Source organism: Nostoc sp. NMS8 (assembly GCF_017115045.1).
In the GTDB taxonomy this organism is placed as follows: domain Bacteria; phylum Cyanobacteriota; class Cyanobacteriia; order Cyanobacteriales; family Nostocaceae; genus Nostoc.
This window is the reverse complement of record NZ_JABXKK010000032.1, coordinates 1-115343: the sequence shown is the minus strand read 5'-3', so window position 1 is coordinate 115343 and position 115343 is coordinate 1. Positions and strand designations below refer to the sequence as shown.

The following is a 115343-nucleotide window of genomic DNA, read 5'->3' as shown; positions in this document are numbered from 1 at the left end:
CCACCTTCGAGTTGAACTGAAAACAGCCCTCCATCTTCCAGGGTGCCAATTACCATCACCTCGTTAGGATTCGTTGTGGGAATTTTTTCTCCCGTCTCCTCAACTGTAAAGAAAGGAAACTGATTCTCTACAACTGCGGTCAGCTTTTTCGGGAAGCCAACGGATTGGAAAAGCATGTCCATAAAGTGACCACCGTAAATGGAAAGGACGTGCGAAAAATTGGAAGCGTGGAAAGCCCACTCGTATCTTCCGGGCATGGTAGGCATGAAAGCGTCCACGCTAACAGTCATGCGGGCAGATCGAATTTTACCCACGTACCCCTGCTTTACCAAATCTCGGGTATAGCGGGCACTCGCCCCGAGACGGCGCTGGAGGCCGACGATATGCCTAACACCTTTTGCTTCGGCCAAGGACAGAAGTTCTTCCGATTCGGAGGTCTTGGTCGTGAGTGGCCACTCACTGTAGACATCTTTTCCTGCCGCAATCGCAGCTTTGGCATACCGGGCATGTTCAGGGGCTGGCGCTAAGATCACAACAATATCTACATCAGGGTGGTTAATGAGCGCCTGCTCGTCACCGAAAGCATGCAAAATGTTAAACTTTGCCGCGTACTCTTCGGCGGTTTCTTTCTTGCGGCTCGATACCGCAATTATCTCAAAGTCCTCTAGGTATTGTAGTGCGGGGATGTGCCCGTATTTTGCCCAGCCACCCACGCCGATAATACCTACTCGAATCTTTTCGTTGCTCATAATTTTTCCTTAAAACATTCCTCTGATTAAAATCGTATAACTCGGCAGGAAACAGATAGCGCAGGGTTAGCGAGTCCGCGTTCGCTCTTGGCGTCTCGTAGAGAGCGCCGGGCAGTTTTACTCGTGCCTCCTGCCCTCAGCAAGAACTGCCTTCCTCGATAAAAAACAAACTACTCAAGACACAGAGAACACGGAGTAAATAAGAGTTTTTGCATAAGTCCTAATTTAATTATTTGGCTAAATCTAACCATTTTGATCATTTAATTCTGACAAATCCAGCTTTTTCGATCGGTTCTTGGCCTTGAGATGTCAAAAGCCAATTTGCATAAGCTTCCCCAGCTTGCTGATCTCTTTGACCATTCTGTTTAACAATTACAAATAAATTGCGGGTAATTGCGTAGTTTGCACTCCGAAATACTTTATTATTCAACTGATTCCGCTTACTTGGGCATTCAGATTGAGGTATAAATGGTTCTTGGTAGGGAGGCACAAATTGACCGTTTATCCGCCCTAATGGTAAAGACTTAATCGTACACTGGGGTACAATCTCTGAGGCAGAAGCATAGTAAATTGCGCCAGTATTCATTGCTACTTTTCGCACGGCTTCTGTGGTCGTACCAATGTAACTAATGTTGGTAGCAAAATTCTCTTTATTTAAAACATTTTCTACAAAAAACTCTACTGTACCCCCAGCTTCTTTACTGCGAGAGTAGACTGTAATTGCTAAATTTGGCCCACCTACTTGTTGCCAATTAGTAATTTTGCCCGTGTAGATGTCTTTGAGTTGGGCGACAGTTAAACCTGGGATATTGAGATTGTGGTTAACTGCGATCGCTATACCATCAATGGCCACCGGAATTTCTTTCAAACTAAATTCTTTTTGTTTAGCTTCGGTATTTTCTTCAGCTTTAACTGAGCGAGAAGATTGAGAAAAAGCTAGTTGATTATCTATCAACATCCGAATCCCAGTTCCAGAGCCGGCTTGGACTGAAGGAGGTTGAGTATAGCGTAAAGTAAACTGAGGGCAAAGGGTTTCTAATACTGAGTCCACGTCTTTACGAATGGGTGCCCAGGTTGTACTACCACCATAGTTGAATGTTCCTTCTGGGAGATTTGGCACATTACATTTATTGTTGTTGATAAACTGGTTTATGGGATTACCTGTGTTGCTACTCCCTGAAGCTTTAGAAACAGTTCCGTTTAATTGCGCCCAGCGTTCCATAAGAAACCATAGACCACCAAAGATTAAACCAACGGTGATGATAATGGCTAAAAAAAGACTAATTGTTTCGTTTTTTTGAGACATTATGTAGCTGTTAGCACCAGGAGTTTTTTAAAGTAAGAGAGATAATAATTTATAAATAAGTCGAAATATGGCTGTCAGTGAAATAGCTACTAAACCAGCTGCAACGGTTAAAATAACCACTGGCACAATGTCAAGACCACCCCGTAAAAATGGGAGAAAAAAAATAATTGCAAAAGTAATTGTGGGAATAATTAATAAATCGAACTTTTCAATCCACCGCCTAGTTTGGGCAAAAATTAGTATAACTAAAATCAGGGCGGAAGTAGTAAAAACAATTATTGGTGATTTTACTAGACTGAAGAGGGCGATCGCGATTAATGCACCCTCAAATCCACTAAATGCCGCCCCACCCAATAATTCCAATGTAGAAAACGCTGGTTGAGTTGATGAACGGCGGGCGAAAATACTGGAACCTTTGGATGCTTGTGGCGGGAGTGTTGCAGAGGGTGAATTAAGTTGTGTAGGAGCTAAGGCCTGTGAACTAAGGGCACGTAGAACTTCTTGCGCTGACTGGAAGCGCTGATTAGCAGCAGGTAGCAGCATCTTATCGAAAATGTCAGCAAGGCGGGGGTTGATATTTACTTGCGATCGCCATTTCCACTGGTTGCTATAGGCATCAAATAGTTGAATTGCTTCCTGATGTGTTAATAAGGTAATCAAAGTGACAGCTAAAGCGTATAAGTCCGTAGATGGAAATACTTGACCTCCAGTCATCTGTTCAGGCGGTGCAAATCCCATAGAATAAATTCCTGTGGAAGCAGCCGCAGAAGGAGCATTTGTTACTTGCTTGACTGCACCAAAATCTAGTAAAAAAAGTTTACCATCACGACGACGCATGATGTTTGAAGGTTTGATATCTCTGTGGATAATGCCTCTTTCATGAACAAACTCTAGTACTTTCAGGATTTCTTGCAATACCTGTAACACTTGCTGTTCAGAGAATTTGCCTTGTTGAACTAATTCTTCCTCTAGGTTTTGCCCATCAATGTATTCTTGCACCAAGTAAAAAAATTGGTCTTCTTGTCCTGATTGCAAGCTATTAACTATTACTGGAAAGAAGGCAAATAAATCAGGAATTTGCTCGTGGTCGTTACCAAGCTGTGCTAAAACTTCTGCTTCTCTCTCAAACATTAACTGCGCTTGTTGCAGTTGACTTGAAGTCAAATTTCCCGCAGGTTGAAACTGCTTAACCACGCATTGACGCATTCCTGGTATTCGGCGATCGCGTGCCAAAAAGGCTGCTCCAAAACCGCCCCTTCCCAATAGCTTTGTTGGCACATATCGACCATCTAGCATCAGTGGCATACCACAGGTAGTGCAATACTTCTGCTGGGTTGTTTTCAGCGTCGTAATATCGTCTAAATCGGCAAAATAGTTTTGTGGGCGTGGACAACGTGGACGAGTGCAGTAAACTTCCATTTTCGTGATTAGTCAAAATAATTCGTAATTGATAATGTTCACCTTCTCTACGAGATGTTACGCCAATAGCGAGAAGCAAGCTACGTAATTCGTAATTAGTTCAGGTTACAGAACAGCTAAATTTATTAATTGGAGAACAGGAAACTTTTTTCCTGATATCAAACCCTTGGCTTGTCTACGGCATCCTGTACAAACATCGATGGGTTAATAATTTACGAATTACGTTAGCGTAGCGTAAAGCTTTCTCTACGAGAGGCTTCGCCAACGGCATGGCAACGCTATGAGCGACAGAGGAGCGTCATTACGAATTATTTGGTCATTTACAAAAAAACAAAGGACAAATGACTAATAACTTGATTTTAGTCTTCGCCGGATAAGCTGGGTGTTGCTACCTCCAATGTAGTTAATACTATGTTTTTTTGTGCTAATTTTAACACATCTTGATTCCATCCTGGGTTAGCGAACTGGGGCAAAATTTCTTGACTAAAGGCTTCTGCGGCCTTGGATCTATAGCGATTGGGATTAAAAATCAGCCACAGTGTCCGTTTGACAACTACACCTTCAATGGGAGTACGATGCAAAACGCCCATTTGTAGCTCTTTAGCGATCGCACTAGTTGAAACAAAAGCAGCCCCTAAACCAGATTGCACAGCATTTTTAATCGCTTCAATGGAATTTAATTCCATTTCAACTTTAAAACGTCTGGTATCAATTTCACAGCGTCCTAGCACTTGGTCAATTACTTTGCGGATAGTCGATTGGGAATCTAGGGCAATGAATTGTAATTTATATAGGTCTTCTTTTTGGATTTTCTCAAGTTTGGTAAAGGGATGAAAGACAGGTAGAATCAGGGCTAGTTCATCTTCAGCGTAAGGAATAACTTCTAAAGATTCTGAGAGTTCACCAGGAATTTCCCCGCCGATAATCGCCAGATCAACTTGTCCATTCGCGACACTCCAAGCAGTTCGCCGGGTAGAGTGGACGTGTAATTGCACTGCCACATCAGCATATTTTTGCCGGAACATGCCGATCATTCTGGGCAATAGATAAGTGCCAGTAGTTTGAGAAGCACCGACAATTAAAGTCCCACCTTGGAGATTTTGTAAATCCTCAATGGCGCGGCAAGTTTCCTGACACAGACTGAGGATTTTTTCACCGTAGCTTAAGAGTAGATGTCCGGCTTCGGTTAATTGGGCGCGTCGTCCTCCGCGGTCGAATAAGGGGACATCGAGTTGCCGTTCGAGATTTTGGACTTGCAAACTGACGGCGGGCTGGGAGACGTAAAGACTATCAGCGGCACGCTTGAAGCTTCCTTCTTGGGCGATCGCTTTTAAAATACGTAACTGATCTAAAGTGAAAGGAAGGTCAGACATAAGGCTCAACCCACAAACTTTGAAAGGAGCGGATGCACACAACAAATCAGGTTTAGCAGCAATCAGCTAGATCGATATACAGACTATAAAGGTGCGATTCCTGATGCACACAACAAATCACGTTTAGCAGCAATCAGCTGGGTATGATTCGTTGCATATTGAACTTGAAGGCTTGACTCGAAAAAGACAGTGGCACAACATCTTGACTAAAGTCCCCTTTTGAATACTTTGTGGTATTGGTTGTACTGAATTCAATTTTCTTTAAATTACTTCACTCGTTTATATGCCGTTGATTTCTTGGTTGACACCCAGTCATTTTGTCATACTGGGGTTACAAATAGTTTTTGCGATCGCTCACAGTGGAGGCGCTGCTTTGCGTCCCTGGGCAGAAAAATACATTGGCCCAAGGCTTTATCGCATTCTCTTTGCATTAGTCAGCCTACCGTTGGCTGTGATATTAATTATTTACTTTTTTGGGCATCGTTATGATGGTTTGCAACTTTGGCAGGTACAAGGAGTGCCAGGAGTGCGAGAATTTGTTTGGCTGCTGTCAGCAATCTCGTTTTTGTTTTTATATCCTGCTACCTTCAATCTACTAGAAATTGCTGCCATTCAAAAGCCCCAAGTTCATCTCTACGAAACAGGAATTATTCGGATTACCCGCCATCCCCAAATGATAGGGCAAATAATTTGGTGTGTTGCCCATACTCTCTGGTTGGGAACTACCTTTACTCTTGTGACTTCCATTGGATTGGTGTTGCATCACTTGTTTGGGGTTTGGCATGGGGATCGCCGTTTGAGCGATCGCTATGGCGAAGCTTTTGAAGTTGCCAAACAGCGGACTTCAATTATTCCCTTTAAAGCAATTATTGACGGGCGTCAATCTCTCAAATGGCAGGAATTTCTTTGCCCTGCCTACTTGGGAGTTACCATTTTTATCGCTTTGCTTTGGTGGTCTCACCCTCTGTTACAGGAAGCAACTAGTAGAATAGGATGGTAACTCTAGATGATCCCCAATGTCAGCAAAAAATCCGAAATAGAGGAAATTTCAGCTTATCAATTGCCCCAAATCAATGTAGGATAAATTCAAACATCTATAAATGGGGGTGCATTGAGTCAGTTTGAAATTTTATATTGGTAGTCATTGGTCAGTTGCCTTTAGTTGGGAAAACGCGGCAGATTCAGTTAAATCTCCAGGCAGCCATGGCAATCAGGAGTTTAACATCCAAAAAAGCCAGCGCGATTTCCACGGTGGCTTTTTTGTCAGAGACACATTAACGCGCTCAATTTTTCAGTGTCCTGAAATTTGTGTCCTGAAAGCATCTATCGGCATTTAATGACTTGCCAATCTTTCACTTCAGTCCTGATAGCTAGTTTGATATAAAAACCTTATAATCCAAGAGGCGTCATGGTGTTGTCGGTTAGTGAGCGGACATTTACTCAAGAAGTTTTAGAATCTCCTATTCCTGTTTTAGTTAATTTTGAAGCACCTTGGTGTGGCTTGTGTCGGATTATCCACCCACTATTGTTGGAATTTCAAGCCCAATGTGGGGAAGAAATTAAATTAGTTGGGGTTAACGCCGATCAAAATTTTAAATTGTCTACTACTTATAGGCTAAAATCACTACCTACTTTACTATTGATTAAAAATGGTACTGTCTACCATCGCTTGGAATGCTTTCGCGGCAGAGAAGATTTACGTCTAGCTTTAGAAGAGATTAAAGTCAGCTACAGTAATTGCCCGAAAATCTACACTAGTTCCAAAGCAATGGATTTAGAATATCGATCAGCCTGATTGATATTGGGCATTGGGCATGGGGCATGGGGCAAAACAGTTCCGAGTTCCGTTAGCGGATAGCTAAGGTTTAGCCCATGCTGAGTGGGGAATCTCACTTCTTTACTCAGCACTCAGTACTCAGCACTCCTGAAGGGTATGGGGTATGAGGCAAATGACCAATGACTAATGACCAAATCTAAAACCATGCTTAATACCCCACCCAATCAGTCTTGGGTGGGTTATTTTATGCTAAAGGGTGTGTGTCACAATTATTAACAGTTTGGACACGCTAATCAAGAATTCTAAAAGTAGGCGTCAGTGATGGAAGTAATCTATCAGTATGCCTGGCTGATTCCGGTGTTCCCTCTTCTTGGGGCAATGCTGGTCGGTCTAGGGTTAATCTCGTTGAATCAGGTGACAAACCGCCTACGGCAGCTTAACGCTGTGGTGATTATCTCCATGATGGCAGCAGCTATGGCGCTGTCGTTTGCCTTGTTATGGAGTCAAATTCAAGGACACGCGCCTTATCTCCGCACCTTTGAGTGGGCAGCAGCAGGTAATTTTCACCTGAGCATGGGCTACACTATCGACCACCTGACAGCCCTAATGCTGGTGATTGTCACAACGGTAGCCTGCTTAGTCATGCTTTACACCGATGGCTACATGGCTCACGATCCCGGTTACGTGAGGTTTTACGCCTATCTCAGTTTGTTTGGCTCCTCAATGTTAGGTCTGGTGGTCAGCCCCAACCTAGTACAGATTTATATATTCTGGGAACTGGTCGGGATGTGTTCTTACTTGCTGGTCGGCTTTTGGTACGATCGCAAGTCAGCAGCCGATGCCGCGCAAAAAGCCTTTGTAACCAACCGCGTCGGAGACTTTGGTCTGTTACTCGGTATTTTGGGGCTGTTCTGGGCAACAGGAAGCTTTGATTTTAATATCATGGGCGATCGCCTCGCCCAACTCGTAGAATCAGGTTCTATCAGCAATTTTCTCGCTGTCCTGTTTGCGATTTTAGTTTTCTTAGGGCCAGTTGCGAAATCAGCCCAATTCCCCCTCCATGTCTGGCTACCAGACGCAATGGAAGGCCCCACCCCCATTTCTGCCTTGATTCACGCGGCAACAATGGTGGCGGCGGGTGTTTTCCTCATTGCCCGGATGTACCCAGTATTTGAAGACGTTCCAGCCGCAATGAATGTCATTGCCTTTACTGGGGCGTTTACGGCGTTTTTGGGGGCAACCATTGCCATTACCCAAAACGACATCAAAAAGGGCTTGGCTTACTCCACCATTTCCCAACTTGGTTACATGGTGATGGCAATGGGCATAGGTTCCTACAGTGCTGGATTATTCCACCTGATGACCCACGCCTATTTCAAGGCGATGCTGTTCTTGGGTTCAGGTTCAGTAATTCATGGTATGGAAGGTGTTGTTGGACACGACCCCGCCTTAGCCCAAGATATGCGCTTGATGGGTGGACTGCGAAAGTATATGCCCGTCACGTCAATTACTTTTTTGATTGGTTGCTTGGCAATTTCTGGTATTCCACCCTTTGCTGGCTTCTGGTCAAAAGATGAAATTCTGGGGAAGGCTTTTGAGGCTAACCCATTTCTCTGGATGATTGGCTGGTTAACTGCCGGGATTACAGCTTTCTATATGTTTAGAATGTATTTCATGACATTTGAAGGCAAATTCCGGGGTAATGACCAGAAAATCAAGGAAAAACTTAAAAAAGCTGCGGCGACAATTGTCCTGGAATTAGAGTCAGAAGAACCAGTCCCGAATTTTGGGCCTGGGGCGATGAAGAAAGGAGAATTGGCGGCAACTAGTCAGCATCATGATTCCCATGACTCCCACGGTCATCACAGCGACTCCCCCCACGAATCGCCGTGGACAATGACGCTGCCGTTGGCACTGTTGGCTGTGCCTTCGATTTTGATTGGTTTAGTGGGAACTCCCTACGCCAATTATTTTGAAGAGTTTATCTTTCCTCCTAGGGAAACTCTCTCCGAAGTTATAGAAAAGGCTTCCGAGTTCAATCCGACGGAATTCTACATCATGGCGGGTGCCTCAGTCGGAATTTCCTTGATTGCGATTACCCTGGCTTCGCTAATGTATTTGCGCCGTAAAATTGACCCAGGTGCGATCGCTGCTAAAATCCAACCACTTTACGAGTTATCCCTCAACAAGTGGTACTTTGATGACATTTACCATCGCGTTTTTGTCCTCGGCTTGCGTCGCCTAGCTAGACAAGTTATGGAAGTTGACTTCCGCGTTGTTGATGGTGCTGTTAACCTCACAGGCTTTTTCACCCTTGTTAGCGGTGAAGGTCTGAAGTACCTAGAAAACGGTCGCGCTCAATTCTATGCCTTGATTGTGTTTGGGGCGGTTTTGGGCTTAGTGATTGTCTTTGGTGTTACCTGATTTTAATCGGGGTGGGCGATCGTCCGCCCCTACATTATTTTTTGTCTCACGCAGAGGCGCAGAGTCGCAGAGAAGAATTGAGAGTTACGCCTGAAAAGATAACAAGATTTTTTAATACAAGCCATGTACGTTTATTTGATCTAAAATTGCCATGTAACGTATAAAAATATTTATTATTGCATCTACGTATGTGGACACCCAATCAATCTATCAGTGATGGTAAATATATTATTCAAGATGTGTTGGGTGAAGGTGGTTTTGGTATTACCTATAGTGCGATAGAAACAAGCACTGAGCAGTTAGTCGCTATCAAAACCTTGAACGGGAAGCGACAAAGGGCTAAAGATTTTCCTAAGCAACAGGAAAGATTTGTTAATGAGGCTTTTAATCTCCGCGCTTTTTCTCATCCCCATGTTGTCAAAGTCCATAAAATGATTCAGGAAGATGGGCTGTGGGGAATGGTGATGGAGTTTATTGATGGTGTAGATTTAAATGATTATGTTGATGAATATGGGCAATTATCAGAAAATGATGCGCTGTTGTATATTGACCAAATTGGACAGGCTTTAGAATATATTCACCAACAAGACGGAATGATTCATCGGGATATTAAACCCCATAATATTGTTTTACGTCGCGGTAAAAAGGAAACGATTTTAGTTGATTTTGGGCTGGCTTGCAAAATTGATAAACTTACCACAAGGGATGGACGCACCCCAGGTTATGCACCACCGGAACAATATCATCCTGATGAAAAGTTAGGTCTTTATACAGATGTTTATGCTTTAGCGACAACGCTGTATTATTTATTGACTGCGGATGGACTGAAAGAAAAAAATGAATATGTACATGAGTCAATTATTCGCAAGTATGGTTCTTTACCTTAAAAACCACCACAGTATTATAATTCTCGGATTAGTAATAGGGTCAATAATGCCATTATCAAGGGGATGGAGTTGGAAGTAGAGAATCGTCCCCAGACTGTACGAGAATTTCGGGAATTATTAGGTTTGGTCAATAGCAAAACACAGGGAGACGTACAATTAAAATCAACCGTAGGGATGGACTACACTGGACTGGGTGATTTACTCGCAGACGGGAAGTGGAAAGAGGCTGATGAAGAAACAGCGCGAGTAATGTTAGCGGTTGCAAACAGGGAAGAAGAAGGTTGGTTGGATATTAAAAGTATTGATAAGTTTCCCTGTGAAGACCTCCGCACTATTGACCAGTTGTGGGAAAAATACAGTAATGGGCGTTTTGGCTTTTCTGCACAGAAAAAAATTTATCAAAGTCTCGGTGGAACGAGGTATTACGATCAAAAAATTTGGGAAGCATTCGGTGAGGTTGTAGGCTGGAGAAAAAGAGGAGAGTGGTTATATTACAAACATATTACTTTTAATATAAAAGCACCAGAAGCCCAATTCCCAGCGTGTCTGTGGATTTTGGTTTTCAAAATTATGAGCAGTTTTGAATTTATGAATGTAGGGTGGGATATATTCTTTCGCATTGAGACTTGTGATCTTCCCAGTCCAAAGTCTGAAATTCAAAATCCTGAATTATCAGAATTAGATGATATTAAGCTAATATCAGCCGTAGACATAGACTATACCCATCTCCGTGACTTACTAGCAACAGGGAAGTGGAAAGATGCTGATGAAGAAACAGCGCGAGTAATGTTAGCAGTAGCGAAACGAGAAGAAGAAGGTTGGTTAGATATTGAAAGTAGTGACAACTTCCCCTATGAAGACCTCCGTACCATTGACCAGTTGTGGGTAAAATACAGCGATGGGCATTTTGGATTTTCCGTTCAAAAGCATATTTATAAAAATATGGGGGGAACGGAACAAATTTGGAAATATAATTCAGAAGTTTGGCGAAAGTTTGGGGAAATTATAGGCTGGAAGAAGATAGGGGAAGACTGGTTATATTACAAAGATATTACTTTTGATATAACAGCACCAAAGGCGCACCTTCCGGTAGTAAAATGCCTGTTTAGTTTTTTAGGACGGGATTGGGAAGGTTTGGTTGAGGTTGCTTGTTATGTGGGATCTAAATGCGGGGGTGGTTTCTCTCTTATCTCGCGTAGAGACTTGTTATGTTACGAGCCAAAGTCTGAAATTAAAACTTCTAAATTAGCTCAATTAAATGATATTGAGCTAATATCATCTGTAGGAATGGACTACACCCAACTGTGTAATTTACTCATGAGAGGGATGTGGCAAAAAGCTGATGAGGAAACAGCAGAATTAATGTTAGCGGTAGCTAAAAGGAAAAATAAAAATTGGTTAGATTATGAAAGTATTAGTAATTTCCCTTGTGAAGACCTTCGCACCATTGATCAATTGTGGGTAAAGTACAGCAATGGTCGTTTTGGTTTTTCCGTGCAAAAACGTATTTATCGAAGTCTGGCGGCAACTACTAGACAGGACAAAGATAACGTTTGGGAAGCTTTTGGCGATGTTGTAGGCTGGAGCGCAGGAAGACACTGGTTGTATGACTATGAAATTACTTTTGACATTACAGCACCAGAAGGCCACCTCCCTATGAGTATAGGTTATTCTCAGGATTGGACTTGGATTGGGGACTGGGAAGATAAGGTGAGGTTAGGAGAATTTTTTAGGTATCTTTTCTTGCGTAAAGACTTGTAAAGTGTAATCTCCGAAAAGATATAAAAAATTTCTAATCTCTGTAACTCGTTAATTTACTAGTAAGCTGTGCAACTTATAGCTTTCCTGTATCTGAAACGATGAATAACATCCCTGAAGATTAAAATAAGATAATACTTAACTATATAAATGCTCATGGCATTTTTTGCAAAAAATCTGTCAAGCGTGAACTAGAGAAGGTTGCTGATTTAATAATCTGCGAAGAATATCCAATACATTTAGGCTTCAATATCGTCCCAAAGCTCTGAAACTGGAAAAGTTTGTCCAGCTGCTGCTTGTCGCACAGACTCTTGCAAATCGGCTAATATTTGTGCTTTTGGCTCTTGTTCATCAATCCAAGCTAAACCACTGGTGTTATCAGAATTTATGGAACTTATAAGCTGTTGCCAAAGTTCTACAGGGATGAGTACATCTGTTGTTTCTCCATCTGCGTTGGTGACATAACGAATCTGACTTTCAATTTGTGCAATTATCATTATGGTTATTTCTCCTGTTAGGCTTTTTTCAACAATCACCAAACAGCATCGTGTATTTTTAGTGATGCCAGGGGCGATGCGTAGACGCAAAGCGGCTTGTCGTAGACATCGCACCACTAAACTATAATTTTAACGGCTTTTTTAAGGTAAATTTTTGACTTGACTGGGAGTATCACAACGCACATTCCACACCCCTAAATGTCAAAAAAGACTCCCAAGAGAAGAAATGGGGGATTGCCAATTTAATTAAATCAACCTAACGAGGAAGACGAAATCCCCAAAAAGCTGTTACTTAATAACTAGTGACTTTTTGCCAAACATGATTTTGATAGCAGACGAATTGTGATGAATACAGCTAATTTTCCGTGGCTGACGACGATTATTCTGTTGCCGATAGCCGCTTCACTACTGATTCCCATCATCCCAGATAAAGAAGGCAAAACAGTGCGCTGGTACTCCCTCATCGTAGGGCTGATAGATTTTGCGCTAATTGTTTATGCTTTTTATACTGGGTATGATTTCTCCAATCCAGATTTGCAGTTGGTCGAGAGTTACCCCTGGGTACCCCAACTAGATTTGAATTGGTCAGTAGGGGCAGATGGCTTATCTATGCCCCTAATTATTTTGACTGGATTCATTACCACGCTGGCGATATTAGCAGCTTGGCCTGTCACCTTCAAGCCGAAGCTATTTTACTTCTTGATTTTGGCAATGTATGGCGGTCAGATTGCCGTGTTCGCCGTCCAGGATATGCTGTTGTTTTTCCTGGTGTGGGAACTGGAACTAGTACCGATATACTTTCTGCTGTCGATTTGGGGAGGCAAAAGACGGCAGTATGCAGCGACTAAATTTATTTTATACACCGCAGGCGGTTCGCTGTTTATTTTGCTGTCTGCCCTGACAATGGGATTTTACGGCGATACGGTGACGTTCGACATGAGAGCGATCGCCTTAAAAGATTTCGCCCTGAATTTCCAACTTGCCCTCTATGCTGGCTTCCTGATTGCTTACGCCGTCAAGTTGCCCATCATTCCCTTGCACACCTGGCTACCTGATGCCCACGGTGAAGCTACAGCCCCTGTACACATGTTATTAGCAGGTATTCTCCTGAAAATGGGCGGTTACGCCTTAGTTCGGATGAATGCCCAAATGCTCCCCGATGCCCACGCTTATTTTGCACCAGTGTTCGTAGTTTTGGGGGTAGTTAATATCATCTACGCTGCCTTGACATCCTTTGCCCAGCGAAACCTAAAGCGAAAAATTGCCTACTCCTCAATTTCTCACATGGGCTTTGTGATGATTGGTATTGCCTCCTTCACAGATTTGGGATTGAGTGGGGCAGTGTTACAAATGGTTTCCCACGGGTTAATTGGGGCGAGTTTGTTCTTCCTGGTTGGCGCAACTTACGATCGCACCCACACCTTAATGTTGGATGAAATGGGCGGTGTCGCGAAGAGAATGCCGAAGATTTTCGCCATGTTCACCACCTGTTCAATGGCTTCTTTGGCATTGCCAGGGATGAGCGGTTTCGTGGCAGAATTGATGGTATTTGTGGGCTTTGCTACTAGCGATGCTTATAGCTCTACCTTCAAAGTGATCGTCGTGTTCTTGATGGCAGTGGGAGTGATTTTAACTCCGATTTATCTGCTGTCGATGTTGCGAGAAATTTTCTACGGTAAAGAGAACGAGGAATTAGTTTCTCACCAAGCTTTGATAGATGCCGAACCCCGTGAAGTATTTATCATTGCCTGTTTGTTAATTCCAATTATTGGTATTGGTTTCTATCCCAAATTGCTGACTCAAATGTACGACGCTACAACTGTACAATTGACAGCAAGATTGCGTGATTCCGTGCCGACATTAGCACAGCAACAAGAAAAAACGCTAAAGGTTTCTTTGAATGCGCCGAAAATTGGTAATTAAGTTGCGATCGCTAGTTTAGTTGAAATATTTATTGCTTCAAGGGCGGGTTTTTTACCCGCCCTTTTTGTTACTCACTCAAAAATTTTGATTCGGTAAAGTAAAAAATGTTCCGCCCTTTTTTGCTATTGTCAGTTAGACACTCTGATAATCAGTACCGAAAAAGCACGAATCTAATGTAAAGATTTTACACTTATGAGTATTTTGATACTGAGAAGAGAGATACAAGGCGATGTCTACGCCTACGCTAAAAATGCTTCTTTATTGATGTGCGATCGCACATCAATAGATTACGTACAATCTATCTAGAATCAGATTTGGCAAAACTGCTCATGTTAAACTACAATCCTCTCCATTGTTTGCCATCTTCCGAAGAACTACCCGACTCAGATGATACTGCTGTGGATAATGAACTCCAAAATTTAATTCCCGGCTTGCTAAAAACGACACTGGCTTTAGTTTGGTGCGATCGCTGGGATTGGTTCTTTGGTGTTGATATGGGTATTTATTATCACCCAGATAAACCAGCCATTGTCCCTGATGGATTTCTCAGTTTAGAAGTTAAACGCTTCGTTGATGAGGATTTACGCCTAAGTTATGTGCTGTGGGAAGAAGAGCAACTGCCAATTTTAGCGCTAGAAGTTGTTTCCCAAATATATCGGGAAGAATATAGCGCCAAGAAAGAATTCTATGCCAAAGAATTAGGAATTTTGTACTACGTTGTATATAGTCCGCTTCGGCGTAGAAAGACACCTTTGGAGGTGTATCACCTAGTTGATGGGGAATATATCTTAATGTCAGGAAATCCCGTTTGGCTGCCAGAAATTGGTTTAGGAATTGGGCGAGAACGAGGAATTTATCAAGGTATAGTACGAGAGTGGCTCTACTGGTATGACCAAGAAGGGCAAAGATTGCTAACACCAGAAGAACGCATTAGGGAAGCTGAAGAACGCACAGCTTTTGAAGAACAGCGACGAGTGGAAGCAGAACAACAGGTGAAAATGTTAATTGAAAGGTTGAATGCACTTGGTGTCGATCCAGAAACTTTGTCATAGATTCACCAAATTTTGTAATTTTCGCTGACTTAATGTTAATTAGCTTCCTGGCTAGGGAATTATATCTATAAAGTAACTCATTGCTTGACGGTACAAATCGTAAAAGCTGGTTGCTCAATAAATATATTTACCAAAACCTTCATCAAAAATATGGAAGTTAAATTAGGATTTGGAGCAGTACCAAAACCTCAATATGTCTTTGTCAGCAAAGAATCCGATCACTGTTGGTATATGCTTGCTGAAGATGAAAGACGCATCCCAGTTTATGAAAGAGCCTTGACTGGGGTAATTACAGAGATAGAAGTTAATAAAAAGGTTGAAACTAAATTCGGGCCAGTTGAAAAAAACGATTTATATATTTTGGCAGATAAACCTTATATTATCCGTTCAGGTAGCGACTCTTTCTTTTCTAAAAGTTTATTATTATCTTTAGATACCCTTACTTATAAAGAATTGTGTAATCCACTAACGATCGCCGTTAGTCCTGGAGATAGTAATGTAGTTTTTTGTAAAATTTACGATCCAATAACTTATCGTTCTGTAGGTGTTAGTTGGGATGGACATAAAGAATTAGACTGGCAATCTTTAGGGCAAAAATTAAGTTTAAAAATTAATAAAATTCACAATGTTAATCAAGATAAAAATCCATCTCAACCAGAAATAGCTAACAATATAAAAACGGTTGAACCTCGTGATGTTTTTATAGCTAAAACTGACACATATTTAGCTCAATTAAATTGGACTCCAGAGCAGGGAAGGGATTATTTACAGCATAAATATGGGAAGCGATCGCGTCTACAACTCACTGATACAGAAATTCTGGACTTCATTGATTACCTGAAGCTACAACTAACCCAAAACTGCCCAACTTAGCTGCTGTTGTTGTTAGCCTTGGATAATTGCAATGCCGAATAGCCCGTCGTAGACATCGCTTGTCCATTGCATTTAGATTTTAGCCCCTGTGCGATCGCACAAAGTGTAGTTCCTAAAGATACATAAATTGCTGGGTTTTCTTGCTTCAAATCAATTTACTAATCTACACGCAAGCAATTGCCTTTACTTTATCAAAGAGTTGTTCAATACGACTATCTAACGTCAGAAAATCCTCTGTTGGCCATTTCTCATTCAGTAAACAAAATAGTTGTTCCCCAACTCTTGAATCATTACCAAAACCACCCCAATTACAACTAGTCATAACTACAAGAAATATCTTTGCCTCTTCTGAGACTTCTTTTAATTTCTGTTCCCGATATTGAAAATGCTCATCCCAATTTTGTCGATGCCAACCAAGTTGTGTTTTGCATTCAATAATGGCAAGTAATTCATCGCCACGCCAGACACTAATATCAGGACGTATAGTGTTACGTTTTTTTTGGAGTGGACGTTCTGAAGCGATTTCCAAGCCAAGATTTTCTAAATCATTAAACAAATTGAGAAAGAAGAGTACTGTTTCTACAAAAAAGTCTGAACCGGCTTGAGCCACCTCCTTCTTAAGAAACTCCTTAATTTCTAATTGAGAACAATAAAAAGCACGCAGACGCTTCGCGATTGCCTGTGAATAATCAAACTCACTAGAGAATGTACTGGTCTGTTTTATTTGCTCGTATGAACGTTTCAATGCTGACGCTAAATTATCCAATGTATAAGCATATTCATCTTCAAACTTCAAAGACATAATTTAGATGTGTAAATTATTTGACTGGTATCACCATAATGAACTACCTCAATGCATGGGCGAATGGGGAATTTCACTGATTCTGTGAAAAATTTTAACTATCATGTTTTTGTTTACAATGAAAAATATTGCAATAGAATAATGTATTGCAATACAACTTTCACAAGACGATGAGCAAAGAAAATATTACGTTTCGGATAGATAGCGATCGCAAAGCTGCACTTGATGCGATCGCATTTGGAATGAATCGCGATCGCAGCTACATCCTTAATGAGGCGGTAGCCGTTTATCTAGAGATACATCAGTGGCAAATCGAGGAGATTCAAAAGGGAATTGCTGAAGCGGATGCTGGAGAATTTGCCAGTGATGAAGAAGTAAAAGCAACTTTTGCAAGACTCACCAATGCATATTAAGTGGCTGCGTAGTGCGCTTCATTCCACACAGTCACAAATAAAGTTATTAAATATCGCTTGCTTCTGGTAGCCAGTCTTCATCCAACACTAACTCTAGAGAATATGGGCACTCTTCTGGAAACACGGATAAAAGTATTCCCGTTTGCTTGGCTGCTTGGCGACGTGCCATTTGATAACTTTCCTCAAGTTGCTCTGTAGGATAGCTCTTAAGACTAGGACTATCTTCTAAGGCTAACTCAATTTGGGTGCGAGAATCAGTGATGGAATCGAGCCAACTATCTGAGCGACGCTGGGGTTGATATTGCCACTTGAACAGATGCAACACTAAGCGAGTTAGTTGACTGGCAATAGCCCGCCGTTCACTTTTGCCCAAGCCTTCAACCTCTTCAATCAGATGTTCTACATCAACTTCATGCCAGCGATGCGATCGCAATAGTTGGGCTGTCTGTTCAATCCACAAGTTAAAATCTGCTTTATAAGTTGCGCTCATAGCCTTTATTGATCAGCCGCATGGCTTAGGCAAGCCAAAATATCCTCTTGTGTCAAATAAGGAAAGTCATTAAGCAATTTCTCGTAGGTCATGCCAGAGGCAAGATAAGACAAAACATCGTATACAGTAATTCTCATTCCTCGAATACAAGGCTTACCACCTCGTTTTCCTGCTTCGATTGTAATAATGTTTTGATACTGCACAGCTATTCAACCCTCAAAAGTCTTCATCATCAACAAAAAATTCGGCATCGTCTTCCAATCGAGGATTACGCTGCCCAATACCAGCAAGTCCCCACAGAGGTTGCAGCAGTGCCATGCCAATTAACCCGACAACGGCACTAAAAGCTAGCACTAAACCCATTGGTATCTGAATCGATTGGAATGTTAAGAATTTTAAAGATACGGGTGTGGCATTTTGGACTGAAATAATTGCGATCGCGATTACCCAAACCGCTACAACTAGAGATGTCAATAAAGGAGCGAGAGTTTTCATACTTTGATTGAAGTTAGGAGTAATGAGTTAAGAATTGTTAATTTATAACTCTTAACTCATAACTTTTCACTTTTAATTTTTATGCCTCTAGTTTAGCAATGGCATTCTCTAACTCTTGGGCGATTTGGGTGAGTTTTTCCGGAGTGTCGGTTTCGAGGTAGACGCGCACCAGTGGTTCTGTACCGGAAGGACGCAGTAAAATCCAACTACCTTCTTCTAAATAGAGTTTAATACCGTCTTTACGCCCTACTTCCTTGACTTTAATGCCAGCTACTTCTGTAGGTGGATTTTTGCTAAAAGAGTCGATGACGGCGGTTTTATGCGCCTCTGTGAGGTGCAAGTCTAGGCGGTTGTTATAAAGTGGCCCATCGGCTTCGGCGATCGCTTCCTTAACCAACTGACTCAAAGGTTTGCCTTCATAGGCGATCGCTTCTGCCACCAGCATATCTGCTAATATCCCGTCTTTTTCGGGAATATGCCCAATAATACTCAAACCGCCTGATTCTTCTCCACCGATTAATACGGCAGTTTCCCGCATTTTTTCGCCGATGTATTTAAAACCAACTGCTGTCTCGTAAATTTGTAGCCCATTTTTAGCAGCGAAATTATCCAGCAGGTGGGTTGTAGCCACAGTACGGACGATCGCGCCAGTTTTACCTTTGTTTCTAATTAAATGACGTGCTAGAACTAACAGCACAGTATTCGGAGTAAGGACAGTTCCTTGTTCATCAACGATACCAAAGCGATCGCTATCTCCATCCGTCGCCAAACCCAAATCAGCGCGATCGCGAACTACTGCTTCTGCTAACTCAACTAATTGTTCTCCTTTGGGTTCTGGCATTCCACCCCCAAATAAGACATCCCTCCAATCGTGAAAACTTTCTAACTGAACGCCACTACGTTGCAAAACTTCATCTAAATAGCCGTGAGAGGTAGAATACAAAGCATCATACTTTACCTTTAAATTAGCGCTTTTAATCTTTTCTATATCAAGTAAGGTGTAGATAAATTGTAGATAATTAGGTTTCGGATCGAAAATTGAAATTGAACCTGATGGTCTACTCCCAGGCAACTGATCCGATGCACTTTTTATATTTGCCACAATAGTATCAGTAATCTCTGGAGTGGCAGGCCCAGCATAATCGGGTATATATTTAATTCCACAGTAGCGTGCTGGATTATGGCTAGCAGTAAACATTAACGCCCCTGCGGAATTTAAGTGACGGGCGTTGTAAGCAATTACTGGTGTGGGGCAATCTCGATCGGTAATTTTTACTGTCCAACCCAAGTCTGCTAGGACTTGGGCCGCTGTTTGGGCAAACTGGTCAGCTAAAAAGCGAGTATCGTAGGCAATAAGTACTGGTCTATCTTTTGTGTAGGCTGTTGCTAAATAAGTGGCAATTGCCCTTGTTACTTTCCGTACATTGGGAAATGTAAAATCATCGGCAATAATCCCTCGCCATCCATCAGTACCAAATTTTATCTTGCTGGACATTTTTGCCACTTGCTCCCGTACATATCAGTACTATAAAAGCTTTCCGCAAAGCCTGGGTAGCAGCAAGTATTCCACCGAAGTTCTTTTCTAAGCAAGCCTTAGCTTAAACTTCTACCACCGTATTTTCTCTCACTGTTTCTGAGCAATGTCAACCCCCGATCGACCTTTTGCCAGTTATCACCTTTGGTCTCTAGTTGCCCCAGCGACCGGGCAAGAACGCTGGCATTGCCAGATGAGACGGGGGTTTATCAAAGCACGGCAACACGAACCACAAGTCAAAGCGCTATTAGCACAAGCCACCGCACCCCAGCGGATAGGCATACTCGCCCAAAAAGGCGTTTATGAGTTTCATCATCACAGGCATCTGTTGAAGCAAGCAGATGGTGTAGAAAGAGTTGCCCAGCTACTAAAATTAGGCAACTCAAGCGTTCAAGTCCAGCAACGCGTGCTGCAAATTTTGCAAAAATATCACGATTCGCCGTTGCTTTTGGATAAAGATATTATCCAATTAACACCGGGTGATGAAGGTTTTCCCAAACCGATAGTAGTTGAACAAGAAGATTATTGCTTTCGCTTATACGCGGCTATGGACTGCGTTTTCATTGAGTCTGATAGCACTTTACATATTTTGGATTTCAAAACTGGTAAATCAGCTTTTGACCAACGACAGGCATTAGTTTATTTATTAGCTGCTCGTTATCTTTACCCTGGGCGAGAAGCTGTTGCATCATTTTATAATTTAGAAATATGTAAAAAATCTGAGTTAATTAGCATTAATAATAGTGAATTAGAATCCTTAAAGTTTGAGTTAGCGAATATTGCCCACAAGCACCAGCACGATTTGCAAAAATATCAGGAAGAAACTAGTAATTTCAGTAAAATATTTCCTCCCAACCCTGGTTCTCACTGCCGTTTTTGCCCATTTAACTCCATCTGTGAATTTGCCGATTTTAAGCAGCATCAATCATATCCAATGCCCAGTTTAAGAGTTAATAGCTAGTGGGGACTCTGGGGACTGGGAAGAAGCGGGAGCATCTCAGTGAAAGCAAATATACCTGGCGATTAGAAATCGCGGCTACACAAACTTTCGTCCGCCTGCGCGGACTCAAGAAATTAGAAAACCACGGAGGTAGGTTTTGTCTGTATAGGTGCGAATTCTATGAGACTGTTGGCAATTAATAAGAGGTCTAACCCATCATTCCTGATTACTCTAATTTCAGTCCGTTTCAACGGACTTGAGCTATTAGCCCGAAATTTATTTCAGGGCGGGAAAGCAACGCCAAACCAATGTTTTAGGGGTGAGGGGTCAAACCCACCGTGAATTGACTAACAGTCTCATTCTATTTGCCAGGGCTAGATTTTTACGAAAGTGAAATGCTCCCGGAAGAAGCAAGGTAGTAAGGGAGAAGAGTTTTCCCTCCGCACTCCGCCCCTCTGCCTTTTGTGCGCGATACCCAATGCCCAAATTCAAAAGTCCGGTAATTCTTTAAGAATTGTGAACCGGATATGATTTATCGCCAAATCACCGATGGGGATATCTTCTTTGGTTAGCCGCGCACCTTGACTTGTCACGGTTTCAAAGGTGATGCCTTTGCCAATTTCAATGTGATACCAGCATAAGCCCATAAAAAAGCGCGTCGGATAAGGGCCACCTTCACCTATATCGTCAGGATTTGATTCCATTGGCAACCAGCCAAAATTTGGGACGTAGAATTCTAGCCAAACATGATTAAAGTCTGGTTGTAGCGGTACTCCTACGAAGTCACTATGGGGAGGACATTTGTATCTACCGACGGTGCGGCAGGGGATGCCATTTAAACGAGATAGGGCAAGTAAAACACCGACATATTCGCCACAAGAACCAACCCCCCGTTCTAAAACTGTATCGGGCGCGTCAATGTAAGGTTTTATACCATAAGACAACTGGTCGTAGACGTAGTTGCGAATGCTGTGCATTTTCCGCAGCACATTGGTTTCAGAACCAATCGCTTCTCTGGCGGCACGGCGAACAATGGTGGTATCCATTGCTAAATCGTCGTCATCCACTAGGTAGCGTGTTTGTAATTCTGGGGAAAGTTCAGGAACGTTTTCTACATCTCTGGGTGTGATGCGATATTTAATTCCTCGAACTTCCAAAAGTGCTTTCCAGCCAAATATATGCCGTTCGCCTGGGGCAAGAGAATCAAATTTAAAGACTGCTACCCGTTGCCCCTGTACCACTTCTTCGGTAAAGGGTATACCAATGGGTTCAACGTGTTTCACCTTTTGACGCTCAGTTTCCGATGGTAGGGCGATACGCCATTCCACATCAGGGATATAAACCTCGTCTAAGGGTGCAATTTCCTCAGCATAAGACATTTCAATGAGATAGCCATTAGAGAGGGCGTAACGCTTATCTGGCTGGTAATGGTAATACAGAGGATGAATAAAAGTGCGATCGCGGAATGTTAGCTCATGACTCGGATCGGCATTGGGGTTATCCCGGATATAAGGCTCCTCTGAGGCGTAGGCGACGTAAATACTCTCTTTGGCTGTTTCGTAATTTTTATGGATTGCGATGCCTGTGGGACATTCAAAGGGTGTCAGGACACTAAATTGCAGTTCTCCCGTGGCCCTGTCCATCGCGTAAACTGATTGTTCAATGCGATCGCAAATCCACAGCATTTCTTGGTTGACTGCCAAATTCTCTATCCCAACTCCAGGAGCATAAAATCTGGTAATCTCTTTTCGGGTTTCGCGGTCAAAAACCAGAATGTAACCTAGTCTTTGGCAACTGACATAAACTGTTGTTTCCCAAACAGCAACACCGTCAGCCGCATAAGGCAATGTCACAAAATGTTCCAGATCCAAAGCATCGAGCTTACACAAGTAAACACTATTTTCTCGGCTCACCCACAGAGTATCTTCCCACGCCGCTAGACCAGTGACATCGGTAAATTCTTTAACTTGATGGGGATTGAGAATTTTACTGTTGTCAGAGGCGGGATCAATCTCCAGTAGATGCCCTTTAATACTGTCAATGGCAATCAGTTTATCTTTGATGAAAGTAATGCCACACAGGGCAGCAGCAGTAAGCGGTCGAATTGTTTTTTGCCCAAACATCTGGCTAACGGTCAAAGTGGGGAGTGCAAAACTCATAAAACCTTATGGTAAGTGTAAAAAAACCCTCACCTTTAGGTAGGGGAGGAAACATGACTCAAGCGGTTTTACCGCCGTCACACCAATTGCTTGATATGGAAAATCCTCGTCTAGCAATGGCTCCCCTGATTGGGGTGGATGAAGAGTGCTGAGTTAAAAGACTGCCCACAATGGGCGTTGCTCTTACCAAGTACATCAATTTAGTGGTTCTCGATCGCCACCTTTACAGCGAGGTACTAACAATTATCGGTACAATGTGTTCCGAAAAACTCTTTCGTGAGAAATAATACTATGTCAAAATCGGAATAATTTACAAATGTTAAGAATTACAGATACATTCATCTGACTGGGCGATCGCCTTAATGTAACTTTAGGAGATGGAATTCCTGCCATCACTAAATTATGATCGAATTTTGTAACCATTTGCTGTGACCTACACGATGTCTGCTAATTCTCTGCCTGAAGGTGCCGCCGTTTGGCATAGTTTAGAAGTTGATAAAGCGCTAGACCTGCTTGATAGTAATGCAGACAGCGGCTTAACACCCCAAGAAATTCAACAGAGATTGCAAAAATACGGCCCCAACGAACTTGAAGAAATTGCTGGCCGTAGTACTTGGGAAATTCTGCTGGATCAGTTCAAGAACATTATGTTGTTGATGCTGATTGGCGTCGCTCTGATTTCTGGTTTGATAGATTTATGGGGTTGGCGGACGGGCACTTTAAAGCCTGGTGAAGTGCCATTTAAAGATACCATCGCTATTTTAGCAATTGTCATTCTCAATGGCATACTCGGCTACGTCCAAGAAAGCCGTGCCGAAAAAGCCTTGGCAGCCTTGAAAAAAATGACCTCTCCCTTAGTGCGCGTAATCCGCGACACCAGATTGGTGGAGATAGCAGCTAAGGAGCTAGTTCCAGGGGATGTAATGCTGCTGGAAGCTGGGATGCAGATAGCCGCAGATGGCCGTTTGATCGAACAATCTAATTTACAAATACGCGAGTCGGCCTTAACTGGTGAAGCCGAAGCGGTGAATAAACAGGCATCACTAAAATTACCAGAGGAAACATCACTAGGCGATCGCCTCAATGTCGTCTTTCAAGGCACTGAAGTAGTCCAAGGACGCGGCAAGGTTCTGGTGACTAACACCGGCATGACTACAGAATTGGGTAAAATTGCTGCGATGTTGCAGGCAGTAGAAAGTGAACCTACGCCTTTACAGCAGCGGATGACTCAACTGGGTAATGTCTTAGTTACGGGTTCTTTAATTCTCGTGGCGATCGTTGTGATCGGCGGTGTCATCAAGGACGGAGGTTTTAAAAATATCCAAGAACTTTTGGAAGTTTCCTTGAGTATGGCGGTTGCTGTGGTGCCAGAAGGTTTACCAGCTGTAATTACCGTCACCTTGGCACTAGGAACCCAGCGAATGGTGCGCCAAAATGCCTTGATTCGCAAATTGCCAGCAGTGGAAACATTGGGTTCTGTAACCACCATCTGTTCTGATAAAACCGGCACCCTGACTCAAAATAAAATGGTGGTGCAATCAGTTTCCACCAATAACAAAACTTTTCGCGTCACTGGTGAAGGTTATGCACCAACAGGGGACTTTCAGTTAGATGGTCAAAAAATTTCCTTAGAGGAGTCTCCAGAAATCCCAGCGTTATCAGTCGCCTGTACTATTTGTAATGATTCAGTGTTGCAAAAAGAACAAGGTGAATGGGCGATTTTGGGAGATCCTACAGAGGGTGCATTGTTAACACTGGCAGGAAAAGCCGGAATTGAAAAAGACCAGTGGAACAGTAAGTTACCTCGGGTTGCGGAGTTTCCCTTTTCCTCGGAACGGAAGCGGATGAGCGTCATTACTCAGGTGGAGGGAGTCGCCACAGGTGAAGCATTTTCGAGAGGAATTGATCCTGCGATCGCCGGTTTTCTGCAATCTGAACCTTATTTAATGTTTACCAAAGGTTCTCCAGAGTTAACCTTGGCACGTTCCACTCAGATTCATTTAGGTAATGATACGGGTACTTTAACCGAAGCACAACGCCAGCAAATTTTGGCAGAAAATGACAAAATGGCGAGTAAAGGTTTGCGGGTGCTAGGTTTTGCCTACAAACCTTTAGTAGAAATTCCGCCGGAAGGTTCAGACGAAACATCTGAGCAAGATTTAGTCTGGCTGGGATTGGTGGGAATGCTAGATGCGCCACGCCCAGAAGTCAGAGCATCTGTGCAAGAGTGTCGGGATGCAGGTATTCGCCCAATCATGATTACAGGCGACCACCAATTAACAGCACGAGCGATCGCCACCGATTTGGGAATTGCCCAAGAAGGCGATAGGCTACTCACAGGTCAAGAATTGCAACGGATGACTGACCAGGAATTAGAGCAAAACGTTGATCTGGTGAGCATCTATGCCAGAGTTTCCCCAGAACACAAACTGCGAATTGTCCAAGCACTGCAACGCCGGGGTCGATTTGTGGCAATGACGGGTGATGGTGTCAACGATGCCCCAGCCCTCAAACAAGCCGACATTGGTATCGCAATGGGCATTACTGGCACGGATGTCAGTAAAGAAGCCAGTGACATGGTGTTACTTGATGACAACTTCGCCACCATTGTTAGCGCTACTAAGGAAGGCAGAGTTGTTTACACCAATATCCGCCGCTTTATTAAATACATCCTGGGTAGTAACATTGGTGAAGTTCTTACAATTGCAGCCGCACCCTTAATCGGCTTGGGAGGCGTTCCCCTTACTCCTTTACAAATTTTGTGGATGAACTTGGTGACAGACGGTTTACCAGCCTTGGCATTAGCTGTGGAACCCCCAGAACCAGATGTCATGCAACGTCCGCCTTTTAGTCCCCGCGAAAGCATTTTCGCTAGGGGATTGGGTTCTTATATGATTCGCATTGGAATCATCTTTGCTATTATCAGCATTGCTTTAATGTGGTGGGCTTATCAACATACCCATGCTGCTGGGTATCAGGGCGATCCTGAAACTTGGAAAACAATGGTATTTACAACTTTGTGTATTGCCCAAATGGGTCACGCGATCGCCATTCGCTCCAACAACCGACTAACCATCGAGATGAATCCTTTCTCTAATATCTTTGTACTAGCGGCTGTCGTCGTCACCACGATTTTGCAGCTGATGCTAGTTTATGTCCCACCCCTGCGAGATTTCTTTGGTACTCACTACCTGACTCTAGAAGAATTGGGGGTTTGTATTGGCTTTAGTGCCTTAATGTTCGTGTGGATTGAAGCGGAGAAGATATTTTTGCGGATTATGGGCAAGAAGGCCGTTTGAAAAAGTGAGGAGTTAGGAGTTAGGAGTTATAAATTATGAGTTGAAGAACATTTTGCATTCAAAACTCAAAACTTAAAATTCCTCATTGCTAACTTTTCGTTATGTACCTGAAAACTCTAAACCTCCGACAATTTCGCAATTATCGAGACCAAAAGGTTGAGTTTACTGCTGCTAAAACAATTTTGGTCGGTAATAACGCTCAGGGAAAATCGAATTTGTTGGAGGCGGTGGAGTTGCTGGCAACATTGCGATCGCACCGCATGACCCGCGATCGCGATTTAGTTCAAGAAGGGGAAGCCATAGCCCAAATTGATGCCACCCTTGAGCGACAAACAGGTGTTAGTGATTTAACTTTAACCCTGCGCCGCAATGGTCGCCGTAGCGTTGCTCTCAACGGTGAATCTATCCGCCGTCAAATGGATTTTCTCGGCGTTCTCAATGCAGTCCAATTTTCCAGCTTGGATTTAGAACTAGTACGCGGCGGCCCGGAAGGTCGCCGCAACTGGTTAGATACACTTTTAATTCAACTCGAACCAGTTTATGCTCACATTTTGCAGCAGTATAACCATGTGTTACGCCAGCGCAACGCCTTCTTAAAAAAAACTCAAGACTCAGAACTCAGCACTCAGCACTCAGAACTAGCAGTATGGGATGCACAGTTAGCGACCACAGGAACCAGAGTAATTAGACGACGCGATCGCGCCATCCAAAGATTAGCTCCCATTGCTAGTACTTGGCACGCCAGTATCAGCGGCAGTACAGAAGTTCTGCAAATCAAGTACGTACCGAATATTCCTTTAGAGGATAATCAGCCAGAAGAAGTACAGCAAGCTTTTTTAGCTAAAATTCAGCAGCGAGCGATCGCTGAAATGCACCAAGGTACTACCCTGGTTGGCCCCCATCGCGACGAAATAGAATTAACTATTAACCAGACACCCGCTCGTCAATACGGTTCTCAAGGTCAACAACGAACGCTGGTTCTAGCCTTAAAATTAGCCGAATTACAATTAATTGAAGAAGTCGTCAAAGAGCCACCATTACTATTACTTGATGATGTTCTTGCCGAACTAGATTTATCCCGCCAAAATCAACTGCTTGATGCTATTCAAGACCGCTTTCAAACCCTGATTACTACCACTCACTTGGGTTCTTTTGATTCCCAGTGGTTGAAGTCCTCCCAAATTCTTTTTGTGAAAGCAGGACAAATAATATGAAATTATCATAATTTTAATTTAAAATCTATTTCAAAATACTTGCATTGAAGAAACTGGCAGAAACTCTGCATCTTATAGCGGTTCTCATTCACGTGAGGTAACCCGTAGGGGTAATAGCCTGCGGGAAGCCGCTTCTCTACGAGACGCTCCGCGAATGCGTCTACATGAATTGCCCCTACACCTTGCGATATAATTTTGTACCGCATTTGAGTGGGAACCACTATATGTGTACACCATAGCCTTTTAAGGCGAAGCAAGCTACGTGCAGCGTCTCGTAGAGAAGCCACGTAACCACTTATTTGGGTTATTTTGATTGCCAAGACTTGAAGTCTTCTCAAACTCTTTTTGTGAAGTCAGGACAAATAATGCGAGATTATAATAATTGCGATTTAAAACCTGTATGTAGCTTGTCTTTGAGCGAAAGACTGGCCAGAAATTTTAATCTATAGTAAGGAGTAAAGATTTGTGGAAAAATCCTTAATATCTTCGCTGGGAAGTGATCCAGAGCCTTCCTCCGGTGTTAATTCACACTCAAAGATGTACATACCATCCCTCGATGGTATGAGAATTATTGCTTTCATAATTGTTTTTTTATCTCATACACAAATTGCGAACGCTTTTCCGGGAAATTTCGGCGTAACAGTATTTTTCTTCCTTAGTGGTTACTTAATTACTACTCTTCTCAGGCAAGAATACGATCGCTATGAGACTATTGATTTTAAGCTCTTCTATCTAAGACGAATCCTGCGTATTTGGCCCTCCTTTTATCTAGTCTTGGGGTTAGGAGCTGGCTTAACTATCTTAAAATTACTTCCGGGAGAAATACTCCTACCCGCCTTCTTAGCTCAGTTTCTCCACTATACCAACTACTATGGAATTTTTTTTGGTGGTGGAATGGCTGCTGGGAGTTGGGTATATTGGTCTCTCGCAGTCGAAGAGCATTTCTATTTACTTTTTCCACTGTTTTATGTAGCTCTACGTAAACTGCGTGTGACTCCACGCAGACAAATGCTAATCTTTTGGGGATTGTGTTTAGCAGTCTTGCTTTGGCGATGTGTTCTAGTTTTTGGTTTTAAAGTACCTGAGCTACATGTTTTTTGTTCAACAGACACTAGGGTAGATAGTATTCTCTTTGGTTGTGCATTGGCAGTCAGTGGTAATCCTGCCCTAGATACACAAGATTACTCTAATAAACTCTGGAGGTATTTCTTTCTGCCCGCAGGAATAGTCTTGATTCTTTTGTCATGCCTCTCTCGCTCACCTGAGTTTCGAGGAGCCTTTCGTTATACTATACAGGGAATTGCCTTATATCCAGTCTTTATTACCGCTATTCGTTTTCCCAATTGGGGATTATTCGCATTCCTAAATTTAAAGTGGATGCGTTTTCTTGGTGCATTATCTTATTCTTTGTACCTTGTTCATTACACTGTTATTTTCTTTGTTTGGAAGCATTTACCCCAATTGAATAAAGTTATGCAGTCAGTAATTGCTCTATTAATTTCTTTTGGACTAGCATATCTGATTTACCAGTTTATAGAACTTCCCATTGGACAGCTACGTAAAAAGTTTTCACGGGCATAAATTGGCTTGCTGCAATCTTTGTTATCGAAACAGAATTCATGAGTCAGAATTCAGTTGAATATTCTGACCTAAAAAGCTGATAGCACAGCGTCTCGTAGAGAGCGCCTGAATTCTAAATTCTGCATTATTCTTCAATGGACTTGTTGCACAAGTGGGGAAAGGGGAAAGCAGCTCAAAAAACCCTTTCCCTTTTCCCTTCCTCATCCTTTTGCAAAACTATTTTTGCAAGAGGTCTATCTAATGGTGTTTTTCTAACCTTTTAAAAACGTTGAGAACCAAAAAAGTCAAGAGAGCGCCAATCAATCCTAACTGCCATAAACCACAGCCGGCAGCAATTCCCAATGCAGATGAAACCCAAATAGCTGCTGCTGAGGTGAGTCCGTGAATTTCAAGTTGCTGTGATTCTTGGGATGATTGGCGGACAATTTCTCCCGCTCCGAGAAATCCTACACCAGCTGCAATCCCCTGAATGACGCGGCTAAGTGCATCAGGACTACCTTGCAATCCTCCTGTTTGCATGATTATCAAGGTAAACATGGCTGAACCTAAACTCACCAGTATATGAGTTCTTAAACCGGCTGGTTTGCGCCTAATTTGGCGTTCTAGGCCGATCATTGCTCCAATAAGCAATGCAAGGCATAGCCGGAAGCTGATATTCAGCCAATCATTAGTTGCAAGGTAGTAAGTATTTGGCAATGCTTAAGTTTGATATAGATAATCTTATATACTAGGTTAAATGGTAATCCTTTTATACAAAGAGTACAAAAGACTCTAATCTTTTTTTAATGGAGTTTGAGCCAACTTATTTGGATTCTATCAATTCAGGAATACTTTTTAAACTGTGAACTAACATCTTAACATTATTAGAATTATTTCCTAATAACGTATTGTTTTATTCAATCAATGGAGGTTTGCATTGCCAAATTATCATTAATATCATAATCTGAGCAAACTACACGAGTTTTAAGTTTATTAAATAGTTTTTTGGTTATTTAAAATAACTAAACTATAAAATACCACCTTAAATTGCTAGATTTAACTCATACACTCAATAATTAAATATGAAACCGTACAGCACTCAGCACTGATTCAAGAGTTAGTGGATTAACGGCTGATAACATACCAGGAAGAAATGGCTGTGGCTATAAATAGACAATTGACAACTAACAAATTGAGTGGATAAACTCTACTGGCTAGACCAAATTAAACTACAAGACCGCTCCAAAGTAGGTGATAAAGCGTTTTACTTGAGCAAAATTATCCAGCGTGGCTATCCGGTGGTGCCTGGTTTTGTTGTTTCGGCAGAAACTTTACGGCAATTTCTCGAAAATCTCAATAGCTCAGAGTCATTAGTGGCTGACTTACCCCATTCTTCGTTACACCTGGATGTTAATAATTGGCGTCAACTTCAGCAGGTGGCTAGTCGCTTGCGCCAAGAAATTTTGACTGCGACTGTGCCACAGCAATGGGTAAGCACAATTCTCCAAGCAGCTAGAGAATGGCAAACTGGCTGTTTGATTCTTCGTCCGACTTTGGCAGTATCAACTGCTACCCCAGGGATGAAGGATATATCTGGTTTGCTGGAGTCGGTGTTTTGCCAGTGCGAACCAGAAGCGATCGCTTTAGCTTTAAAGCGTACTTGGAGCCAGATATTTCGGGCCCGGAGTCTTTTATATTGGCAGCACTCAGGAATTAATCTGCAACAAGTTAATCTTGCAGTTTTGGTGCAACCTGTTGAAAATGCGATCGCCAGTGGCTTGCTCACAGCCGACCCCTCTGGGTGGGAAATTGAAGCTACTTGGGGATTAGGAATTGCGATCGCTCTTGGCGATGTACAGCCAGATGTTTACTACATTCAACCGGAAACTAGGGTTGTGCTTGAGCAACAACTGGGCAATAAAATGCTGGCTTATGGTGTTGATGATGCCGCGCCTGGAGCTTTTTCGCAACCCGTGGCGAATTCAATGCTAACAACAAATCACACTTGTCTGACGACCTATTTACTTCAAGAAGCCCAGCAAAAACAGTACGCTTTACAAGAAGAATACTTACAACAAATAATTGCTCTGGGAATTCAGCTGGTGAGTGAACTAGGTAAAACCTTCACCATTAAATGGACTCTTGCTCAACAACCTACATATAGCAAGCTTTACATCACACAAGTTAGTCCTTCCCAATCTGTAATTCCCCACTTACACTTCATTCGGGGACTAGGGGCAGCAGGGGGACGTATTGTAGCCACAGCGCTGGTAATTATTAGTCCCCAACAGAAACCCGAACAACTACCCAAGGGAGTGATTTTAGTAGTACCAACAGTTACACCTGATTGGTTGCCATTACTGCAACAAGTTGCTGGTATTATCACAGAACAAGGGGGATTAACCAGCCACGCGGCAATTCTGGCTAGAGAATTAGGTATCGCCGCCGTAGTAAACGCCACATCTGCCACAACTTTAATTCAAACTGGTGAACGACTGTTGCTTGATGGCGACAGAGGAGAAGTTTATCGCATCAAAGGAGACTTAAAGGAGGAGATGGACAAAGGAAGAGAAGAAAATCTTCTTTCCTCCCGTCACCCCAGCCCGAAAGCGCTTCATCCTGCTGTTACGTCTCATCTACCTATGATTGCTACCCAACTGCTGGTTAACTTGAGTCAATCCACTTTAATCGAACAAGTGCAAAGCTTGCCTGTGGATGGGGTGGGACTGTTGCGCTCAGAATTGATGGTATTAAATATATTGTCTGGGCAACATCCTAATAGTTGGATTTTAAGCGGGCGTCAGGCAGAATTGTTAGAGCTATGGTCAGACCAGATTATGCAGTTTGCCCATGCTTTTGCGCCAAGACCAGTTCTTTATCGTTCTTTAGATTGGCGATCGCAAGATTTACCATCATTGAGTGATAGTTTAGAATCTTCGCCCCAGTCAATGCTAGGTGAACGCGGCACCTTTAGCTATTTACAAAATCCCGCAGTATTTGAGCTTGAACTGAAAGCTTTGGCGAGTGTACAGCAAGCTGGCTACAGCAATGTCAACCTACTTTTGCCCTTTGTGCGGACTGTGGAAGAATTTATTTTTTGCCGTCGCAAAGTTGAACAAGCTTTTTTAACTGAGGTGGCGCAGTTTCAACTCTGGATGATGGCAGAAGTGCCAAGCGTACTGTTTTTATTGCCAGAATATGTTGAAGCAGGTGTTGCCGGAATTTCTATTGGTACAAATGACCTGACCCAATTATTGCTAGGAGTAGATCGAGAGCAAGGACAGCTAGCAAAAGTATTTAATGAACGCCATCCGGCTGTGATGAAGGCGATCGCACAACTAATCAAAATGGCTGAAAGTGCTGGTATACCTTGTTCAATCTGCGGTCAAGCACCAGCCCTCTATCCAGAAATTATCGACAAACTAGTGGAATGGGGCATTACTTCCATTTCTGTGGAACCGGAAGCAGTTGAGCGAACATATCAGGCGATCGCTCGTGCCGAACAACGCCTAATTTTAGCAGCAGCACGACGAAAACTGCATTAGTTAAGAGTGATTCAATTTTGGATTTTAGATTTTAGATTGAAGGAAAATCTAAAATTAGCAGAGTTATATAAAATTTTAAAATGTCTTTGATTCTAATACCGATTTGAAAAAAGAATGCGACACATAGACCATTTGTAGAGACGCGATGAATCGCATCTTTACTCAATGATTTGTTGCAATTATTATTTATTCTGAATCCTGAATTCTGAATTCTTACGAAAAACCTTTACTCATCCAGCATTGCGGTGTTAGTATCGGCTGATTGTGTATTGAGAGGATATGCATCTTTTGGTTGCCTGATAAAACCCAAAGTGACTCGTTTCATAATCCAGTACAGTCCAATAAGGATCACAAAACTGATAGCAATAATCACCAATGGCTGTTTACCGAGAATTTCCTCAACACCTTTGGTAATTACAGCATCGGGTTGAGTAATAAAATCCCAACTGTTGAAACGCAGAAATCTTCCCCAATAGACGCCAATAGCACAGAGAAAATGGGTAATCAACTCAACGCGCCAAATCCATTGACTTTTACCGATGCGATGTAAGTAGTGGCCCCAATTAATTAACGATATTACATAAGCTTCAAATCCACCTAAAATCACTAGCAAGTACACAGGAATAAGTACCAAAGTAATTATCCACACCGATTGAATCGTGCGGATATCATCTATCAAGTGAATTACATCAGTCAACAAATATGGTGCATTTGGTAAGAAAGCATAGAAAACTAAGAATCCTAGCCACCACAGCCAAGTACCACCGCGCCTCATGCGAAATAGCCACACACTTAAAGCCAAAGGTATAAAAGCCAGAAACAAATTCCAAGTCATCCAACTCATATTAATTCGCAAGACATGTACAACTTTGGCTATCAATTCTTCTTTCATAGGTGCTTACTCGGAAGATGTTTAATTAATGTATATTCGCTTTGTAGTGTTAGTGTTAAGTTTAGTAATTGATCGAGTTTTTATAGACACGAAAAAAATTAATTTCCTCTAACATCAAACATGATTTTTGTGTCAACTAAAAGTAAATGTACACTGAATATATATCCAAAACTGCGAGTTTTTTGTATGTTTCATGGTGGGGGACGAAATTTATCAATCAGCTTAAGCCCTAGTATAGCCAGAAAAACGAAGAGGAAAGGGGGCAGGAAGCTCTTAGCTGGGGCGAGAACCCCATAAATAAATTTATTGGCTCTGAAACCCAGATGGCAGAGGAATTCTAGAATCTTTCTCCCCTGCTCCTTGGTCAAGTCAGCTTTTGCTTAAGAGACTTCCAAGAAATAAATGATCCAAAACACGTCATTGCGAGCGAAGCGAAGCAATCCCAGTCATTGCGATTACTTCGGTTCACTCGCAATGACAATTGGGCATTTTTTTATATGGAGTACTCTAAGGGCGGGCGAGACGCCCACCCTATAAGAAGTAGTTGGATTTTTTTATTTGAAAGTCCCTAACTAACGCAGTAGCACTCGACTGCGAGGGCCGATCGCTTGTTTAGGTGAAGTGGATATTGCACAACTCTTGGCAGAATCTTGTGAACAAGCCGCTTGAGCAAGGGTTGCAGGGTTGACAACTACTTGATTGACTTCTAAGGAATTACCGTTACTCAATTCCATATTAGGTGTAGTAGAGAGCGATGGAGAATTAGTCTCAGATGTGTAGGTTGCAGGTGTCGAGGTGGCGATCGCACTACCATCACTAACTACAGGTGCAGAAGTCGGTGTGCTACCACTACCATCACTAACTACAGGTGTAGAAGTCTGTGTGCTACTCTCGATTACTAATGGGGAAATGGGTATGCTGACACCACTAGTTATCGGCGGGGTGGTAGGTGTGCTGACACCGCTAGTTATCGGCGGGGTGGTAGGTGTGCTGCCACCGTTAGTTACTGGTGAGGGAGTTATGAGAGTTGCAGTTGCAGGTACTTTGATTTGTATTCTGGCCAGGGGTGAGTTAGTCATTTCCAAAGATGTCACCTTTGGCGAACCTGGGATATCTGACTTGAAATCAAAAACTGTAGGAGTTGCCCCACCGTTGCGATCGCTATATCGGACTCCATATCCACTCACTTCAAAAGTGCCCTGATACTGGTTTCCAGTGCTGGGATCGGTGACAATACCAGTGTATAAGGCTTTTGTGAGATTAAACTCATCCTGAACTACTCCTTGAAATGTGGTTCCTGCCAATCTTCCCTGATATTTATAAGGTGTCAACTCACCGCCAGAGAGAATCGGCGAAGTCAGAACGCCATTAAAGGAGACAATCGGAATGCCTTTAAAGTCAACAAAATAATGCAGACTACCATCAGAGCGTGTTTGTACCTTCACATAGTCTGACTTGTATACAGGAACGTAATTAGGATTATTATTAGTACCTAAGTTCCGGGAGTAAGTCCCCGTGTTGTCTGTATCAACACGAGTAGTGCTACCATTAAAGTTGGGATTAATGCTGGGAAGTTGGATAGTGCCTGATAATGTGCCAGTGCTTTGAATTGTGATTTGAGCAGAAGCACTTGTTCCGCCTAAACCGATAAAGACTGCGGCTAAACAGCTTTTGGTAACAACTGCACAACCCAACTGATGCAATTTTGGATTTTGGGCTGCATCTTTGGTGCGCTTCCAGCACAACTTAGATTTGGGATTGGGAATTACCTTCTGCGTCTGGGTTGTGTAAATCCATCTGTCGCCTACATTTTTTCCATTGCGATGAGTTAATGAATTTAGTTTCATGAAAAATTTGCTCCTTTAATCACATATAAAAAAAATACGCATTGTGTTAACACCAGAATTTACCTTGCTCTCACTAGATAATTAAAGCGTCTAGTACTGAATTAGGCAGTATGGAAATAGCGTATTTAATTACATTTACATCAGTACAAAATTAGAACCGGAAAGTTGCTCTTAATGCGCCAACTACCAATGCATCGTTAGCAGCATTGTGATCGGGATTGAAAATGACAAATAAACCTGGAGTCAAAGCAATGTTGTCGCTGAGTTGGGCGCGGTAAAAAACTTCTACGTGAATTGATGTGTCACTACGTCCGCCTGCTGTTCCCCCATCAGAAAAGTTAGGAAAATTAAAGCCTTCGGGTAAACTACTCGAAGTAATTTTGGGCGGTTGTCCGACGAGAACGCCTCCTAAATTCCCAGAGCGCAGCAAATTGGGAAAAGCCGCGAATACCATCCAGTTGGTGGTTTCCACACTTCCAGGAAGGTTTAATGGTTTGGAGGAAGTAAAGCCACCCCAACCGCCCAATTGCAAGTTAGGGTTAATTCGCCAAGCAACGCTAGCACCAATTGCTTGGGTATTGAAAGCTGTAGGATCTGCAAAAGGCGAAATCAGTTGAGAATCGCCGATACCACTTGCTAATAAGCCATCTGGGGAGTGGGAATAAAGATAATGTACGCCGATATCAAGGTTATTAGTGGGTGCTAAACTTAACTGAGCGCCAGCAGTAAATCTACCGCCAAATAATCCGCCTTGGTTGATATCGCCTGGAAAATTGGGTATTTCTGCACTATAAACACCTTGTAAACTGATGCGATCGCTAATCTGCCAATCAAAGCCTATACCACCACTGCCGTTACCAATACTTAAAATCGGGTTTCGTTGACCAAATAGAGAAATTGCACCGTCACTAGAACCTTCTAAAGGGCTAATACCGCGAAAGGTGTTGATGGGGTTGACTCCCGCCGTACCTACGACAATTCCCAAGTTATCCGAGAGAAGAAATCGATAAGATAAATCGCTAATAACTAGATTGTTGTTGGTATTTGACTCGAAACCCAACCGCCCCATATTGTTAGATAGCAAGGATGCATTAGAACCCAAATTACCAGCAGATAGCCCAGTTAACAGCAAATCTCGCCCTGTAAATGAAGTTGCTAAGGTGAGTTGGGCGCTACTTGTAAAAGTCAGATTAGTTTTTCCCTGACGTTCAGGTATTCCATCTCTAGGAAACAAATCTACATCGGGGCTATTGGTTCCCTGAATACTGAAAATAGCTTGACCAAATAATCTGGTAGTTGTCGAAAACTTATTACCCTGTAATTCACTATTGTGGTTTTCCACAGCCTTGATACGCTGCTGTAATTGCTGCAACTCGGCTTTGAATTCGCCTTGCAACCTTTGCAGCAAGACTAAATCTTCGTTATTAACAGTATTAACTTTATTGTTAGCGTAGGCGTAGCCCGCCGCAGGCATCGCATTGTTAATCTTCTCTAAGCAAGCATCTAAACCAGCCGCAAATTCATAACGGCTGATGCTACGATTCCCTAGATAAGTCCCATCTGGGTATCCAGCAATGCAGCCATAGCGTTCTACTAAAGACTGCAAAGTACCAAAAGCCCAATCAGAGGGTTGCACATCTTGGAGTTGCGAGACTGAAGTGACTTGAGACATTTGATTGTCTGAGTCTGAGGGATGGGGAGATAGAAAGAATTCTTCTGTGTTTTTCTGGTTCTGTGCAACTTCTGTTACAGACTGAGTATCTTTTAATTCAGGTAAATTAGGAGAACTGATAAATTGAATTTTTTCTCTACTTTTTTTAAGTATATTTTCGTACTTATTCTTTATAGCTGGTGAAGTGGTTATATCTGGTTGCACGAATTCAGGCGGTGTAATTTCAGCAGGTGAAACAACTTTAGACAAATTTTCCTGTGTTGACTCCTGCACCGAATTTTCTGACGTATTTATAGGCTGTTGTGGTAAATTTAGCGCAGATATTGGCGCTGTTACTAACACACCCGCCATCAGTAGACTAATATCACTCATGGTATTTCATTTGACTTGCACCAATATCTCTTTTGACAGACAAAGTTGGTGTATATCAGGAAACTTTAAAAAAAAGTAGTGATAAAAGTTACTGTGGATGGGGACTATGGATTGGGGGCTGGGGACTGGAAAAAACTAGTTTCTAATTCTTTAGTACCTAATCCGCAATACCCAATCCCCCAGATAAATTATTCAGGCTGATTACAATACTTATTCATTTCATTGACTAACGTATCTGATTGTTTGCCAACAGTTGTAGCTGCTGTTGTCAGTGTTGAATCAATATCGGCTCTAGCCTTTTGGATTTTTTCTCTGCCAGATGCGGATGCTTCTGCTGTTTTGGTTGCACCAAGCGCTTTACCTGCAATAGCGATCGCTTGACTGAGATTTTGAAAAATCTTGACAAAACCGCTTTGAAATTCTTTCAGCTTCGGATCTGTTAACTTCAATTCCCCAATGGATTTAGTCACAAATTCTAAATCTTTAGATAGCTGTATGCTGGTTATCACTTGGGTTCCTTTATTTTTATCAATCAGAGAAGTTCCGGCATTTACAACTCGAATTAGTCGCTGACACTGAGAGACTTTATTTTCGCTGCAACTAGTAACGAACAAAGCAATGCTCAGGCCAACAGGAGCAAGAACAGTATATTTATGTAAAATAGACATTAACACCCCAACAGCAATAAAACAGAGAATATAGTATCCAATATTACGAGTAAATAAGGGAATTGGGGAGCAGGGAGCTAGGGAGAAGAGTTTCCCTCTGCCCCCCGCACCCTGCCCCTTTGCCTCTTTTCAATGCCCAAATCACCAATCTATTGGCAAACCCAACTTGTCTAAAGTAGCACCATCCTGCAAAAGTGGTTGAATGTCGCTGTCTATTTGAATTTGACCACCAGACAACACCAAAGCGCGTTGAGTAACTCTGCCTAACCAATGTAGATCGTGGGAGGCAATTAAAATCGCCTGCACGGGTAATTTTAACAAGACTTGCGCCAAATGACGCCGCCATGCTGGATCTAGACCGTTAGTTGGTTCATCCAAAATTAGAATTGTCGGTTCTAGGGCTAAAATCGAGGCTAGGGCGGCTAGGCGTCTTTGTCCACCAGAAAGTTCATGTGCAGAACGATTGGCGTAGGCTTCTAGACCAAAATCAGCTAATAACTGTCGGGCGCGATCGCTTGCCTCTGCTGGAGACATACCATAGTTACGTGGCCCAAAGGTAACATCTTCTAAGATGGTGGGCATAAATAATTGGTCGTTGGCATCTTGGAAGCTAAAACCAATTTGACGACGCACTTGGGGTAAGGTTTGCGGTTCTACGGGAATACCATTAATTGCAATTTTCCCAGATTGCGGTTGTTTTAAGCCAATTAGGTTCTCCAACAAGGTACTTTTCCCCGAACCCGTTGCTCCCATCAATGCTACGCGATCGCCTTTGTTTAAGGTAAAAGAAATTTGTTGTAATACTGGCTCCGGCTGGGAATATGCGTACACCAGGTTCTCAACCTCCACTACGGCTGTATGGGGTTTACTGGTTGATGTTTGGGAATTGGAAGTCAAAGATTTCAAAATTTACCTATGTAATGGAGTGTACAGTAGAAACGCGATAAATCGCGTCTATAAGGCAATACGCTTGGGATAAGCTTTTTTCTCCCCCCCTGCATCCCCTGTATCCCCTGCTCAAGAACTGCCTGCCTCAACGGATAAATTTCTCAACCCAAGCGTATTGGTCTCTGAGGAGTGGGTTAAATTTTGTAAGAAGTTAGGGTGATAACAGTAGCGATCGCCCAAGCTAGTAATAGGGCAAAACGTTCTTTTGGTCTGAGGGTAGAATCTATGAGTAATTGTCCGTTGTAACCACGAGTTACCATTGCCGCGTAAACTCGCTCTGCCCTATCTAAACTACGGAGATACAAAGCTCCAATCATGGCAGCACTGGCATAACGCAACCATCCCCCTGTACCAGTCAAACCGCGTAATTGGGCGCTGCGTCGCATCCGGGTTACTTCTGAGAGTAAAATTTCCATATATTGCCCAGCTAACAACAAGTTTTCTTTTAAAGGTGCTGGTACGGGTAAACTTTTAAGGGCAATACCGAAACTGTGGGGCGGTAAGGTTAACAAAAAACTATTCATTGTAACCAGACAAATCAGCGAACGAACCAGCAAAAAACTAGCTCGCTCCCATCCCAAGGGCAAGGCCAGCAATGACAAAAAAATCAATTCTGTGCCGAGTAATCCTCCCAATTGGCGAATTGGTACGCGCAATAACCAAGCCCATATAAGTGCGATCGCGCCATATATACTTAGTTCATACCAAGCATGATGCTTTAATAAAGCTGCCCCCACCACAATCACTAGAGACAGTTGCAAGCGTAGCGGTAAGGAAAGTTTAAGCATTTTTCGGTTTCACTACCTTGGCAATGCCAAAGGCCACAGCAAAGCAAACCGCAGCTCCCACCAATCCAGCAATACTAGTGCCAATTGTCCCCAAACCTTCAATACTATAGTTAGCTAAAGGTGTAGGCACAATTATCCGTACTTGATTGGCTAAGTTGATGAAGCCTGTATTTTCGGCAACTTTTTCCAAACCATCGGGCCAGGCTGAGGCAAAGAGTGACAGCACTCCCGCAATCAAGAAAATGGTGACAATGGGTACTGACCAACCGCGAAACTCCTGCTGTTCTCCTGGTAACAAATCTGGTCTGGCTCTGGCTAAGTAAGTCAGCACACCCCCAGTAATCAGCCCTTCGCCGATGCCAATCAGAATATGCACACCAGTCATCGCTGGTAAAACGATCGCGACAGGTGCAGTTCCAGAGAGGGCTAATTCAATGGCACAAGCGATCGCAGCTACCACTACACTTACACCAGCTGCTATACCAGCAGCCAAGGGTAAGCGTCCTTTAGATCCCCCAAACAGCCGTTGCAAGGTTTCGGTTAAAACCCAGCCAACCCAAACCCCAACTACTGCCATGTTAAAAATGTTTGCTCCCAAGGCTGTAATGCCACCATCAGCAAATAGCACGGCTTGAATAATTAAAACTGTTGCGAGACACAATGTTCCTGCCCAAGGGCTGCCCAAAACGATCGCAGCTAAAGTTCCTCCCAACAAGTGACCACTAGTACCACCTGCTACCGGAAAATTGATCATCTGGGCGGCAAAAATAAAGGCGGTGGTTAGTCCCAATATGGGCGCACGACGGATACCAAAGGCTTCTTGCGATCGCCCGAAGGCAATAAACAGTGCTGCCGCACTCGCTAAACCAGTAGCCCCTGCTACTGGTACAGAAACAAATCCATCAGGAATATGCATGATTTACCCTGTATTCTTAAGATGTTAATTTAGTCAAAACAAGCAATAAAGCTACACCGTCATTTTAATAACAAACAAAACTTTTCTCTTTTTTGCAATGCCCTATTGGGGGATTTTATGGTATTACTTTTGACAGATTTATTATCCAATATCTCCTAAATAGTATACTTATTGATTAAACATTTAGTTTTTATTGAGTTTATTTTTTAGATCGTTAAACGTTGATAGATATTACAAAAACGGAATATCTGTATATGTCTACTTCAATAATTGCTTGTGACTTTTTGGAGCAGGTCATTTTTTCCAAAATCAAACAGGAATCCTACAGTTGCTCTTACAGTTGAAAAATCGCTACCATTATTTCACAAAAAGCTACTTTAATATTTCTCTATTTTGTGGTTTTTGATTAATTCCAGATTGACTAGATGAATAATACCAATTCTTTATGAAGCTGCATAGAATTCGATCCCCCCTAGCCCCCCTTTTTAAGGGGGGAACCGGAAAAACGCCTATCAAAGTCCCCCTTTTTAAGGGGGATTTAGGGAGATCAAGATATCTGCAACTTACATTAAATTGGTACAAGTAATTTTATTTGCAGATATAACAAGCTGATGTCATTAAAATTTGCGCCTTTTGTCATATCAACCAAAATTTATTTCATAACAAATTATTTATCCATCAAATTATTAACAATAACAACGTGGAAGTATGTTAGCAAAATTTACGATACTTCATATTTAATTGAGATTACCCATATTAATATTAAAAGATTATAAAAATTTCATAAATTAGGTGTATATTTATTGACTTAGTTTACTTAATGGTACAGTATGTGTATATAAATATATGTAACTAAAAAACAACACCATAAAAATAAGTAGTGAAATGCGAAATTTAGATTAAATTTGGGAAAATGCTGTGAATTTAAGTGCGGAAATTACTAAAATCTCAGAACAGTTAACTGTAACAAAAGTATCCCTCAAGTTTTGAGTAACTAGATTCAGTCAATAAAGTCAGCAGATGTTTGGCTCTATTTTCCACGGACTTTACACATCCCCGTTCTGCAATTTGGAACATGAAGACAAACTCATCCAACTCGCTGTTAACAGTACCAACTGGACCACTAAAGATTTCAGAGTTACCTCTTAACGATGTGGGTACAAGTAGTGAATCTATCGAGCTTTCTCTAGTAATTCCCACTTATAAAGAGCGTGACAACATCAAGAATGTAGTTAGCATACTGAGTCAGTTATTAGATGAATCTATTCCAGGAAGCTATGAACTAATAGTGGTAGACGATGATAGCCCAGACCGAACTTGGGAAATAGCGCAATCCTTAATACCAGAATATCCCGTGTTGCGGGTGATGCGACGCCAACAGGAACGGGGGCTATCGTCAGCGGTGATTCGTGGGTGGCAGGCTGCGACGGGGAATGTGTTGGGGGTAATTGATGGAGATTTGCAGCATCCGCCAGAGGTGCTGATGCAATTGTTGCGTAGTGTTGAGCAGGGAGCAGATTTAGCTGTAGCCAGCCGTCATGTGGAAGGAGGCGGTGTTAGTAGCTGGAGTGTCGTCAGGCGTTTCTTGTCTCGTGGCGCTCAGTTGTTAGGCTTGGTGATCTTACCGGGGGTACTAGGCAGAGTTTCCGACCCCATGAGCGGTTATTTTATGGTGCGTCGGAGTGCGATCGCCAATGCAGCACTCAATCCAGTTGGATACAAAATTCTCCTAGAAGTAATCGGCCGGGGAAATGTAGACCAAGTTGCCGAAGTTGGGTATGTGTTCCGCGAACGCACAGAGGGCGAGAGTAAGGTGACATGGAAGCAATATATAGATTACATCCACCACTTAGTACGGTTGCGGCTTTCCACAGGGCGAGTCGGACGGTTGAGTAAAAAAGTCAATTTCCCCGTCAGTCGATTTCTGCGTTTTGGATTAGTTGGCTTTAGTGGCGTCTTTGTGGATATGGCAATACTTTATTTACTGAGCGATCCCACTACCTTGGCTTGGCCACTGACACGCAGCAAAATTGTTGCCGGTGAGATTGCAATTTTAAATAATTTCTTCTGGAATGATGCTTGGACATTTGCTGATGTCAGCGCCAGACAGCAAGAATGGCATCAACGCCTGAAGCGGTTTTTGAAATTCAACGCCATTTGCCTGGCTGGACTGGTATTGAATGTACTGATCTTGAATTTGGTATTCAACTTTATTATTCACAACCGTTATATTGCCAACTTTATTGCGATCGCAGTTGCTACTATCTGGAATTTCTGGATTAATTTGAAACTTAGCTGGCGTGTCACCGACGTGAAATAATCACAACGAGGGATTTGAGATTTTGATTTTTGTTTTTAGAACGAACTTCAATCTTCAGCGTCAAATCTACAAATCCATTCGTGTGAGGCCCAGCAATGAGAGTTCTTTTCCCAGATGCATTTTATTTTTACAGAAAAATGATCTCGTTGCTACTTGCCTCTGCCAAACATGGTTCACAACACAAGCATTGGCAAAATTGGCAGGCTCGACTTCCTCCTTTCTGGGTTCACTCTTTGCTGAACCTAGTGTGGTTGCTCATCGGCCTCAGCTTGCGTCTAGTCAACTTGACAGCAAAGCCTCCTTGGACTGATGAATTTTCCACCTTGGTGTTTAGCTTGGGAAATACTTTTTTAGGAGTACCCTTAGATCGAGCGATCGCACCTGATACCTTATTGCAACCATTGCAATTAAACCCAACGGCTAGTATTGCTGATGTGGTTCATAACTTAGCTACACAAGATAGTCATCCACCACTATATTTTGTGCTGGCTTACCTGTGGATGAAATTATTTCCCAGCGACGGGGGATTAGTGTCGTTATTTGGGGCGCGATTATTACCAGCAATCTTCGGCGCTGCCTCTATTCCATGTATTTATGTATTAGGTAGAGTAGCATTTCGTTCGCCATTAGTGGGACACTTGACTGCTGCCATGATGGTAGTATCACCCTACGGCGTATTTTTAGCACAAGAAGCGCGTCATTACACTTTGGCAATCTTATGGGTAATTGGTTCCCTCACCTGCTTAGTAATTGCCACACGTCATATTCGAAACCGCACACCTTTACCCATCTGGATAGCACTTTTCTGGATAGTAATTAATGCTTTAGGTATTGCGACTCATTATTTCTTCACCTTCACCCTCTGCACAGAAGCCGTAGTTTTGATTTTTCTTGCTTGGCTTCAATTGCAAACTAGCAGCAAATTTTCTCTCCTTTTCTCTCCTCTCTGGCGGCGCATCTATGCCGTTGCTATAGGTACTTGTGTGGCGGGTTTAATTTGGATACCAATCTTATTAGAGAATAAAAATCGTGGTGTTTTGACCGAGTGGATTCGAGGTTCGCGCGTTGGACTAGATTGGTTAAGCCCAATTTTTCAGGCTTTGGGAACATTGATTGCCATGATTTGCCTATTACCAGTGGAATCTTCTCAAGCTTTGGTTGTGATTCCTTCTGGAGTGGTGATGTTGACTTTCTTTATTTGGGCAGTACCAATTTTGTTACGTGGAATTAAGATTCAACTACAGCACCCAGAAAACCGAATTATGATTCAGGTTTTTATCGGAGTCGCCATCGGTGCGATCGCTTTATTCTTTATCTTTACCTACTTTTTAGGTATCGATCTGACCAGAGGTGCTAGATATAATTTTGTTTACTTTCCGGCGATCGTTATTTTACTAGGCACAAGTCTGGCAGCTTGTTGGCATCCTCCCCAGGAATTGCTGGGAAGAGAACCAGGGAAAAATGGCATCAAAACCATCGGTAGATGGGGAATAAATGGCAAAAAAGCCGTGATCTTAATTTGGTCAATGGCATTTTTGAGTGCAGTTACAGTATTCTGCAATCTCGGCTATCAAAAATATTATCGCCCTGACCTGTTTGTGCAACTAATTCAACAAATATCCCCAGTGCCAGTACTGATTGCCACTACCCACAAAACTTATGTACACACTGGGGAAATGATGGGGGTAGCTAGGGAGATTAAACTTGGCAATTCACTCCAAAAACCTCTGTTTCTCCTTGCCCATCAAGACCAAGACCCCAATACTTCCACCATAGCTCTAGAAAATACTTTAAATAAATTACCACGACCTTTTGACTTATGGTTGGTAAACTTTCACGCCCCCGTCGCAGAAGCCGTCAAAACGTGCGTTATGTCTGATACTCAATCTTTACCAGGCGTCGATGGCTACGAATATGAACTTTATCATTGTCAGCAGAATTAATATTTTGGGATTAGCTATTGCCGATGCGATCGCTAAAACTTATGTAGAAGATATTACCGTCACCAGTGAAGTCAGTGTTGGTAGCTGCTTTCAGGTACTTTTGCCATTAGCATCTTAGTTTAATTCTTAGGATTTTGCCGAGTTCTTTTACCAAATAAACCAGACATACTTAATCCTGTTGCCAACAATCCCAGAAGTCCTAATCCATTCAAAATTGGGTAGATTCCTTCAAGATGAAAAATTTCGCCTGTATGGATACCTAATAGGAAGCTAGCTGGAACTCCTATACCAATAGACCACTCGCGAACAAACGTTACTAACATCCCAGTCAATACAGTTAAAACGAGTGGCACAGATAGGATGATGCCAAAGATCCGATGATACTTACGAAATGAACGTTTCATAGTAATTCTCCGCTCAGTAAAAACTTTTACCAAACAATACAATGTAGGCTCAGTATCGCCTAAAATGCAAAAACTTAATAGTATTGTTTTATATCAGTCCCGTGAAATAGAAAAACCCTCCAGATGATTGAAATATCCAAAAATCTGAAGGGTTGGTGTCAATACGGTTCAGTTAGGGGTTATTGATGTAGATAACAGGTCTATTGAAGACGCGATAAATCGCTGTCTCTACAAGTGTTTTGTTGCTCTATCTAAACTGTATTGGGGTTCTGTTTGATTTGGGCAATTTTGGTAACTTTTATGCTTTCCAGGCGAGACTAGCTATTTGTTGCCAACTTAAAAATATTGGCTGTAATTCCTAGACTTTCTTCAAAAAGTGACTCGCGACCCCAACGTTGTACCTGCTGACTCAGCAATGCTTCTGCCTTTTGTTCTGAAAGTGAAGTCACCTGTTGAAACAGACCGGCAGATTGGGCACCGCCGTGGGTTTCCATCCGCATACAGCCACCAGTTTCCGAGCAAATCACTGTACCACAGTCTGCCTTCGGATTGGTCGAACTGAGGCGCAAAGCAATCAAGTCGCCAGCAATCTCGCCGACATCAGCCAGAGGAACACCCGCTAATTCTGCTTCTACTTGCCGTTGGTCTTGGGCAATAAAGTGAATGCGAGTGATGTCGTAATCTCCGATTTCCTTTTGATAGGAAACTGGCTGCCATGCTAGACGACTTGCCAGCCAACCCAAAAACAGCAATGCTTGTGCGGGGTTGCCTTTTTCATAATCAATAGTTACTCGGTCAACTTCTTTGAGAACAGCCCGACGGTTAGGTGAGTCATAGGCTTCAGCTGTCAATTCCTGCCAAGCTGAGAGGCGACGCCAGTTGAGGTCAGCAAGGGGAACTCCACTATCCACCAATTCTTGGAGGCGGAGTAAATCACTTTCTGGCTCGTTAAAGCGGCAAGAATCCACAATCACATTATTACAAACTGCTGCCAGCCGCTTGAATAGAGCGTTGTTGGGGACTGGTGTTGCTTTCCACCAAAGAAACTTCGGTAAGCCACCAATCAACAATGCTGGAATCAAGCCACCAATGCGTTCCAAGGCAGCAGCAGTACCACTGAGAGTTATGTATTCGCAGCAGATTAGTGTACTTGACGATTGCTTTTGGATGGGGCAATAGGCAGAAACTTGAGCTTTGACCCCTTCATCTTCGCCAGCAATGGGAAACAGTGCAATAATCCGGCAAGGGTTGCGGAGGGCGATTTCATCGGCAATTCTGGGACTTGGGGCATTTAAGCTGGGAAGATCAATAGAACCATTATCCCCTGCAGCGCCGTTTCCTTGACGTTTGATGAATTCTTCTCTCAAGATAGCCAGGGTTTCTGGTGTTGCTGTTCCTGTATCTGGCAGTGCATATTTTTTCTGCACTTGCCGCAAGGCAGCTTCCATCTGAGGCCCTAAAATTCCATCAAGCGGGCCGTTGTAAAATCCCAAAGTAGCAAGAAGATACTGGGTTTCTTCCGGTTCGTAAACCACTAGGGTAAATGTCGTGGCCCGAGTAGCAGCAGGATGCCCACCATCCTCACCAGTAATGCCGTAACTTTGCCAAATTTGATGAAGTTCCGCTTCTATTTCGTTAAGCGAAATATCTTTTGGCGCCTGAAGTGAATAAATTGTAGAAGCTTGGGGAGCCATAGTAGTTTTGAGTTGTCAGCTTTGTTTGTTGAATAAGTTAGGAGTTAGGAGTTAGGAGTTAAAAGTTAGAAGTTAAAAGTTAGAAGTTAGAAGTTAGGGGTTAGAATAACTGAAATTCTTAACTCCAAAACTCATAATTGATAACTTCTCATCTCTTAACTCATCACTCTTAACTCCTAACTTTCTAAAGTCTGCGCCAGCGACGGCCATCTTGGTTAATTAAGAATTCTGCTTCTGCTGGTTCCCAGGTACCGGCTTCGTACTGAGGAATAGTATTGGCGTCGGCAGGTGCATCCCAAACGGAAAGGGCTGGTGTTACTACCTGCCAAGCTGCTTCTACTTCATCCGCCCGTGTGAATAATGTTTGATCGCCCATCATACAATCAAGGAATAGGCGATCGTAGGCATCAGATGTTGCTTGGATGCCGAAGGAACCATAACTAAAGTCCATGTCAACGGAACGGGTGCGAAATTCGGCCCCCGGCATTTTCACATCAAAACGCAGGGAAATACCTTCATTTGGCTGAATCCGCATCGTCAAAATATTGGCATTTGTCTGTTGAGCAGCAGATTGGAACATCCGAGACGGAACTTCGCGGAAGTGAATGGCAATCTCACTGACTTTTTTCGGCATCCGTTTCCCGGTACGCAAGTAGAAAGGCACACCTTTCCACCGCCAGTTATCTACCAAAAACTTCATTGCGACGTAGGTAGGCGTGGTGGAGTTGGGATCAACGCCTGGTTCTGTCCGATACCCTGGCGCTGCTTCACCCTTCATCCAGCCAGCACTGTACTGACCACGTACTGCTGACCGCGACAGATTGTGAACATCAGCTAAACGAGTAGCTTGGAGTACCTTCACTTTTTCTGTGCGGATGCTGTCGGCATCCATTGCGTTGGGCGCTTCCATCGCCGTTAGACAGTAAAGTTGCATGAGGTGATTTTGCAACATATCCCGTAGTGCGCCGGCGCTTTCATAGTAACCAGCCCGGTCTTCTACTCCCACGGTTTCTGCTACAGTAATTTGTACGTGGTCAACAAATTGACGATTCCACAACGGCTCAAAAATCGCATTGGCAAAGCGAAACACCAGTAAATTCTGAACTGTTTCTTTACCCAAGTAGTGGTCAATGCGGTATACTTGGTTTTCTTTACAATATTTCTGTACCACTTGGTTAAGACTTTGGGCAGAAGCCAAGTCTCGACCAAAGGGTTTTTCAACTACTAGACGATGTTTGTAGGGATCTTCTAGCATCCCAGCGCTTCCTAGCTGCTTAATCGCTTCAGGAAAGAATGAGGGGGCAACTGAGAGGTAGAACATGCGATTACCTCGCGTGCCCCGTTTTTCGTCTAATTCGCTCAATAAGTTTTTTAGTTTCTGGTAGCCTTCGGGGTTGTCTATATCCCCAGGGCTGTAGAACAAACCTTGAGAGAAATCTTGCCAGAGTTCTCCTAAATCGACATCAGAATGGGCTTCTTCCATGCCCTTTTGCATTTGTTCGCGGAAGTACTCGTGGCTCCATTCTCGACGTGCCACACCGACAATGGTGGTTTCTGGGGGAATACGCCGTTCTCGCCGCAATTTGTAAAGTGCTGGCACTAGTTTGCGCCAGGTAAGATCGCCAGAAGCGCCAAAGATAACTATAATCTGGGGTTCGGGCATCCTTTGTTGTTGCAGACCAACGCGCAAGGGATTTTCTAGCAGACTAACCATAGGAATTTTGGATTTTGGATTTTGGATTTTGAGATTGGGGATTAGGGACTGGGTATTGGGTATTGGGTATTGGGTATTGGGTATTGGGTATTAGGAAAATTGTTTACCAGTCCCTAGTCCCCAGTCCCCAGTCCCCAGTCACTAGTCCCTACACTGGTGACAATACCTTGATCTTGTCTTCTAAAGAGTTCATCAAGGACTGGAAGGGCTGGATAAACTTGTCGATACCTTCGACTAAGAGTTCATCCATTACGGTATCGAGATCGATGTTGATGTCGGGATCTTTGAGGTTTTCGAGCAGTGTGTAAGCATTTTCTACATTTGTTTCTAAGCGATCGCTTACGTTACAATGATCGGCACAAGCTTTAATGGTCGCTGGTGGTACAGTGTTAACGGTATCTCGACCAATCAACTCTTCGATATACATCACATCTCTGTAGTCGGGGTCTTTGGTACTGGTGCTAGCCCAAAGTAGCCGTTGTTGTGTAGCCCCTTTTGCTGCCAAATCTTGCCAACGCTCGCTTCTAATGATTTTCTTGTATTCCTGATACGCAATCTTAGCGTTAGCGATCGCAACTTTCCCTTTCACAACTCTTAGCTTTGCTTCCACCGAAATATCATCAACGCCTTTTTTCAACTTAGCATCAATTTTGCCATCAATGTTGCTATCGATCCGGCTGAGGAAGAAGCTAGCAACTGATGCAATTTTACTGATGTCCTTTCCTTCAGCCAGCCGTTTTTCTAAGCCCCGAATATAAGCCATTGCTGTATTTACATAGCTTTCTACAGAAAACAGCAGCGTAATATTAACATTCATCCCTTCGGCTATTACCTGTTCTACTGCTGGCAAACCAGGTTCAGTTCCAGGAATTTTAATCATCAGATTTTCCCGATTAATTTCTTGGAAATAGCGTCTAGCTTCGGCTATGGTTGCTTCAGTATCATGGGCAATGGTCGGCGGTACTTCAATACTCACATAACCATCTAGTCTATCCGAGGCTTCATAAACAGGGCGTAAAATATCACAGGCATTACGGATATCTGCAAAAACTAGCGATTCGTAAATTTTGTATGTCGGTAAGCTAGCCCGAACTCCAGCTTCGATATCGGCATCATAAATAACGTTACCAGCGATCGCTTTTTCAAAGATAGCTGGGTTAGAAGTAATACCAGAAACTCCTTGATTTTCAACCAGGTCTTTGAGTTCGCCTGATTGAATAATGTCACGAGTCAAATTATCCAGCCAGATACTTTGACCGTATTGGTTAATTTCTAGTAGATGATTGGTAGCCATAGCTAGTGTATTTCACTCCTGTATAGTGATGCTTCTAAGTAAAGTTGGCAAAACCCATCAAATATTGATGGTTACTTTTGAATTGTGGCGTTGCCAATCACTTCTTGCATCGGCCAGCTGAGATAATCTTTAATACATCTTCAAAAAGCGCTATTTTACATTCCTAATCCTAAATCACCATGATTAACGTTTAATTAATGTCATAGGATAGACGCATCCTGATACTTTTTTTGTCTCTATCTTCTAGTCCAGCATGACAAAAATAACTATCCAGTTGAAAAAAGTTCAAAAATTTAATTAATTTACAAGCTTTTTTTCTCCTGTCTTCTGCCTTCTCACACTAATGTCCGTTTTGAATAAAAGACTCCACCTTTGCTACATCCTCTTTGCTACCAATAATTAAAGGCGTGCGCTGATGCAGTTTTTTCGGCACTACATCCAAGATATCCATTAGTCCGGTGGTAGCGCGACCGCCTGCTTGCTCAATCAAAAAGGCCAGAGGAGCGGTTTCATAAAGCAAGCGCAACTTTCCTTCTGGATTTTGAATTGTACCGGGGTAGAGAAATACACCGCCTTGAACCAAAATTCTATGGATGTCGCTCACCATTGCGCCGCTATAACGAGCGCTGTAGCCTTCTGTACGATGAACGTAGCGGATGTATTCTCGAATTGATTCTTCCCACTGCCAGAAGTTACCTTCGTTCACGCTGTAAACAGAACCGTGCTTAGGAATACGGATATTTTCTTCTGTGAGAATAAACTCTCCTAAGCTGGGATCGAGAACAAAGGAATGAACGCCCTTACCTATAGTATAAACCAGCATTGTGCAAGGCCCATACAGGATATATCCAGCAGCAAGCTGCTTACGTCCATTGGCGAGGAGGTCAGTTGCCTTACCATCGCTATCAGTTCCTTCTTGTTGGCGAATGGCAAAAATGGAACCTAAACTGAGATTATTATCAGTGTTGGATGAGCCATCAATTGGATCGTAGAGCAGCGTATAGCGTCCAATGGGGCAATTTTCGGGGATGTAATAGGGATTTTCCATTTCCTCAGAAGCTAGGCGACAGACTAAGCCGCTTTGCTTAAACACTGAGATAAATACATCATTGGCATAGACATCCATCTTTTTGACGGATTCGCCTTGGACATTAACTTCCCCAGTAAATCCGAGAACGCCTTCCATTAAACCAGCACGACTCATGCGACGAGCAACCAGTTTGCCAGCAAGGGCAATGCGATTCATCAGCGCACTTAAATCCTGTGCATCTGGCGAAAAACTCTGAAGTTGCTGGAGGACGTGACGAGATAAGGTTGTACAATCACGATCTAAAGCTCTGTCTGTAGAGTCGTAAGTAGATAAGTCTAAAGATTCTGGCGTTTTAGCCATTTTTTATGTTCTCCGCAGCCACTAGCTGTTAATTGGGTGTTAGTCGTGTGTGGCAACTTATAGTTGCTGCTTCTATCTTAGAAAGGTAATTTGCTAACTTAGATGCGACTTTAGATAAACTAAAGAAATGAATCTTCAGTGACCCCACGCCCAGAGCAAAAATACGTAGTACACTGCGGAAATAAACTTTTTACTCAGCACTCGTTACTCAGCACGGGCTAAACGCCCCGCTATCCATGTACAGCAATTGTTATCGGTGATTTATGTGAAGAATGCAGGAGGTACGAAATTTTCGTCCCTTCTCGTTTCAAGAGACAATGCTAATGTGAGCAAGTTATGATATAATTAGAAGCCTTGGGCGATTAGCACAGGGGTAGCGCACATCCTTCACACGGATGGGGTCACTGGTTCAAATCCAGTATCGCCCACTTAAGTAATATCAAGATTTTCAGCTAATTAACTTTCAAAGTGACTAGGAAAATCTCGTTTTTTCTCTTTGCACTTATGTAGTTTAGAGTAGTTTTATCTTGACTGAATGTATAAAGGAGAGCTTTTCGGCAAGAATATTGGGATGATGTAGCTAAAAATTTAGCTTGTTTATTTAAATGAACTGTGATAAATTCATTTAGACTTAAACTACTGTAAGTCGGTCGAGTCGCAGTAGTTTATTTGATAGTATAACTACTCTAGTTAAAAAATTTGTTGTCGCTAGGTAGTTTAAAAGCTGACATCAAGTAATTAGTAACGTATTTACGGTTATTGTCAAAAGTTATTTGTAGCATTGTCTACTGGACATGATTGAACAATACGTATTTGCAGCGATAAAAACTGCGTAGGCGCAGCCCGTTGTAGACATCGCCACTAAGCAATAACCATAAATCCTTTATTATCTCGGTAGTTTAATGGTGAAGCAATGTCTATAGACAAACCTTGACGCTTTCACCAGCAATGAGGCAGCACCCTGCATCTAGCCAATCCATACGTAGGAGTTGAAAATTATGGTGCAAACTTCTCTCGTCCGTCCCAGCAATCCCTTCCAACCACCGACCTTCGTTTCTATTGAATCGGAGCGTCGTCATCGCCAAGAACGTTTGGCAGCAGCTTTTCGGGTATTTGCGCGTTTGGGTTTTGCTCAAGGATTGGCAGGACATATCACAGCCCGCGATCCTGAACTTACCGATCATTTTTGGGTAAATCCCTTTGGGATACATTTCAGTCGCATTCGCGTATCCGACTTAATACTAGTAAATAGTGAAGGTCAAGTAGTTCAAGGTGAAGGCAAAGTTAGTCAAGCAGCATTTGCGATTCACTCTCAAATCCACGAAGCCCGCCCCGACGTTATCGCTGCGGCTCATGCCCATTCCTTCTATGGCAAAACTTGGTCATCTTTGGGTCGCTTGCTCGACCCGATTACCCAAGATTCCTGTGCTTTTTATCAAGATCATGCTCTATTTGATGATTTTACAGGCATTGTCTTAGAGACAAGTGAAGGAAAACGCATTGCTCAAGGACTAGGCAAAAACAAAGCTGCGATTTTACGCAACCACGGCATATTGACTGTAGGACACAGTGTAGATGAAGCCGCTTGGTGGTACATCAGGTTAGAGGATACAGCTAAGGCACAGTTGCTAGCAGAAGCCGTAGGAAAACCTGTCCTGATTGACCATGACATCGCCTTAAATATCCAACAACGCGGCGGTACTCACCAAGCAGGCTGGGGTGGATTCCAGTATTTGTGGGATGAAATTACCCACGAGCAGCCAGATTTATTTGATTAGGTATTGGGGATTGGGGACTGGGGACTGGGGATTAGGAATAACCAATCCCCAACATTTTTAGGAGAATTAATTATGCCAGTTGAATTTATTGGATTGATTCGGACAAAGCCTACTTCGGAATTAAATAGTACACCAGGTAGTTTGGGCGATGACATCATTGATCCGGCTTATGTTCGTGAGTTTGCGAAAGCCCATGAAGAAGGAGGCTTTGATAAAGTACTGATTGGCTATAGTTCTAGCAGCCCTGATGGTTTGACTGTTGCTAGTTTTGCGGCTTCGGCAACCGAGCGATTGGGCTTTTTGATTGCTCATCGTCCAGGTTTTGTAGCACCAACTCTGGCAGCTCGTAAGGCAGCGACGCTTGACCATTTTACCAACGGTCGAATCGCAATACATATTATTACTGGTGGCAGTGATGCTGACCAGCAAAAAGATGGTGACTGGCTAGATCATGATAGCCGCTACCGCCGCACCGATGAATATTTAGAAATTGTTCGTCGCGTCTGGACGAGCGATACTCCCTTTGATTATGAAGGTGAATTTTATCACATTAAAGATGCTTTCTCGGCGATCAAGCCGCTGCAACAGCCCCACATCCCCCTTTACTTTGGTGGTGCATCTGGGCCAGCCGTACAAGTAGGAGCCAAACACAGTAATGTCTACGCCTTGTGGGGTGAGCCAATTGCCGCAGTAAAAGAACGAATCGCAGAGGTTCGTGCTGCCTTACCAGCAGGTCGTTCGATTCGCTTTAGCGTCTCCCTGCGACCGATTCTTGGTGCTACAGAACAAGAGGCTTGGGAGAAGGCACATAAAATTTTAGCGCGAATTCAAGAGTTGCGCGGAGGGGCGAAAGTAGCTGCGCCAGCTAGACCCCAGGCGGTAGGGTCACAACGCCTACTGGATTTTGCAGCCAAAAATGAGGTTTACGATAAGCGTCTCTGGACACCGATCGCAGCGGCTACTGGTGCGGCAGGTAACACTACAGCCTTAGTGGGTACACCAGAACAAGTAGCTGAAGCTTTGGTTGATTATTACGATGCAGGTGTGACTACCTTGTTGATTCGCGGCTTTGATCCCCTAGAGGATGCGATCGCTTATGGGCGTGATGTCATTCCTTTAGTACGTGCAGAAGTCGCACGGCGAGAACGGCAAACGGTTGGAGTTGGGACTAGATAAGGTTCAATTAATGTGGTTTCTAACGAACTTTTCTCAGCTTTGAACTAAAATTCAATTCTGTCCCTCTCTAATTCAGAGAGGGACAATTTTACTTAGTAAAATCTTTTATAAATAAGAATTAGATAGCATACAATTTATACATTTGATTTACCTCATCCTCAATCCCTCTCCTTATAAAGGCTACCGTGTACACACAATTCCTTAATGGTCTTTTGATTCAGTTCAATTTAAATTCATCAAACTTCAATACTTCTGAATCAGGTTTGCGAGTATCAAAGCGATAACTACTTATCGTACCTGTCCCTGTATCAAAGATACTGAAAACCGTAATATCATTACTTGCAACATAAGGCATCGGCTTTCCATCTTCGCCTAGCAAGGGGGCAATTGTTGGCACTATCGGTTCTAATCCATTGGGATCGCCAACCTTAACATAATCCTCTTGATATCCAATTGGTACTTCTCGTTTTCTGTCACCCCAGGCAGCACCGTAAGTATTACCCACATTAGATGTTTCTAGAAAGTGCATTCCATTGGGACTAACAAAGCGATTCCATAGATGGGAATGCCCATAAAATACTAATTGCACATTAGCGGCTTCAAGTATTGGGACAACATCACGAATAATATAATCTGCGTCTTTGGGATATTCGTAACGAACTGCTTTGATATTATTACCATCCCGTTCAATTATTTGTACTGGTTCTGTATAAGCAGGAACTATATTATCACCTAATGTGTGGGGTGGATGATGGAACATCACAACTTTGTATTTTGCTTGTTTAAACTCCGTGCTGTTGAGTTCTGCCTCCAGCCAATTGTACTGTTTGCTGCCTTTAGCAATTGGTTCATAAATCAGTTGTCCATAGCCCCAATTTTCAGGATTATTTAAGTCTTTTTCGGCTTCTTGATATCTACCCCTACGCTTTACATCTAAGCTGGGAGTTCGCCACATATTCGTAATGTAAAGTACCACCAAACGCACATCACCAAAGCTGACTGCATAATACTTTTTTCCACCCTCTTTACTTTTTGGTAAAGAGAAAATTTCTTCGTAGGTATTAGTATTAAAAGAATTATCTATTAAAGATTTATCCTGGTAGATTTTTTGAGCGACGACACGAGGAATTGTATCATCAAATTCATCATCTAAACTTTCTGTTCTGGCAAAGCGCCCCATCACCTCATGATTGCCAATGCAAGTAAACATGGGTGCGTGTTGAATTATTTGTCCACCGATGTAGGTTGTCTTGACACCATTGTGAGTCATGTCATAAGTAGCACGACCTTGTAAACCGGGAAACAATGCACCACCACTACTATCATCAAACCATTCTGAGGCGCGATCGCTGACATTAACCAAATCACCAGCAAACCACACTCCATCAACTCTGCCAACTGTTTCTACCACCTTTTGCAGATTTGCAGAGGTCATGGGCTTTAATTGATGATCTGAAGTGAGTAAAATTTTGAGTGGCGTATCGGGTTTGGGAGTAGCTGTAAGGGTAAAAACATCACTGTTAACACTCTCGCCATCTTCTCGCACACTCGTAACGCGATAGTTTACCCGTAAACCAGGAGTTAACCCAGTTACCTCAGCTTCATGTCGCCAAATGTCACGCTGGATGGGTTTTTGATCGATTTGGCCGTCTTTAGTTTGGTTAGCAACTCTTGACTTTTGGTCTTCGCGCGTGCGACTGAGTTTGGTAAGATTTGCCTTAGCAGTTTGTTTAAGATTTTCTCCATAGAAGACTATGTGATTAACACCAGCAAACTCAGTAAACCAGACTACTCGCACTGAGTTTTCAGTTGGCAGTTGCAAAAATGGATCGGTGAGCAGTTGGGGTGCTGGTGTCATAATTGTTTGCCCAAATGAACGCACACTTATCAAAGTAAAGCATATAACAAGCACAAGCATAACCACTGAGGATATTTTACGGCTGCTTTTGCGTCTGAGCATGAGTAACATACCAAATTTTGTCGGGTATTAACTTACTGAATTAGCCTTTAAACGAATTGTAAAACTTCCTGCCTCCTTCAATTTTTTGGTAGTCTTTAAGCTAATACAGTTCAGTTAAGGGTTATTGATCTAGGACTGTAAAAAAAACTATCTTGTGTATTAACGTAAATACGTTGTTTAAGGCTTTTGGCGGTCACTTTTGATTGCTGGCGATCGCCAAAATATGACTGAAAAACCTACCTAGAAGCCTTGAAAACTATACCTCTTATTTTGGCTTTTCTGTCAATGCGTAAGTCCTATGATCTTTAAAGACGCGATAAATCGCGTCTCTACATCAGGGTTTTGGGCCAATACTTGTCGGGTTTTGGGGAAAAGGGGAAGGTGGGGCCCCCTCTGAGGATAAGGGGCGGGGGAAAAGGGAAAGAAAAAACCTTTAACCCTTCCCCTTTAACCTTTTCCCCAAACCCAATTCTGAGTTCAAAATCCAAAACCCGAGTAGTATTGGGTTTTGGGCTTATTTAAGCAAAAAGTCATAGTAACAACTGCTACTATGACTTTCTGGTGTGTTTAATTTATGCGCTTACTGTTGAGTATTTCTGAGCCTTGATTTAAATTCCCAACTAAACCTTTGCTTCCAAAGATTTGAGTAACTCGGTATTGACGCCCGACTCACGAGTTAGGGCAATTTTGCCGGTGCGGGCGATTTCTTTCAAACCAAATTTTTGCAACACTTGCACGATCGCTACCATTTTACCTGGATCTCCCACAACTTCTAAGGTGAGAAAATCTTCTGCCACATCCACGACTCGCGCCCGGAAAATTTGAGACAGTTCGATTACTTCTGAGCGATTGCTGGTACTAGCATTCACCTTCAAAAGCATCAATTCCCGCTCGACACAAGGAGTTTCGGTAATATCCTGGACTTTCAAGACATTGACTAATTTGTACAGTTGCTTGGTGAGCTGCTCGATAATGCGATCGTCACCAGGGACAACCATTGTAATTCGAGAGACTCCTCCTTGTTCAGCAGGGCCAACAGCAAGGCTTTCAATATTAAAGCCGCGACGCGCAAATAAACTAGAAATGCGGGAAAGAACACCCGCCTCATCTTCTACGAGAACTGAAAGGGTATGTTTCATCTTCGCCAACAGAGGCTAGAGCAGGAATTGAGGAACGCAGATACTAGCAAAAGGCAACGCTAGACCTACTACCGCACTAAAAATTTAGTGCGACCTCCTATTGTAAACTTAAGAGATGCACTCATTGCATTCTTAATCGAGAAATTGTCTAGAAATCATACTGCAAACAAGAATTTCATTGAATGTATATCTTTTCATTGGCAGATGTGGCATTCTTGTAAAGCTTTTATACTCAAGCTTGATAAGCCTCTAACTAAGGAGAAAAGTTTTTATGGGTTGGTTACAAAGATTGTTTGGATTGGAAAAACCTGAAAATGCAGAAGTAAATCCGGCTCCACAGACTGTAGTGCAAGCTCCTAGTAGTGATGCTGCTACTGCTACCCAATCGATACCCCCAGAACGTCTAGGATTAAGCGGAGAATATGACCAAAGTGGTTTAGCAAAACGGGTAGCGTTGGCATTTGATGAAGACCCTCAAATTGACGACGTTAATACCCTTTGGGTTGCTCAAACGGGTAGCACTGTAGTGTTGAAAGGTAAAGTTCCCAGTCAGGAAATTCTCAATAAGGTAATTTCCGTGGCACGTTCAGTGAATGGCACTACAGATGTTGACTCTAGTCAAACGACGATTGAGTAAGTACTGCTGATGCGATCGCACCCATTGTATAACCATAACATTTAAGGAATAACCAGTGGTTGGCGATGCCTGCGGCGGGCTTCGCCTACGCCAATCCATCTCTCAATCCAGTCTAAAATCGCTTGGTTAACTAGTTCTGGAGATTCATCATGGGGACAATGCCCGACATCCTCCAGATTCAGCACTTCCAATTTTTTGTTGTATTGGGCGAATTGGTTAGCTAGGGCTGGTGGAACAAATCGGTCTTTTTGTCCCCAAATTAAAAGCATGGGAATTGTTAAGGTTGGTAATACTACCTTGACACTAGGACTAAAATTAATTCCGATCGCAGCTTTGAACAAAGCACTAAACGCCCTCGCAGAACCCCGGTCTTGGGGAGGCCCTGCTAAAATTTCAATGAGTTCATCGGTAATCGCCTCTGGGTTAGCGTAGGCGATACTAGCCCAACGACGCAGCACCCCAGGACGGCGCACGAAGTTAAATACAGGTTTAAGTATCAACGGCGAAGCAACAACATTTTTAATTGCTGTAACGAGTGGGCGTAGCACAGGAGGAATTGCTTCTTGTTCTAATGAAGGGTCGGGTAAACTCATCATTACCATACCCATCACCATATCGGGGTGAGCGGCGGCAGCCGCCATCGAAATCAGTGAACCGTTGGAATTGCCTATTAATATCGCTGGTTGACGGATAAATGTTTTCCAGAAATCGTAAACTTGCTCAACCCAGAGTTCGATGCTGTAATTAGCTGCGGCTTTTTCAGAAGCGCCAAAACCCAACATATCGATGGCGTAAACCGTGTGATGTTCACCCAAAACTTCTAAATTATGTCGCCAATGACCAATGGAAGCGCCAAAGCCATGTAACAGAATTAGGGGTGTTGTATTGTGGTGATTTTGGCTAGGACGAATGTAAGTATAGCGGGTTTGCCAGCCCCGCCAAATCCAATCCCTTTGATTACCAACTCGTTCCTGCCAGTGTACCGTAGTGGTCACACTTACCTCCGATTTATCATCAGCACTGAAATTCTATTATAAGAATTGGGGATTGGGGATTGAGTATTCCCAGTCCCTAGTCCCCAGTTCCCAGTCCCTATTTATCTAACAAATTGCGGCATAATTTCCGCTGCGGTGAATATTCCATAGATGCCCCGTTGGTGCAATTGTCTACCAGCTTTGAGATAGCCGAAAGCAGGGCCGCAGACATTGGCTGCCATGCTGGTTTCATCTCCCAGAGTAAAGGTATGGGTGGAAATCTTGCCTTCAAAGGTACGTCCTGTTACCTTCACATTGGTGCTGAGAGGCTTTTTGGGATTGCGGGTATCGACGACACCACCAACTGTAACGCGATCGCGTCCCACTATCCCCGCTACTTCTAACATCACATCATCAGCGTGTTCCATATTTTTCAAGGTAAGCACGCCATTAGTTTTATCTAACAGTGCTTCTACTTCCGCGTCAGTCATAGCCCTCGCAGTTTCCACTGTGTAACCAGGCATGTGGCCGATATCTTCCCGAACAGTGGCGCGGTAAGCTTCCCAGTTGGCAATTCCCACCCCAAAGGTAATTTCAACTTGATGAATTTCGGCATAGCTTTGAGCGGCTAAAGCTGCTGCTGCTGTTAATAGTCCAGGGGTAGCACCACATCCTGTCATGTAGGTAATACCGGCGGCTTCCAGTTCCTCCCTCATCGCTAGGAGTTGTTCTACAGCAGTGGTGCGTTTAATCGCATCTACTAGTACCCCACGCCAACCAGATTTAATAAATTCCTTAGCTACATTAGGAATAAAGTCATTAGGTAGGTTGGGTAAAGCCAAAAAATACCCATCTACTTCAGCTATTTCGATTAAATCCTGAATACTTTGATTTGTTAATGTCCCAATTGGCTCTAAATAACCCACCGAACCTTGGGCTTGATAGGTTGCAACGGATTTTTCAGTATTTAAACCTTCAGTAGCATAAGCGTAACCTTTTTGATCTGCTGCTGCGACTAAAATCATTTCTCGTTTGCCAGCAACTACTTTGGCGGCTGCTTGTCCGAGTCCGCCAAAACCCAGTACTCCCACACGTATCGCTGGCGAAATATTTAGAGAATTTTTGATTTTTTCAGAATTCATAGTCAATTCGTTAAGTTGAATCAAAAGCCTTGAGTATTCGGCATCTCAGCTTCCAGCTTGTAACTGGTGGCTGATGGCTGATAAATCAAAGCTATAGAGATTAATTATGATTCATTATCTTGGGTTCTTTGACCTGATATTGCAGATATTTATCTGTTAGCGATCACTTTTAGCCCAACCCAGACATCACCTTAAGGCTTATTTAATCGGTGTTGCAAGAGTACATCTTACTTTTAAAATTAGTCTTGATATTAGTAATAATACGTAAAATTTTATTCAAAAAAGTACAAATATCGGCAATGAAGGTGAAGTATAGAAAATGCTATTCCAAGTAGTGACACTTAAATAAACAGACACTATAGTAATTAAATTAACTAATGCTCGTATGTAGCAGGTTAGCTGAATAATGCTTGTCAGCCAGTAAAAAGCTGAATAACACTGAAAAAGTAGTGTTTTCAGATCGGCACAAACTATACCGAAAGCGCTAAATTTCGGCTAATTTTTTGTGCCTTAAAACAGCAATAACCGCATAGTTAATATCTCAAGTTTCTGAAAAATTGATTTAGGTAGATAGAAGTTATGACAATTATCAACGGTACTAACGCTAATGACAGCCTCTATGGCTTTGGCGGTGGTGACAGCCTTTATGGCTTCGGGGGCGATGATATCCTCAATATTAGCAATTCTTCTGGCAAAAACCTCTTAGACGGCGACTCTGAGAGCGATAGACTTTATGCTACAGCTACCACTGGCAATAATATCCTCAAGGGTGGAAGTGGTGATGATTATTTAGATGTTTCTAATTCTTCAGGAAATAACCTTTTAGACGGCGGTTCTGAAAGCGATCAAATTTATGCTACAGCTACCACTGGCAATAATATCCTCAAAGGCGGAAGCGAGAATGATTATTTAGATGTTTCTAATTCTTCAGGAAATAACACCCTCTATGGGGATACCGGAAATGACGAATTTTCGATTCAGGATAGTTTTGGCAAAAATATTGTTTTTGGTGGAACTGGTTCTGATAAATTTTACGCCTATAGAGTCAATGGTGCTAACACCCTGAATGGAGGAGATGGCGATGACTCTTTCTATTTCAGCGCCCCATCTACCCCGTCTTCTGTTTTAGTGACTCAAACGGTAAATGGGGGTTCTGGTTCGGATTTTTTGGAAGTCAATTACAGTAACTACACTACCAAGGGAATCACCTCGACTTTCAATGCAACCACTAACCAAGGCTCGATTACAGCTGGTACGAGTCGAGTTAATTACAACAATATTGAACGATTCAATATCATCGGTACAGTCTACGCTGACAATATTGTGGGAGGTAATAGCGAAGATGTACTCAATGGGGGTACTTCTGGCAACGATACGATTAGTGGTGGTGGAGGTAACGATTATCTTGATGTTTCCTACTCGTCTGGTAATAACCTTGTGAATGGAGGCGATGGTAACGATACCTTTTACGCATATTCAACCAAAGGTGCTAACACCCTGAATGGTGGAAATGGCGATGATTCTTTCTATTTAAGTGCCCCATCTACCGCCTCTTCTGTTTTGGTGACTCAAACAGTAAATGGGGGTGCAGGTTCCGATCTTTTGGAAGTCAATTACAGTAACTATACTACCCAAGGAATCACCTCAACTTTCAATGCAACCATTAACCAGGGCTTGATTACATCTGGCACAAATCAAGTTAGCTACAAGAATATTCAACAATTAAATATCAGTGGTACAGCTTACGCTGACAAGATTGTAGGGGGTAATAGTGGCGATGTCCTCTATGGGTATAATGGCAATGATCTCCTGACTGGAGGAAAAGGCAATGATGCTCTGTACGGGGGAGATGGCACTGATACTTTTGCGTTTAATAATTACAATGAAGGCATTGATACCCTTGCTGATTTCAACCCGACTGATGAAGTTATTCAGGTATCGGCTACTGGTTTTGGCGGCTCTTTAGCAGTAGGTACACTCTCTGCTAGTAAGTTTACCATCGGTTCAACTGCGACTGCGATCGCTCAACGATTTATTTACGACAATAATACAGGCGCACTGTTCTTTGATCGAGATGGCAGTGGTAGTGCCTTTTCTCAGGTGCAATTCGCGCAAATCAGCATTGGACTGTCACTAAGTGCAACCAATTTCGTTGTAGTCTAACTGGATGAGACAACCGTATAAAATTAAGGCGATCGCATAATACCTGGTAGAAAAGGTTTTGCTTGAAGAGTGTGAGGAAGTGCGATCGCCTTTTGTGCAATCTTGATATTTAACTAAGAAAGTTTTTTTTAGTTCCAGTGTAGACGCTCTGATCACTAATTTTTTACTAGGTATTTGAAAAGGTCATCAATTATTCTATTAGCTCCAATCGGTCCCCCGACAGTCCAATTTACTTTGTATATCTGTTTATTTTTAACAGCTTGAAGTGTTGACCAAATAGGCTTTTGCAAAAAAGATAAAGGTTCAGAATTTGCTTTTTTAAATTTTTTTTTCAAAAGTTCTGTCATAATAAATAACATATCGGCATCGTATTTGGGTAAAACTTCAATGCTTAATGTTAATTGAGGTTCTTTTTGAGTTTTTTGGATTAATCGTAAACCCACATCACTAATGATTTGATTATAAGCTAAGAAGTCCGGTCTGTAGCTATAGAAAATATCCGCAGAACCCGTAAGATGAATCACAGATATTGTTCTTGTTTCTAGATTTTTTCCTAATTGTTGCCGCAATTTTTGGATTCGATTTTGGTACTGAGTTAGAAGTTCTTCTGCGCGATCGCTCTTTCCCAACACCTGGGCTACATATCGTAGTCTTTCTTTAAAGTCGTACATACTCGGAAAATCGATCAGTACTGTAGGTGCGATGCTGGAAAGGAGTTTATAAGAACTCTTAAGCCACGTTAACCCCAAAATTAAATCTGGTTTTAAACTAAGAATTTTCTCTAGGGACGGTTGACTCCCAATATTGCCCACAACTGGAATGTCAGCAAGTAAGTTGCTGGGTATACCTCGAAAATTTTCCTCGCAGCCCCGACAAGACATCACACCAACTGGCTTTACACCCAGCGCTAGTACAGAATCGAGAATCAGATTTTCTTCTAATACAACAACTCGTTGTGGTTTAAGGGGAATTTCAACTTCACCTAAAGCATGGCTAACTACTTTTGTTTTTATTGGCGTTCGTGCAAGCGCTAACTTGTCAGTTCGCATAGCAGTTGAACTTATTTGCCCTCGATATAGCTGCGGTGTGTTGCTGTTACAGGCTGCGATCGCTAAAACTGCAACTATTGTCAGAAAGAATGGTAACAATTTGTAATTGCTCAAAATCTGCCGAGGTTGCCATAAGATACGCAAGCTGGAAAAAACAGTGTGGACAACCTTAGTAAAAGTCAAAAAGCAAACACCTTTAACAACAAGTAACAATAGCATAATTGCACTAATGGCTCTTTTTCTCATTGCCAAGAATGTTTTCTTTAACTAATATTTGGCAGGTTGTCCAGAAGACTGGTGCTGTGTTCAGGCAAGTTACTCGGCTTATTGCCCAGAGGAGAGCTAGTTAAAACTCCCAACTAATGGAACCGATGATTGTAAAGGGCGCACCTGTTTTAATCCTTGCTCTTGTTCCATTGCTGTCAACGAAATATTCCGTGTCAAATAGATTACGGATATTGATAGCAGCCTTTAAAGCATCTCTACGGTAGTAAATCGCCGCATCGGTACGCAAGTAATCGGGGATTTCAAATGAGTTATCTAAATCTACCGCCCGCGCACCTACATAAAACAGCCCCAGACCTAATCCCAAACCCTTGAAATCACCATTTTGGAGTTCATAGGTTGTCCAGAGACTAGCTTGATTATTTGGCACATCCTCCAATCTATTGCCTACCGCATAGGTTTTATCGTCGGTGACTTCTGCATTGGTATAAGCATAGGAAGCGATCGCCTTCCACCCTGGCAAAATCTCACCTGTAATATCCAACTCAATTCCCCGACTTCTTTGCTCTCCTACCTGAATTAAGTAATTAGGGTCATCGTTATTGGGATCGTCTGTTGTAATATTCGTTTTGGTGACTTGATAGACTGCCAACGTTGTCGAAAGTCTGTTTTCTAGAAAGTCAGCTTTAATACCCACTTCATATTGGGTTCCTTTGGTTGGCTCGAACTGGCTACCATCAGCGTTAAATCCTTGGTTAGGGTTAAAAGATTGAGTGTAACTGGTGTAGAGAGAAACAGATTTGCTGGGCTGATACACCAACCCGATTCGGGGGCTGAACGCATTATCATTCTGTTCTGGTTGGTCTGTACCACTTTTTTGTGAAATCCAATCAAAACGCCCGCCAATCAGTAACTTCAGGTTATCTTGAAAGCTAATCTGATCCTGAAGGTAGAACCCATAAGATTGAATAGTCTCAAAGTTACTATAACTATAAAGAGTAGTAAGTGGCTTTGGAATATTGTAGTTTGGGTTGAAGACATCTAGAGCAGGCACAGAGAGACCAGTAGGATTATAAATTTGCACATAGCGGTTGCCATCAAAGCCGAATACTAGTTGGTGTATAATCGAGCCTGTATTAAACTTACCAATCAAGTCGATCTGTCCAAAATAGTTGTCTACCATGTAGTTACGGTTTGCGGCAAATTGCTCTAAGAAACGATCATCCACTAGATTCGTTGGTACCGTATACTCCTCGATAGCGTTAAAAGCAGTTACAGAAAAATTATTACGGAGCTGCCAGTTATCGCTAAATTTGTGGTTTAGCGTATAGCCATATTTTTGAGCAGTATAATGTTGCCCATCAAGAGGATAACTTAAGTAACGGCTTCGAGGTAGCTTGAAGGTATTATCGCTGAAAACAGTATTGAAACTCTCAGGAATCCCATTGAATTTAGTAGATTCATAAAATAGATTTAGGTCTGTCCTATTTCCCAATTTCCAAGTGATTGAGGGTGCGATCGTAGTCAAATGTGAGGTGACAAAATCTTGAAACCCCTTTGAACTTTCATAGCTGGCGTTTAAGCGATAGAGCAGGGTTTTATCGTCATTCAATGGGCCGGAAAAATCAATACTGGACTCATATAAGTCACGGTTTCCTGCCTGAAATTCAAGATTGTAATAGGGTTCACTAAGGGGTTGTTTAGTGATAACGTTGATGATTCCTCCGGGTTCTACTGCTCCAAACAAAACCGAGGCAGGCCCTTTCAAAACTTCCACTCGCTCGATCGATGCAGTTGGTGTCAGACCAAAGCTACTTACATCTCGATAGCCATTTCGGAAATTTCCTGCTTGTTCAAATCCTCTGATAGTATAGCTGCCTCCAGGTGCGTTAAATACAGTATCTGCGCTGGTAACGCCACTAACTGTTTCCACTGCCTCAGTCAGAGTTCTCACGTTGCGATCTTCTAGCACCTGTCGCGGTATGACTTGAATCGATTGAGGAATATCACGCAAAGGCGTGTCTGTCCTTGTTGCAGTCGTCGCATCCTGCACCCGATACCCATCTTGCTCACCCGTTACCACCAACTCAATCGGCTCATTCGGCTGTGCTGCTGGTTGCTCTTGCGGTGTCTCACTAGCAGGCTTTTCTTGAGTTTGCGGTGTTTGGGGTGGCTGCATCGCCGTTGCAGCAGAAGTTATCCCAAAAACCAGCCCGGCATCATCATCAAATAATTCAACCGTGGGCAAAGCCTTTTCACCTACCACCGTCACTCGGACAGTATTTGCATCAATATTCGTAACTGTTATTTCAGTAATTGCCGCAGTGGGTTTCTCCGAACGAAATGTAAAAGCATCGCCCGACGGTAAACGTAACTGCCCACCAGATACATCTGCAATAAAATTATTACCTATACTGCGATTTTTGATTTGCAGTTTAGTCCCTTGAGTTGTCTCTAAAATTATTTCCACACCTGTATTGGTGGAATTTGCCTTAACTCCCGTGATTGGTACAACTTGATCCCCACTTGTTTGTTCTGGATTAGGGGGGTTAATTAGTGTTGGTGCCTGTACCAGCATTTGAGCGCTAGTAGCGGGAAGTTCGATTTCGCTGACTTGCAGAATCTTTTTACTTGCCTCATCCGACTTTGCTGTTTGCGGTGAACTTGCAACTTGAGACTTTTTAAGTCGGTTTTTTTTGGAACGAAGCAGATCAACTGGGGATTTGGCGATGCCTGCTTTGGGCGTTGCGATCGCAAATTTATCTATAACTGTAACCTTCTCTTCTAATCCAGATATTTCCTGACCTTCACTAGGATTACTCGTCACAACAACAACAGCACCTGTTAACAGCAGGCTTTGAAAAAATTTATCTAACTTCATTTATCCGCTTACACTCAATCACACTACTTGGCCGTACCCGAAGACATAATGAAAATTTTTGAGAAAAATTATCATTAGGGTTAAACTAGTTGAATCATATTATGAAGTGATGTAAGACACAACATAATTAATAATCTTTTTTATTTAAGATGGATACCGACCAACAGTTATTTTTATAGCCATGTGTTTGCTTGACACATAAATAGAGATTGTATTAGTAGTTAGAAGTGCTTTCTAAATAAATATTTTCAAAAGCCAAAATAGCCTTATTAATTACGGATTTGCCCTAAACAGGACGAAATTGATAGCTAATGTCGCTCTATGCAAAACTTAGATATCTGTTTTGAGATGAGATTTTAAAACAGATATTGCTCCTTATCCATAAAAGAAATTATATAATTAAAGCTGATTGAATACTTATTATAGATAATATTATCTATAATAATGCTATTTATAAAGCGAGTAATTCTTGTTAAGGCAATAAAGTATAAATAAAAATAACTTGCAATAATAGAGATACTTATTCAGGATTAATTAGTGTTTAAGCGCTCTTGGTGGTTGGCTAAACAGCATAGGCGCAGCCCGTCGTAGACATCGCTAGACTCCGAAAAAACAGCATAAATTTTTAACACCCTTGCCCCCAAACATGACCAAAGTGGTACACTACATCCATGCTAGGGGTGCCTACATAACCAGGCTGAGATCACACCCTTAACACCTGAGTCTGGGTAATACCAGCGGAGGGAAGCTGTTTATTGAGGAATGACAATATGCGGACAGAATGGGTTGCTAAACGGCGTGGGCAGGCTAATGTATCTCAAATGCACTACGCCCGCCAAGGTGTTATCACTGAAGAAATGCACTATGTCGCTCAACGGGAAAATCTCCCTGCCGATCTCATTCGTGATGAAGTAGCGCGGGGAAGAATGATTATCCCAGCTAATATTAATCACACGAATTTAGAGCCGATGGCTATTGGCATCGCCTCTAAATGTAAGGTAAATGCTAATATCGGCGCTTCTCCTAATTCTTCTAATCTTCAGGAAGAAGTTGATAAGCTAAACCTAGCGGTGAAATACGGTGCTGATACCGTGATGGATTTATCCACAGGTGGTGGTAACTTGGATGAAATTCGCACCGCAATTATTAAAGCTTCACCTGTTCCCATTGGTACAGTACCGGTGTACCAAGCTTTAGAAAGCGTCCACGGCACAATTGAAAACCTGACTGCTGATGACTTTCTCCATATCATTGAAAAGCACGCCCAGCAAGGAGTAGACTATCAAACTATCCACGCTGGAATTTTGATTGAGCATTTACCTTTGGTGAGAAATCGCATCACTGGGATTGTCTCTCGGGGTGGCGGCATTTTGGCGCGGTGGATGCTACATCACCATAAACAAAACCCACTTTATACCCACTTCCAAGACATTATTGAGATTTTCAAAAAATACGATGTCTCCTTCAGTTTAGGAGATTCCCTGCGTCCTGGTTGCACCCATGATGCTTCAGATGAAGCACAATTAGCTGAATTGAAAACCCTGGGACAGCTAACTCGCAAAGCCTGGGAAGATGATGTACAGGTGATGGTGGAAGGGCCTGGACATGTCCCAATGGATCAAATTGAGTTCAACGTCCGTAAGCAGATGGAAGAGTGTTCGGAAGCACCTTTCTATGTTTTGGGGCCATTGGTGACAGATATTGCTCCTGGTTATGACCATATCACTTCAGCGATTGGGGCAGCAATAGCTGGATGGTACGGGACTGCAATGTTGTGCTATGTAACACCTAAAGAACATTTGGGTCTACCAAATGCCGAAGATGTCAGAAATGGTTTGATTGCCTATAAAATAGCAGCTCATGCGGCTGATATTGCTAGACATCGCTCTGGTGCAAGAGATAGAGATGATGAACTTTCTAAGGCGCGTTACAACTTTGATTGGAATCGTCAGTTTGAATTATCACTTGATCCAGAGAGAGCTAAGGAATATCACGATGAAACTCTACCAGCAGATATTTATAAAACTGCTGAGTTTTGTTCGATGTGTGGGCCTAAGTTCTGCCCAATGCAAACTAAGGTTGATGCTGATGCGCTAACAGAATTAGAGAAATTCTTGGCGAAAGAGCCTGTGACTCAAAGCTGATACCATTTTGTGGTTTAAATAGTTTTGTTGTGGCGTGGCAAGGCTAGAATGTTGCAAAAAAATTGTAGCAACTGTCTTAAAAGTCAAGCGATCGCTAACAAAAAACTGGGATTGGGAAGATTGAAGCAACTGGGGAACGCGGCGCTAGATTCGGTGGTGGCTGGTACGGGCATTGAGACTTTACATTGGTAGCCAAGAAAGTTGCAGTCCGCACCAGCCACTCCTGCGATGCACCGAATCTTCCCCAGTTCTGGATTTTCCGTGTCGGCAAAAAAGAACATAAAAAATTTTAATTCCCCTAATTGATGAGCGCCTTGACTCTCAATAGACATAGGAGTGAAAATTAAATGTATAAATCATGAACAACAGAATTGAGAAAGGTGACATAGTACTGATAAGTAAAATTGGAAAATATTACAATCAAGTGGGTGAAGTTAGTGGGGTAGATTACAATATTTTCTTCGTCAAAATAATGACGGTAAAGTTAGATAATCAAGAAGAAACCTTTGAAGAAAAAGATTTACAATTACAAACGAAAAAGCCAAACTTACAAGAAATCATTGCATCAGTAGACAAAATTCTAGAACAAGTTGATCGGATTTCTCACTTGCCGACAAAAGAGAAAGTAGAGTTACCCAACCGTCTGAAGTATCTTAAATTAGATATTCCTAAACTAGATAAGCAGTTGATTGAAAAAAACTTTGACAGTATAGATAAAATACTCACAGCAACAAGAGAAGCAGACTCTTCAGCAAGCTTTTGGCAGGAAATAGATTCTAATTTGGAGAAGATAAGTTGGTGGATTAGAACAAGTTTGTAAACCAAGAAGTAAATCGGCAAGAATAAATCAAACTATAGCAATCTGAAAAATTAAATACACTTGATATCCTGAAGCATAGCTAAATGCTTATTAACAGATGTAAGGGTATTGGCAGCAATCATCCCACTGGCGGCGACTGCTGGCAAACCAATACCGGGAAATGTCGAGTCTCCACAACATATCAGTCCTGCTAGAGGTGTACCAGGGCCAGGAAACATACCCGATCCAGCCGGAATTGCTGGGCCGTAGGAACCTTGATGACGGCGCAGAAAACGTTCGTGAGTTAGAGGTGTACCAATAAGTGTGACTTCGCAACGAGAGCGAATATCTGGAATGATCCGCTGTAGCGCTTGCCACATTACTTCTGCACGCGATCGCTTTTGTTCGGCATATTCTTCCTTTCTTCTATCCATTCCCTGCCAGATAGCATACGGCTCATTACCAGGAGTATACACATGAATCACATGTTTACCTGGTGGTGCTAGGGATGGATCAAGAATTGAAGGAATTGATATGACTACAACATTCTGAGGTGCGCTTACGCCCAATTCCCAGTTATTAACGACGATGTAATGACACCGCAAATTTGACTGTAACCCTTGAGCATCAATGCCTAGATGTAGATGCATAAAGCTATCACACTCAGGCGTTGCCTGTCGTTTTGTGCGGTACTGTTTGGGTATTGCCTTTTCTGGTAGTAGCTTCAGTGTGTCCCAAACCGAAGCATTAGAAATCACTGCTTTACTTGCCCGAATTTCTTGGCGATCGCGCAGACGCACACCTACGGCGCGATCGCCTTCTACTAGCACTTGCTCCACATGAGCGCCCAATATCAGCTTCCCTCCATGACGCTCTAGCCCTTCTACAAGGGTGTCAACTAAAGCACCACTACCACCAATGGGATATTCCAGTACTGCATCTGGTCGATACCAATCCGCAAACATAAATGCTACCTCTGCGGCACTAGTACCATCTGCGGGCAGTCCAGAAAGCAGAAAACATAGCAAATTCAGCCAGTTTCGCGTAAATGGGTCTTTAACAACATCATTCATAATCCGGCTGAAGGGGCCCGTCAACTTGATGATATCTGTTAGATGTTTTACCAAAGATGGGGCAAAGGGCGCTACAGTTCTAGCTGCACCAAGATCAAAGCGTAATGCTGCTGGTGGTATGGAAATTGCTGCACTAGCGAATGGTTCCATAACGCGCTGGAGTTTCTGCCATTCAGTTACAGCATTATGACCACGGAATTTCATCAGTACTTCACAAAATTGTTCGGCACCAACTGATGTGTCAAAATCACCTTCTGGTAGACAACAACCCCAAGTATCGTAAGTTACGCATGGTAGTTCAGAACCAATGGCATCTAGTACTTGTCGCAAAGGGTTGGCAGAGGGGCTGTAAGAAAGTCCAGAATAGAGGGAAGGGCCAGAGTCGAATTTGAAACCGTTGCGCTCAAAACTGTGGGCGGCACCACCAGGAATAGAGTGGCTTTCGCAGACTATTACATTAAAGCCATACCGTGCCAAAAGAGCAGCACAACTTAAACCGCCAATACCACTACCAATGACAATTATATCTGTGTTCTGCATCTCTCTATTCCATGTTTAATCAAGGCAATTTAAAACTCGTTTGCGTTGCACAAAACTGCGATAACTCACTACGAGCTTTGGTTTAAAGCCTTTCTACTTACCGAGACTCAGAAGGTTGTTGCAAACGTAATAGGGTATTGTAAACCTGCCTTTTTAAAATAGTATTATTTTGGAGTTCTATAGTAATTTTATTGAACTGTTCAAATCTTAAACCATTATCTTCGACAATTTTTTGAGCGTGATTACAGTAATTTACTGCGATATCTTGAGCCTTCTTTGGAAGATTATTTATGCTGTTAGGATCGTTACAAACAATTTTAGGAATTTCTCCATTACCAATAAGTTTTTTAATTTCTCCAAAGGCATTTTGACGGGCTGGCTCCATTGCTAGCACGGCTTGAGCGTAGCTGTTAATTTCAGTATTGTTAACGATTGGTGCTGGAGTTTGACCATAAGCTTTTGAACTGAAAGAGAAAGCGTTGGAAATCACACCCACACTAGCGATCGCACCGAAAAGGAATGATTGTGTAACGATTCGCTTTCGGATAGTTAGATAAAATAAATCGGAAATTTTCTTCATATAGTTTGTGATCCAGAACTACATCAGGGATATTATAAGGACTTTGAATTATTTTCGGAGTTGGAAGTTCCGGCAACTGTTCAATACATCAAGTTTTTATATTTGATTGTCAATTTCCTCGGCATACTTGACAAAGTTCGATTATTTTAGTCTGAAGTGTTGATGTTTCTGATGCTCCTTGCTTGAGGCTCACTTCTAATTCCAGTAGTAGGGGCAAGCAAAAGATTAACTGTTGCACAGAAAGCAATCTGATTTCTTGCTGTAAGAAATAGAGCCGTTTGGGATTACCGATATCAGCGGCAGTAGCGATCGCTTGTTGATTGCGCTCACCACTTTCTATCATAATCTTCACCCATAGCCAGGTGCGAAATTGTCCAATCAGTATAGCAACTATCCGTAATCCCGGCTCGGAAGCATTGCTCAAATCTGCTAAGGTTGTCAAAGCTTTAGCTGTATCTCCTGTTCTGATTGCTGCTGCTAATTGTAAGCTATTTTGAGTAGTATTTCTTACTAACTTTGTAATGGTATCTGTATCTAAAGGCTTATTACTACCTTGGGCATATAGCCGCAATTTCTCTAACTCATTGTAAAGAAGCCGTGTATCATTCCCTACGGATTCTGCCAACAGTTGGGCAATATTGGCAGTTAGTTTAACACCCACAGTCTGGGCTGCTTGAGTAACGGATTGCACCAGTAATTCTGTTTTCCAAGGGGGAATGAGGGGAAATTCTCGGAATTCGGTGGCAAACTGTTTTAATAATTTCGTGGATTTGAGGCGTTCATCTGGCTTGTTGCGGCTGGTGAGCAATAAAAATGAGTTTTCGGGAATGACAGGTAGCGATCGCCCCAATTCTGCTAACACATTCTCTGGACACTGCTGACACAGGGTTGTATTGATCAACCATACCAAGCGCCCACCAGCCCCAAAAGTAGGCGTCATAACCTGATTTAACCCCTGAATAGCAGCATCAGCTTGATCGGGGGAGAATGCAGTGTAATTAAAGCTTGTCCATTGGGGATCGAGGACGCGATCGCGCAGCATAGCGATCGCCTTTTCCATCGCAAAATCATCTTCACCCCAGTAAACATACATTGGCATAGATAAACCTCTTAATAGATGGGCATAGGGCATTGAAAGAGGCAGAGGGGCGGGGTGCAGGGTGCAGAGGGGAAATTACTCTGTCCCCAGTCACCATTCTCCACTCCCAAAAATTAAATAAATACTTTTGAAATCATTCTGTTAATTAAGGTAATTTTCCCTAAAATCTATCAAGTGAGAGCGTGAGGCTATGAAGATTGGACGACAACTATCAAACTTACTTAAATCGGTTAGCACGACTGACGCTGCCAGAAGCCTACAAGTCCCAAGCCCAGCATATTCAGGAATCTTCTAAATTTCAGCCACATTCTGGGCTGAGACAAGCAGCATCCTTTCCTGGCTATACCCTAATTACCCCGCCTGCGGCAGAAGAATCACAAAACTCTGCTTTCTATGCCAAATTACAGACTTACCAACAGGAACTTTTACAGTTGCCTGTAAACCGTAATTTGATTGTACCTCTACCTCCTGCTAGCTTCCATCTGACTTTAGCGGATCTAATTTGGGACAATGCTTATCTTGACGCCTACGAAAAAAATCCCAAATTTGACGAGGAGTTACATTCTTGTTTAGCTGAAGTGTTTCAGCAATATCAACAATTGATGACAAATAGGAGTCATCCAATTCAATGGCAAATGCTGGGATTGATACTGATGCCAAGAGCTATAGCCGTTTGTTTAGTACCTCAAGATGAACGTTGCTACGAGGAAATTATTAAATTTCGTCGAACAATTTATCAAAATCCCAAGTTAATTGCTTTGGGTATTGAGCAGCATTATCATTTTACAGCCCACGTTACATTAGCCTATTTTGGGGAGGTTTCATCTGACCTAGACCGCATAAGCTTCAGCACAATGCTTTCTGAATTGAATGAGCAATGGCTGTTGAATTTGCCAGAATTTTCGATCGATCGCGTCGAGTTGCGAAAGTTTGATAACATGACACGCTATTATCGTGAACCAGATTGGCCGATTTTAGATTTTTGAGCTTAGACAAGCATTAATCTGAACAAAAAACCTCAAAATTCAGCATTCAGCAGTCATATAGTAATCCTATTTGATTTGTGACAATTGCAATCGGCAGATCCCCGACTTCTTTAAGAAATCGGGGATCTTGTTTTTTCCGAATTATTCAAGATTGCTATAGTTTTTTCTCGTTTAAAATTCCGGTTTTTGATAACCGAGGTAAATCGCTTCTAAAAAAATATCAGGTGTAACAGCTTCAGGCAATTTTTCTAAATTAATAATAGCCACAACTTGCTCGGCTAACTTTAGAGATAATGAGGCTCTTGCCTTGAATGACATTGCACCACGTCGCTGCAAATATTCACGAATAACTGCAAAATCATCTGGCATCAATGGTGATAAATCGGCAATTTCTACTAACTGTTTATGGAGTGTCTTTGCCTGTTCTGAAATTGCCAATGTTGCAGATGCAGTGGGTGTTTGGGCTTGAATTACAATTGTGCCAGCCACCAAATCACCTAAGCGCTTTTCGCGGCTACCCAACATAATTAAAAAAGCGCCAATAAATAAAGTTTCATCAAAGGGTCGTAGTAAGGCGCGTAGCGTTGCTTGTTGTAGCCCGATAAGTCTACCATCATCTCGAACTACGCGAATTTTAGCAACCCATTTACCAGGAGTTTGACCAAACCATAAGGTTTCAAAAAATACAAAATAGCCGATGTAAATTGCAAATGTAATCAGGAAGAAAATTGCTATTAACCAAATTCCTAGATTCCGAGCATTCGTAATTAAGCCTTCAAAAAAATTGAAGAGTTGCGTTGAAAAGATAGTCCAGGTAAGTAAAAATACAAGCAAGGTTACAACCAAGATTGTATAGTCAATCAGCAGTGCCAAAGCTCGATTACCGATTCCCGCTAAAGTAAATTCCAACTCTACACTTTCTGGAGTCTGGAATGTGATGCGATTAAAAAAGCGCATATTTTAACTAATTCAAAATTAATAGAGTTGGATTAAGATGTTGAGTTAACGAAAATCTTGCGAGGGAGGTTTTCTTAATTGCAAGCCTAGACCTTCACGCCGACTACGCAAGTCCAAGTATAAAACAGCTTTTAGTGATTGCCAGAATGGCATGACTAAAACTCCACCGATCAAGCTTCCAATTACAGAAATAAGATAGACAATCGAGTAAATACCAGAACCAGGCTCAAGCCTGATTAGGAATAACCTGGGTATATAGCTTAATACAAACACCAACGGAAATGTCACGATAAAAGCAACTAAAACAACGCCCTGAATGCGAAATACAGAGGCTTTAGTTAACTCCCAACTTCTGGCAACACTTTCGCCACCATTGATATTTTCCTCAACTGCTAACGGCACTTCAGCTACTATCCAACGAGAGTAGAACCAAGTTATTCCCAACAATATAATGCCTGCCGTCACAATTATTGCCAATGTGGTTATGACTATAACGCTTGAACTACCTAATATTCCTCCTAATACTACTCCGATCAAACCAGCTACTACACCGCCTACAATCGCTAGTCCCAAATAAATGAGAGCCAAAGATATACCGACTTGGAAAGCAACTCTTAAAAATGACCAAAGACGTGGATTAATATGGCTGCTGGCTGTTTGGACACCTTCAGGTTGGTAAATCAATTCTCCAAAAGCCAAGCGTGAAATTAGTCCAGAAATGGCTGCATATTTTGCCCAACCATACACGGGAACTAAAACCCATAAGTGAGCGATCGCAGCCAGGTTAAGATAAGTCTTCAGATGAGAACGATATAACCGTACAGCAGCACTCACAACGTTACCGATACTCAGTGGTTGTATCTGACCAGAAGATCCAAAGTTTTCAGACATAATGATAAATTTCCCTTGAAACTACGGAGATGAATTTGAAGCTATCTTAAGCTAAGTTAAATTCAGTGTTCCCAAAAGTCATGAATATTCAACGTTGGATTGCACGAAGAGAACCAAATTGGCAGCGTTTGGATGCCCTATTAAAGCAGATAGAAAAAAAAGGGTTAAAATCCTTACGAGCAGCAGAAATTAGAGAGTTAGCGAGTTTATACCGTTCGGTTGCGGCAGATTTGGCACGTGCCCGCACTCAGCAAATCAGCAATACTTTGATCCAAAGTTTACAATCTTTAACAACTCGTGCCTATACGCAGATTTACCAAGGTTCCCGGCGACAGGAATGGCAGGCAATCCTAGAATTTTACCGTTGGGGATTACCATCTGTAGTCCAGAAAGCTTTTGTATACATTGCTGCGGCAACGGCATTATTTTTACTAGGCGCACTAATGGCTTGGTGGTATTCCTGGCAAAACCCCAGCTTTATGCCTTTGATTGTACCTGAAAGCTTGATTACCAAGGTGCGAGATGAGCATAAATTATGGATGGGTTCAATTGTCGGTGTTGAACCTCTGGCATCCAGCAGTATCACGATCAATAATCTGTCAGTGTCTTTTGGGGCTGTCGCTGGTGGTATGACGGCTGGAGCATACACAGCCTATTTGATGATATTTAACGGTTTATTGATTGGTGCTGTTGGTACTTTAGTTGGTCAAAATAATCTAGCTTATCCTTTTTGGGCTTTTGTGTTTCCGCATGGTTCCTTGGAATTACCCGCGATCTTTTTTGCTGGGGGTGCGGGATTTTTATTAGCAAGAGCAATTTTGTTTCCTGGTAAATATCGCCGTGGTGATGCACTGAAATTCTACGGTTCTCAAGCGGCGCAGCTAGTATTTGGGATTGTACCAATGTTGATTATTGCTGGTGTGATCGAAGGCTTTTTCTCCCCTAATCCTAATGTACCTGATGCAATTAAATATCTGGTAGGGATAGGATTATTTATACTTTTAGTGCTGTATTGTAACCGTAAGCAAACATGAAATAATTTATAGGACTACTATTTGGTTTTTGAACAAAATGCAAAAAATTTGTAGGTTGGGGAGCCACTGCGTTGCGCGGGCTCCCCGCGCAGTAGCAAGTGGCGTTGGAGGCTTTGCCAAAGCCAACATCTTGATATCTGTTGGGTTGCGCTCCGCTCCACTCAACCTACGTCTAATGCACAATTTTTTTGCTTGCCACGCCACTACATATACTTAGATTTTTTCAGGAATCAAATCGGATTCTTATAGGTAATGGCAGATTGGTAAATTGAAAAGATATTTTTTATTTAAATTAAACTTAAATTTTTCATCAGTATGTTTTTACTAAATTAATCTATTTAATCAAATAAGGTGTTCCATATTTAAATTGCATAAGCTGGGCGCTCATTTTGCCCAGCCCACAATAGTTATGTCAAATTCGATTATGCAAGTTAAATGTTTTTAGCTGATCAATAAGTAGAAATATTTAAAGGTAAGATTTAAACACATCTTAATTTTCTGTTTATCAATTTTTAAAGAAGCTTTAACCATAAGAAATGTAGCCTATTTAAGGCTGGAATTACAGCAGGAAAAGATTCCTTTAATCAGAGGTAATATGATTTTTTCAACCGCCATCTTGAATCGTGTCGTTGCTACTTCAGTGGTGACAACTTCTATTGCAGTGAGTCCATTTTTTAGTGCGATCGCACAAGCTGAAACCTTGAACGGTGCAGGAGCAACTTTTCCGGCTCCCCTTTACGAACGTTATGCTCGTGAAGTCAAGAAGAAATATCCAGACTTGAAAATTAACTACCAAGCAATTGGTAGCGGTGGCGGTATTCGTCAAGTCATCGCTGGAACCGTTGACTTTGGTGCTAGTGATGCTGCAATGAAAGATGATGAAATCGGTCAAGTCAAGAATGGTGCAATCTTAGTACCTACAGCAGGCGGTGCTGTTTCTGTTGTTTACAATCTTCCAGGCGTTAATAATCTCAAATTGTCCCGTGCTACACTACCAGCAATTTATTCAGGTCAAATTACCAAATGGAATGACGCAAAAATTAAAGCTGATAATCCGGGTGTGAATCTACCAGATCAAACAATTAAATTTGCTGTTCGCGCTGATGGTAGCGGTACAACTTTTATTTTCACTAACCACCTGAGTGCAACCAGTGGTTATTTTAAAGGCAGAGTTGGAGCTAACACTGCTCCAAAATGGAATCTACCAAACGTTCTCAAAGGTAAAGGTAATCCAGGTGTAGCTGCTATAGTAGCTCGCACTCCTGGTTCTATTGGTTATGTAGAATATAGCTACGCTGTCCAAAATAATCTGAAATCAGCACTGATACAAAATAAGAAAGGAGAATTTGTTGCTCCTTCTTTAGAATCTGCAAATGCGGCTTTATCAACTGTGAATTTTCCAAATAATTACCGTGTTTTTGTAGGAGATCCAGGACAAGGTTATCCCATCGTAGGACTCACCTGGATTATTGTTTACAAACAGTATGCTAATGCTTCTAAAGCTGATGCTATTAAAAAATGGATTAATTGGGTATTGAAAGATGGTCAACAATATAACGATGACCTTAATTACACCAAAATTCCATCTGATGTGGTAAATCGGGTACTTCAGACAGTAAATGCCACTGTCAAACCTTAATTTGTAACCTTACTACTTTACCTCACTAAGAGCAATCCTAAATTATCTGTGAATATCTTCTCTTTCTCTCTACGAGACGCTACGCGAATGCGTACTTAGCAGTTTGCTTTCGTTCTTTTTTGTTCACAATCTATCTAGGATTGCTCTATTAGAGTGAGTTTGACTTAAAAACTCACTCTAATAGTAAGAAAAAATTTATTTTATTGATTTGTAATGGCAAATTCATCAGAACCAGCCGACAGAAAATCATCAGATGATTCAAATCTAGATGATGAAAGTTTTAATCTAACAGCGTTCGGCGGCATAAATTTCTGGTTTGACCAAAGTTTTACACGGCTAGTATACTTTTTTGCCGCGATTACCGTTGCAGTACTATTTTTGATGAGTTGGGTAATTTTACATGAAGCTCTACCAGCTATTAAGCAGTTTGGACTAGGGTTTTTGTGGGGTCAAGATTGGGATACAGGTAATAAGATTTTTGGGGCATTACCCTATATTTATGGCACTTTGGTAAGTAGTGCGATCGCTATTTTATTTGCTGTCCCAATTGGAATAGCAGTAGCTTTAGTCACGAGTGAAAATTTCTTACCTTCATCACTGCGAACTACCCTAGCATTTGTTGTTGAATTAATTGCAGCAATTCCTAGTGTAATTATTGGTTTGTGGGCAATTTTTGTTTTTATTCCAGTTCTCGAACCTCTCCAAAAATGGCTGTCCAGTACTTTTAAATGGATACCACTATTTAACACAGAAGATCCTTCGGGGACTAATATGTTGACTGCTGGAATTATTCTGGCCATCATGATTTTGCCGACAATGGCAGCAATTACTCGTGATGTTTTAATGGCTATCCCTAAAGAATTACGTAGTGCATCTATGGCTTTAGGTGGCACTCGTTGGGAAACAGTTTTTCGAGTCTTGCTACCATCTGGATTTTCTGGAATGGTGAGTGCAGCCATGCTCGCCTTAGGACGTGCTTTGGGTGAAACAATGGCTGTCACTATGGTGATTGGCAACTCTGCTCAAATCAGTGCTTCTCTACTCAATCCAGCTTATACAATTCCCTCTGTATTAGCTAATGAATTTGCCGAAGCTGAACCGGGACTGCATATAGGTGCTTTAAGCTATTTGGCATTGATTTTGTTTGGTTTGACTCTAGCTGTAAATATTGGCGCTGTACTCTTAGTTAAGTGGGTTGGCAGGAAAAATAGCTAATACTAGTTATGTTTAATATTTCCACAAATATCAATTTAGCAAGACATTTACCAATCAAAAATTGAAAAAATATGAGTGGTTATATCCAGTCAGAAACAGATGAATCTTTAGCAAAAGAATTATGTAGCCCCCTGCCAACAGAACGAGTCATATTTACTTATGTAATGAATGCGATCGCTTTTGGTTTGACAGGTCTAGCACTCATTCCTTTATTATCAATTTTGTGGGAAATTCTCATCCGAGGAATATCTGGACTAAAGTCAGATATGTTTGTCAAAGCAGTTATTGACAATGGCTTTGGTAATGCCATTCTGGGAACCATAATTATGGTAGTAATTGGTGCTATTATAAGCATTCCCACAGGAATAATGACAGGAATTTTCTTAGCAGAATTTGGTCAAGGCAATCCCATCGCTGGATTTGTTCGTTTTATCACTAATGTTCTGACAGGTGTCCCTTCAATTGTTGTTGGCGTATTCGCTTATGGTGTAATAGTTTTAGTAACTAAAGGATTTAGTGCGATCGCAGGTGGTTTTGCTTTAGCTGTAATTATGCTACCTGTAATTATACTGACAACAGAAGAATCCTTAAAACTTATTCCCACATCTCAGCGCCTCGCCTCCGCTGCTTTGGGCGGAACTCGCTTCCAAACAACTTTTCGCATCATTGTGACTGCTGCAATCCCCGGAATTACCACAGGTATTTTATTAGCTGTAGCTCGTGCGGCTGGGGAAACAGCACCCTTAATTTTTACTGCTTTATTTAGTCTAGATTGGTCAGAAGGATTGTTAAGTCCAACCGCTTCTTTACCAGTATTGATTTTTAATCTCTACAACGACCCAGACCCGCAAAAAGGTCAATTAGTATGGACTACTTCTATAGTTCTACTCAGCTTAATTTTATGTGTAAGTATTCTTTCTCGCTTAGTTATTAGACAGAGAAGACTAAATTGAAGAAGAATTCAGGAGTCAGAATCAAGACGCAACTCGAAAATACTCGCTACCGCTTCGGACAAAATTCATTCTGAATTCTGACTCCTGACTACTGAATTCTGTTCGATAAAATAAATTTTTGTTTTTGTTTCGCATCTTGAGAAAGCATGAGTAACCTAATTACAGCCATAAAAGTTAAAAATATCAGCTTTTACTATGGCACTATAAAAGCAATCGAAAAGGTATCAATAGATATTTATCAAAATCAAGTAACCGCAATTATTGGCCCTAGTGGTTGTGGTAAATCTACCTTCATCAAAATTATTAATCGTATTAGTGAATTAGAAGGGCCCGTAAAAGTTGAAGGAGATGTAGAATTTTTTGGTCAGAATATTTATGCTCCTCGTGTCAACATTAATCGGTTACGTCGCCAAATTGGTATGGTGTTCCAAAAACCAAATCCTTTTCCGATAAGTATTTATGAAAATGTTGCCTACGGGATGAGAATAGCAGGTAGATATTCAAAATTAGAATTAGATGAAATTGTCGAATCAGCACTTCACAGCGCTGCTCTTTGGAATGAAGTCAAAGATAAGCTGGATAAATCAGCTTTAGGGCTTTCTGGTGGTCAACAACAAAGATTATGTATTGCCCGTGCTTTAGCAGTCAAACCGAAAGTTCTATTGATGGATGAGCCTTGCTCGGCTCTTGACCCCATCGCTACGATGAAAGTTGAAGAACTGCTCCATAGTTTACAGTCTGAGTTGACAATTGCGATCGTTACCCACAATATGCAGCAAGCCGCTCGTGTCTCTGATTTTACGGCTTTCTTCAGCACCGATGAAAGTCGCATTGGTCAAATGGTTGAATTTGGCGCTACAGAGCAAATCTTTAACAATCCATTAGATCCCCGCACCCGCGACTACATTTCAGGGCGTTTCGGTTAAAATCTTACAGCAGTTTTCATGTATTTGAATCACATCTGTCGTAAGGGCACAGCAATGCTCATTGGTGTCTACTTAACGTCAAAGCAAGTCTAGAACTAGCTTTTAGATTGCCTCGTTCCCAATCTCAGACTGGGAATGCTCGTCTTTGAGGCTCCGCCTCTCTTACATTTAATTCTTATTCCTAATTCAGGTTTTAGGAATTGTCTGTACACTGTAGTAGTCTGTCAATAAATAATTGATGGATAAATTACCTGTAGAGACGCCGATTTATCGCGTCTCTCTAAAGATATAGTTCAAGGTGCGAAAAGTGGGTATAAAAAGTCTTTAAAAGATAAATTTGTGGACATAGCTTGAATACAGGTATTGACTAACTGTTTATCTGCTGTATAGCTACCATATAGCTACGTAATTTCCATGAATATCTCCTTTTGGGGGTAACATAGTGAAACAGCGGCGCTGATTTGTACTGTTTTACCTAGTCAAGTTTCGTTTCACACGTTTTGGGAATATGAGTAAACTAATTCCAGCTATCAGAGTCAAAAACTTCAGCTTCTATTACGACACTCAAAAGATAGTTGAAGGCGTGTCAATGGATATTTACCAAAACCAAGTCACGGCGATTATTGGTTCTAGTGGTTGTGGCAAGTCTACTTTTCTTAAATCGTTAAATCGCATGAGTGAATTAGAAGCAGAAGTGAGAGTTGAAGGAAAAGTAGAATTTTTTGGACAGAGTATTTACGAGCGTCGTGTTAATATCAATCGCTTACGTCGCCAAGTTAGTATGGTTTTTCCCAAGCCAAATCTTTTTCCTATGAGCGTTTATGATAATGTTGCTTATGGGGTGAAATTGGTTGGATGGCATCCCAAAGTAGAATTAGATGGAATTGTTGAATCTGCCATCAAAGCTGCCGAACTTTGGGATGAAGTCAAAAATAAGCTGCACAAATCTGCTTTAGAGCTTTCTGGTGGTCAACAACAAAAACTATGTATTGCCCGTGCTTTAGCAGTCAAACCGAACGTCCTGTTGATGGATGAACCTTGTTCAGGTCTTGATCCTTCGGCCAGCATAAAAATTGAGAATTTGATCCATAATTTACGTTCTGAATTAACAATTGTGATTGTTAGTCACAATATGCAGCAAGTTACTCGCCTATCTGATTTTACAGCTTTCTTTTGTAGCAATGAAAATCGAATTACTCAAATGGTTGAATTTGGTACTACAAATAAAATGTTTACTAACCCCGTGGATTCTCGCACCCGTGACTATGTTTTCGCCCGCGTCAGTTGAAGAGTTTCTAAAATTCTAGCTATTTAGAGGGTTACTATATGGAGCAAGCGGAAATTAGGGGTTAAATTTAATTTCCTCTTGCCTTGAGTTTTTCTTGCGTTAGGCAATGCAGACTGAAATTGACAGTCTTTTTTTATACTTATATACTTAAAGAAAAGCATCTGCCTAGACCACCTGAATCATAAGATGAAATGTCCTCTGTGCGAATCTACTTCATATTATAAAAATGGTCGTCGCCATGACCAGCAGAATTACCTCTGCAAAAATTGTGGCAAACAATTCCTTGAGCTTGCATTACCTCATTCCCTGGAAGGGGACTTGCTAGCTAACAGCAATGGACATACTAAACTATCTATGATTGATGCGGCGGAACTTTCTTTAGTAAAAAACCTGCCAGAAGAAAAAATTCCAGAGAAAGGTCTTGGCTCTTTTAATTTTAAATTAGCTGAAGAACTGCTGCAAATGATATTATCACCTGATTGCTTAGAATCTTCTTTGTTCAGCAAATTGCTCTTAAAAATTCAGCAAAATAATGAAATTAAGCATAAGTTAGAAACAGGAATATCTCTTATACTTTTGGATGCAGAAAACTTAAAATTAGATATTAATTCAGAATTGTTTTTAGCCAGTGTTTGTGAATATCCACTCCAAGTTAAAATTGCATTTGCTAACTGGAAAAATCCCAGTATTAGGAAGCAAGATATTGAACTATATAACCGTGGTTATCAACTTCTCCACGTACCTGAAGGTAAAAATAGTGCTGATGCAAAAATGATTGCATTCGGTGCTTGCGTCTTACGCTCTTATCCAACAGTTAAAGAAATATTAGTCTGTTCTAGCGATGGAATTTTAAACCATCTTTGTAACGAACTCCAAAATCAAGGATTAATTGTCTATTGGGTACGTAGACAGGGACAAAGTTTGCATATAGACAACCGGAATACTGGCAAATTAACTCATTATTCTTTGTCAATGGCAACAGAAGTTCCATCTTTTGAAAAAGTGATTGATCCAATTCAAGATTTAATTAAAACTGAAGAGGAATCAATCAATGCTAAATTAAACAGTTTGGTGGATGCTGCAACTTTATTTCAAGAAAGATGTGAGATTAATATTAAGCATAACTTAAATCAACCAGAAAAAGAGAAGTCAATATCTGTTGTAGATAACTCATTTACTGAATCTATTAAAGACCAAGAAAAACAAGAAAATTTGACGGAAATCTCTAATGGAGAAATATTAGATAAATTATTATTGAAAATTATTCAAGATATAGAAATAACGTCTCCTAAAACTAAATTATCTGTGTCAAAATTAGGTTCAGAGTTACAGAAAATTACCGGAGAATCTCCTAATTCAATTATTAAAAAATTAAACTTAGGTTCTAGTTTTCTTAAATATCTAAAATCATCTCCCACATTTACATTAGAAGCCAGTGGCAGAGAATATGAGGTCATGGCGCTACTCTGCGAGTAAATACCTTCTGGATGTTTATTTACAACCTGAGCCTGTAATTCTGTATTATGTAAAAAGATGTAAAGAAATGTAAATAATAAGATGCAAAATAAAGTCGTTGTTATTGTCGGTGCTACTGGTGGTATTGGTTCAGCTTTAACATACAAACTTGCGCCTACCGGAGTCCGGTTGGTACTGGCTGCGAGAGATGCTGGTCGTTTAACAACATTGGCAAATGATTTACCAGGGGAAGTTTTGAGCGTTCCTACAGATATTACTGACCCTCAACAGGTAGATACTTTGATAGAAAAGACCATCGCTGAGTTTGGTCAAATCGATATTTTAGTGAATGCAGCTGGTGCTGGTATACTCAAGCCCTACAACAGCTTGGAACCTGCTGATTTAGACAAGATGCTAGATGTCAACTTAAAAGGCAGCTTCTACACCACTCAAGCGGCTGCTGAAGAGATGCAAAAGCGCAAGTCTGGTCATATCTGTAATGTAGTAGGAATTCTGGGCAAGCATTCGATGGGGATGGCAGCGGCTTATTCTGCTTCTAAGTTTGGTGTTGTCGGTTTCAGCAAGTGCATGGCAGAAGAACTCAAGCGTTTTGGTATCAAGTTCACGCTATTCTACTTTGGTGGGGTAGATTCTCCTTTCTGGGATAACGTCAACCTAAAAGTAGACCGGAAAAAAATGCTTAGTCCTGAAACTGCTGCCAATGCGATTTTCTTTGCCCTTTCTGCCGAACCGCAAGCTGTACCAATGGAAATTAATATTCAACCTGATAGTCATCTGTTCTTTTAGAGTGGGAGTATGCCTAGATAATTCTTGCTTAGGAAGGACGTGAAAATCTAGCAAAAATGGCAAAATTTACGGATATATAAGCTGTTATGCTGTATTTTCAGTATTTATGAAAATTGATCACGTTCATTTCTATGTAGAAGACGCGAAAGTATGGCGGGATTGGTTTATACACCATCTTGGTTTTCAACCAGTAGCCGATCGCATCAGTTCATTTCATACTTGTACAGAAGTGGTGAAAAGTGGTGATGTCTGCTTTTTTCTGTCTTCACCACTGTTACCTACCAGTCCAGTAGCTGAGTTTCTGCGTCAATATCCCCCTGGTGTGGCAGATGTCGCTTTTGCTGTTGAAGATGTCGAAGGCGCGATCGCACTAGCTCAAAAACACGGTGCTACAATCTTACAACCCATCCATGAACGCCAGGTAGGTACGGTGTTCATCAAATGTGGCAAAATTGCCGCCTGGGGCGGACTAACTCATACTTTGATAGAAAGGTCATTAGTCAGTAGTCATCCGTCATTAGTTTTTGACAAAGGACAAATGACAAATGACAAAGGACAAATGACCAATGACAACACTTTTACCGCCATAGATCATATAGTGCTGAACGTGGCAGTTGGAGAATTAGAAAGTGCTGTGGCTTGGTACGAAAACATCCTCAATTTTCAACCCCAGCAAGCATTTAAAATTAAAACCAATCGTTCTGCTTTACACAGCCAGGTGATGGTTTCGCGCAACGGTAGCGTCCAATTGCCAATTAATGAACCGGCTTCTAGAAATTCTCAAATTCAGGAGTTTCTCGATGTTAACCGGGGGCCAGGAATTCAACATATTGCCTTGCGGACGACTAATCTTGTAAGTGCGATCGCTAAATTTCGTGCTAATGGTTTATCCTTACTCTCAGTACCCCAAACCTATTACACCCAGCTAAAACAGCGTCCAGGACTTACACTATCACCTCTAGAACTGGATGCGATCGCTCAACAAGAAATTCTCGTGGACTGGCAAGAATATACTCCCGTAGGGGCACAACAAACCGCGCCCCTACTACTGCAAATTTTCACCCACCCCATTTTTGAACAGCCGACATTTTTCTTTGAGTTTATTGAACGTCGTTTACAAGCTAAAGGTTTTGGCGAAGGTAACTTTCGCGCCTTATTTGAAGCCATTGAAAGCGAACAAATCAAACGCGGTACTTTGCAATGATGCCTGAGTACAATTTACCTTTTTTGTACTATTTCTATGGACTTAGTGCTAATAGCTTTGATTTGTAACTTGCAGAGTGAAAGATATTGAGATAAATTAGATATAGAAGGCGAAAAGTAGACTAAAAAACATGAAAGTCAAGTCTCGTGATAGACGTAATTATATTTCTATTGTAGAAGCTACTAGTCACCCACACCCACGTAAGTATTTTATAGCTTTTCTTAGAGAGTCTAGAAGTGAGGTAGTCTTTTACTCTAGCCAAAGCAATGTAAAGGCAAAAAGAACCAATAAAAAATTTGACAAAATTAAAGCCAAATTTGATACAGAAGCATTCTTAGACTTAATTGACAAAGATATTGTTCATAGCTCTAGTTTGATTGAACCTCTCACTGAAGAATTGTATGATCGTGCAGAAGCTCTTACCAAAGGTATGACAGTTGATTTTAATGAGGAGCTACCAGAGGACTTTATTTTTGCATGAATGTTAATGGGTGGACATTAAAAGCTCACCCCGCTTTCAGTGAATATTTTAAAAAACTGATTGTGACTGTTGAGCAGCTTCAAGAAAGTAATCCTGAAACATATCAATCTCACCCATCTACAAAGCTTCTTAACATTATTAAGGAGCTTGTTTATAATCATATTCCTAGAGACCCTACAGCAAAAGAGTTCAGACAGGGGAAAAAGCTAGGGGCAGATAGAAAGCATTGGTTTCGAGCAAAATTTTATCAACGGTTCCGTTTGTTTTTTCGTTACAGTAGTACTGATAAAATAATTATTTATGCTTGGGTAAACGACGAAAAAACGCTAAGAAAAGAAGGATCGAAAACAGATCCTTATCAAAAATTTACAAAAATGCTTGATAAGGGAAACCCTCCAAATTCATGGAGCGAACTTTTAAAAGCTTCTTTAGACATAGATAATTTAAACACAGAAGATTTAAATATAGAAACAATATCTGAAGATTCTGAGACTTTAATTTAAAAGGTTAAAAATGTTTTTGGAGAGTTAGAGGATTTTCCTCTAGGTCATCGTCGCTACTTTCTTAAAAAGAGTTTACAAAAAAACCTCTAGTAGGTTACGCTACGGCAAAACGCCTAACACATGGTTCACGACACAGGCAAAAGTTGGATAATTTCTCCAGGATTTATCTTAGGATATTCACGCGAAAGTAGATTGTACACCTGTAGTAAAGACTTTTTTTCAGGATCATCATCAGAATAACTTAATGCTAATTCGTAGAAGTCAGCAAAAGCTGGTTGGATTTCATAGCCTAAAAATTGGCTAACGAAACTATGTTTTCCAGTAATCATAAGGAAATCTAACTTAGTACATATAATTACCCAATCAGGCTCTCCAGCATACAGTGCAAACCAAAAATGTCCACATTCATGATTAAACTCTGCAATAGTTTCAGCCGTTGCTGGAAATACAAATGCGAGAGGGAACGCTTTTAAAGGCTCAAATGCTATTGCTACAATTTCTTGATTCTCATGTTGCAATACTGCTTGTAAAAGTTTAATTTCATCTTCTTCAGAAAAGTGATCTCTACTTTCTGTTGGTATGGTAATCCAGTCGGACTGCTTAATAATATTAAGTTTACTAGGCTCGACAGTACTTCCAGAACCGATTACAATTTTATTTAGTGTTTCCCTAAGTTTAGTTACTTCTTCATAATTGAAAATAGGCTTTAAAAATTTCCATTCTTCACTCATAATTTTCCTCAAGGTGATGGCAGCTTATATCTAAGTACTATGTGTTTTTTAGTACCTACTGGATTAACTTGTATAGTTAGAGAACCTTCCGTACTATTATTCCGAACACTGATTGTTGAAATATATTGTTATATCTGGTAGTTCTTGAGCTAATTTTTGTGCAGGGCTTAAATCACGCTGTTACTCTCGAAAAATAGCCATACATCTGAGATAATTTTAATAAAAATTAACATTTTCCGCCGATGCTAAGACTGATTACTGACTTCGACGGCCCAATTATTGATGTTTCCGAACGGTACTACCGTGTTTATCAATTCTGCTTAGAGAAAACTCGTCGCCAAGACCAAGTGGTGCAAGAACTTCCGAAAGCAGAATTTTGGCAGTTAAAGCGATCGCGCATTCCTGAAAAACAAATCGCCTTAAATTCAGGGTTAGACGAAGCCCAAGCCCAAGAATTCGCCCAATTACGGCGGCAAACGGTGCATACAGAAGCTTATTTTAACTATGATACTCTCGCGCCTGGTGCTGTGGATGCACTGTTAAAAATTCAACAAGCTGGCATTGATTTAGCAGTGATGACCATGCGCCGAGTTCGAGAACTAGATTATGCTTTCAAAAAATACGATTTGGGGAGATTTTTCCCGGAAAATCGTTGTTATTGCCTAAGTAACGACTACGTGAAAACTCGTGATATTGAAGATAAGCCCTTGTTAATGGCTAGGGCTTTAAAAGAACTGCCCCCCGCTGCTGATACCTGGATGGTGGGAGATACAGAAGCCGATATCACCGCGGCGAAAAATTATAATATTAAAGTGATGGCTGTAGAGTGTGGGATTCGCGATCGCACCCAATTGGAACTTTATCAGCCCGACTTAATAGTTAAAGACTTTAGCACTGCTGTAGATTTTGTCCTAGAATCTCAACGCCTTGTCTAGAAATACTCTGTAGGCTGCAACAGCTTGAATCAATATTATATTCAGATAATTAGCGCTTCCCTTAATCTCTTCCTCGCTTCCGGGGCGGGGGGAGTTCTTGGGTTTCAATTAAGTAATTTAAGCGGAGATGATATCAATAGTTATACTTTTATTACATATCCATAGTGAGGGTACACGTATATGCACCCTTACCGCGTGTTAAAACCAAGAGAAATAACACACATCAATCATCTTTTCTTTTTAGAAGTTTCTAGAAGCTTCCTTACGGCTATCGATTTAGCGTAGAAAGCTACTAACCAACCAAAAGAATATAAACGTCAGTACAGTAGAGAACTGATTCGATGACAGATTGAGGAATGGTATTTGTGGTAAAAGCCAGATAGCAACTAGTCCCCCAGCGATTAAGCCAATTATTAAAGTAAGCAGGGTGAGTAAAACTGCCCGGCCAAATTTGCCTTCTTTACGATTGAGAAAGTAAATACTAGTGCCTACACCAACCACCAATGCTAACTGTAAAATCTGCTCGCCTCCCTCTGGATAGAACAGGCTAATAGAACTCAAACCAAGAAACCAAGCTCCTGGTAAAAGTATATCCGCAGGCGATGGCTCATCAAGCAGCCCTTGTAGCCATGCAGGTGACTGCTGGCGAGGGATTGGACTTTCTTTAGGAGGCGATTGCACTCGCAACTCTGGAAACCGGATGCGTTCAGGGACTTTGATTTTACCTTCCTGGCGCATCCGTAGGCGATCCATTAAAATCGCATCGTAAGCCGCTTCAATTACTTCTAAATGCTTGGTATCGCCATTGTGTTGCTGGAATAGGCGATTACGAGCATCCTGAATTTCATCGAAGCTAGCCTCTTCTGATACCCCAAGTTTTTCGTAGGGATTTTGATCGCTCATGGGAGTTTATTACTTCAGCCTCAGTCAGCGGCAGTCTTTAATCTAAGAAAAAATGTCGAAGAAAAAACAGCTTTAGGTTTTATTTTGATCGAAACTAAAGTCTCGATCTACTTTATGCCCTACCAGGATAGTAGCACGGCTTAGTTTGATCGATTTTGTAATTTCAACTATAGTCACTTTAACATATCGATATAACTCCGTGTATATCCTCATGCCGTTGCTTAATTCTGGCTCTAATCTAGAATTGGATCGGAGAGTACCTAAAAATGCATAGTTTTTATGAAAAAATCAACTTTCCTATTTCAAATCTGGCAATTTACAGTGCCCTAATAGAGTTTTTTTAACTATACTGAATAATCGCTTGTGGTATATATCCGCATATCGATTTAAAATTAAAACGTTTTAAGTTACCACCTAACTGAGATCAAGAGGTGTCTTGGTATCAAGAACTGTTGCGACTAAAGTCAGAGCGCTTATATACTGTGCCTAACAGAAATTTCGCGTTCTCATCGCCCACAATCCTGATTAGAGTATTTATTTTTGAATGATCGGGATTCTTATACCGTAGCCATGTAGATTCTTAGTTAGTGCCAAAGTGGCAACTGCGTTTTTACGCAATTCTCTTGTTAATCTTACGAATTTTTGTGCAAAGTAATGGTCATGGCTCCCGCCAAGATTCTTGTAGTTGACGACGACCCTGCGGTTCGGAATTTAATCCAACGCTTTTTGATTAAGCAGAACTATCAGGTGGAGGCTGCCGAAGATGGAAAGACAGCCTTAAATCTATTTGAGCAATTTAACCCTGATTTGGTGATTTTAGATGTGAATCTACCAGATGTCACAGGGTTTAACCTCTGCCAAGAGATGCAAAGTCGTAATGGTGTTTTTGTTTTGATGTTGACTAGCCGTGCTGACGAAGCTGACAAAATTCGTGGCTTTGCTAAAGGTGCTGACGACTATCTCACCAAGCCTTTTGGATTAGGAGAGCTAGAAGTCAGAGTTGGAGCCATTTTGAGGCGTCAGCGAGTGATAACTACGGCCGAGCAGAAACGCTTGGTATTTGAAAAACTTATGATTGATCCGGTGCGACGGGAGGTAGCACTTAATAATCAACCAGTACCTTTAACTGCTCTGGAATTTGACTTGTTGCATTTTTTAGCCAGCCATCCCGGCCGAGTTTGGCGGCGCGCAGAACTCATCCAAGAGGTCTGGGATTATGAATATGTCGGCGACCAGAGGGTTGTAGATGTACATATTGGACAAATTCGCAAGAAGATTGAAATTGATGCTAGTCAGCCGGCATTAATTCAAACTGTACGTGGCGTAGGCTATAAGTTTGAATCTCCTGCCCACCCCCAGCAATTGGAAGCCAAGTCCTGAGTTTATAGTCTAGAGTTTTTTAACTCTTGACTGTTGACTCTTGGGGCAGATATTTAGTGAATTTCTTTGACTTTACTAAAAGATAAATTTAGACAATCAACATAAGTAGATATTTCTCAAATACAGAAAAAGCTTTCTCTGGTTCTCAATGTTTGGCTGGAAATGCTTATTGGGGGGCTACCACCTTCTGAATTTCCGGCAGCAGGCCAATAGACCTCTTGCAAAAGTGCTTTTTGCACTCTCGTGGTAAAAGGGGAAAGGGTAAAATGCAAAACTTTTACCCCTTGCCCTTTGTCCGACTTCTGCAAGAAGTCTAATGATGTTCATTTCTAGCCAGAGGCTAGAAACAAGAATTTCCTCTTGTGTTTTGACTGTACTAACCAACGAACCTGTTTGTATCCAACAGAAAACCGCTATATAAAAAGTACTAACGGTCAGCTAATATACTACTTAAATCTGGCGCTATTACCAACTAGTTTTGGCAACAGAAGAAACTATTGGAACCTTTTTAAAGATCAGAGTCTACTGATCTTTTTTGTTGTAATATTGCTGATCGCTATTGGCTTAAAATCCCGTTAATGGGGTATGGTATGTGATGCCCCATTAATAGGGTACGAGCCAGAATAACGCCTTCATAGCAGTACCTACGGGGTATCTAGTAAATTAGCTGTTGCTGGTAAGTCAGTACAGGGCATTTCTACTGAGGAGTGGTGGAACAAAGTTTCCAGATAGACTCGAGCAGCACGGCGATCGCTATCCCCATTTTGGAGTAAAAACAATGATAGCGCCGCCGTCAATACTCTGTTTTCATCCCAATCAGGATGGGTTTCTAAGTAGTTTTTTAAGGATTCGTGGAGTGTTTCGGGAATTTCTGTAAAGATGCTAACCGTTGCTTTCATGAGATTTTCCTCCTATGAGGATAATCAAGAGGGACAAGTTGCTTGCGGTAAAGCGGCTTGGGGCTTCACACGCTCTTTCGCTATCCCAACAATCTACGCTGATATCAATTGGTAATATATTTTACACATTTAATGCCAACGGTTGAACGGATTACAAAAGCAAGCCGCATCATTGTGCGCCAAGAGGGGGTGGGTTTGTCAATGCTGCGAAATGTTAAAAACGATTGTATAAAAAATAAATGCGAACGAAAGAATAGGACTTTGAGGTAAATTTTCGTTACTTAACTTCACAAAAACTCAGTCCTTAAACTTCTTTGCTACTTATAATTAACAATCCCCAGTCAGACGGTAAGAAGCCTATTAACTCGTATAGCACCTGTGGAAAACTGCTAAAATCCCTGTGGAAACCCTGTGGAATGAGTGAGGAAAATAGTAGCCAATGATAAGAATTACAAAAATGTCATCAACCTATGACATTTAAGCTCATGAAATTAGCTTCTCAATCTCAGTTATCTTCGTGGTTGCCATCGATACATCCCCAGGTCTGGATTTTCGCAATTGGTAGATTTTTCTCAGAAGTTGGTACTGGCTTCACCCTGTTTTACGCTCCCATCTTTTTTGTCAATCAACTTGGTTTATCTGCAACCAGTGTTGGGGTAGCCTTGGGTAGCGCCTCGATTTCCGGCATCGTTGGGCGGATTGGAGGTGGTTCTTTGGCTGATTCTGGACGATGGGGACGCCGCCGCACTTTGTTGCTAGCCACGGCGATTTCAGCAATTGGTTCTTTAGTTTTAGCGGCAACCAATAATTTCACTACTTTGGTAATTGGTAGCTTGATTAGCGGTTTAGGGATAGGTTTCTATTGGCCGGCGGCTGAAGCTGTGGTTGCTGACGCTAGCCAAATTGACAATCGCCGCGAAACTTTTGCGATCGCACGACTAGCTGATAATCTGGGGTTAGCGATCGGAATTGTGCTTGCTGGGTTTTTGATTGCGATAATTGGGAGTTATCGATGGCTATTTGTCATTGATGCCATCTCTTTTATGGTATTTTTTGGAGTTGTCTATGTAGGGATTAGTGAAACTGAACAACAGCAGATAGAGAATTCTGAAAAGACAGAACTTTTTGCTGCTTGGATGGCAGTATTAAAAGATGGGCGTTTCCTAGTCTACATAGCAGTTAATATATTCTTCACAATCTATATCTCTCAAATCCACAGCACCCTACCGCTTTACTTCAAAAACTTTGTCTTTGTAGAAAGTACTGCCAAGGGATTTGCTGAAACTACCATTAGCGGATTATTTGCTTGGCATTTAGTATTCGCTATTATTTGTCAGCTACCTGTCACCAGCATCTTAAAAAGCTACTCTCACACACTGGCCCTGACTGTTTCGGCTATTTTCTGGGCAATTGGTTTTGGACTAATTTGGGTAAGCGGCATTGCCCCATCTCATCAACTAGTTTGGGTAACATTGGCATTGGGAGTATTTGCAGTGGCAATTGTTTCTTATACCCCATCTGCTGCTTCTTTAGTGACTGAGTTAGCCCCAGAAAATCAACGCGGTGTTTATTTTTCCATCAACGCTTTGTGTTGGGCTGTTGGCTCTTTTATTGGTCATCCCTTGGGTGGATGGGCATTAGATCAACCACAAATTATTACCAATAGTTACTGGCTAGGGTTCATTTTGAGTGTAGCGATCGCTCTGGTAATTTTACAGTATCTCAATCGAATTTTGGCTGAATAAAATACTTCCCACGGATAAGATCATTTGTTTTTTTGCTCTATTGACGACGTTCTTGGAGCTTGCGATACACCGATTTTAAATCAACTTGATGGTGAGCTAAGGCAACCAAAGTATGATATAGCAAATCAGCCACTTCACCTGCGATCGCATCTGCTTCATCATCCTTAAAAGCCATTACCACCTCAGCAGTTTCCTCACCAATCTTTTTCAATATTTTGTTATCGCCACCTGCGAATAGTTTACAGGTATAAGAACCTTCAGTAGGATTGTCACGGCGATCGCATATTACTTGAAACAATTGCGACAATGTATCCCCTGGTGGTGCAGCAATTTCTCCTTCTATTTGATGAAAGCAACTGCGTTCTCCAGTATGGCAGGCAACATCTCCTAATTGCTCTACACCGATAAGCAGCGCATCACTATCACAGTCATAACGGATACTCTGAACTTTTTGGATATGACCAGAAGTTGCCCCCTTGTGCCATAATTCTTGTCGAGAACGGCTCCAAAACCAAGTTTCTTCAGTTTCTAAAGTCTTTTGTAACGACTCCTGATTCATCCATGCCATCATCAGGACAGTACCATCCAGATAGTCTTGGATAATTGCAGGCACTAGACCCCGCTCATCATAGCGAATTTGCTCAACCGGGATAGTGTAATGCAGCGATCGCGAATCGTTAGAAGACATACCAGCTAGTTTGCTCTAATGAGAATAACTTATGGATTCACGATACCATTCGGAATAGTGCAACTAGTATCTTTTTTGGAATTGAACTATGTTATCTAGCTGTGACATACTCCTAAACTGATGCAAGGATACAGTTTACCGAAGATCCTGGTATGCCTCAAATCATCAAGTTTGAATATCTAAAGTCAAGTCTTCATTGGACTTGCATAACATATTGTTATTTTTTCGGTTCAGCTAATTCTATAGGATAGAAATTCTAAGCAGTGTTTGACCCTATTCTAAGATAGAGCTTTTTATTGCCCACTGTTAGGAGATGAACCTTGGTAAATACCACAATTAAAACAACAAAATCACAAGAAGTTTTTGCCGCTGCTCAAAACCTCATGCCTGGAGGAGTCAGTTCTCCAGTTCGTGCCTTTAAATCTGTGGGCGGACAACCCATCGTTTTTGATCGTGTTAAAGGCGCATATATTTGGGATGTAGATGGCAATCAATACATAGACTATGTAGGCACATGGGGCCCAGCTATTTGTGGTCATGCTCATCCAGAAGTCATTGCAGCCCTGCATGAAGCCTTAGAAAAAGGTACCAGTTTCGGCGCTCCCTCAGTCCTAGAAAATGTTTTGGCAGAAATGGTCATCGATGCCGTTCCTAGTATCGAAATGGTCAGATTTGTCAACTCTGGAACTGAAGCCTGTATGGGAGTTTTGCGACTGATGCGGGCTTTCACCAACCGCGAGAAAATCATCAAGTTTGAAGGTTGCTACCACGGACACGCCGATGCGTTTCTAGTAAAGGCGGGTTCTGGTGTTGCTACACTTGGTTTGCCAGACTCACCGGGAGTACCTAAATTAGCAACTAGCACCACTCTAACTGCACCTTTCAACGACCTAGAAGCCGTCAGAGCTTTGTTTGAAGAAAATCGCGACGAGATTGCTGGCGTTATTCTTGAGCCAGTCGTCGGCAATGCTGGATTTATTGCTCCTGATGCTGGCTTCCTAGAAGGGTTACGGGAACTTACTCACGAATATGGAGCGCTATTGGTATTTGACGAAGTAATGACAGGCTTCCGCATTGCTTACGGTGGCGCTCAAGAAAAATTTGGCGTCACTCCCGATTTAACAACCTTAGGCAAGGTAATTGGTGGTGGTTTGCCAGTAGGAGCCTATGGTGGTCGTCGAGATATTATGTCAATGGTTGCTCCCGCAGGCCCCGTATATCAAGCTGGGACACTTTCAGGTAATCCCCTGGCGATGACTGCTGGCATTAAGACTTTAGAATTGCTGCAAAAGCCAGGTACTTACGAGTATCTTGACCGGATTACTAAAAAACTAGGAGATGGTTTGCTGCAAATTGCCAAGGAAAATGGTCATGCCGTTTGCGGCGGTCAAATCAGCGCCATGTTCGGCTTATTCTTTACCTCTGGCCCAGTTCATAACTACGAAGATGCGAAAAAGTCTGATACAGCCAAATTTGGGCGCTTTCATCGCGGTATGTTAGAGCATGGTGTTTACTTAGCACCTTCTCAATTTGAAGCTGGGTTTACCTCTTTTGCTCACACCGAGGAGGATATCGATCAGACTTTAGCAGTTGCACGGAATGTAATATCTAGCCTGTAAGCTGTTAAAAGATTTCCAAAGAAAAAAGTATCCTGTAACATTTTGTAGGGCAGGCATCTTGCCCATTGGTGTCAACTTAACGTGAAAGCAAATCTAGAAGTAGGTTTTAGATTGCCTCGTTCCCAGTCAGAGACTAGGAATGCTCGCCGTTGAGGCTCCGCCTCCCCTACTGGCGGCAGAGCCGCTTTTGAGTTGCATTCCCCCACTCTGGCTAGAAACGAGGTTTTAAAGGAGTTTTAGCTTAAGTTGACACTAATGTATCTTGCCCGCCCCACAAAATAGATGATTTATTGGCAGATTTTTTAGCAGCCAATAGTATTAACTCATCTTGGACAGTCAGGGATCAAAGAAATTTTTTAACAGGTCTGCCCTGTGCCTTTATGTCTCAAGGAAGGTCACATCTTCGTCATAATTTTGCAATGGCTTCGTCAATAGAATATGCAATATTTAACCTACATCAAATATATTCATGTTAAGAAGGCAGGATTAATTGCCTTTTACAGTTCTCTAAATTCCCCTCATCCCTATAGTCTACAAAAATTAACGCTTAAGTTGGCTCTCATCTTCATAGCGAAAATTTTACTTATAGATATTAGATTATCCGTCGGGTAAGGCATTTTTTCAGAGTCAGGGTTGGAGTTAACTTTCAAAAAGTATCAATTATACTGTAACTTACGTAGCGAAGCTTACCACAGTATAAAAATTGCCAGAATTCTTGTGAAAAAAAGATGGTTCTACCCTTTAAGGAGCTATGAAGTGGAGGAAAAAAAGTCATTTTTTGGTCTACAAAAAATATTAGTTACGTTGCTGGTCTTAAGTACCGGTTTGAGCGTTGGGTCGATGATGTTTATCAAGTCAAGCTCTTCTGAGGCTCAAAGTACAGACAATATAAATGTCAGCAATCTACCAGCCAAGGTTGGAACTCAGCAGATGATTGAAGACCTAAAAGCGACAATGCTGAGAATTTGGCAGGAACAGGCACAAATAAAGAGTCTCTCATATCCTGTGCCACTACGTTTTCAAGGGGAAACAATTGAGGCGGCAAAACTTACTCCCGACGAAAAAGTAATTGCTCTCACTTTTGATGATGGGCCATGGCCTGAGAGTACCGCGCAAGTACTTGATATTCTTAAACAAAATCAAATCAAAGGCACATTTTTCCTCATTGGACAAAACGTGAAGAATTATCCAAGCTTAGTCAAGCGCGAGATTGCTGAAGGTCACGTAATTGGTAATCATACTTGGCATCATTGGTATCAATTCTTGAATCCCCAAGCAGCTGCTTATGAAATTGACCACACAGCAGACTTGATTTATCAAGTTACAGGGATTAAAACAAATCTGTTTCGGCCGCCAGGGGGAATCATGCACAATGGTGTGGCTGCTTACGCTAGAAATAGCAAATATGCTATCGTTCTCTGGTCGTCTGACTCTGTAGACTACTCGCGTCCGGCTGTACCAAAATTAATTAATAATGTGTTCAGGAGGGCTAAACCAGGTGGCATTGTGCTGATGCATGATGGTGGTGGTAATCGTTCTAAAACGGTGAAAGCTTTACCAGAAATTATTGCTAACTTTCGCAAACAGGGCTATAGCTTTGTTACTATCCCTGAACTTTTAGAAATGCAAGATAAAGATATAAAGCGAATTGCAAACAAAAAGTAATTGTTATTGAAACAGAATTCAGGAGTTGTAAGGGTACAGCATTGCTCATTGATATCAACTTAAGCTAAAACCCTTTTCAAATTTCGTTTCTAGCCTCTGGCTAGAAATGCTGCTCGTGGCGGCAACTATGCTGGAGGGGAGTTACAAACTACCCCTAAATCTCTTGAATCTGAAAAAGTGATTGATTTTTTGTGATATCAAGTCTTTTTCCTTGCACCTTATTCACCTTTTATCCCACTCAAGGCATTGATTTATCAAGGTTTTCTGTTTATTCAGCAGCCCCTATTTACCTAAAAATAGCTGTAACTCACCATTCTGACAAAAAACCGTCCAAAATTGACATTTGAACGGAGTTTTTATCTATTAATAATTTATACCAACCTAATTATCTTCTCGGTTGTACTGATACGGTCAAACTACAAGTCAGGAGGTAAAATCACTTGATCAATTGCGTGGATTACACCGTTAGTGCCTGTGATATCTGCTTGTGTAACTTTCGCATCATTGACAGTCACACCAGTTGCAGGATCAACCTTAATGTTGATTGTACCGCCTTCAAGGCTTTTAACTTCACCAGACTTCAAATCAGTGGACAATACCTTACCAGATACTACATGGTAAGTTAGGATTTTGATCAATACTTCTTTGTTGTCTGGTTTTAACAATTCTTGTAAAGCATCTGGTGGCAATTTAGCAAAAGCTGCGTCAGTGGGTGCAAAAATAGTTAAGTTATCTTTGCCTTGCAAGGCTCCGGTCAATCCTGCTGCTTTCAAAGCCTTGGTTAAGGTGGTAAAGGAAGCGTTGGACTCTGCTAAAGCTAACAAGTTCTTGCCTTGATTGTCGCTTGCTCCTGGCCCTGGTGGAGTTGTAGAAGGTGTCCCAGTGGATGGTGGGGTAGGTTGATTTTCCGGGATAGGACGTGGGGTGCGGGGTGTAGGTTCACTAGGTGTAGCGCTACCACCACGGTTATAGGGAGGCTCGTTGAAAATACTTGGTTTGGGATTTAGAGTTCCACCACTATTCTGTGCTACAGGTTTGCGTTTGGTATTGCCTTTTTCTGCTTCAGAAGCGGTCTCACCAATTGTGTATTGAGCGTCTGCTTGAAGGCGTTGCCCCTGGCTGTAGGGAGCTTCCTTAAAAATACTGGGGTTAGGATTTAGTGCCGATTTTGCATCAGATGGTAAACTAATGAGAAGGTTGAAACTAGTAAATCCGGCGATGCCTGCCAACGTGGTCAGCAATTTGCTGTAATTTGTCTTCATAAATTTTGTTTGTTTTTTTGTCCACACATTACATAAAGACTTATAACATTTTGCTACGTAAAAAATCTAACCTAAGCAGGAAGTTAAGATTTTTTTCAAGAAGATTTTTTGTGCTGGTGAGGTCAAATATCTGACTTCGACTGGCACTGACAAGTATTAAATACACATAGCATATAATATTTTATATAAAAAACTGAAAAAATTTTTTCCCTCACACCAAAAAGAGTTAAAACCCCGCAGATGTAGCATCAGAAACTCTAAAAATGTGTGAAAAGTCGCAAAATATACTAAAAACCACACTTCCATTCTTTTTTGGGAAAGGTGGACAGGCTGTGAAACCCTTACTCTGTTGTATATATATCGAATTCAATGATTTAGTATTTTATTTTTAGTAAAAGAGAAAACAATATTTTAAAATCAATAACTTTACCAAAAATTAGGCATCAATTAAACCCGAATGTCAATTAAATAGACAACTAAGGGACTAATGCCAATAAAAATTACTTAAACTAAAGATACAATTGTAAAGTTAAGAAGTTGACCAGTTATAAGGTATCCAACAAATGCTGGAATTATACCAATGGGAACTCTCTCAATACTCAGAGAAAGTGCGCCTCATTCTAGATTTTAAAGGACTAGATTATCGCAAAATAGAGGTGACTCCGGGGATTGGACAGGTAGAACTGTTCCGGCTGACTGGTCAAAGACAAGTCCCGGTATTAAAGGATCGTAATAGATATATTGCGGATTCTACGGAGATAGCTAAGTATTTAGACTTAGAGTATCCCGATCGGCCGCTCATACCGCAAGATCCTAAAAAACGGGGTTTAACTTTATTAATAGAAGAATGGGCGGATGAGTCCATCGGCATTAAAGGTCGCAAAGCCCTATTTGCTGCCATAAGTCAAGATCAAAATTTCCGTAAGTCTTTATTACCCACTTCAACACCAGATATATTTAAAAGTCTGGTTGGAGGAGTACCGAGTGATTTTCTGACACTGTTCGGTTTTGGGGTTGGTTACAGCCCAGATGTGATACAGTCAGCGATCACATCTTTAAAACAAGATTTAGAAGCCTTGACGTTATTATTGGCAGATAGTCCCTATTTAACAGGAGATGAGCCAACTCTAGCTGACTTAGCGGTGGCTGGCTTATCGATATTACTCAAGTTCCCCAGTGGCCCCTATCTGGATTTACCAGCTTCTATCAGAGGAAAAGGATTGCCAATCTTTGCCGAAAATATAGATTATGAACCATTCTTCACCTGGCGCGATCGCCTTTACACCCAATTCCGCAAACCGTTAATCAGCAGCACTTCCGCAACAGGGGGTGCGCCAACTTCAATTCAGATTGATTAGGTAATCGGGCATGGGGCATGGGACAAAAAGACAAAAAGACAAGGAACAGAGATAATCAATTACCACTGCCCAATGCCCCATGCCCAATGCCCAATGCCCAAATAACAAATGACTAATCAGATGAATTCGGCACAGCCATTAGGTTCGGTCATTCAAGGTTCTTTAACTGAAGGTTTAGAAGTACGATTGCATCCTGACATTTCTGTAGAAGATATGCGGGTGGGTAAATTTCTTGTTGTGCAAGGGATGCGATCGCGTTTTTTTTGTATGCTGACAGATGTAGCATTGGGAGCTGCTAATGCCCGAATTATTGCTAATCCCCCCAGTTGGGAAGACACTTTTTTACGAGATGTTTTAGCCGGAAGTGGTACTTACGGTACTATCAACCTCGCGCCGATGTTGATGTTTACTCCCGAATCTGAAGAGTCTTTCTCCCCAACAAATGGCAAATCGGCAAATCCCTTTATCCCGTCGATGACGGGTTTAGCTTCATTTGTGCCACAAACCAGCACAACGATGGAATTGTTACCTGTTAAAACTATTCCTAGCCACTTTAGTCAGGTTTACGATGCAAGTGTTGACGATTTTCGCCGGGTATTTGGTTGGGAAGATGACCCCCAAAGGCGAAATTTTTCCATCGGCAAACCTCTGGATATGGATGTGCCCGTTTGCATCGATTTAAACCGCTTCGTGGAACGGAGTAATGGGGTTTTTGGGAAATCTGGTACTGGTAAATCTTTTCTCACACGGCTACTTTTAGCTGGTGTTATCCGTAAAAATGCGGCAGTGAATTTGATTTTTGATATGCACTCGGAGTATGGCTGGGAAGCTGTTGCAGAAGGTAAGAATGTCAGTACTGTTAAGGGCTTAAAGCAGCTTTTTCCGAGTAAAGTTGAAGTTTACACCCTCGATCCGGAATCGACAAAGCGCCGGGGTGTACGTGATGCTCAAGAACTTTATTTGAGCTATGAGCAAATAGAAGTTGAAGATATTAAGTTATGTAGCCGAGACTTAGGACTCTCTGACGCAGCATTAGATAACGCCAATATTTTGTACAGCGAATTTGGCAAGTCTTGGATTGTCCAGCTGTTAAATATGACCAACGAAGAAATCGAGATGTTCTGCGACGAGAAGCGCGGACACAAAGGCTCGATTATGGCATTGCAGCGCAAACTCTTGCGGATGGATAGTTTGAAGTATATGCGAGCAGTTTGCCCCCAGAATTACATTAGTAAAATTGTGCAATGCCTGGAATCTGGGAAGAATGTTGTGATAGAATTTGGTTCCCAGTCTAATATGCTCTCTTATATGTTGGTGACAAATATGATCACCAGGCGTATTCACGAGCATTACGTCAAAAAAGCAGATAAATTCCTGCAAAGCAAAAATCCTAGCGATCGCCCCACGCCATTGATGATTACCATTGAAGAGGCGCATCGTTTTCTCGATCCAGCGATCGTCCAAAGTACCATCTTTGGGACTATTGCCCGCGAACTGCGTAAGTATTTTGTCACTCTTTTGGTAGTCGATCAACGTCCATCAGGCATAGATAATGAAGTTATGTCCCAGATTGGAACTCGCATTACCGCTTTGCTGAATGATGAAAAAGACATTGAGGCAATTTTTACAGGTGTATCTGGTGGTAGCGGGCTGCGATCGGTATTGGCAAAGCTAGACTCGAAACAACAAGCCTTAATTTTGGGTCACGCCGTTCCTATGCCAGTAGTAGTACGTACCCGACCTTACGACGCAACCTTTTATGAAGAAATTGGCGAGCCAGCCTGGGAAGAAAAACCAGACGCAGAAGTATTCGCCGCCGCTGAACTAGCCAAAGCTGACCTGGGATTTTAGATTGTCATTTGTCAGTTGTCCTTTGTCCTTTACAAATGACCAATACTTCTCTACGAACGCGAACAGCGTGTCAAAGACAAAGATTGCGCCAACGACTTACCTCGGCTCCACTCGGCATAAGTCGCTCAGTACAAGTGACTAATGACCAATGACAAATGACCAATTCGTAACATCCCTCCATTCTCACAGCAAATTCAGTTCGGTTATCCGGCTAGTTTTGGCAACAGAAGAGGAGTTTTTGGCGTCACTATAGATATAGTAAGTAATTTCAAGGAAATTAAAATTTTTTTCTCTAACTGCCGCTTTTGAATTATAATTCTAGGATTTATCTTAAGATAGTTCACTATCTGCCTGATTTGTCGTAATATAAAGTTAAGTGGAACTCATACCGACTTCGGATTTTCCGATTGGTGTTAGTAACAGCCCAAAACAAAAATTCTCAAAAACAACTAGCGTGCTTATAAAAGATTAAAAATTTAGGGAAGTAGGGGAACCTATCATTGGGAGCTTACCGTCATAACAACGGCTGTATCAACTGAATTAATTGCTTTTGGTAGCTCCCGATATTTCGTGATAGATGTACTACTTTTTTCAATCATCTTAGTAAGAAAATATACATTATATTTACGGATTAGAGGACATCGCACCAATGCCTACTAGCAATACCCAAACGGAAAACGTCAACACCAAATTCACGGCTGATATGGTGCGAACCTATCTGCGAGAAATTGGTCGTGTACCATTGCTAACCCGCGAACAAGAAATTATCTTTGGGAAGCAGGTACAGCAAATGATGACGCTGCTCGATGCCAAAGAAGCTTTAGCGAAGAAACTGCAACGCGAACCGAATATGTCAGAGTGGGCTGACCACGTTCAACAATCGGAAACCGAAGTACAACAAACGGTGGCGCAAGGTAAGCGGGCAAAGCAAAAAATGATCGAAGCGAATTTGCGCTTGGTTGTTGCTATTGCTAAAAAGTATCAAAAGCGGAATATGGAGTTTCTGGATTTAATTCAGGAAGGAACACTAGGATTAGAGCGGGGTGTAGAGAAATTTGACCCAATGAGAGGTTATAAGTTCTCGACTTATGCTTACTGGTGGATTCGCCAAGCAATTACTCGTGCGATCGCTCAACAAGGTCGCACTATCCGCTTACCGATCCATATTACCGAGAAACTGAACAAAATCAAAAAAGTGCAACGCGAGTTAGCTCAAACCTTGGGGCGATCGCCGACTCCAGCCGAAATTGCTAAAGCACTAGAACTAGAACCTGCTCAGATTCGTGAGTATCTGAATATGGCTCGTCAACCAGTGTCTTTGGATGTGCGAGTTGGTGAAAACCAGGATACTGAGTTGCAAGAAATGCTCGAAGATGATGGCCCATCACCAGAGTATTACACCAACCAGGAATTCTTACGCCAAGACTTGAACAACCTGCTAGCGGAACTAACCCCGCAACAGCGAGAAGTTGTAGCCTTACGCTTTGGTTTAGAAGATGGTAATGAAATGTCATTGGCGAAAGTGGGTGAGAGATTGAGTCTCAGCCGTGAACGCGTCCGTCAGTTAGAGCATCAAGCTTTGGCTCATCTGCGTCGCCGTCGTGCCAATGTCAAAGAATACGTTGCTAGCTAAAAATAGAGACGCGGAATTTCGCATCTCTACACCACCTTGGTGATGTGCCTCCTGAATTCAGGGGGCAATTTTTTTTTGGTAAAAACTTAGCGGCAAAAACGGAGGACAATAAAGATTAGTACAGCAAAAAAGACATCTATGCCTACACTCCATCCAACATGCGATAACAACCATAAGTTGTTCAAGCTAACAACCATAGTTTACCAAGATGTGTCACTTAAAGGATAAAGTGGCCGTTTTTAAAGCATTAAGTGACTGGAGAGCAGAACACATGGTCAAACATGTTTTAAAAGATTAAATGCGATGGCCACAGATTGTGTAGAACGGAAAAATAAGCATTCCAGCTTAATTGTACGGCCACTTATCCTTAAAAAATGGCCATCTTATCCTTTAAGTGATAGCGGCAAACTCAAAGTTGAAATCACAGAAATGGACGTAACTGGATTCGAACCAGTGACCTCTACGATGTCAACGTAGCGCTCTAACCAACTGAGCTATACGTCCTTAGCCACACGATTATGAATAGTAGCATATACTTCTCTGATAATGCAAGATAAATGCTCAAATCAGACGAACTCTGTAAACTTAATCAACAGTAGCTTTTCGTGGAATGAAACAAACAGATTAAATTTCTCGAATCCAAAATGCCAAGCCTCCTCCCCGGCCACGAGCTGCAATAAAATCTTCTGTCACTAAAAAAAAGGCAAAGAAGGGTAGTTTAGCTATAGACCGGTTATAAAAATCTTCTGTTTGAACTTTACCAGAACGGATTGCTCTATTAGAAACAACACCACCAAACACACTGAGAATCATCTGGTTAAAGTCAAACGCCAATAAATTTTTCTTACCTAAATATTGCACTGGGCCTGTGAGCTTCAATAAAAATGGGCTAAATTCAACCTGATTAGCAATTTCGCCTCTGCCTGAATCCTGTTCCAAAGCAGCATTAAAGGAAATATGGATTGCTATAAACTTGGGTACATATAAACCCTTGCCTAATACAATTCCTCCACGCTGTCTGACTTTCTTAGTGCCAGTGGCAAAACAAAGTTGCCATTTACCTAAAAGAGACTCAAACGGGTAAGTCAATCGTTGCCGTTTGGCAGCTTTTTCTGCTTGTAGCAAAGCATTTACTAATATTTCAGTGCTAGGGCGTGTACTTCTCTGTCCTCGATATGCAGCCGTAGCCTGGGATAGCACGGTAACAAAGTCAGATGTCGCTGTAGATGTCAAATCAGCTGTCATGTAGGCACTCTAGATTTAACTATTTCTTGGCTTTTCTGATAGATTGTAGCGTCGATCTATTCAACGAGGAGGCAGGGAGAAGAGGGCAGGGAGCGGGGGGAAATGACCCCTGACCGAAAACTAAAAGGATACAAGCCCCTAAATTTATTTATGGGGATCAATAATGCAAGAATTTTGTTAGCGTAGCGTAAAGCCTTCTCTACGAGAGGCTCCGCCAACGGCATGGCTTCTCTTCTCCTTCTCCTGTCGGAGACGCTGCGCGAACAAAGAAGCTAGCGCAACAGGTGGGGTTGAATCCCGATTCTTTTCTATCCCCCTTGCTCCCCTGCCTCTTTTTCAACTTCTAATTTTGAGCGATTTCACAAAGCCTTCGGCACTAAGTAAGGCGATGCCTAATGTGACAACACCAATCCCTGTACTCTGAATCACGTTTAAAGTTTCGTTAATGCTTATCCATGCAACTAACGCTGTCAATGCTGGACTGCTAGAACCGATTATGGAAGCAGTAGATGCTCCAACCATCCGAATCCCCACATTGTTTAGAGTGTGTCCGAGAAAGCTGACAAGACCCGAAAATATACTACCAATCCATAGGGGTGTCCAGTCAAGTTGGGCGCTTTTAGCTGGCCAAAACAGTAAGCTAATACCAGAGAGCAGTAGAGTGCAGGCAAAACTGATCCAAGTAAAGGGAATTGGATGGAATTTTTCTAAACATTTTTGAGCAATGATGCAATAAAAGGCGTAAACGATCCCAGCGCCAAAACTAGCGAAAATGCCGATCGCAATGGTATGACTGCTATAGGTGGCAGAAGATTGGGGAATAGTGAGAGCGCTTCCTACTAGAATAATAGCCATTACCAGCCAACGGAACAACGTGGGGCGATCGCCAAAAAACCTCCAAGATAGCAGCGCTGTAAATACGGGATAAGTGAAGAAGAGGGTCAAGGCAATGCCTGTGGGAATCAAGCCAATAGCAATGTAGAGTGAGGCAATATACACAAACATCAGCACTCCACAGCCAAGAGCTTGGATTAGAACATCCCTGCGCTTGCGAGTTAACAAGTCTTGGAGTTCTGTCCAAGCAGATGGATATAGCTTGAATGATAGAGATGCCATGAGTGGAACCACCAGCAGCATTCGCATGAACATCAGCAAGAAGGAATTCTGCAAATCCGGTTTAACGTATCCACCGAGTAAAAATAAACCTAGTACGAGATGTTCTGAAAACAAAACTCGGACTGTAACGTTGTGAAACGTTAAAACAAAGGAGGATAGTAGAACCGTTAGGATGCCCAACACGATAAAAAGTTTCCTTAGAGACGACTTGATTGTATTGTTAAAACCACTGGAATAACAAACCAGATGAAGTTTGAGAAAATCAAAGCCGTCGCTTTAAAAGACGCGATTTATCGCCGTCTCTACAGGGAATTTATCTATCAATATATTACTATGCCAAGGAACCGGCGCTCACAGGTTCAGGAGCAGTCTTTCTGGTGAACTGGTTCACCGGACGGGGCAAACCAAGATTCTCGCGTAAAGTACTACCTTCATACTCAGTACGAAATATTCCACGGCGTTGCAGTTCGGGAATTACCAAGTCTACGAATTCCTCTAAACCCCCAGGTAGCCAAGGCGGCATAATGTTAAATCCATCAGCCCCACCATTAACGAACCAATCTTCTAACTGATCGGCAATATGTTCTGGTGTTCCAAGAATCGTTCGATGTCCCCGCGCTCCTGCAATCCACAAATACAGTTGTCGGATTGTCAAATTCTCTCTGCGGGCAAGATCGGTGATCAACTGCAAGCGGCTTTTGCCACCGTTGGTATCTGGCAGATCAGGCAGCGGCCCATCTAGGGGATACTTGGACAAATCATGGCCACCCACTAGCCCAGAAAGCAGCCCTAATCCAACCAAGGGATGGATCAACTCCTGAAGTTGCTCATATTTATCTTTAGCTTCCTGCTCAGTCTTACCAATCACCGGGAATACTCCTGGCATAATTTTAAGATGGTCAGGGGAACGTCCGTATTTAGCCAATCTCCCCTTGACGCTGGCGTAGAAGGCTTGAGCTTCTGCCAATGTCTGTTGTGCAGTAAAAATCGCCTCTGCTGTTTGGGCAGCCAAATCCTGTCCAGCCTCGGAAGATCCAGCTTGTACGATTACTGGATATCCCTGCGGTGGACGCGCCACATTGAGCGGACCGCGTACCGAGAAATATTTACCCTTGTGGTGGGGAATATGCAACTTTTCTGCATCGAAGTAAATACCTGACTCCTTATTGTGGAGGAAAGCATCGTCTTCCCAACTGTCCCAAAGTTTGGTGACAACATCCACAAATTCCCTCGCCCGTTCATAGCGCAGCGAGTGTTCTAGGTGGTTTTCTTGGCTGAAATTCTGCGCTGCGGCTTCAGCAGCAGAGGTTACAAGATTCCATCCAGCACGACCACCGCTGAGATAATCTAGTGATGCAAACTTGCGGGCGAGATGAAAAGGTTCATCATAAGTTGTTGATGATGTCGCCACTAATCCGATATTTTCTGTCACCGCAGACAGAGCCGACAATAAGGTTAAAGGTTCAAAGTGGACACTGAATTGTCCCGAACGGCTAAAAGCCTCAGTCCCTTGCCCTCGATCCCAGACAGCTAAACCATCTGCGAGAAAAAGCATATCAAATTTACCCCGTTCAGCCGTTTGTGCCAGCTGCTTGTAATGTTGGAAGTTCAGACCTCCATCAGCCGGGGTGTTGGGATGTCGCCATGCTGCCACGTGATGACCACTACCGGGTAAAAATGCTCCGAGTTTAAGTTGTTTTTTTGCACTCATGCTTTTTCGTTCTTCTGTTTGGAACAAGAAAATGTTGGTTACTAAAGCTGTTTCACATTTAACTTGCATAGTTAGGGCGCTCATGTTGCCCACCCCACAAGAGTTATATAAATTTTAGATATGCAAACTAAATGTGGTTTAGCTTATGATTCTGGTTTTGTTGCTTGGATGGAGGGTAATTTAGAGAATTCATCGTACCAATTAGCAAGTTTTGGATATTTTTGCCGCCATTGGAGATCGGGAAGACGGATTTCTAATCCAAGTGCAGAGGCGAGGGTTATATGAGCAAGTTTTGGAGTTTGGTCAAGTTTATCTGATATCTTCTCGAAGTAGTCCAAAATTCTTAATGCTCGATCACGCTCAAACTCAATCACCCCAGGAGACTGCTCACTGTGGGGACGCTTTAACTCCCGTGTCCAAATGCTAATGCCATCTATAAATGCACTTGTTATACCTTCAAGTTGCCGAGAAAATCCATCAGAATTGTCAGCAACAAGTTTAATTTCAGGATTTAACTGATTGAGATAAGTGCTGATGATATATGTCTCACTTAAGATAAATCCGTCATCAGTCGCTAACGTTGGAACTTTACCTGTGGGATTGTAATTTAGTAATTCACTGTTCGGATTGCGAACAGTGACTATTTGTAATTCGATCCGCTCAGATAAATTTAGTTCAAGGATAGCGGCTCGTACTATGCGTGCGTATTGAGAGTTAACCGTATAGAAGAGTTTCATAAAAAAGCGCGATCGTCATTAGATACCGGGTTCAAATGTCTATCGTTTTAACGTTTGAAAAAATCTGGTTAAGAAATTAGGAAATGTCTGAAAGATATTTCAGTGGCATCTACTAGTCTGTCAAGTTTAAATGATGGATAAGCAAGTTCGTAGTGAGTTAGCGCGGTCTTGGGGGTTTCCCCCATGAGCGACTAACGAACCCGAAGGGTAAGGAATTTAGTTATTATTTTCTAACCACTAAACTGCTTACTACAAACCCTCAAAACTAGCTTGACAAATTGCTATTTTGAGTCTGCATCCAAACTCAGTGGAAGGTTAAGCCAGCAAAGGAGAGTGGAGTTCAAAGACTCGTCGGCGAGTATCAAAGACTCATTCACAAGTATCAAAGACTCGTCGGCGAGTATTAAAGACTCATTCACGAGTATCAAAGACTCGTCGGCGAGTATTAAAGACTCATTTACGAGTATTAAAGACTCATCCGCGAGTATCAAAGACTCATTCACAAGTATCAGAGACTCGTCGGCGAGTGTTAAAGACTCATCCGCGAGTATCAAAGACTCGTCGGCGAGTGTCAAAGACTCATCACCTACTCCCAATGCCCAACTATTATTACGCAGTCACAGCCTGACGACGATTGTATTCAGAAGCATCTCCTTTGATCGCTTCACTTTGTTTACCATCGATGCCAACTGGGAGATCGCCGACAATTGTGACGCGTTGAACGTGGCGGGGCTGATCGCCGTAATCTGCGATCGCATAATGTTGAGTAGCCCGATTATCCCAAAAGGCTACGTCACCAACTTGCCAACGCCACCGCACTGTGTTCTCAGGACGTGTGATATATGCTTGCAACAGCCGCAGAATGTCATCTGATTCAGTTGTTGATAAGCCACGGAACTGGCGCACAAATCCGCCGATGAATAGCCCCCGCTCCCCAGATTCAGGATGCACGCGTACAACTGGGTGCAGAGTTTCGTACACAGTCGAGGTGAAGACAGCCCGGTAAGCCTTGGCATCTTCAGGTAGATCAAATGCAGTAGCATAATCGTATTTGTTGCTATGTACTGCCCAAAGTTGGTCTGCAAGATTACGCAAATGGATAGGTAAATCTTCGTATGCAGTTACCGAGTTTGCCCAAATTGTATCGCCACCAGTTGGCGGAATGTCAAGCGCTCGTAAGACGGAACCGAGAGGTGGACGGTCTACAAATGTCACATCGGTATGCCAGCTATTGGCGCGGGAAGTGGTGCGGCCATAATTCAGGTCTAAGACTTCTGGATTTTCTGGCAGCGATGGTACGGTAGGGTGGGCTGTAGTGACTTCACCAAAACGACGGGCAAAAGCAACCTGTCCATTAGCATCAAGCTGTTGCTGATCGCGGAAAAAGATCACTTTGTATTTGACTAGAGTCTTGCGAATATCACTGATGATGTCATCGCTAAGGTTAGAACTCAGATTAACACCAATGATTTCAGCACCAATACGTCCTGCAACTGGTTTGATATCAAAATATTGAGAACCCATGTTTTTATCTCCAAAAAGTTTATGTTTTTACAAAATGTAGAGACGCGATTCATTGCGTCTCTACTGTTAAACACCAGGGGTAGACCCGCCATCAACGATAATCTCTGTTCCTGTAATCGATGCAGCAAGATCGGACACCAAAAATAGCGCCAGCGCGGCAATTTCTTCTGGCTGGGCGATTCTTTTTAAAGGAATACTTTGGATGTTTTGCGCCTTCACTTCCTCGACGGTAATGCCTTGCGCTTGGGCATTTTGCCGCGCTAAAGTCTCGGCACGCTCGGTAGCTGTAGCACCAGGAGAGATAGCGTTAATGCGAATCTTGTACTCGGCTAGCTCTTTAGAAATGCCCTTTGTAAAATTCAGCAAAGCAGCATTGCTTGTACCACCAGCTAGGAAGTTCGGACGAGGTGTCCGTCCTGCACCGCCGATTATATTGACAATCCGCCCATCACCGCGACTTTTTTGATGGGGAACGACGGCTCTAACTAGGCGGATATAGCCCAATAATTTTAAGTTCCAAGCATCCAAAAATAAATCATCTGTGGATTCTAGGAAAGATCCTGCACGGGCTGATCCGGCATTGTTAATCAAGATATCAATCTGATTAAACTGGGCCAATGTAGTTGAGACAACTTTCTCGATATCTTCTGCTTTCGTTAAATCAGCGCTGATGGCAATAACTTTCGCGCCTGGGGTGGGTAAAGACTGGATTTCAGCTACAGCCCGATCTAAGCGTTCTTGATTGCGAGATGCGATCGCCACATTTACACCCTCACTATAAAGTGCTTTGGCGGTGGCTAAACCAATTCCCGCACTTCCTCCAGTAACGATCGCTGTTTTACCTGATAGTTTTAGTTCTAAGCTCATACAAACTTACCCTCAAAAATGTAATTAATTTATTTGCGAACCAATAATATTGCTGATTGAGAGCCTATATTCTGGATGTCCAAGATGGCTTGATTTTCCTCAAAAGTGCAGCCCAGAAGTATTTTGATTTCTGTATCCCTTTTTTCCAAGTCAACACTACAAATGATGGCGGTAACTTTTTTGCTAGACAAACTACCTATCCAGACATCAATATCGCCTCCATCTCCAGAGCGAGTGTTTTCCAAGTATCCATAGTCCAACGGATAAACAAAGGATGGATAACGTGGATGTGATGTCCCTTTTGGACGATCTATGTTGAGATTACTAACGGCTACAAGCCGATCTAGTTTGAACCAGAATTCAGTGCTATCCCCATGCATTTGCGATCGCTCAGTTTGAAATGTGCAACACAGCTTTACCTGGAAAACGCCTATCGAGTAGTTTTTGGGCCACATCAGCTATTTCTGTCCAAGAAGCTTCTAAATTAATGTGAGGATGTAACTCACCTGCTTCTACTAGACTCAAAAGCCGTTTTAGACCGACTGCTGCTGATTCAAATCTCAATTCATCAAACAGACGTAAACCATACAAGCTGACGCTACCAGTCCCATAAAATTGAGCTGCATTGAATGTTATTTCAGATCCCCCAGATACTCCATACAGCACAGTTTTTCCATCCTGTGCCAGTAAGCCAAGGGCTACCCCCAAAGTCTTGCCACCTACTGACTCTACAATTAGATCGTAGGGCCCATACTCCCTAGCAGGTGAGAGGTCTTCGCCAATCACCACCGATTGCGCCCCTGCTTCTTTAACTAGAGTTTCATAGCCAGCTTGACGAATATGTGCTACAACTTGCGCGCCTGATAGTTGCGCCAATTGGATAGCGAAGTAACCAACGCCTCCTGATGCACCTGTAACCAGAACTGTCCGACCCAAAAGTGAACCACCTTTTAACACTGCATGGTATGCAGTTAAACCCGCTACAGGCAGTGTGGCAGCTTGAGCAAAAGATACCGATGGCGGCACTTCTGCTAAGGCGTTGGTGGGAACAGACACGAGTTCTGCCCAAGCACCGGCGCGGCGCAAGCCTACTACACGTGCCCCTTCAGAAGGCCCCGATCCATCGGCGGCGGGGATTTCCACTACACCTGCTAAATCCCAACCAGGCTGCCAACCAGCCTCAGCAGTGGTTGAACGTTTTATCTCTCCCCGATTGAGGGAAATTGCTGCTACCCGCACTAGAGCTTCATCTGGGGCTGGCTTTGGTGCAGTCACTTCGCTCAGTGCCAAACGCCCCGGCACATTAGGATCAACAATCACAGCACGTATTTTGCTCATAAGGTTGCCCTGGCTTAGAGATTAATTTCTAGTTTGTTGGTTCGCAATGTATTGTCTGTAATAGTGTGCAATAGATAGATTCGCTATTGATTCTTAACTGCAAATTCCTGGAACTAGGTTAACGAAATCCGTAAACTACGGTATTTTGATAAACTTACAGTATTTTACAGAAGTAAAAAGTAAGGTATCACAGGCAGCTAGAAGAATCAAGCATTTTGTGAAAAGATTTATTTCATCAATGGTTGGGGAGTGGGGATTGGGGACTGGGGGGAGAATAATAACTCATTACTCATCACTCATTACTCATTACTCAGCACTCTCAAGACGCGATAAATCGCCGTCTCTACAAGTGTTTTGTTGCTCATTCTGAACTGTATTGGGTTACAACTCATTTTCTGTAGCGATCGCTTTTGGGATATTGCCAACACTTGCTAGTTGCACTGTAAAGGTAGAACCTTCATATAATTTACTTTTTACAGAAATAGATCCGCCACAGCGCAGCAGCCATTGGTGTACGATTGTTAATCCCAACCCAGCACCACCATAGTCTTCTGTTGCTGCTGTACGCACACGATAAAACCGATCAAAGATTTTGGGAATTTCGTTTTCGGCAATACCGATACCTGTATCTCGGAATTCTAATTGGACATAATTGCCTTGAGTACGGGCACGCACCCATACTTCTCCTCCATGAGAAGTAAATTTGATGCTGTTGTGCAGTAAATTAATCACAATTTGCCTCAGCCCACCACTCACACACCAAACAGATGGGAGTTCAGTCGGTACGGTGTAGGCTAACATAATCCCTTTTTCTTGGGCTAGAGGTTGGTAGGTGCTGACTACTCCAGGTACAATCTCTGAGAGACGCACTGACTCCAAAGTAGTCCCTTCTAAGTTGTGTTCTAGCTGCACCAATTCCAACAAACCAGTAATCAGGGAATTTTGCTGATCGCACTGGGTATTTAACATCTGTAAATAACGTTGTCTCTGGGGGGGCTTGAGACTAGGGGAATTCAATAATGAAAGTGCTGTCTTCATGTGGGTGAGGGGTGTACGCAATTCCTGACACACATTTTTCAAGTATTCATCTTTGAGTTGCTCTTTGTTGTGCAGTTCTTGATTTTGTAACTGCAATTTAGTAGCGCGTACTTTAATGATTTGACGATTAATCTCATCTTGCCGCAGGAGTTGTTTTGCGAACAATTGATTTATGAGTAAGGCTTGGGGGACAGCTGGGCAAATAAAACTAGCAGGTAAAATTTGGGATGATTCTGGCGTAATTGCTTGTTGGATACCATCAAATACTTGCTGAATTACTCTCCCCTCAACAGTATTTATAATCAGCAACGGCTGGTTTTTATTAGTCTTTACCTTCCCCGATGTCCGGCTTTTGGTTTTTTTAAGTGGGCGATGAGCCAAAATTAAACTACAAAACTGGGGCGATAACACCATCAGAAAGTTTTCCCGTCGCAGTTGGCTATCGGGTGGCAGATGAACGGGGACATGATTGAGGGATGAGGGAGATGAGAGAGATGAGGAGGCATTTACTCTTCCTTCTCCCTCATCTTCCCCATCTCCCCCATCTTCCGCTACTCTTTCCTGAATCTGGCAAGTATAGATGAGACTAGACGCACCTACCGAAGATTGATAACGCGCTAATTCTGATTGCCAAATTTTTTCTGGTGGTAGCTTCACCCATAAAGTCGCTGCAATTTGCTCCTCAATGAGTAAATCAATTTGCGCTCTCACTAGTGATAGCAGAGTAGCAGGACTGAGGGACAATGGTTTAGGAGGCGCTTGCACTCCCATCACCAGTTGATAAACAGACAGATCCTTAGCTAGAGAAACATTCATGAGTCAAGCACAAAAAGGATGAAGCAAGAAATAATTCTGTCTTCGATTTTCACCTTTATGTGTGCATTTTTTACAAAATACCCACGGAAAGAAACATTAACTATAAAAAACTCTATTTACAACGGGATTGGGGAGGCAGGGGAGCAGGGGGCAGAGAGAAGAGTTTTCCCCTCCGCTCCCCGCACCCTGCCCCTCTGCCTCTTTTCTATGCCTAATTTTAAAATCTGTCCGTTTCCTGAGGTGTTCCAACTGCTCCTGGTTGAGCTGTGAAGAAATTTTGAGCAGCTTCATTCTGATATATGCACCTAATATCAGGTTTGTCACTGTCCAAGTTCCCTGTAAAACCAAAGGTGTTCAGGCGATTTTTACAATCTCTTACCTGATCGGATGTCACCAGCTTACGTTGCTCTAAAAGCGCCCAGTTATTTTGTCGGATTACGCATCCAGGACGCATACTAGGCTGGGCAACATAGACATTGAAGGGGTTGAGAGTGACGAAGAGTCTAGCGTCCATAACCATCGCGCTGGCTCCGTACTGCACACAAATTTCAGGGTTTGGTGCTTTGGTGTCAATAAATTCACGAGAAGCCACATTCGATGGGGTCAACGTGGTTGTAGAACTAAAAGCAATACCAATCCCAATTCCCAAAATTAACACCCCTCCCATAATTGCGATGGTGGTGAAGTTAAATAGAGGGGATTGGAAAATAGAGGGTTTAGAAGTAGTAGCCGATCTACCAGTAGATTTACGTCTCATTGTTGCTTAATCACCTTCACGCCGATTTGGCAGGGAGTTGTCTAAAGTTTTCTCCCTCTTTCAGTATGCCTATTCCTGAATTTAATTGCCTGTAACTTTGTGTGCAATATTCTTGTTAAATGCAAAAAATAGGAAGTTATCTAGATATCTGGACAGAATTTTAATATAGTACATTTTGGCGAAAGTTTGTCCACCTGATAAGCAGCTGAATTTATTACTCACCGGGCGACTAGAAGTCGCAGCTACACAAACCCAACCCACCGAGGTGGGTTAAAAACTCTTGATTTTCTCTTAGTCCACGGAGGTGGACTAAGTTTTGTGTAGTAACAACTTCCAGTCACCTGATAATTTTCAAATATCCTCTTACAATACTCCGGACAATTTTTAGTTGACGGAATAGACAAGAAAGCTATCGAACCATTAAGGTGCTGATTAGAAAAAACTTGCACCGACTCGATAGCCATATGGAAATTGTA

94 protein-coding genes, 2 tRNA genes, 1 pseudogene and 1 riboswitch (1 of these 98 running past the window's edge) are annotated in these 115343 nt (G+C 42.1%); of the genes and pseudogenes, 44 read left to right on the top strand and 53 right to left on the bottom strand.

The features are described 5' to 3' along the window. The 4 genes from HWQ39_RS04205 to HWQ39_RS04190 all read right to left on the bottom strand — a co-directional run. A protein-coding gene (locus tag HWQ39_RS04205) for a Gfo/Idh/MocA family oxidoreductase (RefSeq protein WP_292841904.1) crosses the window boundary here: on the bottom strand, positions 1-749 show its 5' portion. It extends 337 nt beyond the left edge of the window; 749 of the gene's 1086 nt are visible here — the first part of the coding sequence; it begins with the start codon at positions 747-749; its stop codon lies beyond the left edge, outside the window. 256 nt (positions 750-1005) lie between these two features. Further along, positions 1006-2055 carry a substrate-binding domain-containing protein gene (locus tag HWQ39_RS04200; protein WP_292841903.1) on the bottom strand — a complete coding sequence of 350 codons (1050 nt, stop codon included), beginning with the start codon at positions 2053-2055 and terminating at the stop codon, positions 1006-1008. A gap of 27 nt (positions 2056-2082) precedes the next feature. Further along, the gene (locus tag HWQ39_RS04195) at positions 2083-3474 is read right to left on the bottom strand and encodes a protein kinase (protein ID WP_292841901.1); all 1392 of its coding nucleotides are present in this window, start codon (positions 3472-3474) and stop codon (positions 2083-2085) included. A 359-nt stretch (positions 3475-3833) separates the two neighbouring features. Continuing rightward, a complete protein-coding gene (locus HWQ39_RS04190; protein ID WP_292841899.1) occupies positions 3834-4847 on the bottom strand; it encodes a LysR family transcriptional regulator in 1014 nt (337 codons plus the stop codon). A 283-nt stretch (positions 4848-5130) separates the two neighbouring features. Between HWQ39_RS04190 and HWQ39_RS04185 the strand changes: the two genes are divergently transcribed. From HWQ39_RS04185 to HWQ39_RS04165, 5 genes are all read left to right on the top strand, one after another. After that, on the top strand, positions 5131-5847 hold the full coding sequence (locus tag HWQ39_RS04185; RefSeq protein WP_292841897.1) for an NnrU family protein: 717 nt from the start codon (positions 5131-5133) through the stop codon (positions 5845-5847). A gap of 408 nt (positions 5848-6255) precedes the next feature. Beyond that, positions 6256-6642: a thioredoxin domain-containing protein gene (locus HWQ39_RS04180; protein ID WP_292841895.1), complete on the top strand. Its 387-nt coding sequence runs from the start codon at positions 6256-6258 to the stop codon at positions 6640-6642. Between the two features lie 303 nt (positions 6643-6945). Beyond that, complete coding sequence (locus HWQ39_RS04175; protein ID WP_292841939.1) at positions 6946-9048, top strand: NAD(P)H-quinone oxidoreductase subunit 5; 2103 nt, start codon at positions 6946-6948, stop codon at positions 9046-9048. A 188-nt stretch (positions 9049-9236) separates the two neighbouring features. Further along, positions 9237-9935: a serine/threonine-protein kinase gene (locus HWQ39_RS04170; RefSeq protein ID WP_292841894.1), complete on the top strand. Its 699-nt coding sequence runs from the start codon at positions 9237-9239 to the stop codon at positions 9933-9935. Between the two features lie 69 nt (positions 9936-10004). Continuing rightward, positions 10005-11696, top strand: a complete 1692-nt coding sequence (locus HWQ39_RS04165) for a GUN4 domain-containing protein (RefSeq protein ID WP_292841893.1) — start codon at positions 10005-10007, stop codon at positions 11694-11696. Between the two features lie 236 nt (positions 11697-11932). Here HWQ39_RS04165 and HWQ39_RS04160 read toward each other — a convergent pair whose 3' ends face one another. Then, positions 11933-12190 carry a hypothetical protein gene (locus tag HWQ39_RS04160; RefSeq protein ID WP_292841892.1) on the bottom strand — a complete coding sequence of 86 codons (258 nt, stop codon included), beginning with the start codon at positions 12188-12190 and terminating at the stop codon, positions 11933-11935. Positions 12191-12535: 345 nt separating this feature from the next. On the opposite strand from HWQ39_RS04160, the gene HWQ39_RS04155 reads away from it, so the two are divergent. The 3 genes from HWQ39_RS04155 to HWQ39_RS04145 all read left to right on the top strand — a co-directional run bounded on the left by HWQ39_RS04155 (position 12536) and on the right by HWQ39_RS04145 (position 16038). Continuing rightward, entirely contained in the window at positions 12536-14113 is a 1578-nt protein-coding gene (locus HWQ39_RS04155; RefSeq protein WP_292841891.1) for an NAD(P)H-quinone oxidoreductase subunit 4, read from the top strand. A gap of 329 nt (positions 14114-14442) precedes the next feature. After that, positions 14443-15165, top strand: coding sequence for a Uma2 family endonuclease (locus HWQ39_RS04150; protein ID WP_292841890.1), 723 nt, complete (start codon positions 14443-14445; stop codon positions 15163-15165). Between the two features lie 150 nt (positions 15166-15315). Next, positions 15316-16038 carry a hypothetical protein gene (locus tag HWQ39_RS04145; RefSeq protein WP_292841888.1) on the top strand — a complete coding sequence of 241 codons (723 nt, stop codon included), beginning with the start codon at positions 15316-15318 and terminating at the stop codon, positions 16036-16038. Here HWQ39_RS04145 and HWQ39_RS04140 read toward each other — a convergent pair. After that, positions 16035-16187 carry a hypothetical protein gene (locus tag HWQ39_RS04140; RefSeq protein ID WP_292841887.1) on the bottom strand — a complete coding sequence of 51 codons (153 nt, stop codon included), beginning with the start codon at positions 16185-16187 and terminating at the stop codon, positions 16035-16037. The two genes, HWQ39_RS04145 and HWQ39_RS04140, sit on opposite strands and share 4 nt — an antisense overlap. 14 nt (positions 16188-16201) lie before the next feature. After that, the gene (locus HWQ39_RS04135) at positions 16202-16840 is read right to left on the bottom strand and encodes a hypothetical protein (protein ID WP_292841886.1); all 639 of its coding nucleotides are present in this window, start codon (positions 16838-16840) and stop codon (positions 16202-16204) included. Between the two features lie 170 nt (positions 16841-17010). On the opposite strand from HWQ39_RS04135, the gene HWQ39_RS04130 reads away from it, so the two are divergent. Then, positions 17011-17253, top strand: a complete 243-nt coding sequence (locus HWQ39_RS04130; protein ID WP_292841885.1) for a CopG family transcriptional regulator — start codon at positions 17011-17013, stop codon at positions 17251-17253. A gap of 46 nt (positions 17254-17299) precedes the next feature. Here the strand turns inward: HWQ39_RS04130 and HWQ39_RS04125 are convergent, their stop codons facing one another. From HWQ39_RS04125 to HWQ39_RS04110, 4 genes are all read right to left on the bottom strand, one after another. After that, a complete protein-coding gene (locus HWQ39_RS04125) occupies positions 17300-17743 on the bottom strand; it encodes a DUF29 domain-containing protein (RefSeq protein WP_292841884.1) in 444 nt (147 codons plus the stop codon). A gap of 5 nt (positions 17744-17748) precedes the next feature. Next, a complete protein-coding gene (locus HWQ39_RS04120) occupies positions 17749-17946 on the bottom strand; it encodes a DUF433 domain-containing protein (protein WP_292841882.1) in 198 nt (65 codons plus the stop codon). Between the two features lie 13 nt (positions 17947-17959). Further along, positions 17960-18238 (bottom strand): LapA family protein, encoded by a 279-nt coding sequence (locus HWQ39_RS04115; RefSeq protein ID WP_292841880.1) that lies wholly within the window; start codon positions 18236-18238, stop codon positions 17960-17962. Between the two features lie 79 nt (positions 18239-18317). Continuing rightward, on the bottom strand, positions 18318-19733 hold the full coding sequence (locus HWQ39_RS04110; protein ID WP_292841878.1) for a phosphoglucomutase/phosphomannomutase family protein: 1416 nt from the start codon (positions 19731-19733) through the stop codon (positions 18318-18320). A 145-nt stretch (positions 19734-19878) separates the two neighbouring features. Here HWQ39_RS04110 and HWQ39_RS04105 point away from each other — a divergent pair, with 145 nt between their 5' ends. Further along, a complete protein-coding gene (locus HWQ39_RS04105) occupies positions 19879-20733 on the top strand; it encodes a PD-(D/E)XK nuclease family protein (protein WP_292841876.1) in 855 nt (284 codons plus the stop codon). Positions 20734-21200: 467 nt separating this feature from the next. On the opposite strand, the gene HWQ39_RS04100 is transcribed toward HWQ39_RS04105, so the two are convergent. Further along, positions 21201-22871, bottom strand: coding sequence for a transglutaminase family protein (locus HWQ39_RS04100; RefSeq protein ID WP_292841874.1), 1671 nt, complete (start codon positions 22869-22871; stop codon positions 21201-21203). Positions 22872-23311: 440 nt separating this feature from the next. Here HWQ39_RS04100 and HWQ39_RS04095 point away from each other — a divergent pair, with 440 nt between their 5' ends. The 3 genes from HWQ39_RS04095 to HWQ39_RS04085 all read left to right on the top strand — a co-directional run bounded on the left by HWQ39_RS04095 (position 23312) and on the right by HWQ39_RS04085 (position 28965). Next, positions 23312-26170 (top strand): cation-translocating P-type ATPase, encoded by a 2859-nt coding sequence (locus HWQ39_RS04095; protein WP_292841872.1) that lies wholly within the window; start codon positions 23312-23314, stop codon positions 26168-26170. A 101-nt stretch (positions 26171-26271) separates the two neighbouring features. Continuing rightward, positions 26272-27384, top strand: a complete 1113-nt coding sequence (gene recF / locus HWQ39_RS04090) for a DNA replication/repair protein RecF (RefSeq protein WP_292841870.1) — start codon at positions 26272-26274, stop codon at positions 27382-27384. 465 nt (positions 27385-27849) lie between these two features. Next, entirely contained in the window at positions 27850-28965 is a 1116-nt protein-coding gene (locus HWQ39_RS04085) for an acyltransferase (protein ID WP_292841868.1), read from the top strand. Between the two features lie 237 nt (positions 28966-29202). Here HWQ39_RS04085 and HWQ39_RS04080 read toward each other — a convergent pair whose 3' ends face one another. Further along, positions 29203-29661, bottom strand: a complete 459-nt coding sequence (locus tag HWQ39_RS04080; RefSeq protein WP_292841866.1) for an MgtC/SapB family protein — start codon at positions 29659-29661, stop codon at positions 29203-29205. A 479-nt stretch (positions 29662-30140) separates the two neighbouring features. Here HWQ39_RS04080 and HWQ39_RS04075 point away from each other — a divergent pair, with 479 nt between their 5' ends. Continuing rightward, complete coding sequence (locus HWQ39_RS04075) at positions 30141-32489, top strand: putative PEP-binding protein (RefSeq protein ID WP_292841864.1); 2349 nt, start codon at positions 30141-30143, stop codon at positions 32487-32489. A 226-nt stretch (positions 32490-32715) separates the two neighbouring features. Here the strand turns inward: HWQ39_RS04075 and HWQ39_RS04070 are convergent, their stop codons facing one another. The 7 genes from HWQ39_RS04070 to HWQ39_RS04040 form a co-directional block, all read right to left on the bottom strand. After that, the gene (locus HWQ39_RS04070; RefSeq protein ID WP_292841862.1) at positions 32716-33381 is read right to left on the bottom strand and encodes a DUF1361 domain-containing protein; all 666 of its coding nucleotides are present in this window, start codon (positions 33379-33381) and stop codon (positions 32716-32718) included. A 572-nt stretch (positions 33382-33953) separates the two neighbouring features. Beyond that, entirely contained in the window at positions 33954-35228 is a 1275-nt protein-coding gene (locus HWQ39_RS04065; RefSeq protein ID WP_292841860.1) for a hypothetical protein, read from the bottom strand. A gap of 151 nt (positions 35229-35379) precedes the next feature. Next, the gene (locus HWQ39_RS04060) at positions 35380-37272 is read right to left on the bottom strand and encodes an iron uptake porin (protein WP_292841858.1); all 1893 of its coding nucleotides are present in this window, start codon (positions 37270-37272) and stop codon (positions 35380-35382) included. 188 nt (positions 37273-37460) lie between these two features. After that, complete coding sequence (locus HWQ39_RS04055; protein WP_292841857.1) at positions 37461-37940, bottom strand: hypothetical protein; 480 nt, start codon at positions 37938-37940, stop codon at positions 37461-37463. A 141-nt stretch (positions 37941-38081) separates the two neighbouring features. After that, positions 38082-38846 carry an ABC transporter ATP-binding protein gene (locus HWQ39_RS04050; protein WP_292841855.1) on the bottom strand — a complete coding sequence of 255 codons (765 nt, stop codon included), beginning with the start codon at positions 38844-38846 and terminating at the stop codon, positions 38082-38084. A gap of 176 nt (positions 38847-39022) precedes the next feature. Beyond that, on the bottom strand, positions 39023-39676 hold the full coding sequence (locus HWQ39_RS04045; RefSeq protein WP_292841854.1) for an energy-coupling factor transporter transmembrane protein EcfT: 654 nt from the start codon (positions 39674-39676) through the stop codon (positions 39023-39025). Then, the gene (locus tag HWQ39_RS04040) at positions 39669-40592 is read right to left on the bottom strand and encodes an energy-coupling factor ABC transporter permease (RefSeq protein WP_292841853.1); all 924 of its coding nucleotides are present in this window, start codon (positions 40590-40592) and stop codon (positions 39669-39671) included. Before HWQ39_RS04040 ends, HWQ39_RS04045 begins: the two co-directional genes overlap by 8 nt. A 1075-nt stretch (positions 40593-41667) precedes the next feature. Here HWQ39_RS04040 and HWQ39_RS04035 point away from each other — a divergent pair. The 3 genes from HWQ39_RS04035 (at position 41668) to HWQ39_RS04025 (ending at position 44973) form a co-directional block, all read left to right on the top strand. After that, positions 41668-42912, top strand: a complete 1245-nt coding sequence (locus tag HWQ39_RS04035) for a glycosyltransferase (RefSeq protein ID WP_292841852.1) — start codon at positions 41668-41670, stop codon at positions 42910-42912. A gap of 137 nt (positions 42913-43049) precedes the next feature. Further along, entirely contained in the window at positions 43050-44855 is a 1806-nt protein-coding gene (locus tag HWQ39_RS04030; protein WP_292841851.1) for a glycosyltransferase, read from the top strand. After that, on the top strand, positions 44827-44973 hold the full coding sequence (locus tag HWQ39_RS04025) for a hypothetical protein (protein WP_292841850.1): 147 nt from the start codon (positions 44827-44829) through the stop codon (positions 44971-44973). Before HWQ39_RS04030 ends, HWQ39_RS04025 begins: the two co-directional genes overlap by 29 nt. 1 nt (position 44974) lies before the next feature. Here the strand turns inward: HWQ39_RS04025 and HWQ39_RS04020 are convergent, their stop codons facing one another. The 5 genes from HWQ39_RS04020 to fbp all read right to left on the bottom strand — a co-directional run bounded on the left by HWQ39_RS04020 (position 44975) and on the right by fbp (position 51351). Further along, positions 44975-45259 carry a peptidase gene (locus HWQ39_RS04020; RefSeq protein ID WP_292841849.1) on the bottom strand — a complete coding sequence of 95 codons (285 nt, stop codon included), beginning with the start codon at positions 45257-45259 and terminating at the stop codon, positions 44975-44977. 317 nt (positions 45260-45576) lie between these two features. After that, entirely contained in the window at positions 45577-46953 is a 1377-nt protein-coding gene (gene opcA, locus HWQ39_RS04015) for a glucose-6-phosphate dehydrogenase assembly protein OpcA (RefSeq protein ID WP_292841847.1), read from the bottom strand. Positions 46954-47137: 184 nt separating this feature from the next. Then, positions 47138-48667, bottom strand: a complete 1530-nt coding sequence (gene zwf / locus HWQ39_RS04010) for a glucose-6-phosphate dehydrogenase (RefSeq protein ID WP_292841846.1) — start codon at positions 48665-48667, stop codon at positions 47138-47140. Positions 48668-48815: 148 nt separating this feature from the next. Beyond that, positions 48816-49961, bottom strand: a complete 1146-nt coding sequence (tal, locus tag HWQ39_RS04005; protein WP_292841844.1) for a transaldolase — start codon at positions 49959-49961, stop codon at positions 48816-48818. A gap of 340 nt (positions 49962-50301) precedes the next feature. Next, complete coding sequence (gene fbp, locus HWQ39_RS04000; RefSeq protein ID WP_292841842.1) at positions 50302-51351, bottom strand: class 1 fructose-bisphosphatase; 1050 nt, start codon at positions 51349-51351, stop codon at positions 50302-50304. 356 nt (positions 51352-51707) lie between these two features. Between fbp and HWQ39_RS03995 the strand changes: the two genes are divergently transcribed. The 3 genes from HWQ39_RS03995 to HWQ39_RS03985 all read left to right on the top strand — a co-directional run bounded on the left by HWQ39_RS03995 (position 51708) and on the right by HWQ39_RS03985 (position 54305). Next, positions 51708-51779 (top strand) — tRNA-Val (locus HWQ39_RS03995). A 570-nt stretch (positions 51780-52349) separates the two neighbouring features. Continuing rightward, complete coding sequence (locus HWQ39_RS03990; RefSeq protein ID WP_292841840.1) at positions 52350-53129, top strand: class II aldolase/adducin family protein; 780 nt, start codon at positions 52350-52352, stop codon at positions 53127-53129. Between the two features lie 72 nt (positions 53130-53201). After that, on the top strand, positions 53202-54305 hold the full coding sequence (locus HWQ39_RS03985) for an LLM class flavin-dependent oxidoreductase (protein WP_292841838.1): 1104 nt from the start codon (positions 53202-53204) through the stop codon (positions 54303-54305). Positions 54306-54522: 217 nt separating this feature from the next. Here the strand turns inward: HWQ39_RS03985 and HWQ39_RS03980 are convergent, their stop codons facing one another. Both HWQ39_RS03980 and ilvN read right to left on the bottom strand, forming a co-directional pair. Continuing rightward, complete coding sequence (locus tag HWQ39_RS03980) at positions 54523-56163, bottom strand: metallophosphoesterase (protein ID WP_292841837.1); 1641 nt, start codon at positions 56161-56163, stop codon at positions 54523-54525. Positions 56164-56885: 722 nt separating this feature from the next. Further along, positions 56886-57404, bottom strand: coding sequence for an acetolactate synthase small subunit (gene ilvN / locus HWQ39_RS03975; protein WP_292841835.1), 519 nt, complete (start codon positions 57402-57404; stop codon positions 56886-56888). A gap of 271 nt (positions 57405-57675) precedes the next feature. Between ilvN and HWQ39_RS03970 the strand changes: the two genes are divergently transcribed. Next, a complete protein-coding gene (locus HWQ39_RS03970) occupies positions 57676-58041 on the top strand; it encodes a BON domain-containing protein (RefSeq protein ID WP_292841833.1) in 366 nt (121 codons plus the stop codon). Between the two features lie 41 nt (positions 58042-58082). Here the strand turns inward: HWQ39_RS03970 and HWQ39_RS03965 are convergent, their stop codons facing one another. After that, positions 58083-59036, bottom strand: a complete 954-nt coding sequence (locus HWQ39_RS03965; protein WP_292841831.1) for an alpha/beta fold hydrolase — start codon at positions 59034-59036, stop codon at positions 58083-58085. Positions 59037-59137: 101 nt separating this feature from the next. Beyond that, positions 59138-60157, bottom strand: a complete 1020-nt coding sequence (locus HWQ39_RS03960) for a saccharopine dehydrogenase-like oxidoreductase (RefSeq protein WP_292841829.1) — start codon at positions 60155-60157, stop codon at positions 59138-59140. A gap of 579 nt (positions 60158-60736) precedes the next feature. Here HWQ39_RS03960 and HWQ39_RS03955 point away from each other — a divergent pair. Beyond that, the gene (locus HWQ39_RS03955; RefSeq protein WP_292841827.1) at positions 60737-62320 is read left to right on the top strand and encodes a calcium-binding protein; all 1584 of its coding nucleotides are present in this window, start codon (positions 60737-60739) and stop codon (positions 62318-62320) included. A 155-nt stretch (positions 62321-62475) separates the two neighbouring features. Here HWQ39_RS03955 and HWQ39_RS03950 read toward each other — a convergent pair whose 3' ends face one another. Continuing rightward, positions 62476-63552: an iron-siderophore ABC transporter substrate-binding protein gene (locus HWQ39_RS03950; RefSeq protein ID WP_292841825.1), complete on the bottom strand. Its 1077-nt coding sequence runs from the start codon at positions 63550-63552 to the stop codon at positions 62476-62478. A 163-nt stretch (positions 63553-63715) separates the two neighbouring features. Further along, positions 63716-66475 (bottom strand): TonB-dependent siderophore receptor, encoded by a 2760-nt coding sequence (locus HWQ39_RS03945; protein WP_292841823.1) that lies wholly within the window; start codon positions 66473-66475, stop codon positions 63716-63718. A gap of 666 nt (positions 66476-67141) precedes the next feature. After that, positions 67142-67238, top strand: a riboswitch (TPP riboswitch). A gap of 7 nt (positions 67239-67245) precedes the next feature. On the opposite strand from HWQ39_RS03945, the gene thiC reads away from it, so the two are divergent. Further along, positions 67246-68619 (top strand): phosphomethylpyrimidine synthase, encoded by a 1374-nt coding sequence (thiC, locus tag HWQ39_RS03940; RefSeq protein ID WP_292841821.1) that lies wholly within the window; start codon positions 67246-67248, stop codon positions 68617-68619. 83 nt (positions 68620-68702) lie between these two features. Here the strand turns inward: thiC and HWQ39_RS03935 are convergent, their stop codons facing one another. Continuing rightward, on the bottom strand, positions 68703-68951 hold the full coding sequence (locus HWQ39_RS03935; protein ID WP_292841819.1) for a hypothetical protein: 249 nt from the start codon (positions 68949-68951) through the stop codon (positions 68703-68705). Positions 68952-68977: 26 nt separating this feature from the next. On the opposite strand from HWQ39_RS03935, the gene HWQ39_RS03930 reads away from it, so the two are divergent. After that, positions 68978-69439 carry a hypothetical protein gene (locus HWQ39_RS03930; RefSeq protein WP_292841817.1) on the top strand — a complete coding sequence of 154 codons (462 nt, stop codon included), beginning with the start codon at positions 68978-68980 and terminating at the stop codon, positions 69437-69439. A gap of 50 nt (positions 69440-69489) precedes the next feature. Here HWQ39_RS03930 and HWQ39_RS03925 read toward each other — a convergent pair whose 3' ends face one another. From HWQ39_RS03925 to holA, 3 genes are all read right to left on the bottom strand, one after another. After that, a complete protein-coding gene (locus tag HWQ39_RS03925; protein WP_292841815.1) occupies positions 69490-71031 on the bottom strand; it encodes an NAD(P)/FAD-dependent oxidoreductase in 1542 nt (513 codons plus the stop codon). A gap of 97 nt (positions 71032-71128) precedes the next feature. After that, the gene (locus HWQ39_RS03920; RefSeq protein ID WP_292841813.1) at positions 71129-71611 is read right to left on the bottom strand and encodes a DUF4168 domain-containing protein; all 483 of its coding nucleotides are present in this window, start codon (positions 71609-71611) and stop codon (positions 71129-71131) included. Between the two features lie 109 nt (positions 71612-71720). After that, the gene (gene holA / locus HWQ39_RS03915; RefSeq protein ID WP_292841811.1) at positions 71721-72710 is read right to left on the bottom strand and encodes a DNA polymerase III subunit delta; all 990 of its coding nucleotides are present in this window, start codon (positions 72708-72710) and stop codon (positions 71721-71723) included. A gap of 197 nt (positions 72711-72907) precedes the next feature. Here holA and HWQ39_RS03910 point away from each other — a divergent pair, with 197 nt between their 5' ends. Further along, complete coding sequence (locus tag HWQ39_RS03910; RefSeq protein ID WP_292841809.1) at positions 72908-73696, top strand: DUF1868 domain-containing protein; 789 nt, start codon at positions 72908-72910, stop codon at positions 73694-73696. A 171-nt stretch (positions 73697-73867) separates the two neighbouring features. Here the strand turns inward: HWQ39_RS03910 and HWQ39_RS03905 are convergent, their stop codons facing one another. Together HWQ39_RS03905 and HWQ39_RS03900 are read right to left on the bottom strand one after the other, a co-directional pair. Further along, positions 73868-74653, bottom strand: coding sequence for an RDD family protein (locus HWQ39_RS03905; protein WP_292841807.1), 786 nt, complete (start codon positions 74651-74653; stop codon positions 73868-73870). 45 nt (positions 74654-74698) lie between these two features. Further along, positions 74699-75544, bottom strand: a complete 846-nt coding sequence (locus HWQ39_RS03900; RefSeq protein WP_292841805.1) for a hypothetical protein — start codon at positions 75542-75544, stop codon at positions 74699-74701. 80 nt (positions 75545-75624) lie between these two features. On the opposite strand from HWQ39_RS03900, the gene HWQ39_RS03895 reads away from it, so the two are divergent. The 11 genes from HWQ39_RS03895 (at position 75625) to HWQ39_RS03845 (ending at position 87049) form a co-directional block, all read left to right on the top strand. Continuing rightward, positions 75625-76578, top strand: a complete 954-nt coding sequence (locus HWQ39_RS03895; protein WP_292841803.1) for a stage II sporulation protein M — start codon at positions 75625-75627, stop codon at positions 76576-76578. Between the two features lie 595 nt (positions 76579-77173). Beyond that, positions 77174-78217 (top strand): phosphate ABC transporter substrate-binding protein PstS, encoded by a 1044-nt coding sequence (pstS, locus tag HWQ39_RS03890; RefSeq protein ID WP_292841801.1) that lies wholly within the window; start codon positions 77174-77176, stop codon positions 78215-78217. A gap of 213 nt (positions 78218-78430) precedes the next feature. After that, the gene (gene pstC / locus HWQ39_RS03885; protein WP_292841799.1) at positions 78431-79432 is read left to right on the top strand and encodes a phosphate ABC transporter permease subunit PstC; all 1002 of its coding nucleotides are present in this window, start codon (positions 78431-78433) and stop codon (positions 79430-79432) included. Between the two features lie 71 nt (positions 79433-79503). Continuing rightward, positions 79504-80385 carry a phosphate ABC transporter permease PstA gene (gene pstA / locus HWQ39_RS03880; RefSeq protein WP_292841797.1) on the top strand — a complete coding sequence of 294 codons (882 nt, stop codon included), beginning with the start codon at positions 79504-79506 and terminating at the stop codon, positions 80383-80385. A 146-nt stretch (positions 80386-80531) separates the two neighbouring features. Next, positions 80532-81311: a phosphate ABC transporter ATP-binding protein PstB gene (gene pstB / locus HWQ39_RS03875; protein ID WP_292841796.1), complete on the top strand. Its 780-nt coding sequence runs from the start codon at positions 80532-80534 to the stop codon at positions 81309-81311. Between the two features lie 508 nt (positions 81312-81819). Then, complete coding sequence (locus HWQ39_RS03870; RefSeq protein WP_292841794.1) at positions 81820-82599, top strand: phosphate ABC transporter ATP-binding protein; 780 nt, start codon at positions 81820-81822, stop codon at positions 82597-82599. Between the two features lie 186 nt (positions 82600-82785). Continuing rightward, on the top strand, positions 82786-84075 hold the full coding sequence (locus HWQ39_RS03865) for an NYN domain-containing protein (RefSeq protein ID WP_292841792.1): 1290 nt from the start codon (positions 82786-82788) through the stop codon (positions 84073-84075). A gap of 81 nt (positions 84076-84156) precedes the next feature. Continuing rightward, complete coding sequence (locus HWQ39_RS03860) at positions 84157-84861, top strand: SDR family oxidoreductase (protein WP_292841790.1); 705 nt, start codon at positions 84157-84159, stop codon at positions 84859-84861. Between the two features lie 106 nt (positions 84862-84967). Beyond that, positions 84968-86065: a 4-hydroxyphenylpyruvate dioxygenase gene (gene hppD, locus HWQ39_RS03855; protein WP_292841788.1), complete on the top strand. Its 1098-nt coding sequence runs from the start codon at positions 84968-84970 to the stop codon at positions 86063-86065. 130 nt (positions 86066-86195) lie between these two features. After that, entirely contained in the window at positions 86196-86546 is a 351-nt protein-coding gene (locus HWQ39_RS03850; protein ID WP_292841786.1) for a hypothetical protein, read from the top strand. Beyond that, complete coding sequence (locus HWQ39_RS03845; protein WP_292841784.1) at positions 86543-87049, top strand: type II toxin-antitoxin system YhaV family toxin; 507 nt, start codon at positions 86543-86545, stop codon at positions 87047-87049. Before HWQ39_RS03850 ends, HWQ39_RS03845 begins: the two co-directional genes overlap by 4 nt. A 125-nt stretch (positions 87050-87174) precedes the next feature. Here HWQ39_RS03845 and HWQ39_RS03840 read toward each other — a convergent pair whose 3' ends face one another. After that, on the bottom strand, positions 87175-87780 hold the full coding sequence (locus HWQ39_RS03840) for a hypothetical protein (RefSeq protein ID WP_292841782.1): 606 nt from the start codon (positions 87778-87780) through the stop codon (positions 87175-87177). A 242-nt stretch (positions 87781-88022) separates the two neighbouring features. On the opposite strand from HWQ39_RS03840, the gene HWQ39_RS03835 reads away from it, so the two are divergent. Then, complete coding sequence (locus tag HWQ39_RS03835) at positions 88023-88715, top strand: HAD family hydrolase (RefSeq protein ID WP_292841780.1); 693 nt, start codon at positions 88023-88025, stop codon at positions 88713-88715. A gap of 276 nt (positions 88716-88991) precedes the next feature. Here the strand turns inward: HWQ39_RS03835 and HWQ39_RS03830 are convergent, their stop codons facing one another. After that, positions 88992-89618, bottom strand: coding sequence for a CPP1-like family protein (locus HWQ39_RS03830; RefSeq protein ID WP_292841778.1), 627 nt, complete (start codon positions 89616-89618; stop codon positions 88992-88994). A 660-nt stretch (positions 89619-90278) separates the two neighbouring features. Here HWQ39_RS03830 and HWQ39_RS03825 point away from each other — a divergent pair. After that, positions 90279-90998: a response regulator transcription factor gene (locus HWQ39_RS03825; RefSeq protein WP_179065386.1), complete on the top strand. Its 720-nt coding sequence runs from the start codon at positions 90279-90281 to the stop codon at positions 90996-90998. A gap of 707 nt (positions 90999-91705) precedes the next feature. Here the strand turns inward: HWQ39_RS03825 and HWQ39_RS03820 are convergent. Then, a pseudogene (locus tag HWQ39_RS03820) lies at positions 91706-91897 on the bottom strand (DUF2811 domain-containing protein); the annotation flags it as partial. A gap of 485 nt (positions 91898-92382) precedes the next feature. Here HWQ39_RS03820 and HWQ39_RS03815 point away from each other — a divergent pair. Continuing rightward, entirely contained in the window at positions 92383-93642 is a 1260-nt protein-coding gene (locus tag HWQ39_RS03815) for an MFS transporter (RefSeq protein WP_292841775.1), read from the top strand. 37 nt (positions 93643-93679) lie between these two features. Here HWQ39_RS03815 and hisIE read toward each other — a convergent pair whose 3' ends face one another. Continuing rightward, on the bottom strand, positions 93680-94330 hold the full coding sequence (gene hisIE / locus HWQ39_RS03810; protein WP_292841773.1) for a bifunctional phosphoribosyl-AMP cyclohydrolase/phosphoribosyl-ATP diphosphatase HisIE: 651 nt from the start codon (positions 94328-94330) through the stop codon (positions 93680-93682). Positions 94331-94650: 320 nt separating this feature from the next. Here hisIE and hemL point away from each other — a divergent pair, with 320 nt between their 5' ends. Then, positions 94651-95949, top strand: a complete 1299-nt coding sequence (gene hemL / locus HWQ39_RS03805; RefSeq protein ID WP_292841771.1) for a glutamate-1-semialdehyde 2,1-aminomutase — start codon at positions 94651-94653, stop codon at positions 95947-95949. A gap of 756 nt (positions 95950-96705) precedes the next feature. Beyond that, positions 96706-97614 (top strand): polysaccharide deacetylase family protein, encoded by a 909-nt coding sequence (locus HWQ39_RS03800; RefSeq protein ID WP_292841769.1) that lies wholly within the window; start codon positions 96706-96708, stop codon positions 97612-97614. Positions 97615-98030: 416 nt separating this feature from the next. On the opposite strand, the gene HWQ39_RS03795 is transcribed toward HWQ39_RS03800, so the two are convergent. After that, positions 98031-98876 carry a fasciclin domain-containing protein gene (locus tag HWQ39_RS03795; protein ID WP_292841767.1) on the bottom strand — a complete coding sequence of 282 codons (846 nt, stop codon included), beginning with the start codon at positions 98874-98876 and terminating at the stop codon, positions 98031-98033. A gap of 563 nt (positions 98877-99439) precedes the next feature. On the opposite strand from HWQ39_RS03795, the gene HWQ39_RS03790 reads away from it, so the two are divergent. From HWQ39_RS03790 to HWQ39_RS03780, 3 genes are all read left to right on the top strand, one after another. Further along, on the top strand, positions 99440-100234 hold the full coding sequence (locus HWQ39_RS03790) for a glutathione S-transferase family protein (protein WP_292841765.1): 795 nt from the start codon (positions 99440-99442) through the stop codon (positions 100232-100234). 120 nt (positions 100235-100354) lie between these two features. Then, complete coding sequence (locus HWQ39_RS03785) at positions 100355-102085, top strand: ATP-binding protein (protein WP_292841937.1); 1731 nt, start codon at positions 100355-100357, stop codon at positions 102083-102085. 649 nt (positions 102086-102734) lie between these two features. Beyond that, positions 102735-103718, top strand: coding sequence for an RNA polymerase sigma factor, RpoD/SigA family (locus tag HWQ39_RS03780; protein WP_292841763.1), 984 nt, complete (start codon positions 102735-102737; stop codon positions 103716-103718). Positions 103719-104148: 430 nt separating this feature from the next. Here the strand turns inward: HWQ39_RS03780 and HWQ39_RS03775 are convergent. From HWQ39_RS03775 to HWQ39_RS03725, 11 genes are all read right to left on the bottom strand, one after another. After that, positions 104149-104222: transfer RNA gene (locus tag HWQ39_RS03775), tRNA-Val, on the bottom strand. Positions 104223-104342: 120 nt separating this feature from the next. Continuing rightward, positions 104343-104963: a hypothetical protein gene (locus tag HWQ39_RS03770; RefSeq protein WP_292841761.1), complete on the bottom strand. Its 621-nt coding sequence runs from the start codon at positions 104961-104963 to the stop codon at positions 104343-104345. A gap of 336 nt (positions 104964-105299) precedes the next feature. Then, the gene (locus HWQ39_RS03765) at positions 105300-106262 is read right to left on the bottom strand and encodes a DMT family transporter (protein WP_292841759.1); all 963 of its coding nucleotides are present in this window, start codon (positions 106260-106262) and stop codon (positions 105300-105302) included. Between the two features lie 148 nt (positions 106263-106410). Further along, the gene (locus HWQ39_RS03760) at positions 106411-107790 is read right to left on the bottom strand and encodes an LLM class flavin-dependent oxidoreductase (RefSeq protein WP_292841935.1); all 1380 of its coding nucleotides are present in this window, start codon (positions 107788-107790) and stop codon (positions 106411-106413) included. Between the two features lie 143 nt (positions 107791-107933). Then, positions 107934-108527: a glutathione S-transferase family protein gene (locus HWQ39_RS03755; protein WP_292841757.1), complete on the bottom strand. Its 594-nt coding sequence runs from the start codon at positions 108525-108527 to the stop codon at positions 107934-107936. 609 nt (positions 108528-109136) lie between these two features. Further along, the gene (locus HWQ39_RS03750) at positions 109137-110051 is read right to left on the bottom strand and encodes a TauD/TfdA family dioxygenase (protein ID WP_292841756.1); all 915 of its coding nucleotides are present in this window, start codon (positions 110049-110051) and stop codon (positions 109137-109139) included. Between the two features lie 66 nt (positions 110052-110117). Continuing rightward, positions 110118-110918, bottom strand: a complete 801-nt coding sequence (locus HWQ39_RS03745) for an SDR family oxidoreductase (RefSeq protein ID WP_292841754.1) — start codon at positions 110916-110918, stop codon at positions 110118-110120. A 29-nt stretch (positions 110919-110947) separates the two neighbouring features. Continuing rightward, a complete protein-coding gene (locus tag HWQ39_RS03740) occupies positions 110948-111298 on the bottom strand; it encodes a hypothetical protein (RefSeq protein WP_292841753.1) in 351 nt (116 codons plus the stop codon). 10 nt (positions 111299-111308) lie between these two features. Then, complete coding sequence (locus HWQ39_RS03735; protein WP_292841751.1) at positions 111309-112256, bottom strand: zinc-binding dehydrogenase; 948 nt, start codon at positions 112254-112256, stop codon at positions 111309-111311. Between the two features lie 381 nt (positions 112257-112637). Further along, positions 112638-114110, bottom strand: coding sequence for a DICT sensory domain-containing protein (locus HWQ39_RS03730; RefSeq protein WP_292841749.1), 1473 nt, complete (start codon positions 114108-114110; stop codon positions 112638-112640). Between the two features lie 217 nt (positions 114111-114327). Further along, entirely contained in the window at positions 114328-114867 is a 540-nt protein-coding gene (locus HWQ39_RS03725) for a DUF3172 domain-containing protein (RefSeq protein ID WP_292841747.1), read from the bottom strand. Positions 114868-115343: the final 476 nt, after the last annotated feature.

Excerpts from the sequence above, each read along its gene's own strand:
- HWQ39_RS03740 (WP_292841753.1), bottom strand. The coding sequence starts at position 111,298 with ATGCATGGGGATAGCACTGAATTCTGGTTCAAACTAGATCGGCTTGTA.
- pstS (WP_292841801.1), top strand. The coding sequence starts at position 77,174 with ATGATTTTTTCAACCGCCATCTTGAATCGTGTCGTTGCTACTTCAGTG.
- HWQ39_RS03920 (WP_292841813.1), bottom strand. The coding sequence starts at position 71,611 with ATGAAGAAAATTTCCGATTTATTTTATCTAACTATCCGAAAGCGAATC.
- HWQ39_RS03935 (WP_292841819.1), bottom strand. The coding sequence starts at position 68,951 with ATGTCTATTGAGAGTCAAGGCGCTCATCAATTAGGGGAATTAAAATTT.
- HWQ39_RS03780 (WP_292841763.1), top strand. The coding sequence starts at position 102,735 with ATGCCTACTAGCAATACCCAAACGGAAAACGTCAACACCAAATTCACG.
- HWQ39_RS03905 (WP_292841807.1), bottom strand. The coding sequence starts at position 74,653 with ATGCGCTTTTTTAATCGCATCACATTCCAGACTCCAGAAAGTGTAGAG.
- recF (WP_292841870.1), top strand. The coding sequence starts at position 26,272 with ATGTACCTGAAAACTCTAAACCTCCGACAATTTCGCAATTATCGAGAC.
- HWQ39_RS03770 (WP_292841761.1), bottom strand. The coding sequence starts at position 104,963 with ATGACAGCTGATTTGACATCTACAGCGACATCTGACTTTGTTACCGTG.
- HWQ39_RS04170 (WP_292841894.1), top strand. The coding sequence starts at position 9,237 with ATGTGGACACCCAATCAATCTATCAGTGATGGTAAATATATTATTCAA.
- ilvN (WP_292841835.1), bottom strand. The coding sequence starts at position 57,404 with ATGAAACATACCCTTTCAGTTCTCGTAGAAGATGAGGCGGGTGTTCTT.
- HWQ39_RS03980 (WP_292841837.1), bottom strand. The coding sequence starts at position 56,163 with ATGACACCAGCACCCCAACTGCTCACCGATCCATTTTTGCAACTGCCA.
- HWQ39_RS03925 (WP_292841815.1), bottom strand. The coding sequence starts at position 71,031 with ATGCAGAACACAGATATAATTGTCATTGGTAGTGGTATTGGCGGTTTA.
- HWQ39_RS03785 (WP_292841937.1), top strand. The coding sequence starts at position 100,355 with ATGAATTCGGCACAGCCATTAGGTTCGGTCATTCAAGGTTCTTTAACT.
- HWQ39_RS04180 (WP_292841895.1), top strand. The coding sequence starts at position 6,256 with ATGGTGTTGTCGGTTAGTGAGCGGACATTTACTCAAGAAGTTTTAGAA.
- HWQ39_RS04130 (WP_292841885.1), top strand. The coding sequence starts at position 17,011 with ATGAGCAAAGAAAATATTACGTTTCGGATAGATAGCGATCGCAAAGCT.
- hppD (WP_292841788.1), top strand. The coding sequence starts at position 84,968 with ATGAAAATTGATCACGTTCATTTCTATGTAGAAGACGCGAAAGTATGG.
- HWQ39_RS03985 (WP_292841838.1), top strand. The coding sequence starts at position 53,202 with ATGCCAGTTGAATTTATTGGATTGATTCGGACAAAGCCTACTTCGGAA.
- HWQ39_RS04195 (WP_292841901.1), bottom strand. The coding sequence starts at position 3,474 with ATGGAAGTTTACTGCACTCGTCCACGTTGTCCACGCCCACAAAACTAT.
- HWQ39_RS03745 (WP_292841754.1), bottom strand. The coding sequence starts at position 110,918 with ATGAGCTTAGAACTAAAACTATCAGGTAAAACAGCGATCGTTACTGGA.
- HWQ39_RS04200 (WP_292841903.1), bottom strand. The coding sequence starts at position 2,055 with ATGTCTCAAAAAAACGAAACAATTAGTCTTTTTTTAGCCATTATCATC.
- HWQ39_RS04100 (WP_292841874.1), bottom strand. The coding sequence starts at position 22,871 with ATGAGTTTTGCACTCCCCACTTTGACCGTTAGCCAGATGTTTGGGCAA.
- pstC (WP_292841799.1), top strand. The coding sequence starts at position 78,431 with ATGGCAAATTCATCAGAACCAGCCGACAGAAAATCATCAGATGATTCA.
- HWQ39_RS04145 (WP_292841888.1), top strand. The coding sequence starts at position 15,316 with ATGGAAGTTAAATTAGGATTTGGAGCAGTACCAAAACCTCAATATGTC.
- HWQ39_RS04095 (WP_292841872.1), top strand. The coding sequence starts at position 23,312 with ATGTCTGCTAATTCTCTGCCTGAAGGTGCCGCCGTTTGGCATAGTTTA.
- HWQ39_RS03750 (WP_292841756.1), bottom strand. The coding sequence starts at position 110,051 with ATGGGTTCTCAATATTTTGATATCAAACCAGTTGCAGGACGTATTGGT.
- HWQ39_RS03970 (WP_292841833.1), top strand. The coding sequence starts at position 57,676 with ATGGGTTGGTTACAAAGATTGTTTGGATTGGAAAAACCTGAAAATGCA.
- HWQ39_RS04190 (WP_292841899.1), bottom strand. The coding sequence starts at position 4,847 with ATGTCTGACCTTCCTTTCACTTTAGATCAGTTACGTATTTTAAAAGCG.
- fbp (WP_292841842.1), bottom strand. The coding sequence starts at position 51,351 with ATGGCTAAAACGCCAGAATCTTTAGACTTATCTACTTACGACTCTACA.
- HWQ39_RS04155 (WP_292841891.1), top strand. The coding sequence starts at position 12,536 with ATGAATACAGCTAATTTTCCGTGGCTGACGACGATTATTCTGTTGCCG.
- HWQ39_RS03730 (WP_292841749.1), bottom strand. The coding sequence starts at position 114,110 with ATGAATGTTTCTCTAGCTAAGGATCTGTCTGTTTATCAACTGGTGATG.
- HWQ39_RS03865 (WP_292841792.1), top strand. The coding sequence starts at position 82,786 with ATGAAATGTCCTCTGTGCGAATCTACTTCATATTATAAAAATGGTCGT.
- HWQ39_RS03725 (WP_292841747.1), bottom strand. The coding sequence starts at position 114,867 with ATGAGACGTAAATCTACTGGTAGATCGGCTACTACTTCTAAACCCTCT.
- HWQ39_RS03930 (WP_292841817.1), top strand. The coding sequence starts at position 68,978 with ATGAACAACAGAATTGAGAAAGGTGACATAGTACTGATAAGTAAAATT.
- HWQ39_RS04065 (WP_292841860.1), bottom strand. The coding sequence starts at position 35,228 with ATGAAACTAAATTCATTAACTCATCGCAATGGAAAAAATGTAGGCGAC.
- HWQ39_RS03840 (WP_292841782.1), bottom strand. The coding sequence starts at position 87,780 with ATGAGTGAAGAATGGAAATTTTTAAAGCCTATTTTCAATTATGAAGAA.
- HWQ39_RS04160 (WP_292841892.1), bottom strand. The coding sequence starts at position 12,190 with ATGATAATTGCACAAATTGAAAGTCAGATTCGTTATGTCACCAACGCA.
- HWQ39_RS04035 (WP_292841852.1), top strand. The coding sequence starts at position 41,668 with ATGAAGACAAACTCATCCAACTCGCTGTTAACAGTACCAACTGGACCA.
- HWQ39_RS04150 (WP_292841890.1), top strand. The coding sequence starts at position 14,443 with ATGTTAAACTACAATCCTCTCCATTGTTTGCCATCTTCCGAAGAACTA.
- HWQ39_RS04110 (WP_292841878.1), bottom strand. The coding sequence starts at position 19,733 with ATGTCCAGCAAGATAAAATTTGGTACTGATGGATGGCGAGGGATTATT.
- HWQ39_RS03845 (WP_292841784.1), top strand. The coding sequence starts at position 86,543 with ATGAATGTTAATGGGTGGACATTAAAAGCTCACCCCGCTTTCAGTGAA.
- HWQ39_RS04040 (WP_292841853.1), bottom strand. The coding sequence starts at position 40,592 with ATGCATATTCCTGATGGATTTGTTTCTGTACCAGTAGCAGGGGCTACT.
- HWQ39_RS03870 (WP_292841794.1), top strand. The coding sequence starts at position 81,820 with ATGAGTAAACTAATTCCAGCTATCAGAGTCAAAAACTTCAGCTTCTAT.
- HWQ39_RS03990 (WP_292841840.1), top strand. The coding sequence starts at position 52,350 with ATGGTGCAAACTTCTCTCGTCCGTCCCAGCAATCCCTTCCAACCACCG.
- HWQ39_RS04055 (WP_292841857.1), bottom strand. The coding sequence starts at position 37,940 with ATGTCTATTTTACATAAATATACTGTTCTTGCTCCTGTTGGCCTGAGC.
- zwf (WP_292841846.1), bottom strand. The coding sequence starts at position 48,667 with ATGGTTAGTCTGCTAGAAAATCCCTTGCGCGTTGGTCTGCAACAACAA.
- HWQ39_RS04115 (WP_292841880.1), bottom strand. The coding sequence starts at position 18,238 with ATGAAAACTCTCGCTCCTTTATTGACATCTCTAGTTGTAGCGGTTTGG.
- HWQ39_RS04020 (WP_292841849.1), bottom strand. The coding sequence starts at position 45,259 with ATGAAACGTTCATTTCGTAAGTATCATCGGATCTTTGGCATCATCCTA.
- HWQ39_RS03895 (WP_292841803.1), top strand. The coding sequence starts at position 75,625 with ATGAATATTCAACGTTGGATTGCACGAAGAGAACCAAATTGGCAGCGT.
- holA (WP_292841811.1), bottom strand. The coding sequence starts at position 72,710 with ATGCCAATGTATGTTTACTGGGGTGAAGATGATTTTGCGATGGAAAAG.
- HWQ39_RS04125 (WP_292841884.1), bottom strand. The coding sequence starts at position 17,743 with ATGAGCGCAACTTATAAAGCAGATTTTAACTTGTGGATTGAACAGACA.
- HWQ39_RS03825 (WP_179065386.1), top strand. The coding sequence starts at position 90,279 with ATGGCTCCCGCCAAGATTCTTGTAGTTGACGACGACCCTGCGGTTCGG.
- thiC (WP_292841821.1), top strand. The coding sequence starts at position 67,246 with ATGCGGACAGAATGGGTTGCTAAACGGCGTGGGCAGGCTAATGTATCT.
- HWQ39_RS04175 (WP_292841939.1), top strand. The coding sequence starts at position 6,946 with ATGGAAGTAATCTATCAGTATGCCTGGCTGATTCCGGTGTTCCCTCTT.
- HWQ39_RS03960 (WP_292841829.1), bottom strand. The coding sequence starts at position 60,157 with ATGAATTCTGAAAAAATCAAAAATTCTCTAAATATTTCGCCAGCGATA.
- HWQ39_RS03795 (WP_292841767.1), bottom strand. The coding sequence starts at position 98,876 with ATGAAGACAAATTACAGCAAATTGCTGACCACGTTGGCAGGCATCGCC.
- HWQ39_RS03955 (WP_292841827.1), top strand. The coding sequence starts at position 60,737 with ATGACAATTATCAACGGTACTAACGCTAATGACAGCCTCTATGGCTTT.
- HWQ39_RS03790 (WP_292841765.1), top strand. The coding sequence starts at position 99,440 with ATGCTGGAATTATACCAATGGGAACTCTCTCAATACTCAGAGAAAGTG.
- HWQ39_RS04030 (WP_292841851.1), top strand. The coding sequence starts at position 43,050 with ATGATCTCGTTGCTACTTGCCTCTGCCAAACATGGTTCACAACACAAG.
- HWQ39_RS04105 (WP_292841876.1), top strand. The coding sequence starts at position 19,879 with ATGTCAACCCCCGATCGACCTTTTGCCAGTTATCACCTTTGGTCTCTA.
- HWQ39_RS04185 (WP_292841897.1), top strand. The coding sequence starts at position 5,131 with ATGCCGTTGATTTCTTGGTTGACACCCAGTCATTTTGTCATACTGGGG.
- HWQ39_RS03755 (WP_292841757.1), bottom strand. The coding sequence starts at position 108,527 with ATGAAACTCTTCTATACGGTTAACTCTCAATACGCACGCATAGTACGA.
- HWQ39_RS03830 (WP_292841778.1), bottom strand. The coding sequence starts at position 89,618 with ATGAGCGATCAAAATCCCTACGAAAAACTTGGGGTATCAGAAGAGGCT.
- HWQ39_RS03860 (WP_292841790.1), top strand. The coding sequence starts at position 84,157 with ATGCAAAATAAAGTCGTTGTTATTGTCGGTGCTACTGGTGGTATTGGT.
- HWQ39_RS03945 (WP_292841823.1), bottom strand. The coding sequence starts at position 66,475 with ATGAAGTTAGATAAATTTTTTCAAAGCCTGCTGTTAACAGGTGCTGTT.
- HWQ39_RS03815 (WP_292841775.1), top strand. The coding sequence starts at position 92,383 with ATGAAATTAGCTTCTCAATCTCAGTTATCTTCGTGGTTGCCATCGATA.
- pstA (WP_292841797.1), top strand. The coding sequence starts at position 79,504 with ATGAGTGGTTATATCCAGTCAGAAACAGATGAATCTTTAGCAAAAGAA.
- HWQ39_RS04135 (WP_292841886.1), bottom strand. The coding sequence starts at position 16,840 with ATGTCTTTGAAGTTTGAAGATGAATATGCTTATACATTGGATAATTTA.
- pstB (WP_292841796.1), top strand. The coding sequence starts at position 80,532 with ATGAGTAACCTAATTACAGCCATAAAAGTTAAAAATATCAGCTTTTAC.
- HWQ39_RS04070 (WP_292841862.1), bottom strand. The coding sequence starts at position 33,381 with ATGAAAGAAGAATTGATAGCCAAAGTTGTACATGTCTTGCGAATTAAT.
- HWQ39_RS03835 (WP_292841780.1), top strand. The coding sequence starts at position 88,023 with ATGCTAAGACTGATTACTGACTTCGACGGCCCAATTATTGATGTTTCC.
- opcA (WP_292841847.1), bottom strand. The coding sequence starts at position 46,953 with ATGGCTCCCCAAGCTTCTACAATTTATTCACTTCAGGCGCCAAAAGAT.
- HWQ39_RS04060 (WP_292841858.1), bottom strand. The coding sequence starts at position 37,272 with ATGAGTGATATTAGTCTACTGATGGCGGGTGTGTTAGTAACAGCGCCA.
- tal (WP_292841844.1), bottom strand. The coding sequence starts at position 49,961 with ATGGCTACCAATCATCTACTAGAAATTAACCAATACGGTCAAAGTATC.
- HWQ39_RS03735 (WP_292841751.1), bottom strand. The coding sequence starts at position 112,256 with ATGAGCAAAATACGTGCTGTGATTGTTGATCCTAATGTGCCGGGGCGT.
- hisIE (WP_292841773.1), bottom strand. The coding sequence starts at position 94,330 with ATGTCTTCTAACGATTCGCGATCGCTGCATTACACTATCCCGGTTGAG.
- HWQ39_RS03760 (WP_292841935.1), bottom strand. The coding sequence starts at position 107,790 with ATGAGTGCAAAAAAACAACTTAAACTCGGAGCATTTTTACCCGGTAGT.
- HWQ39_RS04045 (WP_292841854.1), bottom strand. The coding sequence starts at position 39,676 with ATGCTTAAACTTTCCTTACCGCTACGCTTGCAACTGTCTCTAGTGATT.
- HWQ39_RS04025 (WP_292841850.1), top strand. The coding sequence starts at position 44,827 with ATGAACTTTATCATTGTCAGCAGAATTAATATTTTGGGATTAGCTATT.
- HWQ39_RS03900 (WP_292841805.1), bottom strand. The coding sequence starts at position 75,544 with ATGTCTGAAAACTTTGGATCTTCTGGTCAGATACAACCACTGAGTATC.
- HWQ39_RS03850 (WP_292841786.1), top strand. The coding sequence starts at position 86,196 with ATGAAAGTCAAGTCTCGTGATAGACGTAATTATATTTCTATTGTAGAA.